The organism is Bradyrhizobium sp. SZCCHNGR1005 (assembly GCF_032489995.1).
In the GTDB taxonomy this organism is placed as follows: domain Bacteria; phylum Pseudomonadota; class Alphaproteobacteria; order Rhizobiales; family Xanthobacteraceae; genus Bradyrhizobium.
In genome coordinates this window covers 738717-829038 of the sequence record NZ_JAUEZC010000004.1, presented here as the reverse complement: position 1 = coordinate 829038, position 90322 = coordinate 738717, and the positions used below count along the sequence as shown (strand labels likewise).

Sequence of the window (90322 nt, the reverse complement as noted above, 5' to 3'; positions counted from 1 at the left end):
CCCGCGCGTGAAAGTCTGAATCTCTACAAATACTTGATTCTTAGCCTGACGTACCGGCGGTTTTTGACTCAGTAGTACTAATCCGCCCTACGCTCGCTGGTTATCAGGCGCGCTCCGACATCAATCGGATCATGGGCCTCTGGTTGCGATCATACTCAAAGTCAGAAACGACCGTTGGTGTGTCTCGAGCTCGCAACTCCAACTGAAAGCGCTGAACGTTGTTAAATACGTCGTCTGGCGCACTACTTCCTGCATTATAATCTAGACTAGTAGTCGGCATCAGCGAAGCTGATATCCGGGAAAAGCGCGTGAGCCCCGGATGTCGTTGACGCTCATCCGGGCTACGCAGCTCGCTTGAAACCGGACGCTGGTCACTGAGACGGTTATGGCGGGCTCAGTATAGGTGACCTGATCGTCGGCAAGAATGCCGACTTATGCAAGTGCGGATAGCCGCACGGACTTAGCGAGGCGAGTAAAATGCAGCGTCACCGTAATTTTATCTCGACCTGTTGACGCTCGGCCGGAGTGGCGTGCAGCAGGCGAGGAAACCGAGCCAGGGGCACGCTGAGCGTTCGACCATCGGTCAATTCGACCGACACGGTGTGTTCGTCAAAACGAACGCTGGTTGCCGAAACGGTCATGCCGAGCTCAGGAAGGAACCGCCCAATTGTGTTTGAGAATGGAACGTGCAGCAAGAGGGGCGCCGTCGCCCTTGACCGCGCGGGGGGAGACGAAGGCAGCAAGCAAAAAGCGGACGGCTCTACCGCCGTCACGATAAAGTGTGCTGGACTGCACCCCTTAAGGGGCGAAACGGCGGATGACGCTCCGCTAATCCGCCCCTGCGCGCTGTTTCGGCCACAACCGATCAAAGGGCCTCGCAACACGTGTTCTGGTGCCGTCGAGATCACGCGGAAGACAGTGACCGCGGCCCCAATGTCATGACCGGCTGCCCCACTCTCGACGCAATCCGTCGTTCATGGTCGTGGTGCTGAGGGCTTGGGGCGCTGTTCAGACTCGAGGAGAGTTCGAGTGAAGACATTCGTGATTTCAGCAGGCGCGATGCTCGCGCTGGTGACGATGGCCCATGCCGCCGATCTGCCGCGCCCGCAGCCGGTCTACGAGCAGCCCGCGTTCGGCAAGATGCCGATCGGCAAAGCTCCGATTGGCAAGTCTCCGGTTGGCAAGGCGCCGGTCGTCGTCCCCGCGCCGGGCTATCGCCGCGGCTACTGAGCCCGGTCAGCGCTTTCACCAGACGTCATCATCCCCGGGGGCGTGCTTGTCATGCGGCGTTTCGGCTGGGTCGCACTTTCGTTGTCAGCTTTGCTGCTGCCCTGCGTCGCGCAGGCCGCCTCCGCGCGGCCGGCAGTCGCCCGCATGGCTCATGAGGTCGCACGGACCGCGCCGGCCCGGCGCGTCTCCGAGGTTAAAGGGCCATACTATGTCGACTTCCGGGCGCGCACCGCCGCGAGCTGGGGCCACGCCTTCGTCTGGTATGGTAAGAGCAGCGAGAAGGCGGTCGACGTCGCCGGCCTGACCCCGGCCGGCGACGAGCTCGCCTACGTGCTCGGCTATTTCACCTTCGTGCCGTCCGAGACCGGTGCGAGCTATGGCGATCTCGATCCGGACTATGTGACCGCGAGCTACCGCGTCTACCTGAACGAAGCCGACGCCAAGCGCGTGTTCGCCTACATCAAGAAGCTGCAGGCGGACTCGCCGGTGTGGAACGCCGAAACGGCGAACTGCACCTCATTCATCGGCAGCATCGCCAGCTTCATGGGCCTGGACACCCCGGTCCGCTGGACCCGGCCCGAGGAATACGTCAACAAGCTGCGCGAGATGAACGGCGGCCGGCAGGTCGTGCGGCTGGCGGCGGAGCAGTAGGGCGGCGGGAAGAAAAGTGCGGTTTGTAGGGTGCGTTAGCGAAGCGTAACGCACCGATCGGGCGAAACGGCGGATTACGCTCCGCTAATCCGCCCTACGCGCTGAGGGTCGGCTATTCGGCGCAGGAGATTTTTACAGATTATCCGAGCCTTCCCGTGGAAGGAATCGACGCCGCGATCCGCTGGGCGGAGGTCACCTAAGGAGTCGGCTGGCGATCAGCGCAGACGACGAATGTTGATGATAGAGTGGGGCGCGTTAGCGAAGCGTAACGCGCCGCAAATGGCGCCATAGCGAAGTTGCGTGCTAGCTTCAGATCAAGAAAGCAACGGGGAGCGATTCGTGCCGATCTACGAGCTGGATAATAAGTCTATTGCGCCACTTACAGAAATTACATTCGCATCTAGAAACATACTTGAGCAGGATATTCAGGAAGCTCTGCGGTCGCATATACAGGCGATAGCGCCTGACACGTTAGTCCTGGCCGAGGAGTTTGGCGATTGGGCAGATTCGTTGCGCAGTATCGATCTCTTATGCTTGGACAAGGAAGCCAACCTAGTCGTGGTCGAGCTCAAACGTACTGAGGATGGCGGCCATATGGAGCTTCAGGCCATCCGGTATGCAGCCATGGTCAGCAACATGACGTTTGCAGACGCGGTAGCTGCGCATAGTAAGTTCCTTCAAAAACGTGGCTTGGATGGTACTCAGGCTGAAAATGCCATCCTGACCTTCTTGGGCTGGGATGAGCCTCGGGGGCAACAATTCGCCCAGGATGTACGTATTATCTTGGTTTCTGCGTCGTTTTCGAAAGAGATCACGACAACAGTATTGTGGCTTAACGAACGTGAATTGGACATTCGATGTGTGAGAGTTCGGCCATACGAGTTGAACGGGAAAATCTTGATTGACGTTCACCAGGTCTTACCGCTGCCCGAGGTTGCTGAATACCAGGTGCAACTCCGAAGGAAAGCCGCTGAGGAGCGCAAGAGTTCGACCGGAGGCCTAGACTGGACGCGGTATGACCTACGGATCGGCAGCCAGGAACACGCGAAGCTCTACAAAAGGGCGCTTTTCCTCGCTGCAGTTAAGGGGTTTGTTGAAAAGGGGATCTCTGTCCTCCAATTGCAGCAGGTGCTTCCATCAAGTAAGTTCTTGTCCGTTCCAGGGCAGGTCGGGGGGGGCAGAATTTAGGAAAATCGCCGCCGAGATGCGGACGCCGTCCGGAGCGGCTTACGACTTGAAAAGGTTCTACGCCGACGATGGAGACATCTTCTTTTCTGATGGAAAAACGTGGGCATTAAGTAATCAGTGGTCAATCGACTTCCTTCCGCAGTTGGACCAACTCATAGCGAAATACCCGGACGCAAAGATAAGTTACGTTGCAGCTGAACCGGCGGCATAGATTTTGTTCGAGGCTCGCATAATCGCAGATTACGTTTTGCTGGTCCGCCCACGGCTACGCCAGGAAATGGCTGATCTATGCAAATACTATTGTTGGTCGCGGCACGGCTTTGGCCGATAGCGGCGACGCAACTCAATGGTCTGTTTGCTAAAGAGAACAATCGAAGTGCGTACGGATCTTAAGCAATATATCTTTCAATGTCTCCCGGAACTGCGGCTTGATGATGCCCTTCTGGTCAAATAGCCCTTGCAGCTGTCTTTCCGGTTTGTCCCGAATATCGGCTGTGGGGAGTAAAGTGAGATTTGCGTCAGCAAACGTTGCTTTTGCGAGCTCAAATTCGTCCTCGCTCGTTCCATCGAAGATAGCTGCGTTTCGTATATCAAGATCACTCGCCATTGCTAGGAATGCGAGAATGTTTTTCGAGCCGCCAGCACCGTAGCCGAACAACTGAATTGGAGGCAAATGTTCGACCTCCATGAAGCGTGCAATCAGTCCAACGTCTTCTTGCCCTTCCAAGAATAGCACTTCGTCAGTAAAGAATATCTCTTTTGATACAGCGTCGAGTAATTGAGGCTTCTGCCAATCATCTTTCAGCTTACGTAGAAAGCTCAGCGTTCTATCAGTCAACCGATGGACATTTATGCCGTCTGCTCTCTGGTTGAGTCGATAGATTGTTGCCCCCGCGCGGAGATCATTCCAATTGATGAAGTGCGGACAGTGAGTGCAGATAACAATCTGGCGATCTTGCGCCTTACTTGAAAGATATCGTGCTAAACGTTTCTGAGCTTGGGGATGCAACGATAGCTCGGGCTCATCAATGACTACAAAGCTCTCTTCTGGATCATAGAGACCTAGCACAATGCGGAAGAGGCTCGCTACGCCATCTCCGAGTAAATTTGCAGCATGCGTAGTGCCATTGTAGGTTGAATACTCAAGATAAGTTGATCCATCGTAGTATTCAATTCGCCAGTTACTGAGCTGCGGGACTAATTCCTGAAGCTCTCGCTGGAATGCCACCTTTTCTTCTGGTGGGAGAGAGTTGAGGCGGGAAACAAGTCCTAGGTCTTCTTGCCGGGAGTAGGACGTCCGCTGCGTCCAATAGTCACCAGAGAGCATCAGGTGCCCTCCGGTGCGATGAGCCCACGGGCGCCGAGATGGAATGAAACGGAACGTATTAAAACTAGGATGTGCAGTGCCGGTTGCAACGAGGCGTGCGCCGAGCCCGGGGTTTGTAATCTCTCGATAGCCGTTGGCGGTGTCTCGAATCGAAATACGAAGCGGGTAATCGCGATGTCGTTCGCCTTTGTCGAGGAGGTCGCCGGGTGCGACAACTAGGCGAAGAGCTTCGACTATCGTGCTTTTGCCCGCATTATTTGGCCCGACGAGGATAGTTAGGCCACTTCCGGGAGTGCCTGTTGGCTTACCAAGGAAGATCGTCTGCTCTGCGAGTATCCCTCGGAAGAATTGAATTGATAGCTGCGAAAGATATTTCATTGAACCTGTCGTTCCCTGGTTCAAACTTCCGCGAGCTTCTAGGAAAAAGGCCGCTCTTCTTGAGCGACCTTTCAGTTTGGTGAGTGGTGCTAATGGTGGGAAACCCAAAGTTCCGAACTAGGTCATCCTGAAGTCACTGATCCATAAGGGTTTTCTAACTGTCCCAAATCGAGAGACCCAAAGTTGTGGTCTCCGGCGACCCAAAGATGTGAACTAGACGCCTCCGGAAAGCCCGAGGTGCGGAACCACGCGGTCGAAAAGCTCGCCGACGGACGCGGAAAAACACTGCGGTTCGGCGAACTCGCGTCGCCCCTTGCGGTCGGCGCAGGCGATGTCTGCTCGCGGGCACAACCGGAAGTAACCCACAGCGGGACTGTAAGGCGGCTTTTGACCCAAGCGGATGTCGCCCGTTTCGATAACACGCAACGCAGTCTTTACCATGAGGTCGTCGGCAAGCCGAAAAGATCAACATGGAGGTGCGGCGGGCTGCAAGGATGCATAAGTGATCAGCATGAGCAGAGGCATCCCAACAGGCAAAACCTATCTCGGGTTCGCCGCGCTATGGCACGCCATCTTTTTTGGCGTGTGGATCGTTTGTATTGCCTTTTTCGCGACTGGTAACATCGTCACCGCGACCGCTCTAATCCTGCTCTCCGCATATGGCTTCTTTCGGCATGCCAGGGCGATTGGCCGACGCGGAAAGCAGGGCATTCGTCGGCCCACGCCTGAGCTTCGTCGATGGTTGTCGATCACTTCAGCAAGCCGGGACGTAATCGACAGCAATTCTCGATAGTGCGGCGGACGACCGCTTGTGGCCCTAAGCCGACGTTCTCGATCGGCGAAGTTGAGGTGCATTTTTGACCGAAAGCCAACGTTCCACTGCTGAGCTGTTCATTGACGACTGTTCTAGCGCAGGTGGGGTTCTGCGGCTCCAAGCACCAGCGCCCATCCCACAGCCCACGCCACAACTTTCCACCACAATCGGATCATCTGACGATGAACCAACTGACCTGTCGAGTTGTATCGACTTGAATCGAAAAAACCACCGCCGTCAAAGAAGCGTTCGTTCTTGCTTGGATCGCGGTTGTTCATCAGGACAAGCTGGAAGTACCAAAATCGAGGCATCACGGCGACAATAGGCAGACCTTCGTCATCGTCGCGTGGACGAGGCGCGTGCCCGTGGACGACCCGGGGCGGTCCGGGCAGGGTGGTGAAGGCCAGCCGCTCCCTGGAAGAAGAGCCCAAGGTGTATCATCCACTAGACCGACCCGGGGCGAGGCGCTGATCTCCCGGCGCGTCGATATTGCACGGTCATCACGAAATATCCTCCACCGGCGCGGAGGTCCGATACCAGGCCACGCAGCGCCTCGGGAGGGGGCGGGTAGGCGAATCCTCTGCTAGGCGATAGACCGGGGCTGAGAGATTGAAATTGATCAGCAACCGCCTGCTTAATCGCAACCTCTCTTGTCGTCTGAGCAAACGAGTGACGCTCACAACCTCGGTATCGGAGAATCAATGACTAAAGCAATTGGCATGACGTTCGTAGAAGGAATACTGATCTACTACGCTGTCGTGAACGGCCGATCTTTCCCGGGACATGCAGGACCAGATGCTTTCAAATCCGCTCTTGCAGACGCCGGGGCGATTGAAAATGCAGAAATATTGAAGGATCTGCTATATCAAGAGTTTCTCGAGAACATCGAGAATCTAATAAAGGACGGCTCGTCTGTCGTGATCTCGACTAAGGCGAAAGTGAAGAAACGATATCTATACTTCGATAAACATGGCGTTCAAAAAGGTCAACCGTTTGCTTCGATAGATGAATTGGTCGAAGAATGTACGCCCAGCGATACGCCGCCGCTTAAGCGCTGATAGGAACGAGCATTTTGTATTTCTTGAGGGCCTATCCACGAACCTGGCCTCTGTGAAAGCCCAATGACGACCGGGTGATTCAGATTGAGCAATGCGCCGATGCCATGAGTTCGTTCAACTTCCGACATCTCGTCGAGCGTCGCCTTGATGGCTTGGAATTCTTCCAAGACTGCGTCACTCGGCGACGCGGAGAAAAAAGCGTCCCATCTGGCAACTCGCGCGCGCAATGATCTCACAGAACCGATTTCCATCGACGTGCGAAGGAATTTTAGGCGAACTTGCTCTGTGTTGGATTTCGTCATGAGCGTGAAGGCTCGTTCCATCAAAACATCATCAGAAGCGGGCGGACTCTGCATGAGGGTACTGGCAAATCGGCCCCTAGATGCCCTGGCTGCCTTCCACTCGGTCACAAGCACTTTTGCTTGGGCAGTCAGTGATCGCCCCGATGATTCGATTTCATCGGTTTGATCCGCAACCTGCTTGGCCGCTATCCTTGAAGTCATCCATACGCTCCCCGTCAACACCGATCGCCCCGACGGGAAGACCGACGCGCCCCATCATCAACAATGTAGAATCCGGAAGTCATTCGGCGCAATCCTCCCAACTGCGAAAGGCTATCGCCAGATGTCTACGTACCGGCGAGATCTTTGGCATCCTCATTCTTGGACGAACCGTAAGCGGTTTCAGATCGTCGATCTCATGTACGGCATTCGTTCGATACGCCGCGCGGCTGCATGGCGCGGATTCTGGTCCAGGATGAAGTCATGCGCGCCAGCAAGCTGCGCAGCGGCAATGACACTCTCCATTGGCATGCCGGAATCTGCCAGCGCAATGTTGTCGCGGATCGAGCGGTTGAACAGTACGTTCTCCTGCAGCACCACCCCGAGCTGCCGCCGCAGCCAGCTAACATCGACCATAGCGAGGTCGACGCCATCGATCATGATGCGGCCGGTCTCCGGCACATAGAGCCGCAGGCGCAGCGTGTCGAGAATCAACGCCGCGAAGTTCTCGCCTTCGAAAAGTCCGTCGAGAAACTTCTCGCTCTTTCCACGACGCCGAGCGACTGCCTTCGTCGGAAAATGATCCGGCTCCCAAATCTGGATAACCGTATCGAGCGCCGCAACTTGCTTGTCGACCTCTGCCAGACGCTCGAATAGCAACGGACGATCACTCCTTAAAGCATCCTGCTTGCGACGCAGTTCGCGAACCACATCCATCAAAACCCCCGATATCGATGGGGCTACTATGACAAGCAGTGAGATTTTCGTCTGGTGGCGTTTGCTACCTAATGCCGGACTATTGCGTGTCGAAAGCGACATTCGGGGAGTGTGTCGACCTCACCAAGAGCGTGCTCTGAGTTGGTCCCGGAAATCTGGACAGGACGAGAGGCTGTGGAAGAGCATCAAATACGAGGAGGTCTATCTGCGAGCCTACGAAACTGTCGGTGATGCCCGGAACTCGATCGGCCGGTATCTCGACTTTTACAATGGCCGCCGTCCGCATTCGAGCCTTGACGACCGCACCCCGGATCAAGCCTACTTCGATCTTCCTCCGCTCCGCGCGGCGGCCTAACCACGGCAGAGGCTCTACTTATCGACGCGGAAAACCTGTTCAGACAACCGGGACCACCTCATTTGACTCCCGAAGACCAAAGGTCAGGATTGCGTTGAAGTGCACCATTCACGTCAGCTCTCACATAGAAGAAGCTTAGGAAGTCATCCGGATCAAAGTGGGCCTCGATCCCAACCGTTCGAAGGGCCGATCGCACCTGCTTGTGATGAAGGCCAGCAGTATGCGATAGCTCACCCAACGAAACGTAGTTCTGGAGAAACGCATCCGCGCTCTCCCGGGACACGACCTGAACGTTTCTCCGCGCTTCTGGGCTGAACTCCTCCACGAGCTCAAGGTGACCCGAGGCAACGAATTTTCCCACGGAATCGCGCGCCATGCCGACAATGAACTTGGCCGCCTCAGGTTTGCTGAAGCCCGATTTCGAGCGACCGCGACGGATTGCGGCAATGATCTCGTCCGCATCGACTAGAAGAGCTCCGTATTCGCGTCGTCTGGCCAGCAGACCTTTCCAGATTTGGCCAGAGAACAGAAAGTCGATGATTTCGTTGAGTCCCGACACGGAAGCTTGCCGGGCCCTGAGAATGGACATCTGGCGCCCGGTTGGCTTCGCCACTGGCACGGTGCCGGAAAACAGGCGTTCGAGCGTATCGTCGACCGCGGCCTGGGTAAATCTGTGCTTTGCGTAGGCCTTCTCGTTGGAGGCCGTGACGGTCGGCAGGTGTCCGGCGTTGATCATGTAGAATAGATGATTGCGCGGAATGCCGGTCGTCTTCTGGACCTGTGTTGTGGTCAATGCAGTCTTGAGGGCCATCAGCATCTCTTCGACTTCGTCCGAATTGATGGTCACTCGATGATCCATGAGTTGGAGGGTCTGCTCGTCCCGGAGACGTTTCCTTTCGAACAGGCGTCGGATGGTAAGGCTGTGTGCGCCCGACACCTTGGACGCGGACCGGATTGTATGGACCACCTGCTTCTCCAGGGTCTCCCCGAGGACGTCGGTCCCGGCCTCGATCGGGACTTTTGCGATAGCGACACGTCGAAATACGGCTCTCGGCTTGGCGAAATCCGGATTGGTTTTCGTCTTGTTCAGAAGGCCGTAGGCGTGCCCGAAGGTATCCCGTAGTCCCCAGAAGCCGCGCGTCGTGGACTGGGCGTCGGCCAGGCGGACCAATAGTCGTTCGATCTCTTCCTCGCCTTGGTTGGCTATTCTGAATCCTTCGTCGGCTGCTGCCGCATGTTCCGATTCCGTCAGCGATCCCACGCGAACCTTGGGAGCGTGCAGAGCGGACAGCCCGAGCATCTCGCAGAAATCCACGGCCGCGTACAGCTGCATGTCATCCAGCCAGTTGCCCGAATTGCGCTTCCCTTCAAGACGGTCCGTCAGCCATCGCTGAAACGGGGATGGACGGGTTGGGATGGCGTCCGAAGCCAAGCCATCGAGCTCAGGAATGATGCGACCAATCCACTCCGTAAAGTCGAACGGCTCGTAGCGGCGTCGGACAGGGGTTTGGGGCATCAACAGGACGTTGTGCCGGTCGCAAGATCGGAAGTGCGTTACGATCCATTCGAGACGAAGCCAGGGGCGGGCCGCGATCGGACCTTCATATCTGAAGATGTCGTCTCGAACGCAATGCGGGCAGATGCAAAAGTAGGTCCGCCGAACCGAAAGGCGGTGGAGTGCTTCTGCCCCGATCGTGACGTAGTTTCCGTCCCCGACGGGAAACGGCGTAAACTGCGTGAGCTGTACCGGATCGAGATTGCCGAGCGCGGCAACGGCATCAAGGGCGCCTTGCCGGCTCTTATCGAGATCGTGGGCCGAGATGCACACTTCGCGCAAGAAGACGCGCATGGATCGGCCATTTAGTCCGGCCAATCGCGACGCGAAGCCGACCGCTGGCTCTCTCTGCTCAAGAGAATGGCGCCAACTGACCGCGCGCCGTATCATCGTCACTCCTCCTCGCTTTCAAATATAAAGGATCCCGGAGGGAGCGTTCGCCAGTCATCGGCGAGGAACGGGTTCATCTCGTCATGCCCTTGAGCGTTCGAATGAGCCAGATATGCGCTGGCGAAATGGTTCCGATGAAGAGATGATGCATTGTGTCGCACAGCGTCGTGGATCGTAGCGAGAACGACCTGCGTTGTTCGTCCATATCTGTAGTTGGCGGCATGGGCGACCCGGTCCGGAATGTCGGTTTTCAAGACGTCATCGCATTTGATATCAGCTGCGCTCGTCATGTCCTTGATGATCTTTAAGACGAGTTTCCGCTCGGACTCGTTCTCCATATCGATATCAGGCAACTCTTGAAAAAAGCCGCGACGTTCGAACTGCTCATCGAGACGGGCAAGATCGGTCGTTAGAGGTAGCCCGCTCATAATGAAACTAATCGGCCAGTCCTGATCGTTCATTGCGCCCTTCAACGCATTGGCCAGGTCTTTGCGATCCTTGTTCTGTCGTGTCTTCTTCAGCATGTTCTGCGTTTCGTCGATGTGGACGAGCATGATCTCGCGGTGGCCGAGCCGCTCCGGAAGGGACATCCATAATTGGCTAGGCCCAATTTTCTGAACTATCGGATACCCGGCCTTTTCCAGGATTTTTTCCCCGAGAGTGTTCAAGGTGCATGGGCCGGTCAACGAAACCGATACGATCGGACTGACCAGTCCGTATAGTCGTCGTTCCGGCTGCAGTACTGGGGTCTCTGCGATCAATTGCCTGACGATTGTCGACTTGCCCGCGCCGCTTTCTCCCGTGATGAAGAAAATGCGGCCATCGTCGCGGCGGGTTCCATTGTACGAGAGGATATGCTCCAGAAACAGGTCAAGCTTATTTCTCAATGCGGCGTCGCGACCACACGCAACGTATACCCCTTTTACCCGACGAAGAATCTCCACGGTACGGCGGCTGTTACTCGAGAGCTTAGCTAGCATCCTGGACTCGAAGTCGTCCGCCTTGGGTGGTTCAGGTAGCGCAGGGGGAGGGGCGCTCTTAGTGCGCCGCGGTGAACTGGACGTCATTCATCTTCTCCATACAGATTGATGCTGCTGCTAAACGGCTGGTCGGTTGCAGGCGTCGCGGACGAGTTGGCGGACGATTTCTTCGGTCTCGGTTTGGACGACGACCGCGTTGGTGGTCGTCTGGGCATGGTTACGACTACCTTGCCGGGTTTCTCATCGACCTGCTGGGGAGACTCGGGGTGTTGCGGTGTCGAGAACGCCGCCCGGGTCTTTTGGCGGAAGGCCGCCGATAGAAAACTGTATTGCTTTTGCGAGAGGCCGAAGAAATCCAGACCTGCATCTCGTCGCGCCTGTTCACCGGCCGACAACAGATCGCGATGGGCTCCGAGCCGAAACGGACGGCCAGCAGCTTGCTCGGCTTTGGCAAATTCGCGGACTTCCTTGCGTGCCCACAGATGCTGTTCCAAAGTCACGCCGGATGCGATGCCCCCGACCGACGCGACGAGAAGGCAGTCGCCGTCGAGCTGGGCTTTTATCTCGCGCACCTCGCGGAAGGCACGCGGAACGACGACAAGAATGGAGCCGAGGTCACGTGGGTCGACGAAGAAATCGACCTTCCCGCGTCCAAGCCTTGCGCGCAGCAGCGCCAGGGTGTCGCTGTTGTAACTCAAGCCGAAGATCTGAATCCCGTGCTTATCGATAACTCTTTCGTCCTTATACCCAAACGCCACGAAAAGCTGATGCGGTGTTGGAGGCTGATCGAGGCCGTACTTCCGGGTGAGGCGGGTCCATTCGCCATAGGGAGTGCGTCCCTCGAGGCCGCGATGGCCGCGGTGATGATAGCGGTCGACGATGTATCGCACGGCGGCCTGGAAAGTCTTTTCGAACGTCGCGCTTGCCATTTCCTTTGCAGGGTAGTCATCCTTCTCAACGACATTTGCGAATGTCTGCCCCGCAAAGTACCGACACACGCGCTTGAATAGCCGGAAGAATGCCTCGATGGTTCCTCGCATTTGAGGATCCATATCGGGCATCACGCGGTTGGTTGCGCTCAATCGAACGGAGTCGCTAAAGTCCCCTTTGAACGCAGGGCCTCCATCCGTAACGATGGCTCCAGGTCTGCCGAACATCGGCCAATCGCTTATGCAGTTTGCAAAACCAGCGATCGCGGACTTGTCGGTCATGACGGTGCGTAACGCGGATTTTGCGCCTTGCGTGCTTGGCGGCAAGGGAGTCAAGTGAAAGCCCACGATGCACCGGGTTGCGACATCGATGGCTACGGTAGCGGTACATCGCGCTCGAGGAATGTCAGCCTTCTGTTCCTCGGATAACTTACGCCAGGTGTCTGTCCGGATGACCAGGCTCATGAGGTCGAACTCCCAATCATCCATTTCCACCCGTTCCATGGGCATGTGGACTGATAGGCCGAGTCCAACTGGCGTGTATTTGCGGATTGCCCGGTCGAGACTGAACCGCCCCGCTTCGAGCAGGAACGGGTCAATTTTATGTATTCGACGACGAACGGCCGTCTCGCTTACGTAAACCTTTTGCCGTTCAGGAAGAGTGGCGTTCAAATCCTCCAATGCGAGCTCGACGTCCTCGTAGATGTCGCGCATCAAGGGTCTGGTGTTCGTCGCGTAACGCGGCACGCATTGGTCGATTATCGGAAGCGCGAGAGGATTGATCTGATTTCGATTTCCGGAACGCTCGTAGCCGGGGCGGAATGCCTCCATCCGCTCGTCGTGTTTTCGAAACAGAGTCAACCATTCGCGAAGGGCAGAGGGGCCGGGATAATCGAATTCCTTTCGAGGCTGTCCCGCGATCCGACGACCGGGCCGCCGGCGTTCGCCGTACAGGTCGAAGTACCATCGGTCCATCACGTGTTTTTCGGAATCAATGAATCGCTTTAAGTCGGTTGGGGACTGTCTCGGCCTCCATGCTGAGTTCGTATCGATCCGTCGACGATGGAAACGCACGCACCACTCCGTCTTCCAGGCGATGGTGCGCAGTGCATCTTCCGGAAGGTCCGAAAGATCAGAGCTGTCGTTGCGTTGACGGAGGTAGGCGAGCGTCTTGGAGTAAAAATCGCGTTCGTACTTCAGCCGTCCCGTTCGCCTGAGGGCGTTTATCTCCGCATCCGACTTTGTGATGAAGTAGTCCTGGAGCAGGCTGTCCGATACCAGCTGAAGAGTGAAGCGATCTCGTTCTTTCTGGAAGACGCGATAGGTCTGACCATCCAGAGTCAGGCGGTCGTGACGACCGAACCTGTTGCTGCGCTCACGTCGATCACTCATTTCGAAGCAACGTAGATAATGACGCGTAAATGCGAATTGGCACACCTTTGATCGTGGACATGACTGAAGCGAGGACGGAAAATCCAGAGTTATTTGCTAGATCACGATGGGCGACGGCCAATAAAGTTATTGAACCGTGTATCGGGTGTGATTGTGGAATATGGGCGCACAAGGCTCACATCCTCTGACTGGAGCATGGCGATCAAGGCGTCTGAACCGCGCGATCCTAGTTCGGTTTGACCGGCGATCGTTCGAGGCGTGACGACGGGCGGCGCCGATCGAAGATGATTACGGACCAGGTCGATGGCGTCGATGTCGAAGTTGCGTCCGCATCGAACGATGAGCTCGGCGTTTGCGATTGTCGTCGGGCTGATGTCGAACTCCGTCAAGACACGATATTCATCGAATTTGTGGTCGCCGGTTGCGGCGATCATCCGGACGAGGTCCTCAAGCGCCACCTTGTGTGCCTCTGCGGCATACTTGATAAAATGCGCAATGCGCTTTCCATCGGCGAAATCAACGACCGCATCCACGTAGTGGATGTGTGTCGTTCCGTCGCGGGTGTAGGAGACGAGAAACTGCTCGTGAATCGCGATCACGTCCGATCGGGCAATGAACGAAGTGACGTGCTTGGATTCGAGGCCGCTTTCGGCGTAGATTTCGCGCCTCCGGAACGGGTCGATAAGCACCACGATCTTCGATCCAAGCCTCTTCGGAACGGGGATGCGATCAGCGACGCTGGGTTCGATCACCACCGCGCGCCCATGGCCTTGAGGGCACGGTTCGCAAACAGGCGTGTTATGAGGCAGCCCCTATAGGTGTCAGTGCCACCAAACCTCGCAGACCGGCGCGATGCTCCCGCAATGACGTGGGGGTTGGCGGAAATGATTTCGCGGTAGAGGGTGTGGTGCGAGTACATGTGGGGTCTCCGGTAAACATGGCGTTCGGCAAGCGGATTCCGGCGCCTCGCACCGCCTTTGACGAGCGAGTTGGATCGCGATACCGAGCGTTCGGCGGCGACGTTGCGGACGTGTCTGCTAGGTCAGCGCGTTTTCAGGCCGTCAGTCAGTGTGGCGAGCGGGATCATGGACGTGATCTCCCCACGGCGACGCCAGAATGCGTCGGAACGTTGTCGTTCGGGACATGCGATGCCCGCATCGGCGTGCGACAGTGCAAGCGGCAAGCCGCCAACGATCACGCCGATATGTTGACGAGCACCGAGGATTTGCGTGCGGAGATGCAGCCGGAGGCTTGCGTGAATGCGTTCAACATTTGAGCCTCCTCTGGTTGGGATCATCTGCGAAGACGATCAGGCTGCGGGCTTTCGCTAATGCGAAAGGACGTGCTGCATACAGTTGCAACGCGTCGTCCACAAGATCCGACTTCATCTCGATGGCTCCACTTTTGGCGTTGCCTTAATGGCGTATTGAACGTTGAGCGTCAAAAATCGAGAAAAGTGTAACTGGATCGTGAAGCAGCCGCGGCGGCTCGAATCGATCGTCGCCGGATAGGAGCGACTTCATCCAGGTGGGATCGATCTTGCGGCCATTTTTAAGATGATGCCGAGAAATGCTCCCGATCGATACCGGTCTGAGCGACGAATTCACGCGCCAAGAGATGAAGCACTCGACGGTTCTGCTCGGGCCAGCGCTCGGGCGCCCTTCATACGTCGCCGAGGAGACTCTCAATCGCTGACGAGCGCCGGATCATTCTTGAGGCGTTCAATCGGTTGGTCCGGATCAGTGGAGGTCATGCAGGTCAAAGTCTGCCCCAATCCGAGGGATGCCTCAACTGCAGCGGCGACAAGCGTTGCCTGATATAAATCGGAATCGATTGATCCGCTGCCGTCGTCCGCATATTCGCCCAACACGACCGGTTCGGCCGCCAGTTCGGCGAGTAGGGTCGTGACCTTCGCGATGTATCTAGCCTTTATCTTGTCAAACCCTGGAGTGCGATGGAAGCTGGTTTCCCCGGCGCGCCCTGCCATTGTCTCCCGTGAGACCTTTTATTGCTCGGGTAGGAGTGAGGTTACGAGATCCCTATTGCGGTCCTCACAATTTGAAGAAACATCATTTGAATCCTCTCCTCGTACGAGGCGGGTGATATCGGAGGACGTAAGTTGGCTGTGCTGGGCGAGGGCGTCAGCGATCAAGACCAGCTTGCCGCGATGTTGGCCTATCAGCACACGAGCGCGTTGCGCGCAGGCTTTGAGCTTCGCATGGACCTGTCGACGCAGGCGGGAATCGCTGCGAACTAATGCTAGAATTTCGACGGGATCGTTGGGAACGAGGTACACGAGGCTGTTGCCGAGGCCGAACGATGATTCCAGGCCCGCTGCGAGGACGGTCGCGAGATGAAGATCTGAGTTTTCCGCGCCGCCGCTGCCACCAGCATGGCCACCCAGGACAACATCTTCGGCCGCAAGTCCAGCCAGCAAGGTCGTCATTTCGGCGAGATGGCCGGTGATCGAGCGGTCGAAGCCTGGAATTCGATAAAATTCCGTCTGGCCGGCGTCGCTTTGTGAATGGACGGTTTCCCGCAGGACCCGGGCAGCGGTCGGAATGCTGCCGGATTCCGCGCTCAAAAGGTGGCCAACCAGAACGTGCCCGGCTTCGTGAACGCAAGCCCGCTGGAATGCGGCCTCGGACAGCCGGATACGCGGGAAACCCCGTTCCAAGTCCTCGAGCAGCATCGGCTGTCCGGAACGTCGGGCGCGTCGGCGTGCGTCACGGACAACCCTCTCGATCAAGGCGCCCGTCGCGCCCTCGAGGCGGCGGGCAATGTCGGTCAGATCGAACCCGGCAAGGTGGTCACCGAGGTGATATCGCAGGATCTTCGAGCGTGCGGCCAGATCAGGCGGGGCGATTGAGAAATGCCTGTCGAGACGTCCAGGTCGGAGGAGGGCGGGGTCGACCTTTTCGGGGTAGTTTGTCGCGGCGACGACGACAACGCCTTCTCGGCCTTCCAGGCCGTCAAGGCACTCCAGCAGCGCGTCTACCACCTCCCTGCAGTACTGCTCGTTTGCCCCCTGAAAATTTTCCCGATTTCCGACAGCGTCGATTTCATCGATGAACAGGATGCAAGGGGCGGACTTGATGGATTCGTCGAAAGCGCGGCGCATGGCTTTCAGGAGCTCGCCGAGATGTCCCTTCGCTTGCCACCTGGCGAGCGAGTGTACGTGCACCGGAACGCCGCAAGTGTTCCCCAAAGCTCTTGCGAACAGCGTCTTGCCGGTCCCTGATGGCCCGCTAACCAGAGCCCCGCGGTCAACGTCGGCCCACGACAGCCGCTGGTCGCGATACTCCTGAAGATCCCTTGCCAGCGACATCCCCCAATCTGCGACATCTCCCAATCCGGTCAATTCCTGGAGGCGAGGGTGTGGCGTCAGGTCGGCCTTCCGAGCCTCCGGGGAAACGGAACGATACCGCTCGATAAGGTCGATCGCCTGGCGCAGTGTGCGGCCGCTGCTGAGGTAGACGTTCAAGACTTCGATGGGAACATCGGCCGCCGCAGAAAGAGTTTGAGGAGGAGGGACGTCGCGAAAGATTGCCCTGAAGGCCGCTGCCAACACGCGTTCATCAGTTCGGTCGAGTGCTACGATTTGGTCTGCGATCCGTTGAAACGCAACTGGCACGTCCTCTTTGTCTGAGGCGAATCCGAGCACGATGCTGTGGTTCGACAACAAGCGGAGCGAATCGCGATCAGCCGGAGATTTCCCTGCATCCTCCCTGTGCCAGAACAAGGCGTGGTAGGTCGTTTCATGGTCGACCACCGCCCCCAGAAGTGCCAAAGCTTCCCGGGCGTACACTTCGAGAAGTTCCGGTTGCGCACCGGTAAAGGCGACGAAAGCAGGTTTTCCACGCAGGACATGGTGAAGGCCACTCCGGCGGAGCGCGCGAACGATCGAGATTCGGATGATGAGGTTTGCGGCATGGCGAGGAGGCGTGCCATGTTGTACATATTCGCGAATGTGCGTTCGGTTTCGCATGACGGATCCACTGCGGTGCTGAAGCGATGTGGAAGCAACTATTCAGTGATTAACGCTGCCTTCGAGGGCTGGGCGACCAAGCGCGTAGATGCGAGACAGCGTTCGCGCATAGCCGAGGGCCGGAGCCAGTAACCATAAGCCGCTTGTCATTCCGCGATGGCCATCCTGCACATGCGGGTGTCCGCCCATCGTGCCGACGATGCAGAGCTCGGGGCGGAAGGCTATTTGCCACTGGTCGAGCACCGGGGCATTGGCGATCGTCTGCCGATCGGGATGTTGTCCGACCCGTGCGCGGTTCAGATCGGTCAGGAGCCGCTGCAGCCGTTCGATCTCCAAGGAGATCTCCGGAATGGGGGTGTTATCATTGACAATGAACATGACATGGCTCGTGTTCTCGGCACTTGCTCAGATGCCGATGGATGGAAGAACTGGAGCGAAGAAGTCGCTGCTAGTCTTGTAAGTGCGAGGCAATGAGCGCCTCGCGCTTTTGTCGACGAGACGGCGAGACAGTTGTTTTCGGGACGGACGTGCCTATCCCTGATGTCATCCGCTTGCCAGATGTAGACGGTCGATCGCGGACGAGCCGACTACTTTTCGGATTGCTCAGTACCAATTCCGAGGTGTGGATGTCTCGGAGCGTCCAGGGGTGGACGCTGATATACAGTGCCGATCAGGTAAGCCGCGGGGCAGTGTCGTGTCCATTGAGCTCTCCCGAAGGCCGCGCAATAAGGCTGTTGCAGTGGATGTCGCTTGCATCACCGTCTTGCGTTAAGCCAGAGTTCAACGAGGCGATGGCATTTTGGATCAATCTTGGACCGGCGGCGCAATGCAGATGAGAGCATGACCGGCGAGGTGATATCACCCTCGATTGCGCAAGCCAGCACAGCGGAAAGAGCAACGTCGACTTCGATAGCGCTGATCACATGCTTGTTGAGTTGCCGGATGGAGACCGCAATGCTGGCGGCCGCGTAGCCTCGGATAGCAGCCGACCATTCCTTGTCGGAGATCGTTTGGATCCGGATCAACGTTCTTCTTAGGTGCCGGAGGTCGCCACATGAGTACGAACCGGGCTCGCGAGTTCGCCACCACTTCGTGGGTGAGCCGAAGGACTCGGTCGGCAGCGGAAGGATTACTAGCGTCTGCTGTTGTTGCGCTGTATGCTGGCGGATGTTTTCCGAAGAGGCGATTTTGTGAGCGATTGCCGACATGTGTTGTTTCCCCCGAGAGCATGTACGAGACGAACGACATCAAGCCAAAGCACGGCGGAGCAGGAGTCGATGTGCGAATCCTACTGTCAGATCTGTTGCGACGACGCGCGGAGAATGAACTAAATCCTTTGCAAGGATTGCAAGCTAAGCTTCGACACGACTCGCCTTGTAGGCGAGCGCCGTATCGGCTGAATTCGAGAACAACTTAACGGTTAATATACCACACATCAGCGAAATCCGGTAGATCGGGTTGGGGTTATGGTTAACGCGGACGTTCGGAAGATCTCACCGGCGCAACTGCGAGCGGCGCGGGCATGGCTCAGATGGAGCCAAGACGACTTATCTGCGCGAGCTGGGGTCTCGAAGAGTTCAATTGCGGATTATGAGACAGGGAAGTCCCTGCCATACTCAGGGACGCTGGCTAGTCTGCAGCGAACGATCGAGGCAGAAGGCATCGAATTTCTGTTCGACGGACTTGTCCCGAAGGGGATAACGATTCCTTGATCGCTTTCGCGCCAGGTCCTTGATCGCCCCGCGCAGTGCAGGCCACACGCCAGCCGAGGCAATGCTTGGCTGTTCCCGCCGAACTACCTGTACGACAGGCGGCCATTACCGGGAGCTTACGTCGCTCGCTGCGTAAGAAAGCTGTACTTGGGTGAACTAGCAACTGTCCGCCAGCAGCACTAGCCGCCGGCGGATTTTCATATCAGAATTAGCTGTGCATACCCTCAATCCGATCCGAGTGATCTCTTAGTCCAACCTCAATCGAGACCAGTCATGGAAAGCAAGGCACGATCAGCAGAAGACCAATCTTGCCAATCTTTGCGAGTGATCGCGCCGGATGCGATATTGTCGATGCTCAATTGTGCAGAGACACGCAGCATCTCGCTGCTGAAGCGATTTCTGAGCAAGTTCAAGTCAAACATCGAGAACGAAAACGACGATAAAACGCGCTCGCTATTTGCGCGACTTCAAAAGTTCGCTGCTTGGGGTGAGGATGTCGAGAATAGTTACGGGAAGGGCGCTCTTTTGGAGCTCTCCCATCCCGACATCCAGTACTCCCTTCAACTTGGAATTATCACGCAACGTGAAGTGAGTGCCCCTTGCAACGCGTCATAGCCATCGTTCGCGTGGCAACCGCAAGGTTCTTCCGCATGAGTATGAATATCGATTGCCCGGATTTTGGTGAGATCGATCATGCCTTAGACTCCTTGGATTTGGCTTCGCGGCGCGAATTCGAGAAGCTTGCGTACCAGTCGATCGCTTCAGGGTTTCGCATCGAGCCGAGGTTGACGGAGGCTTCGACCGACTGCCCCATCAGCAGCTTGCGAACGGGGATTTCCATTTTCTTTCCGGTAAGTGTGTAAGGGATGTCAGGCGCCTCGATCACCACGTCCGGTACATGACGAGGGCTTCGCTCCTCCCTCAGTCGGGCCTTGATCCGTGCGATCAGCTTTTCGTCGAGCCCCTGGCGCTCAACAAGGCGGACGAAAAGGGGCATGAAGTAGCCGCCATTTTCTTCTTCGATGCAGACCACGAGGCTATCGGCAACCCCTTCAATCTGTTCAAGCGTGCGATAGATCTCGGCCGATCCGATCCGAACGCCGAATCGATTGAGGGTCGCATCCGACCGGCCATGCACGATGCAGCTACCCCTCTCGGTGATCGTGATGCGGTCGCCATGACACCAGACGCCCGGATAGACGTCGAAATAGGAGGCGCGATATCGCTCAGAATCCACATCACCCCACAGGAAAAGGGGCATGGAGGGCATCGGTTTCCTGATAACGAGTTCGCCTGGGGTCCCTATCAAAGGCTCCCCATTCTCACCGTAAGCGTGCAGATCGACGCCGAGTGCGCGCGCCTGGATTTCACCTGCATAGACTGGCAGTGACGGCACGCCGGCAACGAGCCCTGAGCAGAACTCCGTGCCCCCGGACTGAGAGGTCACCCACAGATTCGGTTTGACGTGCTCATAGAGCCAGGCAAACGTTTCAGGCGTCGCGGGAGATCCGACAAGGAAGATGTTCTCCAAGGGGCTAAAGTCGCCCTTGTCTTTGGGAACGATGTGCTGGGCTGCCATGAGCTGCACGGACGTCGGGCTGGTTCCCAGCGACTGCGCGCCCGTTTCTGCTGCGAGCCCCAACAGCATCCCGGCGTCGGGGAAGGTCGGATGGCCGTCATAGAGCACGGCAGCACCGTTCATGAGAGGTGCCCACATCAACGTGTTCCACATCATCCAGCCAGTGGTGGTGTAGAAGCACATCACGCTTCCGGGTTTCAGGTTGAGATGAAAGGCCGCAGACTTATAGTGCTCTAGAAGAATGCCGAGATGTCCATGCACGATGGGTTTCGGAAGGCCGGTCGTGCCCGAAGAGAAAAGTATCCACAACGGATGATCGCCAGGGACGTATTGGTACTCGAACTCTCCCGAGGCAACGGGCTCGCCGGCGAAGAGGGATGGCCAGCGGACGAGGCGCCGTCCACAGTTCGGCAGCTCTTCCTTCCTGGTGAGGTAGTCAAGCCAAACGACGGTCTCAACACTTTCGAGCGAGGCGACGATCGCGCGAATTTGCTCTGTCCGGTCGAAATCCTTCCCGCCGTAACGATAGCCATCCGCGACGAAAAGGACCTTAGGGCGGGTCTGAGTGAATCGATCGATCACCGTGCTTGCGCCAAATTCCGGCGCGGCGGTCGACCAAATGCCTCCGACCGCGGCCGTAGCCAGCATGGCGAGCACGGTCTCGGCGATGTTCGGCATGTAGGCAGCCACCCGATCGCCCGGACGAACGCCCAAACGGCGCAGCTCGGTCGCGAGTTTCTGCACATCGCGCACAACTTCCGCCCAGCTCAAGGTCTGGAGGGGACGCAGCTCGGACTTGTGAAACAGAAAGGGACGGTCGGGGTCGCCGTCATTCGCGTGGCGTAGGACATGCTCCGTAAAATTTACGAGGGCGCCAGGGAACCATTCGGCTCCCGGCATCGTGCGCTTGACCAGCGAAGCCCCGGGGGGCGTGATCGAGTGGATTCTAAAATAGTCCCATATCGCCTGCCAGAAATCCTCGACTTCGGTGGCCGACCACTGCCAGAGCTCATTGTAAGCGCCGAAATGAAGGCCGCGCTCCGCTTTGAGCCAATCCACGAATTTTGAGATGTTTGAACTGGCGACATACTCGTCGGTGCCCTCCCAAAGCAATTCTCCCTGTTGAGTCATATCGCCTCGTCCTCCCACATTAAGTTACTGCTCGTAGCGATGGGGCATCGGCCGGTCGCTCCGGAACCCAGAATCATTTGATCTTCCAGCGGTCCTCACCTAGACAGCGTACAATAAGTCCTGTACGATGTCCAAGAATTTTATCAGGACGATATCATTGAGAGGCACGATGGGACAGAGCGCACTGCAACAACCGGCGAGCGACGCGCTTGCGCTGGCATTGGCCGAGGCTACGGACACATTCGCGCAACGCAATTCAGCGAGCGCCGAGCAATTCGAGCGAGCCAGTCTCTCCATGCCCGGCGGCAACACGCGTACGGTGCTTTTTTACAAGCCGTTCCCCGTCACCATGGTGCGCGGAGAAGGATGCACTCTGTGGGACATGGACGGCCATCGCTACGATGACTTTCTCGGCGAGTACACCGCCGGCCTCTATGGGCATTCGGATGAATGCATCCTGCAGGCGATCAAGAAAGCGATGGATGACGGGCTAAGCCTTTCGGGACACAACAGACTCGAATCCGAGCTCGCAGCGGAAATCTGCAATCGCATTCCGTCGATCGATCTCGTGCGATTCACGAATTCAGGAACAGAAGCCAATCTGATGGCCATCGCGCTGGCGAAAGTCGCGACCGGACGCTCCAAAATTCTTGTTTTCGACGGCGCGTATCACGGAAGCGCAATTAGCTTTTTTGGCGGCGTCTCGTCACCGATCAACGTGCCACACGACTTTATCATATGCCCTTATAACGATCCCGAAGCCGCGACGGCTCTGGTCAGGAAGCATGGACCAGATCTGGCCGCCGTGCTTGTCGAACCGATGCTTGGCGCCGGCGGTTGTATCCCGGGCGACGTGGAGTTTCTCGGCGCATTGCGCCACGCGACTGATGCAGTCGGCGCGCTTCTTATTTTTGATGAGGTGATGACTTCCCGGCTCGCATTCGGAGGTCGCCAGTCGCAATTGAAGATTCTTCCAGATATTACTGTGATCGGCAAATACTTTGGCGGTGGACTCTCGTTCGGCGCCTATGGTGGTCGTGCTGATCTCCTTGAACGGTTTGATCCGCGGCGACCGAGCAGCCTTTCGCATCCGGGGACCTTCAACAATAACACTCTGACCATGGCGGCGGGGCTGGCCGGCCTGCGAGAAAGACTCGATCGGGAGGCGGTGTCGCGATTCAATGATCGGGGAAGCGGCCTCCGGGACGACCTGAACGCGATCCTTCGAAAAGCGGAGTTTCCGATGAGCCTCACGGGGCTTGGATCCGTCATGAATGTTCATGGCACCAAGGCGGAAATCCGTAACGCTGGGGACCTCAGGGGGCAGAATGAGAGGCTTAAGGAGTTGTTCTTCTTCGACATGCTCGAGGAAGGCATCTACCTGGCTCGTCGTGGCCTGATTGCGCTGTCCTTGCCCATCGGTGACGCGGAGACCGAACGATTGAAGAGCGCAGTCACGCGCTTCGTCGAACGCCGCCGGCCGCTATTGGCTCAACTCAACAGCTGACGAGTATTTCTAAGATGATCGATAGTTTCCCGCCAGTTGGCGGACCAATCCAGCTCTTTTACACCCCGATCGGCGCGAAACGACTTCCAACCATCTCGCGCGCCGAAGGCATCTACATGTGGGATACTGCCGGGAAGCGTTACGTTGATGCCTCCTCCGGGCCGATTTGCTGCAATCTCGGGCACGGCAACCGCCGTGTGATAGAGGCGGGCGTCTCGCAGATGTCGAAGGTGTCCTTCGCGAGCAGGAATCTCTTCGAAAACGAACCGAACATCCAACTGGCTGAATTGCTGGCGACGCTGTCCGGACCGGGTTTCGAGCGAGCGTTTATCGTTTCCGGCGGTTCCGAAGCCACGGAGGCGGCGCTCAAGTTCGCTCGGCAATACGCTGTCGTCACGGGCCGGGACACGAAATGGAAAGCGCTCGCCAGAATGCCGAGCTACCACGGCGCTTCATTGGGAGCCGTGTCGGTAACGGGCGATCCTGAAAGCGAATACCTCTATGGCGAGGTCACTCGCATCATGCCGAAGGTGCCAGCGCCCTTCACCTATCGGCTTGCCGAAGGTCAAGACGCAAAGGGTGCGGCCGAGGCGGCAGCCAGAGCACTGGAAGAGGCCATTCTTGCGGAAGGACCCGAGACCGTGCTCGCCTTTATCATGGAGCCAGTCGGGGGGCTCGCGACAGGCGCGCTCGTAGCACACGACGTCTACTACAGCCTTGTTCGCGACATCTGCACGCGCCATGGCGTCCTGCTCATTTACGACGAGGTGATGAGCGGCGCCGGGCGCACGGGCAAGTTCCTCTCAGCGGAGCATTGGCCGCTCGCTAAGCCCGACATGTGCACCCTCGCCAAGGGCGTTTCTGCGGGCTACACGCCCCTCGGCGTTGTCATGGTCAGCGCTGAAATGACGGACATCCTGCGCAACGCGGGGGGGTTCGTCCACGGCCACACCTATTCCGCCAATCCGCTGTCCTGCGCCATCGCTCATGCCGCGCTCACCGAACTCGTCGAGCGGGACCTGATGAGCAATGCGGCCGAAATGGGCGAGCTTCTGAAAGCGGAGCTGATTGCGCTGATGGATCGCTGCGATTTCATTGGCGACGTGCGCGGCAAGGGTCTGCTTACCGCGATCGAGGTTGTGTCAAACAAAGAGCGGAAATCGGTTTTCGCATCTGGAGAACCATCGGTCGGCCGCCTGGTTCAGCTCGGGATCGAGCGAGGCCTTCTGCTTTACACGCGCCGTACCGCATATGGTCGCTACGGCGAGTGGCTGATGATCGCCCCGCCTCTGATCGTCACGAGAGAACAAGTGCACGAGATCGTCGGCCTACTCGAGGCGACATTTGCCGCGTTCAAGGCCGAAAAAGCTGGAAGACCATGATCGCGTCCGTTGTCCCCGTTCACAGGAAACCGCGGCAGTTGTCCCTCGGCATGATCGGCGTAGGCGCTTTTGGCGCCTTCGCCGTCAAGCATCTCGCGCCATATTTTCGTGTCGTCGGCTTCGATCCGGTTGCTGATCTCAGACCGCTCGCGGCAAAATACGGACTCCATTCGGCGACGTTGCGGGACGCGGCGAGTTGCGACATCGTCGTGTTGTCGATGCCCGTCCAGATGCTTGAGAAGGTCGTCCGCGATATCGCGCCGCACTTGCGAAAGGGAAGTATCGTCCTTGACGTCTGCTCAGTCAAAACAGAGCCGGCCGCAATTCTGGCGGAGCTGCCGAGCCATGTGCAGGTTATTGGCACCCATCCCCTTTTCGGCCCTCAGAGCGGGAAGGCAGGAATAGACGGTCTGCCGCTCGCCATCGTCCCGATACGTGGGACGGCCTGGCGAATGGTGGCTGCCTTTCTTCGCAGTCGGCTGAAGCTCAAGGTCGCGGTGACGACGGCGGAAGATCACGACCGCCAGATGGCCTATGTACAGGGCCTGACGCATTTGATTTCCCGCATTCTTCTGTCGATGCCTTCCCCCACCCTGTCATTGACCACCACCGCCTTTGACCATTTGAAGGCCATGGTCGACTTGCTTCGCCGCGATTCGGACGATCTTTTCCACGCAATCTGCGCGGAGAACCCATTCGTGCATGACGTCATTCGGGATTTTCTTGATGGCACCAGTACGGTTGGGGCGCAATTTTATGCCGACGACAAGCCACCAGCCTCTCCAATGGAAACCGGTCTCAGGATGATCTCTGTGGCTGCCTGTCCATAACTGCCTCCAGGCCTGCGATGAAGGCATCAACAAACAGCTCGAAGCTGTCGTCCATTGGGGCCTCAGCGCCATTTTGCCATCGCAAAATGAAGCTCTTGTTGGCCAGGCCTTCAATATTGCGCGCGAGGATTGGATGGTGGTCAGCTTCCACGGAAGCAACGACGCTACGCATCCCGATCGCCCACTCGGCGGCTTCCTCCTTCGGCACCATTGCGAATTCTTGGGTTGTGAAGCCCACCATGGCCGCGATCACGGCGTTGTAAGCCGCGCGCAACCGCTCGGGAGGGCACCCAGCCTGGGTCAGGACAGTCAGGATGCGCTCGATCATGTCGAGGTCCACACTGGCGTTGGATACGAGCTGGACACCAATGAGCGGCGCAACGTTCGGATGTTGGCGGATGGCCTCACGATAGTTCCAAAACAAGGACTTCAGCCACGTCTTCCAATCCAGCGGAAGAGCGGGTGCGATGCCGCGCAACACTTCCGAAATGACTTCGGCAATGACTGCGTTACGGCTTGGGATATGCCAGTAGATCGCCGTGGGATAGACGCCCAGTTCCTTCGCCAAATTGCGCATGCTGAAGCTTTCGAGCTCCGTGGCGTCGATGAGCTTGATAGCGGCCGCGACGATTGCCTCCCTGGTGAGACCCGGCTGATCGGGCTGAGGTTTCGACTTTCGCGGCGCTCGCCTCTGTCGACCTACAACGGCCTGGTTCATTTCAATTCTCCATACATTCCGCAATTGTTCGGCCGGCCAAGCCAACTGCTGACCAGAGGCTCCCTTCGGATTGTACACTGTCCATCGTACAATTGGAAATCATTGCGACCAGCCTTTCCACGAAATTTGTCTGAAATATCTGTCATGTGTGCCCGGGCCGCGGCTGGAGGAAGGGGGGCCTTGCAAATCCCACACCCTTGTTGTACTGTGTACAAGTACACTGTACAACAAGGGGAAGCCGGAATGAAAAGCATTCTATGTGTGCATTGCGATGTCGACTGTCCTGTTCGCTTTGGCAGGGCTCAACCAGCCCATTTGCGCCGACCACTCTCAACCTGACGGCCGACCCTCAGTTCGCCATCGAAGAGGGAGAAATCAACAATGGCTGACCAAGGACTCATGTCGCGCAAGCCAGTGGCGGACATCATTGCCGAAGGGGAAAAGCACGCCCTGTCCAAGACGCTCGGCGTCTGGAGCATCACGGCCTTGGGTATCGGTTGCATCATCGGCGCCGGTATCTTCATTCTCACGGGAACGGCTGCTGCAAATTATGCCGGTCCCAGCATCATGCTATCCTTCGTGGTCGGTGGCATCGCGTGCGCCTTCGTTGGCCTATGTTATGCCGAACTCTCTTCCCTCCTACCCGTTTCGGGTTTAACGTACACCTACACCTACACCTACACCTACACCTACGCCACACTTGGCGAATTGTTCGCCTGGATCATCGGCTGGGATCTCGTGCTCGAATATGCCATGGGCGCCGCTACCGTGGCGGTCGGGTGGTCGAGTTATGTCGTCAGCCTACTGCACAATTTTGGCATCGACATCCCACCCGCCCTTGCAGCCGCGCCCTACACCCAGACAAAGTTGCCCGATGGCACTACAGTGGCGGGTATCGTTAACCTCCCTGCTGCTTTCATTGTTCTGCTGCTCACCTTCGTGCTGATCGGAGGCACAAAGGAATCGGCGCGGCTTAACAACATCATGGTCGCGGTGAAGCTTACCGTGGTGCTAGCATTCATTGCCATAGGCTCCGGTTTCGTGAATCCGGCCAACTGGCATCCCTTCATTCCAGACAATACCGGGGAATTCGGCCATTTCGGCTGGTCCGGCATTATGCGCGGCGCCTCCGTCGTGTTCTTCGCCTTCATCGGATTCGACGCCGTCTCCACCGCGGCTCAGGAGGCGAGAGACCCGCAGCGCGACATGCCGGTCGGTATCCTCGGCTCGCTGCTGATCTGCACCATCCTCTATATCCTAGTCTCGGCCGTGCTCACTGGCTTGGTGCACTATACCGACCTCGTCGGCGTCTCCGATCCAATCGCCAAAGCCGTCGATATAATCGGCATGCCCTTGATCTCAATACTGATCAAAATTGGGGCCCTGGCCGGCATCACCACAGTGATCCTGGTTGTGCTCTACGGCCAGAGCCGCATCTTCTTCCAGATCGCGAAGGACGGCCTACTGCCGCCGCTCTTCGCCCGCGTACATCCGACTCTTGGCACTCCGCATCTCAGCATTGCGATAATTGGCGTCGTCGTGGCCGTGGTCGCCGCTCTCACCCCGATAGACATCCTCGGTGAGATGGTGAGCATCGGCACGCTATTCGCGTTCATCCTGGTCTGCGGTGCCGTTGTCTATTTGCGTCGCACGGATCCTCATGTGCCGCGCCCATTCCGGACGCCGGCAGTGCCGGTTGTCCCGGTCGGGGGAATGCTGTGCTGCCTTGGCCTGATGGTCTTCCTGCCCTGGGAAACCTGGCTGCGCCTCTTCGTCTGGCTGGCGATCGGACTCGCGGTCTATTTTGTCTATGGCCGGAGCCATTCGGTGCTGAGGAACGGCCCAGGTAAATAGACAGCTTGGAAGTTGCACTATGCGATCTCGCCGGGCCAGCCTCGTCCGGGCCGGCGATTTTGCTTTCGGTCTTCATGCCACCCTTGACGACGGCGAAGGACTACGACCGTCACGTGGCAAAATGTGCCGGGCCTGACGCACTAGATTTCCCGCTCTGGTCGAGTTGTTTCGCCGCGGGGCTGTCCGATGGCAACCAATCTCAGGACGATGTCTGACGCGGCCTGTCTATAACTGTCTCGAGGCCTGTGATGAAGGCATCGATAAACAGCTCGAAGCTATCGTCCATCGGTGTCTCAGCGCCATTTTGCCATCGCAGAATGAAGCTCTTGTTGGCGAGGCCGTCAATATTACGCGCGAGGATTGGATGGTGGTCAGCTTCCACCGAAGCAACGACACTATGCATTCCGATTGCCCACTCGGCGGCTTTCTCCTTCGGCACCATTGCGAATTCCTGGGTTGTGAAGCCCACCATGGCCGCGACAACGGCGTTGTAAGCCGCGCGCAACCGTTCGGGCGGACAACCCGCTTGGGTCAACACAGTCAGGATCCGACGCATCCCAATTGCCCACTCGGCGGCTTCCTCCTTCGGCGCCACTGTAAATTCCTGGGTTGTCAAACCCACGGCGGTCACGATGACGGCGTTGCACGCCGAGCGCAATTGCTCGGGCGGGCATCCTGCCTGGGTCAGGACAGCGAGGATCCGCTCGATCATATCCAGGTCAACACTCGCATTGGAGATAAGTTGGACACCAATAAGCGGTGCGACGTTTGGATGCTGACGGATGGCCTCACGAAAGTTCCGAAACAGGCACTTCAGCCACGTCTTCCAATCCAGCGGAAGCGCGGGCGCGATGTCTCGCAACACTTCTGAGATCACTTCGGCGATGACTGCACTGCGGCTTGGAATATGCCAGTAGATCGCGGTCGGATAAACTCCCAGTTCCTTCGCCAAATTGCGCATGCTGAAGCTTTCGAGCTCCGTGGCGTCGATGAGCCTGATGGCGGCCGCGACGATTGCCTCCCTGGTGAGGCCCGGCTGATCCGGCTGAGGTGTTGACTTTCGCGGAGCTCGCCTCTGTCGACCCACCACTGCGTGGCTCATTTTCAGATCTCCATTTCTGGTCGTCCGTGCCTCGCAGGGCAGAATCGGTTGGTGATTCGGGCCGACTCCCAAACTACGACCGAAACGAATGACCTTGTTTGAATGCCGTACGGGAAAACCACCCTCGGCGTATCTCAAGAAACACAGGTGGCACAAGGTTCATTGTACAGTGTTATTGCTTCCTCCGTGGTACCCCTGCCCAAGGTTTGAGCAGCCCTGCGCTCCAACGTTGAAGCCCCTCCGACGACCCACGCTGACCCAGTTCCGACGTTGGAAGACATCTACGGATGACACCCTCGAACGGCTGTTGTCGGCCAGAGCTGCAGCGCCGGATGGAGCTTGCCACATGGGCTGATTAATGTACAGTGTTCTTGTACGCTGCATAATAAACGCAGAAAGCCATGACGGCGACCCAGCGGAGGTTCAATGACGGCAATTCAGCCTGAAACTTTGGAGCCACCGGCTCCACGAAGTGATTTGCTCGACCTTGTCGATCAATTGGCGCTGGCTGTTGAGAGCAAGGTCATCGAGTGGCGGCGCGAAATACATGCGCGCCCTGAACTTGCCTGCAAGGAGTTCCGGACAAGTTCATTAGTGGCCGCGCATCTTCGAGCGCTTCGCTTTGATGAGGTGCGTACTGGGCTCGGCGGAGGCACGGGCGTGATCGGCGTGCTCCGAGGTTCAATGGACGGTCCCGTCATCGCTCTGCGCGCCGATATGGACGCGCTTCCTGTGCGCGAGGAGACCGGGCTGCCGTTTGCATCGAAAGTAACCGCTGACTGGGGAGGCGTCGAGGTCCCTGTCATGCACGCGTGCGGGCACGATGCGCATACGGCAGTTCTGATGGGTGCGGCCGAAGTCCTGGCGGCTCTACGAGACGATCTCCCAGGCACGGTCCTGTTTGTGTTTCAGCCCGCCGAAGAAGGGCCCCCACCCGGTTGGGTGGGTTTACATGGGGCCAAGCTCCTGTTGGCCGAAGGGGCTTTGAGTAGTCCAAAACCGGAGGCGATGTACGGCATCCATGTCGTCGGAGGAAAACCGCCAGGCACCGCCGGTCACATCCACTACCATGTAGGCTGCGGTGGCTACGCCATGCGGCAGTTCAAAATTGTTGTTGAGGGTAAGGGAGGGCATGCGTCGATGCCCTGGCGCACGATCGATCCGCTCGTGGTCGGGGCGCAAATCTTGCTGGGACTTCAGACGATCATCAGCCGGAACACAGACGTCTACCGCAACCAGGCAACCCTTTCGATCGGGAGCTTTCGCGGTGGCGAAAAGTTCAACGTCATCCCCGATGTCGCTGTCATGGAAGGAGCGCTGCGTGTGACGGACGCAGCCAGTATGCCTGAAATGGAACGCCGGCTGAGTTCGCTGGTGGAAGGCATGGCGAGCGCAGTAGGGGCGCTGGGGCGGGTAGAGTGGGGTCACTATGATCCACAACTGACAAATGACATCGAGCTCTGCGCTATTGCCGCCAGCAGCCTCGAGCGCGCCGCCGGACCTGATGGCGTGGTTGCCGTCGCGCCGCCATTCGCCCTCGACGATTTCGCACAATTCTCTCAACACATACCATCGCTGTTCTTCACAGTGGATGTGCCTCCCTGCAAAAATACGGGGAACCGGCCTATCAGTGGGCTACTCCTTCGGCGTGGCGATATTCGGGGGCTTTGCTCCTTTCATCATTGCCTGGCTCCTGAGTGCGACCGGGTCATTGTTGGCGCCTGGCTTCTACGTCGCCGCGGCAGCATTGATCAGCTTGATCGCGCTTCATTATTGCAAGCGATATCTGTCTTAACGGCCCGGAGGCAGCGTAGTCGCGAATGCGCTTGCGCTGCGTCCCGCGATTTCAATGTGCAGCGGATACAACACCATGGAAATTTCGAAAGCCTGTGACCTCGCAAGTGAAGGGAAACCGCGAGCTCGCGAACTGGGCGTTCCCTTCGACGGCACTCCGGGACCGAACAACACGATAACAGACGTTGCTGGGATCGAAGTTGGCATGACTACCCTTATCCAGGGTGACGGCCTCCTGGTGCGAGGGCGAGGTCCGGTACGTACCGGCGTCACGATCATCTTTCCGCTGGGCAAGCACGGCAAAGATGCGGTCGCGGCCGGCCGTGCCGTTATCAATGGCACCGGAGAATTTACCGGTTTGCATGTGGTGGACGAAGTCGGCCTGCTCTTTGGCCCGATCGCATTGACCGGAACCGGCAACCTGAGTGTCGTTCACCAGGGCCTTATTGATTGGTCGTCCCGGCCGGGATTTCTCGCCGACGATCACCTGATCACAAGGCTGCTTCCAGTTGTGGGAGAAACCCTCGATAGCAGGCTCAACGACGTCCACGGCCGGTCGCTGAAGCTCGAGCATGTCTTCGCAGCCATGGACAACGCGGGTGGCGGTCCAGTGCCGGAGGGAAATGTCGGCGGCGGCACGGGTATGACGGCCTATCAGTTTAAGGGGGGGACCGGGACCTCCTCGCGGGTGGTTGCCGTAAAGCGACAACGCTATACAGTTGGCGTTCTCGTGCAGGCAAACCATGGCCGCCGATCTGATCTGCGGATCGCTGGAATGCCGATAGGCCACGAAATTACAGACCTGATGCCCAATATGAATCCCCTCCTGCGAGAAGGGCCTGCAGCGGACGGCGAGGTCAAGAATTCGTTGCTCATTGTCATCGCAACGGACGCGCCTTTGCAGCCCCATCAATTGCAGCGGCTTGCGCGACGAGCCGCATTGGGCGTCGGCCGCGAAGGTAGCACGGCGGCGACGAATTCCGGAGAATTCAGTCTGGCCTTTTCGACGACCAACACGACACCGCTAAAAGGAAAGCCAAACGGCAAGGTCTTCGTCAGCGACAACGAGCATCAGGTTCTCGATGCTTTGTTTAAAGGAACGGTTGAGGCGGTAGAGGAGGCCCTCGTCAATCAACTCGTCGCATCAGAGACGATGTCCGGCGCCAATGGCTCAACGATCTACGCCTTGCCACATGACCGCCTGGTCAGTTTGCTGCACAAGTACAATCGATACGCGCCCTCTGGTTTCAACAACTGAGCCGCCTATGGGATCCATCAGCTTCTGAAGGCGCCAGAAATCTGCCTCGGCCGAAGGCCCAAATCTGTCCCGCCATTCGACGCCACATGTTTGCGGCGCATGTGTTCTGTCGCGCGTCATAGCGGCGGAGGTTTTGCCTCTCTCTGTCCAGCCAAACAACTCGCAATCGCCGTGAAACCCCTCCAGCCGGCACGGGCTATTGCAAATCTCCGGTTTCTCTTGTACGCCGTTCCTGTACGGCGTTAAATACACAAGGGGAACCCGCAATGAAACGCCCTCTTATATGCCTCGCAGTATCGGCGGCCCTTTCCTTCCCGGCATTTGCGAATGACGTCAAACTCGGTGTGCTGCTCGGATTCACAGGCCCGCTTGAATCGACCGCTCCCGACATGGCGGCTGGTGCCGAGCTCGCGATCAAGGAAGTCAGCGACAGTGGTCTCTTCCTGGGCGCGAGCAAAGTCGTGGCCGTTCGCGCGGACTCGACCTGTATTGACGCTGGCGCAGCAACCGCGGCGGCGGAACGCCTTGTCTCGTCAGACAAGGTGAATGCGATCGTCGGCGCTACCTGCTCGGGAGAATCGGCGGCGGTTCTGACAAATGTTGCCATGCCGAAGGGCGTTGTCATGGTGTCACCCTCGGCAAGCTCGCCGGCTCTCTCGACGCTGAAGAGCAACGGCTTTTTCTACCGGACAGCGTCCTCGGACGCGCGCCAAGGCGAAGTTCTCGCGGCGATCATGAAGGATCGTGGGATCAAGACCGCGGCGATCACGTACACCAACAACGACTACGGAAAAGGCCTCGCCGACAGCATCAAGACCAACTTCGAGAAACTCGGTGGAAAGGTCACGATCACGGCTTCGCATGAAGACGGAAAGGCCGACTACAGTGCAGAGGTCGCGTCATTGGCTTCGGCCGGAGGGGACGTTCTCGTTGTTGCCGGCTATCTCGACCAGGGCGGCAAGGGGATCGTTCGCGCCGCCCTCGATGCTGGTGCATTCGGAAAGTTCGTGTTGCCGGACGGCATGATCGGCGACAGCCTCATCAAGGCGATCGGGCCGGAGCTGAATGGCTCGTTCGGTGACGTCCCCGGCTCCGATTCCAACGGGACGGAACTCTACAAGGCGATGGCGGCGAAGGCGGGCTTCAAGGTTGGCCCATATGCAGCCGAGTCATACGACGCTGCCGCGATCATTTTGCTGGCAATGCAGGCCGCGAAATCGAGCGACGGTAAGCTTTTCAAAGACAAGGTCATGGAGATCGCCAACGGCCCTGGAGAGAAGATCCTGCCCGGCGAGTTGGCAAAGGGCCTGAAGATTCTCTCCCAAGGCGGAAAGATCGACTACGTCGGCGCATCTAACGTGAAGCTTGTCCCACCCGGTGAAAGCGCGGGCAATTTCCGGGAAATCCTAATCAAGGATGGGGCGATCACCACGGTCGGCTACCGCTAATTCCCGCGGACGGACGCTCGGCCCTGAGGCCGGCCGTCCCCTTCACAAGAGACGTCAGTATGATCACAGTGGAGAAGCTGTTTAAGCGCTTCGGCGGTCTTGTGGCCGTAAACGATGTGTCGCTTACCATTCAATCGGGAAAGATAACGGGACTGATCGGTCCGAATGGCGCCGGAAAGTCGACGTTGTTTAATCTTATTGCTGGGCGTTACCAGCCAACATCTGGCCGCGTCCTGTTGGATGGCTTGGATATCACCGGCATGCCCCCGCATCAACTATTTGCGAGAGGGCTACTTCGTACTTTTCAAGTCGCACACGAGTTTTCGACGTTGACCGTTCGCGAGAACCTCATGGTTGTCGCTCCCGGTCATCCCGGCGAGCGCCTCGTGAACGTCTGGCTGCGGCCCGGCTTGGTTCAACAGTTCGATCATCAGGCCCGACGAAAAGCAGATGAAGTGCTGGACTTTTTGAAGTTGAGCCACGTCGCCGATCTGCCGGCCGGCAACATTTCGGGCGGGCAGAAAAAGCTTCTCGAACTTGGTCGGACTATGATGGCCGATCCGAAGATCGTTTTCCTCGACGAGGTTGGCGCGGGCGTCAACAGGACACTCCTCTATGAAATCGGCGATGCAATAATCCGGCTCAACAAAGAGCGCGGCTATACGTTCTGCCTCGTCGAACACGACATGGATTTTATCGCTCAGCTCTGTAATCCCGTCATCGTCATGGCGGAGGGATCCGTCATGGCGCAGGGGACTGTGGCGGAGATCAAGGCCAATCAAGACGTGGTCGAAGCCTATCTGGGGCACGGACCGAAACACAAAAGGGAGGTTCATTCATGACTTTCCTCTCAGGAAACAGCATGACCGGCGGCTATGGCGCTGTCGATATTCTCCGCTCCTGCTCGATCACCGCGCAAAAGGGGCAGGTGACCGTAATCGTCGGCCCGAATGGCGCTGGAAAATCAACAGCGATGAAAGCCTTGTTCGGAATGCTGCCGATCCGCTCGGGATCAGTGCGTCTCGAAGATGAGGATATTACGTCACTGTCACCTCAGCGCCGCGTTGAACGAGGGATGAGCTTTGTCCCGCAAGTCAACAATGTGTTTCCGTCCATGACGGTACAGGAAAACCTCGAGATGGGGGGTTACCTGCGCAAAGACGATATTCGGGGAACGATCGAAGAAATATTCGAGCTTTTTCCGGCACTCAAGCCCAAGCGGCGCCAGCTCGCCGGGGAGCTTTCGGGTGGTCAGCGCCAGCAGGTCGCGGTTGGTCGCGCCCTCATGACCCAACCAAAGGTACTCATGCTTGATGAACCGACCGCCGGGGTTTCGCCCATCGTGATGGACGAACTCTTCGACCGCATCATCGAGGTTGCTCGTACCGGAATCGCGATTCTGATGGTCGAACAGAATGCCAAGCCCGCACTCGAGATAGCCGACGTCGGTTATGTCCTTGTGCAGGGAGAAAACAAATTCACCGATACAGGGGCAGCGCTACTCGCCAACGACGAAGTACGCATGACGTTTCTGGGGGGCTGAGCAATGCATGATCTCGCAAATGCTTTCGTCCTTTTGCTTAACTATTTGATCGTTCCCGCGACGACGTATGGCTGCCAGCTTGCACTGGGTGCTTTGGGGGTCAGCCTGCTCTTCAGCGTTCTGCGGTTTTCCAACTTCGCCCACGGGGAACTCATGTCGTTCGGCACGATGACGACCCTTCTGGTGACTTGGTGGCTCCAGGCGAGAGGGCTCACAATACAGCCATTGGCGACGGCATTGCTCGCGTTGCCGGTCGGTATCTTCGTCACAGTCTTGGTGTCGCTCGGGACAGATCGGTGTGTGTACCGATACTACCGGGCGAAGCGCTCCGATCCGATCGTTCTGCTGATCGTTTCGATCGGCGTCATGCTGGTTATGAGCGGCATCGTCCGGTTCATCATCGGAACCGATGATCGCACCCTTGATGACGGTGTGCGCTTCGTCGTTTCTGCAAAAGGCTTCAGGGATCTGACAGGGTTGCAGGAAGGACTTGCCATCCGGGCGACACAGATCATGACAATCGTGTTAGCAGCCGCAAGCGTCGCGCTGCTCTTCTGGTTTCTTCACTATACGAAGACTGGTAAGGCAATGCGTGCCTACGCTGACAATGAAGACCTTGCGGGCCTTTCGGGCATCAGTGCGCAGCGTGTTGTGACCATCACATGGATCCTGGCTGCGACGCTGGCGACTCTTGCGGGAGTTTTGTACGGCCTGGACAAGAGCTTTCGGCCCTTTGTGTATCAACAGCTCGTCTTGCCAATCTTTGCGGCGGCGATCGTCGGGGGCTTTGGCAACCCTGTCGGTGCGATTATCGGAGGGTTCATAGTCGCATTTTCCGAAGTGGCGCTTACCTACTCGTTCAAGAGGTTCTTAGGCTACGTAGTTCCGGCAGATTGGACGTCTGACAGCCTCTATCAGTTGATTTCGACCGACTATAAGTATGCCGTTTCTTTCGTTATTCTCGTCGTAGTTCTAATCGTCCGGCCTTCCGGTTTTCTCAACAGGAGGTCAGCGTGAGCTTCTCTATCAGAAACATCGCTCTCTTCGCTGCCGTCGCCGCTATTCTTTTGATAATCGCGGCAATCCAAAGCGCTTCTGTCGCGCTGACGATCCTAAATCTTTGTCTCGTTTCCGCAGTGATGTCTCTCGGGCTCAACATGCAGTGGGGTTATGCGGGGCTTCCCAACCTTGGCGTAATGGGCTTCGCTGCGCTCGGCGGCCTAGCTGTTGTCGTGGTATCAGCCGCCGGCGTCCCTGCGGCCGTCACGGCTGGCGGGGCTGGCCTCATCGCATCATTGGTCGTCGCCGTTCTAGTCGTCGTCGCCGTGCTTGGAGCGGTTCGGCTGTCGTCGCTTTCACGGCGGATTAAATCAGCAGTGATCGTTGTTTTGATCGTGCTGGGCTACGCCCTACTCGAGCACTTCTTCGTTCCAGCCAAGGAGGCGATTGAGGCGATAGATCCCTCGGCAAAGGGTTATCTTGGTGGTCTCGGATTGCCAGTGCTTCTGTCCTGGCCCGTTGGCGCGGTCTTCGCTGCGGCCGCGGCCTGGCTCGTCGGCAAGATCGCGCTCGGCCTTCGAGGCGACTACTTGGCGATCGCAAGCTTGGGAATCTCGGAGATTGTCGTTGCGATCCTCAAAAACGAAGACTGGCTGAGCCGCGGCGTCAAGAACGTTGTCGGCCTCCCCAGACCATTGCCGGACGAACTCGAGCTCGCGCAGACACCGTGGCTTCAGACGTTGAGCAACTATCTCGGCCTTCTTCCGCAGGACGGCGCGTCGCTGGCGGTCAAACTCGGATATGCCGGACTGTTTACGGTCGTGCTCGGCGTGCTTCTGTGGTTGTCAGAAAGAGCGCTTCATTCCCCTTGGGGCCGAATGATCTACGCAGTTCGTGACAATGAGGTTGCCGCGAGCGCGATGGGTAAGAACGTCGAAAATTTGCATCTGAGCGTTTTCATGCTGGGCGCGGCTGTCGTCGGGCTAGCCGGAGCCATGCTTGTTACTTTGGATGGTCAATTCACGCCTGGATCGTACCAGCCATTGCGTTTCACCTTCCTCATATGGGTGATGGTGATCGTCGGGGGCGCTGGAACCAACTGGGGCGCGGTGCTCGGCGCGCTGATCATCTGGACCTGTTGGATCGAAGCCGACCCCATCGGGACATGGCTTCTGCAAAACACGGTTGGGTGGCTCTCGGATGGAAATCCGGTTCGCGAACAGCTCATCAGAAACGCCTCGCAGATGCGTCTCATCGTTATGGGGGTAATCCTCCTCGCGACGTTGCGCTTCAAGCCAGGGGGGCTCATCCCAGAGCGACGCTAAAGAGGGCGCCGCGAACGGCGAGCCGAGTGGGTTCTTGACGCACAAATACCTATCGAAAGAACAGAAAAGGAGTGGGAACGTGAAGAAAATGCTTCTTGCCGCCAGCATGCTACTGCAATTTGGCCTCGCAACATCTACGCAAGCTGCCGAGAAGGTTGTCGCGGTCGCAACCTTCGTCGAGCATCCCTCGGTACAGCTACTCTTGAAAGGCTTGCGCGAAGGTTTGGATAAGGGCGGGATCACATCGGAGAACGGCTACCGGATCGAACTGCAGAGCGCCCAAGGAAGCACGGTTACCGCTGTCCAGATCGCGAAGAAGTTCGCCGGTGACCGTCCGGAGGTAATCGTGGCGACGGGCACTCCAGTCGCGCAGCCGATGGCCCAGACGATCAAGGACCTGCCAATCGTCTTCGCCGGGCTCGCTGATCCACTGGGAGCAAAGGTCGTCCATGATCTTCAACATCCCGGCGGCAACATCACCGGGACCAGTGACCGCGCGCCCTTTGGCCAACTGCTCGCAACCATCAAACAACTCGTTCCGGCTGCAAAGAACATAGGCATCGTCTACAACGCGGGGGAAGCCAACTCGCGCGCGTCGGTCGATCGCTTCAAGACTGAAGCCGCTAGCCTAGGTTTTGCGACTGTGGAGGCATCAATCGCCAAGGCGAGCGATGTGCTTCCGGCTGCGCAGAGTCTGGTGGGGAAAGCAGACGTCTTCTATGCCCCCAACGATGGAACGCTCACGTCGAACTTCGAGGCGCTTACGCGGGTAAGCCTGGAATCGAAAATTCCGATCTTCGCTTCCGACCTGGGCAGTGTCCCGAGGGGTGCGCTTGCCGCGACCGGAGTCGACTACGAGCAGATCGGTGTGCGGACTGCCGCAATCGTGGTGCGGGTTCTCAAAGGCGAAAAGCCGGGTGAAATCGCCGTCGACCTTCCTTCCTCTCTTGACCTCGGCTTCAACGCGAAGATCGCAAGCCAGCTCGGTGTATCCGCGCCGGCGTCGTTTCGTGAGACCGTCAAGACGACCGTGAAATGAGGAGGCGCACGCCATGTCATATTTCGCATGGATGGGAGCCATCGAGGCAGGTCTGATTTTCGGCTTGGTGGCGATCGCGGTCTACATCTCGTTTCGCGTTTTGGATTTTCCCGACCTGACCGTCGAAGGGAGCTTTCCCCTCGGCGCAGCGACGACGGCGGTCTCACTGGTCAACGGAATAGATCCATTGGTCGCTACGGCGCTTGGCGCACTCGTTGGCGCCGCGGCCGGGTGCATTACCGCTTTGCTGACCGTCAGCCTCGGCTTTTTGCACCTGTTGTCGGGTATTCTTGTTTCGATCGCGCTATACTCGATCAATCTCCGCATCATGGGGCAACCCAACATCGCCCTGCTTCAAGAACGGACAATTTTTTCATACCTTCAAGACTTTGGGCTGCCTGACTCGCAGGCTGTCGTTGCTACCCTCCTGATCTTCGCTTTCGCATCCATTGCCATCGTCTCACGGTTCCTTTCCTCGCAGATCGGTCTTGCCATTCGCGCGACGGGGATCAACAGCCGCATGGCAGCCGCCAACGGCGTCGATACCAAGCTTGCCGTTTTCGTCGGGCTCGCGATCAGCAATGGCCTAGTTGGCCTCGCAGGGTCGCTATTCGCCCAGAGCCAAGGGTCGGCCGATGTCGCGATGGGCATCGGAACGATTGTCGTTGGGCTCGCGGCCGTCATTCTTGGCGAGAGCTTTATCTCGAGCTCTAAGGTCCTGCCCTCCGTTCTCGGGGCAATTTTGGGTGCGCTCGTATTCCGTGTTGTCGTCGCCTTAGCGCTCAATCTCAACGCTATCGGTCTGCAATCGCAGGATTTGAACTTGATCACCGCACTCCTGGTCATATTCGCGTTGCTGATGCCAAGGGTACGTAAAAGAATCGCACGGAAGTCCCAGACAACCCGTGACGCCCGCGCCGTACGAGGTGAGCTATGATTGCGCTGGACAAAGCTACCGTCATCTTCGGCGTGGGAACGCCCTTGGAACGTGTCGCGTTGCGAGGCGTGTCGCTTACGCTGAAGCCCGGTGAGTTTGTCACTGTCATCGGGAGCAACGGCGCTGGAAAGTCCACCCTGCTCAATACGCTCAGCGGGGAAAACAAGCTGTCTCAGGGCCGCATCCTGTTCGACGAACAGGATGTAACGTTCTTGCCGCTCAATCGACGTGCTTCCTATGTCGGACGCGTGTTCCAGGATCCGCTTGTCGGTACATGCGGTTCGTTGACGATCGAAGAAAACATGGCGCTAGCGGCGGCACGAGGTACGCGGCGAGGCTTAGCGCTCGCAAGCAACCGGCAGCTCGTTTCCCGTTTCAAGGATGAGTTGTCCGTACTCGGCCTCGGGCTGGAGAACCGCCTCCATGAGAAAATGTCGCAGCTTTCGGGAGGGCAGCGGCAGACCGTCAGCCTTCTGATGGCGGCGCTTGTTGGAATGAAATTGCTTCTCTTGGACGAACACACGGCCGCACTCGATCCAAGAACGGCTGCATCGATCATGCGGCTCACGGACGACCTCGTTCGGAGGGGTAATTTGACCACGCTCATGGTCACGCATTCGATGCGGCAGGCGCTCGATCACGGCACTCGCACCATCATGATGCACGAAGGGCGCATTGTGCTGGATTTCAGCGGAGATGATCGCAAAGGCCTCACGGTCGAAGACCTTCTCCAGAAATTCTCTGATGTCCGGGCCGAGAGCATTGATGACGATGCCTTGCTTCTTACGTAGCACGGGGCCTTGAGGGCTCAAGAAGCGGATTACCCATGTCTAACCACACCAAACTCAGCGGTAAGATCCAAACGGTGACTGGGCTCATCGACCCAGAGGAGCTCGGCTCCACTTTGATGCATGAGCATCTCATTGTAGATCTCAATCCGCTGAGCCAGCGCGCAAAGCCGTTGCCCCCTGACGACATCATTACCTTGGAGAATTCCTTTAAGATCCGCTATGGGCAGTTGTCCTCTGCGAACAATTTTCGCCTGGACGAGCCCGACGTCGCGATTGCCGAACTGAAGGAACTGAAGGCCGCGGGAGGAAATAGCCTAGTCGAACTGACCATCGGCGGAATAGGCCCCGAACCGGAGACGCTTGCTCGGATCTCGCGCGAGTCTGGTATCAACATAGTTATGGGCTGCGGCCACTACGTTCACGGCTACCATTTTCCCGAAAACAAAGATCGAAGCGTTGATAGCTTCGCGTCCGAGATGATCGCCGCGATTCGCGAGGGCGCATGGGGTACAAACATCCGCGCAGGGATCATCGGCGAAATCGGATGCGAGGAGCCTTGGGATGCCGCTGAGAGGCGGGTGCTCGAAGGCGCCGTTCTCGCACAAATGGAAACCGGAGCTTCGCTGAACGTTCACCCTGGCCGACATCCCGATCAACCAAAGAAGGTCGCCGATTTCGTTCGGAGCACGGGCGGGATCGTAGAGAGGCTGATTGTCAGTCACATCGAACGCACCATTTTCGATGAAGAGCGGCTGCTGCGCCTAGCGGATACGGGAGCGATTCTAGAGTTCGATCTTTTTGGTTGGGAACAGTCCGCCTACGGTCCGGCCGACATCGACATGCCAAATGACAATCTCCGCGTAAAGTGGATCAAGGTCCTCCTCGACCGTGGATATGGCGACCAGTTGGTGATCAGCCACGACATTTTCTCAAAGACGAGATTGTTGCGATACGGCGGGCATGGCTATCAGCATATCTATGCCAATATTCTGCCCTTCATGCGTAGGCGCGGTATCTCGGATGAACAGATTCGTTCGATGATGGTAGATACACCGCGGAGACTTCTGACCTTCAAATAGGTGTCGCATTTTGGCACAACTGCAGGCTACGCGACATCGGTGACGTAGCTATGATTTGTGGCGACCACCTCGACGCCGGGCAGGACAGCTTCATCAGAGAGTGGTTTGAGTTCGTCCGCATTCCGACCGTATCCGGCCAGCCTGGATACGGTCGGACGTGGACGCTGCGGGTATCCCGCATCCAGTCAACGGAATTCGGCAGTGTGGAAGTCATACCCACAGCGGCCATGCTGTCGTTTTTGCCAAGCGGATCAGTGTTCGAAGACTTGCGCCATCGTCCACGAGCGCAGTGACGGATAGCTCTCCTTCGGCCTTCGCGAAATCGTCGCGACCGGTTTCGTAGCCTTCAGGTTCGGCCGTTTTGGACGTGCTCGGAGAGGCGTTCTGCGATGGACTGTCATTTTTATCGGAGTTGGCCGTCGGCGAGGGTGCCATTGATGCCGGGAGAGATCTCGATGAACCCTTCGCGCTCAAGCATACGCCAAGCCTTGCTTAGGTGATCGTCAACTTGCGCTTGTTTGCGGAACGGGCAGCTGCTGCGGCGCTCGGTAGCCATTCCTGTGCCGAACGGCTCGGTCGTGATCGCTTGGTAGGTAAAGCCAGCGCCTGCCGTACTTGCTTGGCGATCATCGGCATGATGCGATCGATGTCGGGGAGGGGCATAGCAAGTAGGCGGTTGGCGTCCTTGATGCAGGTCGAAATCATTAGGCTTCTCGGAATTGCTTAAAGAGCGTCGCCGCAGGAAACGGCCGAGTTTTGTCCGCGCCAGGTCCAAAAGATTCGAACTTTGTCGCCCGGCTGAAGCTTGATCGCTTCCACGATCGCGATTCCGTTCTGCCAATTGACAGGCACCGTGCGTGAATCGTCTTCTTTCGCGTGTTTGAGGCAAGCGGAGGGCGCAGGCGTTTCGGCGTATTCGGACCATCGGATCGATGTGAAATCGTAAACTAGGGTGAGTTTCTCTGTTGGGTACTTGATGTCCTTTCCTCCCAACGAGTTGCCGCCCTGAAAGCCGTTTCGGAAAACGTAGATCATGCGCGGGCTGGGGGACACGCCGGTCAACGCGTACTCCGTATTCTGGTCGAGGTCCGCCTCTGATTCGACCGTGTACTCAATCGTGTTCTTGTCTTCGGTCGGCGCACGCTTCGTCTTGAGCCGGACCTGTGGCTCAATCGCCTTGATTTCGGGCTCGATCCCGCTGCTGGTGAGGCGTATGGCGTACGCGGCGCTCGTCCGGTGCATATCGACGTTCTCAACGTACGTAGCTTTGTCGAAAACTGGTGTGCCGTTGAAGCTGTCGACGGGCTGATCTTTCCGCTGATCGGCGAAAAAATCGAAATGCACGTAAACGAAGTCGCTGGAAATCCTTATATCAGTATTCCTCCAGAAGTAGGGGAATTGGTCGAAGTCCGGGTTGAACCATTTGGCCCCGAAGATGGCTGAAGCTACGCCGAGAATTGCAATAAGAATCTCTTTCATCCCGATCATCCCGCCTGCACAATCTAAGCTTACCACGACTTTGTCGGAATTACTGCAAGGTGTCTAATCGAGCCCCGGCCAATTGAACCAAGGAAGGGCAGCGAGCACGGCGAAGCCTACTCGTCCACCCGACGCGAAAACTTCGACGCAGGCGAGGGCGGTCTCGAGATCCTTTAGATCGTCGCCCACGCTTCTCCCTGCGAACGGAAATCTACCAAGGACGACGACAAATAATGCCTGGGCGAAATGTCGAGTTGCCAACGGAAGTTGGAAACGCACGCCGCCGATCCGCTTTGAGGATTTCGTCGCCGACGATGCCGAAGGCGACCCGGTCTCGGGGGACTGTTTCGCCGAAGAACACTACATCGGGCTTCATCATGCCACTGCAGGACCGGCAATCCGGAACCACGAAAGCCGAGAAGTCCACGTGGTCTGGCCGAACTTAAGCGCCCGGTCTTGGACTGGCTTGTCATTGAGATTGCGCCGGCAGACGAGGGCGCGGATCGGACGGCGGGTTGCCTCACGAAAACCTTAGCACGCGGCGTCTGAACCGCTGATCCGCCAGCCACCCAGATTATGTAAGTTTCTGAAGAGATGCGGGGAAAGCGATCGCAATGTGTTCTACCCGCATAATGCCAGTGCGATGCGAGTATGATCGGTCGGCTTCGCTTTTCAAAGCAGCTGCATTTCTGACCGCCATTGCCCGGTTGGGACTCGCCAAACGCCTACTTCAACGTCAGCTTGAGGGTCCGGACCGCAGAAGCGGCCTGCCCGAGCGACCCATCTCCAGGCCCCGGAACTGAAAAACCCCGCCGTCACCGGCGGGGTTTTGTGTGTCTCAGGCTAGGGGACCTACTTTGCCCCGATTAGGGGACCAACTTATAGGGGACCAACTTTGCCCATGGCTGCAGCCCGTTGCCGCAAAAGGGGCCAAGTCATTGAAATCTCGACACCTAGTTCGGAACTTTGGCTCATAAGTACAGAACTTTGAGTTTCCCACCACTTACGCAATTCTATCCCGCTCGCAAGCCGCTGCAGAGATCTTCGAATTCCGCGCTCGATGTGTCCGGCTTGGTTACAGCGGAGGGCGGTCCTTCGGTTTCATTCGCGGTGCGGCGCGGGGAAATCCTTGGCCTTGCGGGACTCGAGGGGCAGGGCCAGCGCGATATCATCCGTGCGCTCGCGGGATTGCAGCCGGCGGTCCAGGGACAAGTGGCAAAGTCGAGCGCCGCTGGGGACGGCTCGCACCCCCTCGATCTCACCGTGGTCGCCACCGCGCTCGCGGGTATCGGTTTCGTGCCTGAAGACCGGAAGTCTGAAGGGCTCTATCTCTCACTGTCGATCTCGGAAAATATCGTGCTCGGCATGCTTCGCCGTTTCTCGGTCTGGCAGCGCGCAAAGGTCAGGACGGACCTCGTCGCCAGCCTCATGGAGCGTATGCGCGTTCGCGCGACGAGTCCCAAACAGCTCGTAGGAATGCTGTCAGGTGGCAATCAGCAGAAGGTCATGATCGGACGTTGGCTGGCGTCCGGCGTCGATGTGCTCCTTCTGGAGGAGCCGACCCGGGGCGTCGATATCGGCGCCAAAGCCGAGATCTATGCATTGTTGCGAGATTTCGCGGACGGCGGCGGCGCGGTCGTGCTGACCTCGAGCGAATTACAGGAAGTATTGGGGCTCTGTGACCGGGTTGTGGTCGTACGTGGTGGCGCGATCACCGCAGAACTCGACGGCGCTACGACCAGCGAGGAGGAGGTTATGCGCTTTGCCTTGACTGAACGATCGTCCGCCGACGGATCGCAGGCTGCGCGCGCCAATGCTTAGGCTTTTGCGCACACCGGGCCGCTCCGGCATCAACGCAATGACGCTCGTGCTGCCGTTGGCCCTATTCCTTATCCTCTGTCTTTCATCCTCAACTTTTCTCAGCTTTCAGAATCTTGCCAACGTCAACAGCCAGATCGCGGGACTTCTGATCGTTTCGCTGGGACAGATGATCGTGGCCATTTCCGGGGGCATCGACCTTTCCGTCGGCTCGGTCATGAGCCTGACGAGCGCGATGCTAGTCGCGCTGGATCCCCAGTTGGCAATGCCTGCTGTATTAGCGGTCGGCATTGCTGCCGGGCTTGTCAATGGAATCGGCGTGACCTTGTTCAGCGTCCATCCGCTCGTCATGTCGCTTGCGACCATGACCTTCTTGCAAGGCTTGGCCCTGCTGATCCATCCCGTACCGGGTGGGGTGGTTCCGGAATATCTGAGGACGCTTGCAGTCTCGGACGTCGACGGTATCCCGGCCGCGTTCTTCTGGTGCGTGGCGGCCCTGGGGCTGACTGCCGCGACGCTGCACCTCACCCGCTTCGGGCTCCGCATTTTTGCAATCGGTGCCAATCCTCCCAGCGCGGCTCGCAATGGGGTTCCCGTCACCTTGCACAGGATCGCTTGCTACGTGATCTGCTCTCTCGGTGCGGTGTTGGCGGGCACCTTTCTGACAGCACGGGTCGCCGGAGGTGACGCAACGATCGGTGCGCCCTATTCGCTCGATTCCGTCACCGCCATCGCCCTGGGAGGGGTTCAACTGGCCGGCGGTGCCGGCAGCGTTGCCGGTGTCGTCGCGGGCGTCCTTACGCTCGGCTTCATGACCAACGGAATGAATCTCATCGGTATCTCGCCGTTCCTCCGAACCGCGGCCACGGGCTGCCTGCTGCTGCTGGCGATCGGCCTGCAGAGGCGGAAGGTGATCGGCGCATGACCGAGGTGACGATGGGTAGACCGCTCATGTGGGGGCAAAGGCTGCGCTCGGCGGCAAGTGCCGTTCGGGAGCTTCCATTCGCCTATGCCGCCCTCGTGATTTTGCTGTGCACCTCCTACCTGGTCCGTCCAGCGTTGCTGTCCCCGCTGCTCTTGTTCCTGATCGCGCGTCAGGCGGCTCCGCTCGGAATCGCAGTCATAGGCCAGTCGCTCTGCATGCGCGTCCTGTCGCTCGACCTTTCTATCGGCGGCGTTATTGTCGGCGTGAGCTATATTCTTACGAGCGGCTTGCTGCCGTTTTCCGAACCGGTCTTGCTCCTGATCTGCCTGGCCTTCGGTACTTCGGTCGGATTGATCAATGCGTTCTTCATCACGCGCCTGCGTGCGTCCTCGGTGATCGTGACGCTGGCCATGACCATGATCGTCAGCGGCGTCGTCGTCTCGTTCAGCCAGTTGAGGTCGCCGGGGGACGCGCCCATGCTGTTGCGCCAGATCGGGCAGTTGCGAGTGGGCGTTTTCCCGGTCGCGCTGCTGGTCTGGCTCGGCCTATTGATGCCGGCTGCGATCTTTCTGCGTGTTTCGGTGTTGGGGCGCTATATCGATGCCATCGGCGCCAATCCGCAGGCCGCCTGGGTCTCGGGCATTCCCTACGTTCGGGTCGTGACGATCGTCCACGTTCTGTCGAGCCTGTTCGCCGTGTTTTCCGGGTTCCTGCTCATCGGCTTTGTCGGTGTCGGCAGTATGGATATCGGCCGCGACCTTGCGCTGAATTCGCTTGCGGCGGTCATTCTCGGCGGCGTGACCTTCGGCTCGGGCAAGGGGGGCGTGCTTGGCCCAACCGTCGCTGCCTTGATGTTGACGTTCAGCTTCAACCTGCTGACGAGCCTCGGGCTCGGCGAGCCTGCCAAGCTGATGCTGCAGGGGGCGATTATCGGCGTTGCGGCGGCTGCCTATTCAGCGCAGCGTCAATCCTGAGGCATTCGATCACCAAGCGAGAACGGCTGCGGCCGCAGGATGAGAACAGGAGAGAGATGACATGACTGAGGTGATGGCTGGAGCCGAACCGTTCTTCATGCAGGGCGAGGGACCCGCGGTCCTCGTACTTCACGGCTTCACTGGATCGACGCAAAGCATGCGGTATCTCGGCGAGGAGCTCCACCGACGCTTCGGCTTTACCGTGAGCGGTCCGCGCCTGAAGGGCCACGGCACCTCGCCGGACGATATGGAGACGACCGGCTACCTCGATTGGCTGGCGTCGGCAGAGCAGGCCCTTCACGAACTGGCAGGTCAGGGCCAAAGAGTATTCGTCACCGGCCTCTCCATGGGGGGGACGATGACCCTCAATCTTGCCGCGCGATTTCCGAACATCGTGGCCGGCGCCATCCCGATCAACGGCGCGGTCGGAATCTTTGACGGCGCAATGGCCGAACTCATATCGGACGGCGCAGCGCCGAAGCGTGTCCCGGGCATCGGCTCGGACATCAAGGCTGCAGGCGTCAAAGAGCTCGCTTATCAGGAAGTGCCAGTCGCCTGCCTCCGGCAGGTCCACGTCCTGATTGCGGCAACCGAAAGCTTGCTGCGCAAGATCACCTGTCCCACGCTCGCGATCCATTCCAAAGAGGATCACGTCGTGCCGTCGGCGAATGGCAAGCGAATCGCGCAGGAGGTGAGTTCCAGCGATGTGCGCCTGCTTTGGCTCGACAACTCCTATCACGTGGCGACACTGGACAACGACAAGGATCTGATCGTCGAGCGCTGCGGACGATTCATCGCGGAGATCGCCGGGGCCGCAGTCTAGCGCCGTGCTCAACCCGTCCTACGCCCGGTCCGCCGAAGCCGGGTAGATCAGTCTGTCGCCGGCGCGCACGGCGCCCGGCGACAAGGCCGCGGGCTGAACCTGATCCGTGTCCATCAGGTGATAAACGGTGCGGCCGGCATTGATCAGATAGTCGGCCACGATGCGCCGATGACAGCGCCACCACACGGCTTCCGCGCACATGATGGCGGTACGCTGCTCGGCTGACACTTGCAGAAGACGATCGAAGCCGCGCTGAAACTCGTCCGTGAGGGCGTAGTCCGCATAATGATGGAAGCTTTGGTTTGTCCAGAACGCGTTGCTCTCCGGAGCGATGCCGCTGGTCTTGCGCAGGCCGCCGAGCTCGGAGATGCGCATGTGGCCGATCTGATACAGCGCGAGCGCAGCGGGTAGCACGTCGGCATTGTACTGCGGATTGGTCCGCGAGCGCGGGATCCGCCTGATATCGACGACGAGCTGAACGCGGCCGGCCCGCAGCAAGGCGACGAACTCGGCAATCGTGCGGGTGGAATGGCCGATGGTGAAGACGGGAGGAGCGCTCGGAGCCGTCGCGTTCTCGGAACGGTGCGCTGCTTCATCCATCCCAACCGCGGTCTTATTTGCCGCTCAGCTTCGTCAAGGCGCTCTCCTTGTGTGCCGCGATGTGGTCGCTCTTGTCGCTCTTGATCTCGTATTGCGGGGACTCCTTGGAGGCGTGATGGCGGTGTCCCTTGTAGTCGAAGTCGCGCACATGAACCGCGATGATGTGGCCGGTGACATGACCAGCTTCCGAGTTCCAGGCGACGTGGTCACCCTTTGCGAACTTTGTCATCGATCACCTCGCGTCCGAGCGAAAAAGGCCGGTCACTTGGCGCCGGGATTGGCCGGCGGCGCGTTGGTCGATTTCGCCTGCTCGCCCGCATTCTCATCCAGATAGGCGAGGGCCGCTTTCAGCTGCGCGTCGTCGGGCTTGCCGATGAGGTCCGCCTTGATCGGGGCCGAAGACGTGTTCTTTTCATGCGACAGTGCGGCTTGCGTCGTGTTCGCGCCGGGCGTCGGCCCGAGCGGTCCCGGATTCTTGAACGCGCCCTGCAGCGCGGCTTCACGCAACAGGGGGCCGCCGCTGATCTGCTGGTCCTTGGGCGCTTCGACCACGACATTGGGGGCGATGCCGTCATCCTGAATGGAGCGGCCCGAGGGCGTGTAGTAGAGCGCGGTCGTCAGCCGCACCGCGCCATGTCCTTTCAGGGGGACAATGGTCTGCACCGAGCCTTTGCCGAAGCTTTGCGTTCCCATGATGGTGGCGCGGTGCCGGTCCTGCAGGGCGCCGGCGACGATCTCCGAGGCCGACGCCGAGGCGCCATTGATCAGGACCACGACGGGAACGCCGGGCAACATGTCACCATGCGCAGGGGCAGCGAAGCTCTGCTGATCGTCTGCCTGTCGGCCATGAATGCTCACCACCGGTCCGCCGTCGAGCAGATCGCCGGCGACGTCGACGGCCGCGGACAAAAGTCCGCCGGGGTCGTTGCGCAGATCGATCACGAGGCCCTTCACGCCGCCGTCAGGGCCCTGCTTGAAATCCGTGATCGCCTTCTTGAAGCCATCGGCCGTGTCGCCGCCGAACTGGGTGATCCTGATATAGCCGATGCCGCCGGGCTCGAGCTCAGACTTGACCGATGCGACCTTGATGATCTCCCGCGTCAGCGTGACGTCGAACGGCTCCTGCTTGCCGCGGAGGATGGTGACCGTCACCTTCGAGCCGGGATCGCCGCGCAATTCGTCGACCACCTTCTGCAGGCTGACCCCTTGCGTGCTGGTGTGGTCGACCATGACGATGGCATCGCCCGGTTCGAGCTTGGCGCGCGCGGCCGGGGTCCCATCGATCGGCGCGATGATCTTCACCACGCCCTCCTGCTGCGAAATCTGCATGCCAAGCCCGCCGAATTTCCCGGCCATGTCGGCCTTGGAATCCTTGAACTCCTGTTCGTCCATGTAATCGGAATGCGGGTCGAGGCGACGGAGCATCCCCTTGAGCGCGTCCTTGACCAGTTCGTCCGAGCCCACGGGATGAACGTAATCCTGGCGGACGAGTTGGATCACGCCGGCGAGCACGGCGAGATCCTGAGGCGCGAGCCCGGTGTCCTGGACAGCGACGGCGGTGACGAGGGGGACTGCGATCGCGCTTGCGCCTGCAATGAGACCGGCGATCAACAATCGGGATTTGATCATGATGGTACCCTCAAGGCTACGCTCGTCGCGCCGTTGGTTTGGCGGGAAGGTTTACAGGAACGGCCGAACGGGAACTTTGTTTCAGTCACGAAGCCAAAGCCACGCAAAATTGCGTTAGCTCGTCGCGAGCGCTCCGGCCGGGAGCGCATCAGGGCGCAGTGGCGGTATCCAGTCATGACTTCGGCCACGCTCAGCTTGCCCATGCCGAGGTTGCGATTCCCGCTTGGCTGATCTGCGATCGTCGCTTTTTGTGGAAATGCGGGTGGGGCAAGGTTAAGCCGTTCCCGCGCTCGAATGTGCAGGATATCGCATCCGGCCATCCGAAGCGCGCTGATCGTGCGACGAGTCTGGCACGCATGATCGATATTCCTGAAACCGCTTTTGTCGAGACCGTGTCCGAGTTCAACAGCCAAGCCGCGCGCGGCGGCAACATCTATCAGCGCTCGCCGGACGGTGCCGATCACCTCTCCAACCCCCGGGGTGCTGGCGCCGGACCAACGGTTGCGGGAGCAAACATCTGATGGCAGGAGAGCCCGACGTTCTCGTCATTGGCGGCGGCAATGCCGCGCTCTGCGCGGCGCTGATGGCGCGCGAGGCGGGCGCCTCGGTGCTGCTGCTGGAATCCGCGCCGCAAAGCTGGCGCGGCGGCAACTCGATGCATGTGCGCAACCTGCGCTGCATGCACGATGCGCCGCAAGACGTGCTGGTCGATGCCTACAGCGAAGAGGAATACTGGCAGGACCTGCTCAAGGTCACCGGCGGCCTGACGGACGAACGGCTGGCCCGGCTGGTGATCCGGCATTCCTCGCGCTGCCGGCCCTGGATGCGCCGCCACGGCGTGCACTTCCAGCCGCCGCTCTCCGGCGCACTGCATGTGGCGCGCACCAACGCCTTCTTCATGGGCGGCGGCAAGGCGCTGGTGAACGCGTATTACCGCAGCGCCGCCGGGCTCGGTGTGGGCGTGCGCTACGACACGCCGGTGAAGAGCCTCGAACTTAAGGACGGGCGCTTCGTCGCCGCGATCACCGAGCAGGGTGAGCGCATCGCCGCCAAGGCTTGCGTGCTCGCCTGCGGCGGCTTCGAATCCAATCTCGCCTGGCAGCGCGAGGCCTGGGGCCGCAACGAGCGCGGCGAATGGCCGGCGGAGAATTTCCTGATCCGTGGCACGCGCTTCAACCAGGGTGTGCTGCTGAAGTTCATGCTGGACGCCGGTGCCGACGCGATCGGCGATCCGACCCAGGCGCACTGCGTCGCGATCGACGCCCGCGCGCCGCTCTACGACGGCGGCATCTGCACCCGCATCGACTGCGTCTCGCTCGGTGTCGTGGTGAACCGGGAGGCGCAGCGCTTCTACGACGAGGGCGAGGATTTCTGGCCCAAGCGCTACGCCATCTGGGGACGGCTCGTGGCGCAACAGCCCGGGCAGACCGCATGGTCGATCATCGATCGCAAGGCCGTCGGCCGCTTCATGCCGCCGGTGTTTCCGGGCACGCGGGCCGAGACGCTGGAGGAGCTGGCGCAGAAGATCGGTCTCGATGTCGCGAGCTTCACCGCAACCCTGAACGCCTACAATGCCGCCTGCCGCCCCGGCAGCTTCGATCACACCGTGCTCGATGACTGCCGCACCGAGGGGCTGACCCCGCCGAAGACCCATTGGGCCCAGCCGATCGATGCGGCGCCGTTCTTCGCCTATCCGCTGAAGCCCGGCATCACCTTCACCTATCTCGGGATGAAGACCGACGAGAGCGCCGCCGTGCGTTTTGCCGGCGTGCCAAGCGCCAACCTGTTTGCGGCCGGCGAGATGATGGCCGGCAATGTGCTGGGCAAGGGCTACACCGCGGGGGTCGGCATGAGCATCGGCACCGCGTTCGGCCGCATCGCCGGCGTCAATGCCGCCGCGAGCGCCGGATTCCATCATCCCGAGTTCAAGGAGGAGCTGGCCTATGCCGCCGCTCACTGAGACGATCGCGGCCGCGGCCGGCTCCACCATGCCGGACCTGAGCGCGTTACTCGGCAAGGACGAGCAGGAGATCGCGCGGGTCATGCAGATCTGCAACGCCTGCCGCTATTGCGAGGGCTTCTGCGCCGTGTTTCCGGCGATGACGCGCCGGCTCGAGTTCACGGGGGCCGACACGCATTACCTCGCCAATCTCTGCCACAATTGCGGGGCGTGCCTCTACGCCTGCCAATATGCGCCGCCGCACGAATTCGTCGTCAACGTGCCCAAGGCAATGGCGAAGGTGAGGGGGCGGACATATCGGCACTATGCGTGGCCTTCCAGCTTCGGACAGCTCTATCAGCGTCAAGGCCTGACGCTTGCGCTCGCGCTGGCCGGCGGGCTTGCGTTGTTTCTCGTGCTCGCGACCGCCATCGCCGGCGGGCTGACCGACAAGCCGCTCGGCGGGAATTTCTATGCGATCTTCCCGCACAATCTTCTGGCGAGCCTGTTCGGCGCCGTGTTCGTGTTCGCCATGGTGGCTTTCGCGGTCGGCGTCGTCAGGTTCTGGCGCGACATCTCGCCGGGGCGCGAGCCGGTCCCGCCGGGGGCGGCCGAGCTGACCAAGGCGCGCGGTCCGGCCGCGATGGAAGCCGTGACCGATGTGGCCCGGCTGCGCTATCTCGGCGGCGGCCATGGCGAAGGCTGCAACGAGGACGACGATCGCTTTACGCTGTCGCGGCGCTGGTTTCACCAGCTGACGATGTACGGCTTTCTGCTCTGCTTCGCCGCCACCAGCGTGGCGACGCTTGACCATTATCTTCTGGCCTATGAGGCGCCATATCCCTGGCTCAGCCTTCCCGTGATGCTCGGCACGGTCGGCGGCATCGGCCTGTTGATTGGCCCTGCGGGCCTGCTCTGGCTCAACCTGCACCGCGGTCCCGAGCGGGGCGATGCCGCGCAGCGGCCGATGGACCGCGGCTTCATCGCGCTGCTCTTCGTCGTCAGCTTCACGGGGCTTGCCCTGCTCGTGCTCCGCGACACCCGGTTCATGACGCTGTGGCTTGCGATCCATCTCGGCACCGTGATGGCGCTGTTCCTGACCTTGCCCTATGGCAAGTTTGCGCATGCGGTATTCCGTACGGTCGCGCTGTTCAAATACGCGCTGGAGAAGCGGCTGCCGAACCGGATCGGCGTCGGCGGCGAGTAGGGGCGCGCAGTCTCGCTGCGCCTCGGCTTTGCTCGACATGGGCATCTCGTCGATTATCTTCATAACGGTTCGACTCGTTCCGCATTGTCAAACAGCACATCGTCAAACAGCGGATGTGATGAGGCGTTCTCGCGGCACGGGATGCCCGAGTGATGCGCGGGTGGCTTCACGCTCTCGACATCGAGGGCGCAGGGAAGGCCGGATGCAAGGCCTGCACCCATGGCCCGCCTGCAGACAAAAAGCAGGCGGCAGTCACCACAGGTGGGCCGCTACAACCGGCCTTCCCTGCGCGGATGGCTTTACGGCTTATACGTGCTCTTGTGTCTTCCGAATGTGCCAGAATGTGCGAACGGGCGGTTCTCACCAACCGCCCGTCGCTGGATCTGAGCCCGAACGTGCTCAAAGGCCGGAGAGCCTGACGGGGAGCTAGGGACAGATCCGGTGTGTCTTCCTCAACCCGAACAGTTGCATGGGCTTCGAGCCCGGACGAGCAAGGAAGGGAGTGGATGATGGCACAAAACGATCGCGTTGTCGTCGGTATCGATGTGGCCAAGGACAAGGTGGATGCGTGCATCCGCTCGTTGTCACAGCGGCTAACGTTTCCGAGCACCGCAGAGGGGCACCGCAAGCTGGTAGCCTGGCTGCGCAAGCACAAAGCAGCCAAGGCGGTGATGGAGGCGTCCGGCGGCTATGAGCGGAACTGGGCCAAGGTGCTGCGCCAGGCTGACATCGAGGTACGGATTGTCGATCCCAAGCGGGTGCGCAGCTTCGCCCGATCAGCCGGGCGGCTCGCCAAGAACGATGCGATCGACGCGGAGATGATCACCTGGTTCGCCGAGACGTTCGACGAAGCGTCGGGCCAGACCCACGATGCCGCACGCGAGGAACTGGCGGCACTGGTCAAAGCACGCAAAGCTCTCATTGATCTGAGCACCCGCTTGCAAAGCCAGAACGAACATGCCGTGCCGGGAGCGGTTCAGAAAGCCCACGCCCGCGTCTTGAAGGGCTTGGACACTGAGATCACCAAGATCGACCATGCCATCGCCGCCACGATCAAGGCCACACCGGCATTTGCCGAACGCGCCGAGATCATTGAAAGCGTGCCGGGTCTCGCCGAGGTGGCCTCTGCGGTCCTCATTGCGGGCCTTCCGGAGCTCGGGACGGTACGTGAGGAAATCGCTGCCGCATTGTTGGGAGCCGCCCCTTATGACGACGACAGCGGCAAACGGCGTGGTGAGCGCCATATCAAGGGTGGCCGCCGCTGGGTCCGTAACGCCCTCTACATGCCCTGTCTCGGCGCAGCCACCCAGAACAACCCGGTACTCAAGGCCTACTATGAACGGCTGATCGCCAAGGGAAAGCTGAAAAAGGTCGCAGTGATTGCCTGCATGCGCAAGCTGATCGTCATCCTCAACACGATGATTGCACGCGGCGAAAAATGGGACTCCAGCCGCCACGCGGTGCGGTGAGCTGATCGAGCGCCTTACCGCGCTCGGTCCATGACCGAGCGCATGCCAAGCCGACAGACCGGCGAGCGGACGGGGTCAAGGCCTTCAGCCGCCGAAGGCGGTGGCGCGTCTTCGCGCCAGCCTTGAGGCCGGCCGATCGGCGGTCTACTTCAGCACAGTTGCTCCTCGGGGACCGGCTGTCTTGCCCCCGTCGCCGCGCGGATCATCTTCCGAGCAGCTTGACACCAGCACCGGGATGCCAGGACCACACGATTTCGCCGTGCGCATCGGGTCGTTCGTCGGCATGAATGATCACGCTGCAACCCGATCCGCCCACCGCATCCCACCCCGCGTGTCGTGACGATCGCGATACGCCCCTCGCATCGAGGCGGGACGAGCGGATAAGACCATGAATTCTGAAAAATAGAAATAGGAATGTTTTTGCGCGAGGGACTGGACAGGCCAAATCAGCTTGGAAGCGCTGGCGAAAATGAGTGCTGGGCGCAAGCTTTGTCGGTCTCAGCCGGCGGCGCAAACTGCGTTAGCGAAATAGCCCGGATGCGCAAAGCGATATCCGGGACAACACACACCGGCCCCCGGATGTCGCTGACGCTTATCCGGGCTACGCAGCTCGCTGAATCTCGGCCGGCCATCTCTCGACACGCTCCAACGCCGGTGTCAGCTTTCTTGCCTTCATGACAGGAACGAGGCCAACAGCCCGGCAACCGAAACGTCCTCGTCGAGAGCCTCCCAGCGCAGGCCGACGCGGCTTATCTCAACCTGTTGACGCTCGGCCGGAGTGGCGTGCAGCAGGCGAGGAAACCGCACTAAGGGCATGCTGAGCGTTCGGCCATCGGTCCGTTCGACCGACACGGTGTGTTCGTCAATACGGACGCTGGTTGCCGAAACGGTCATACCGGGCAACTCCTTCGTCCCCGGCGATCGCTCGGTGTGTTTCCGGTAGGGCTGCGGCAGCTCGCAAGCCGTGCGCCGTGGTACGTGCTTGAAGATCGAACGATGAGGTACAGTGTATATGAATGTGCCCTCTCCCCTTGCGGGCTATTGAATGCACACATCTTTTTTGGGTTGCGCGGCTCGTTGAGGACTGATTCCTTAGTGGACATAGGTCTTTACGCGGGGCATTCGCATGTCGATGAAGATTGGGCTGGGGCGATTTGGCGATCGCCGCCTCGAAAAAGGGGGGCCTTGCTGCATGAGGCCCTTGTTCGACGGCCATGTTCGCGGATTCGACGCCTTGCCGGGAACCGTGCGCGGGAGGTGCGGTTCACGCGCTTTCTGCGCAACGAACGAGTAGGCGTCGAAGAGATGGCGAGCCACGCGGCAGCGCGCACGGCGTTACGTGTTGCTGGTCGCGAGATCATCGTGGTTCAGGACAACAGCGAACTGGTCCTTGGCGGACGACGCGCGAAAGCCAATGGATATGGACCTGTCGGCAAGGGCGGTGGCACACGTGGGCTGATGCTGCATGCTGCGCTCGCGCTTGATGCCGACAATGATGCGCTGCTGGGTCTTGTTGATGCGCAGGTTTGGAATCGCGACAAGGGCAAAGTGACGGCCCGGCGCTCGCGAGCGATGGCAGACAAAGAGTCTCAACATTGGCTCTCGACGGCGGCGAAAGCCGGCGAGGTCTTATCTGCAGCGCGCAGCATCACCGTCATCTCCGACCGGGAAAGCGATATTTACGCCCATTTCGTGCAACGTCCACCGAATGTGGAGCTTCTTGTCCGGGCCAATTGGAACCGGAAGATCAAATTGAAATCCGGGGCTTCTACGAGTGAGTTTGCATTCGTTGATGGCCTGCAGGAAGCCGCCCGGTACAGCGTGACGATACCTGCAGCTCCGGGCCGCAAGGAGCGGACGGCTGAGCTTGCCTTGCGCTTCTCGCCCGTAACGCTGTGCAGGCCGCATCCAAGCCCCGCGCCTGATCTGCCCGAGACCGTCCAACTGACCATCGTAGATGTTCGAGAGGTGTCATCAACCCACGACGGCGAGCCGATCCATTGGCGGCTCCTCACCACTCACGACGTGGGGAGCTCAAAGCAAGCACGTCGGATCGTCGATCTCTATCGTAAGCGATGGACCATCGAGGAGTTCTTTCGCACGCTCAAATCGGCGGGCTTTGATATCGAGCAGGCCGACATTGGAGAGCCCGAAGTCATGATCAAGTTTGTCGCCGCGGCCGCCGTGGCCGCGGTCACGATCATGCAATTGGTGCGCGCCCGTGACGGAACGACTGAAGATAAACTGATCGAGGCCTTCGACCCCGATGATCGGCCCGTACTCGAAGCCCTCTCTGCCGAACTTGAGGGGGCTACCGAGAAGCAAAAGAACCCACACCGAAAAGGCACGCTTGCCTTCGCAGCATGGGTCATCGCCAGGCTCGGAGGATGGACCGCCTACTACGGAAAGCCCGGTCCAATGGTCATGCGGTTGGGCCTCGAAGCGTTCCGCCGCATCAAATACGGCACCACTCTGAGGCTCAAAAATGTGTGAATCGAATAGCCCCTTGCGGGAGAGGGCATGCGCGGAAAGCGCGGCAGGCCCGAAAGGGTGAGGGGTATGCCTCCACGAGCTTCGTTCGCGGAGAGATACCCCTCACCCAATCGCGTACGTGGATGAGCCGGAGATGCCCTCTCCCGCAAGGGGAGAGGGCGCTGTATCGGACAGCACAAGCTGACCGACCTCGCTCAATTTGTGGGGCGGGCAGAGCGCCGCCGCGAGGCGGGCGCGTGCCCACCGTTGCCAGCGCTCGAAACTACAGCTCCTCGTCCGTCGGTCATCGCGGCGTGCGTCATGATCCACCTCGGCATAGCTGCGATGGACGCTTTCGACCGGATAGCCGCCGCGCGCGGCGTGCCCGTGCCGGATACGGAGAAGCAGCGGGAGTGGGTGATAGGGTTGAAACGGCAATGAATCGAACAGAAAAGTGCAGTGGACTGCACCCCTTAAGTGAGACACGATAATTACAGTGACAGGCATTTCGAGGATGACCTGTGGCAGTACGAGGAAAGAAGCGTCAGTTTCCGACGGCTTACAAACTGAAGGCGATCAAGCGGGTTGAGCGGGGCGAAGGCGTCCTCCCTGTGGCCCGCGAACTAGGAATCTCCCGCAAGATTCTCCACGACTGGATCAAAGCCTGGAACGCCGATGGGCCGGACGGATTAAACCGGAAGCCTGGACCCAAGCCCGGCCCCCGCAAGCTCAAACCGCTACCGACGTACGACGACAAACGCTCCGCCCTCACGCTCGCCAAAGCCCGCATTGCCGAGCTCGAACGGCTGGTGGGCCGCCAGCAGATGGATATCGATTTTTTTCGGAAAGCCTTGCGCGCATTGGAGCGGCCGGCAGCGCAAGGCAAACCCGCATCCGCATCATCAAAGTCATTCAAGCCATGACATCGGAGGCGACCGATTCCCACGCCGACGTGCAACGCCTCTGCCGCCTGGCAAGCCTGCCGCGCGCGACCTATTACCGGCATCTCAACAGGCGCAGCCGTGAGACGGCTGAGTGCGAACTGCGCGACCAGCTCCAGCGCATTTGCCTCAAGTATCCCTTCTACGGCTATCGACGGGTGGCAGCTACCCTCCGGCGCCAAGGCATGGTCGTAAATGCCAAGAAAGTCCTGAGGCTTATGCGTGAAGACAATCTTCTCGCGCAGCGCAAGGCGCCGTTCCTGAAGCCATCTGCCGAGCGACCAACGGGCGTTCTCGTCGTCCCCAATCTAGTGCGCGGCCTGGTGCCGTCCGCCCCCGATCAGATCTGGGTCGCGGACATCACCTACGTCCACCTCGCTAAGACCTTCGCCTATCTCGCCGTCATCCTCGACGCGTTCTCTCGCAAGGCCGTCGGTTGGGCCTTTGAGAACACGCTCGATGCCTCGCTCGCCATTGCTGCTCTGGAGAAGGCCATCGAGGGCCGAAAGCCGGTGCGCGGCAGCTTGATCCACCACTCCGATCGCGGCGTTCAAGGCGGATTCAAACGGTCGTCGCAACACTCCGAGGTTGGAGGTTGCGGTGAACATTCGAAAGCGGCGATCGGCACGATCAGGACGAGCGCCATTGCCATCGCCAGGGCGGCCGTCTGCTGCAGGGCGCGATGAACAGAATAGATTCTGGCGGGCGATCGCCAGGGGAGTGAGCAGCGAAGAGGCTGCGCTCGAAGCCGGAGTGTCGCAACCTGTCGGAACCAGATGGTTCCGAAAGGCGGGCGGCATGCCACCAGCGATGTTCAGATCTTCGGCCAAGCCGCTCTCTGGGCGGTACCTCTCGTTGATCGAGCGCGAGGAGATCGCACTCCTCAAGGTGCAGGGCCATTCCATACAGGAGATTGGACGCCGCCTCGGGCGGGCTGCCTCGACAATCTCCCGTGAACTGCGGCGCAATGCGGCCACCCGTAGCGGCGGGTTGGAGTACCGGGCGACGACTGCCCAGTGGCATGCAGATCGATCGGCCCGTCGTCCGAAGCTGACCAAGCTTGCGCTCAACACCACCTTGCGCACTTATGTGGAAGAGCGACTTGCCGGTGTCGTCGTGGCTCCGAGCGGCACTCCCGTTCCTGGCCCCGCCGTTCCGTGGAAGGGTCGCCGGCATGGGCCGCGCAAGGATCGGCGATGGGCCAAAGCCTGGAGCCCTGAGCAGATTGCCCGACGCTTGCCGATCGACTTCCCGGACGACAAGACGATGCGCATCAGCCACGAAGCTATCTATCAAGCCCTCTTCGTTCAGGGCCGTGGGGCGCTACGCCGCGAGCTGACGGCCTGCTTGCGAACAGGGCGTGCGTTACGGATGCCCAGAGCGCGCGTACGCAGGCGAGGCAAGGGCTTTGTCTCGCCGGAGATCATGATCAGTGAGCGCCCTGCTGAAGCGGCCGATCGAGCGGTGCCGGGACATTGGGAGGGAGACCTCATCCTCGGTCTTGGTAGCTCGGCAATCGGCACGCTGGTCGAGCGCACGACGCGCTTCACGATGCTCTTGCACCTTCCACGGTTGGCGGGGCATGGCGAAGCTCCGCGCGCGAAGAACGGGCCTGCGCTTGCGGGACACGGGGCCGAAGCCGTGCGCGACGCGATCACGCGCACCATCGTCACCTTGCCCGAAGAACTCCGTCGTTCGCTGACCTGGGATCAGGGAGCCGAAATGGCTCAGCACGATCGTCTCAAGATCGATGCGGGTATCCAGGTTTACTTCTGCGACCCGCAGAGCCCTTGGCAGCGCGGTACTAACGAGAACACCAACGGATTGCTGCGGCAGTACTTCCCGAAAGGTACAGACCTGAGCATCCACAGCGCCGACGAGATATCCGCCGTGGCAGCGACCCTCAATGCCCGGCCGAGAAAGACACTGGGCTGGAAAACGCCGGCGGAGGCGCTTGACGAGTTGCTGTCATGAGTGAAAACATTTGGTGTTGCGACGACCGTTTGAATCCGCCCAATACGCCTCAATCGCCTACCGCCAAATACTGGCCGACCGCGACATCACCATCAGCATGAGCAGGCCAGGAAACCCCTTCGACAACGCAAAGGCCGAAAGCTTCATGAAAACGTTGAAGGCCGAAGAGGTCAACGGCAAGGCGTACTCCGACATCAGTGACGCACGCCGCCGGATCGATAGCTTCATCGCCAATGTCTACAACAAGGAGCGCCTGCACTCGGCGCTCGGATACCAATCGCCTCTTGAGTTCGAAACCGCGTTCGCGCAAAACAAAGCACGATAACGCATCGTGGCAACCGCACTGTCACTGTAATTATCGTGTCTCACTTAAGGGGTGCAGTCCAGCAGCGTCACCGTAATTCCCGAGGTGGAAAATCAGGGCTCTCCGATGGATCGCTGCGTCGACCGGGGATTTAGGCGCAATCCCGCCGGACCGCAATGCGCAGCAAGCCGTGTCGATGGGAAACGCTCGTTCGCCGGGGCGATCACGAATTGCTGATGGCCGCGCCGGTCAGGCGATCCGGACATGGGATGGCCGTCCTGTTCCGGCCAAAAGCGAGCAAAGGGCCTGCAACACGGGTTCTGGTGCCGTCGAGATCACGCGGAAGACAGTGACTGCGGCCCCAATGTTATGACCGGCTGCCCCACTCTCGACGCAATCCGTCGTTCATGGTCGTGGTGCTGAGGGCTTGGGGCGCTGTTCAGACTCGGGGAGAGTTCGAATGAAGACATTCGTGATTTCAGCAGGCGCGATGCTCGCGCTGGTGACGATGGCCCATGCCGCCGATCTGCCGCGTCCGCAGCCGGTCTACGAGCAGCCCGCGGTCGGCAAGATGCCGATCGGCAAAGCTCCGATTGGCAAGTCTCCGGTCGGCAAGGCGCCGGTCGTTGCCCCCGCACCGGGGTATTATCGCCGCGGCTACTGAGCCCGGTCGGCTCTTTGATGTGACGTCATCATTCTCGGGGGCGTGCCTGCCATGCGGTGTTTCGGCCTGGTCGGATTAGCGTTGTCAGCTTTGCTGCTGCCGTGCGTCGCGCAGGCGGCTTCCGTGCGGCCGGCCGTCGCCCGGACGGCGCATGAGGCCCCGCGGAGCGCGCCGGTCCGGCGTGCCTCCGAGGCAAAAGGGCCATACTATGTCGACTTCAGGGCGCGCACCGCCGCGAGCTGGGGCCATGCCTTCGTCTGGTATGGCAAGAGCAGCGAGAAGGCGGTCGATGTCGCCGGCCTGACCCCGGCTGGCGACGAGCTCGCCTACATGCTCGGCTATGTCACCTTCGTGCCATCCGAAACCGGTGCGAGCTATGGCGATCTCGATCCGGACTATGTGACCGCGAGCTACCGCGTCTACCTGAACGAAGCCGACGCCAAGCGCGTGTTCGCCTACATCAAGAAGCTGCAGGCGGACTCGCCGGTGTGGAACGCCGAAACGGCGAACTGCACCTCATTCATCGGCAGCATCGCCAGCTTCATGGGCCTGGACACCCCGGTCCGCTGGACCCGGCCCGAGGAATACGTCAACAAGCTCCGCGAGATGAATGGCGGCCGGCAAGTCGTGCGGCTGGCGGCGGAGCGGTAGGGGGGCGGGAAGAAAAGTGCAGTGTTATCGTTAGGCCCGATTGGACTGTCGTTTCGAAGCAACCTGATCGTCTGCGCCCTCGATGAACTCCTTGGCGGTGCCAATCCGTGGCGGCCCATGCTTGCTGGCCCGAAAGTGTCAGCCCAATTTAATGGTTGCTGCTTGCGAACAACCGGGCCGATCATCGGCTTGCGGATTAGCGAGCCGTACGGCAACGTCCATTAGACGCGATCAATCTTCTTCGTTACTCATCCGGTTCGGCGCCAGCTCCAACGGTGTCGACCAGCTTGCGGTCGATGATGCGCTCGACGCGAGCATCAGATACCACGAAACGATACGCAGGCTGGCCGCCAAGTTCACTGCTGGGGGCTTGTGTCCCACTCTGTCGAACTAGTCCGATGTCTTCCCAGTTCTTAATCTTTGCGCGCGCGCTTTGATCGCCGATTTTGAATGCCAATTGAACATCTTTGTTTACGAAAGCGGTACGCCCGAGTCTGTAAACTTGTTCCAATAGCTTCTGTGGGAAAAATCCTTCGATTGTTTCTCGAACATACTTGTCCTGTCCGTGACCTGCCACCGAAGTTTCATCCAGCCGCAGTTAGAGTCCTGTTGGGTTGTACGCCGACCGACGCGGGTGGAGCAACGGGCGATCGGCGGAGCTGGTCGGGGTTGCGCAGCCGATCGGCCGTTGCGGTAAGGATAACAGCGTAGGCTACCTGGTTTCGTATTTTAGCGAGGAGTGCGGCCGCTCGCCGTTGTAGTCGGTGACCCAGGCAGCGAGCTTCCGCCTGGCGTCGTCAAGGCTGAAGAACAACGTCTCGTTCAAGAACTCGTCGCGCATCCGGCCGTCTTCCCCATCAACGGTCGGCTGCGGGATGAATTGCTGAACGAGAGACGCTGTTCACGACACTGGCTCAGGTCCGCGTGGCGCTCAGATGCTGGCGGGTCGATTACAACGACATACGACCGCACAGCAAAGGCCAAGTGATCAATCGCCAACGGCTCCGGCGAGGCGAGATCGCGTCGTTTTTCTCCTCGATCGAGCCGTGTCTGGTCGGCATCGAAGCCTGCGCCACCGCTCACCACTGGGCACGCGAGATTCGGCGGTTTGGACACGAGGTGAGATTGATTCCGCCTGCCTATGTAAAACCTTACGTGCGGCGAGGAGCTAACGACGCCGCCGACGCGGCTGCGATCTGCGAAGCGGTCACCCGCCCCAATATGAGGTTCGTCCCAATCAAGAGCGTCGAGAGCCAGGGCTTTTTGATGCTTCATCGCGCAAGAGGCCTGCTGGTCCGCCAGAGAACCATGACGGCTTGTGCCGTTCGAGCTCACTTCGCTGAGTTCGGAATCATTGTCGGCCAAGGCCGGCAACGGGTGGATAGTCTGGCGGACTTGTTGGATGACGAGGCCCTAGCGCGCTGCAGGTTGTCGGTCTCCTGCTGGCGCTCGTCAAGCGAACACTATTACCTGGACCTCGGCTTCCTGCCCGAGATCGTACGCTATGTCTCCATCGGCGGTCGCGAGCAGTTGCTTGGCGCGCTCGGTCCGGAGAACAGCCCGCTTCCCCTAATCCGCTGCCAGCCGCGGCACTGAGGGCGTCTGCAAGGGCCGCAACCGACTGCGGTGCCCGCCAATGAACCGACAAGAGCCGCATCGAAGCAGTGAAGCCTCGATGCGGCAAAGTCCGGTGGGGATTGGGGATCTGGGTAGGAGGAAGCGGTTATACATCCGCCTTTGTGCCGAGATGATGCTGGGAATGAGCCGCGGTGTCTACGGATGGGAGCGCGCGAGTGTTGTCGCCTACAGCATCACTTGCGCATCGTCCTGCGCTGCCGTCGGCCGTCGATGCGGTGGCGTTCCGCGCAACGTTCCACAATGTTACGGGGCGGCGACATCGTTCAACGGACGTCCCCGTCTGAGATCGGCGAGAAGTTTCCTCTTGAGCTCGTCGCCTAAGCCATAACGGTCCAGTGCTGCGGGAATATCGCTGGCCACCCCGGGATAGCAGTGCGCGAGCCGCTCGGCCGCCCGCACGGCACACTCCTCGTCCTGCTTGGTTGCGCATAGCGCAATCCGAAGCAGCAAGGTGAGCGGCACCGGCGAGGCCTCCGATCGGAAGACGATACGCCGGGCATTGACGGCATCGTTGCGCATGTAGGCCGCCAGCGCCGCGTAGGGCGGCATGAAAACAGTCGGCTGGATGGCGCCGGCCTGTAGTTGCGCTCCGAACGCCACGTCCTCGTCGTGGTGGCCGCGTGCGATATTGGTTGCCGCCAGCAAGGACTGGCTGAGGCCGGATACGGGTGGACCATCGAGGATCTGCGGCGTCAGCTCGAAGGCGCTTTCGGGATCGCCTCCAAAAAAACGCGCTGCGAACAGCGCGAGAAGACCGATCCCGAGCTTGGGCGAGCGGCTTGCGGCTCGCTCTGCGAGCTCCCGAGCCCGCGCGATGTCTGACTCGGGGTTTCGGCCCGGCGTCCCGTCGAGATACTCGGAAACCAGTACCGCCGAGAGCAGCGACAGCAGCCGTGGATCGTCAGGCTGCCGGCTGACCTCTGCTTCGAGGCAGGCGAGCGACTCCGGCAGGTCATAGGCGTAGTGAAGGATGGTATCGAGCGCCCGCAGAACGCAGGCCCTGCCCTGAAGGTTCCGGGCAGCAGTCGAACTGGAGCGGCGGAGTGCATCCGTCATGATCGCGCCGATCCAGAGTTCGCCGACGTCCGCGGCGACCGTGCTCACCATGCGGTCGTCGGCCGTGCTCTGGGCGCTCACGTCAATGCCCTGGAATGCGCGAGACCAGATGATCTCGTTGGAGCGCGCGCTGAGCAGCCGGAATACGAAGTCCCGCCGCGACCTCTCCGACGCTCCGGCCCGGACCAGAAGGACATAATCCACGGCGCTCTGATGGTCTGCGTCCGCACGATTGTGCATGACGGTCAGGTCGTAGTGGGTCAACGCGCTCTCGAGTGACGTGGCGATCAGCCCCGTCTGTTCGTCGGATGTCGGAGGATCGGTTTGCACGAGGACGCTCGGAAGGCCGAGCACCGGTGTGCTCACCTGTGCGCCGAACAGGCGCGCGACGTCGCGCGAGAGCAGGGCCGTTCCAAGCACCAGCGTCACCAGCAAGATCACGACATGACCCGGATAGAGCAGACGCGGCAACTTCGGCGCGACGTTGCTTTCTTCGGACCTAGGTGGTGGCACCTCCTCCTCGACCGGCACAGCTCGCAGGAACTGCGGCTGATACGAGCCGACGGGCAGCACGATATGCATCGGATTCTTCGCCCCGGTTCCCCTGTAGTAGTTCTCCAAGAGCTCGCGCAGGCGCTTGGCCTGGACGCGCACGACGGAATTGACCTGCGGATCGAAATCGCTGCCGCGTCCGAGGACGGAGGTGGCGATGGTGAAGGCCTTCAGCCGCTCACCGCGGCCTTCGAGAGTCTCCTGCACCACAAAGCGCAGGAACTGCATCGCAGCAGGATTACGGCGAAAGCTTGGATCCCGTAGAATTCGATCGAGCTCAGCCCCGACGTCGACGGGCTCGCTCGGGACCGGCGAGGAGCCGCTTTGGATGTCTGCATTCATATCGGTCGATCGACGCAGGATCCGTGGGAACTCGACGCCCTCGCGCAAGGTTCCCGCGCGTCGCGATATGGTTGGCTCAGCCTTCTCCGACCATCAGGTACGCTTGTCAGCGCGCGCTTGGCGAGGGATATCCGTGCTCCCAGACCGGTTCGATTACTGCCGCGCCTCATTGCGTCACTTCAAATTCCACTGCGTCACCAAGGTTGATCCGAACGCTTCTCGGATGCAATACCGGGCTCGGCGATTGTGCTGTCTGCGACAAAAAGAAGCCGAGGGCGACAAGCGCACAGCCGCCACACCGGACTGCCGGCCCTCATTTGCCGAACCACGTCTGGGCTGTGATCACGATGCAGATTGACGTGGAGGCGGGGAGCAGGAAAGACCGCGCACCGGGCTCGCGGTAATTGTACATCTTGACGTTGTCGGCGAAATCGCCCTTCGCCGCACCTTTCGTTTCCAGGGCCGCGCCGACCGTGTCGCAGCTCACCGGGTAAGGCTGCACGACCAGTGAGCTCGCATCGCAACTCGTACTCGCCAGGGGCGTCACGCCGGCGAAGCTGAGCAGCAGCGGCGAGGCCGGATCGCCGCTGGCAACCGCATTCGTCACCGAGAAGATGTGCTTGTCGGCTGCCTCCTTGTTCCAGAGCGCAGTCGCCACATGACGGCCGGTGGCGATCTGCGAGGATACCAGGCCGAGCAGCGGCGCACAGGCACGCACGCCGGCCTTGTCCGCGATCTGCAGCGCGGCAACCTTGCTCTTGTCCGGCTGACTCCCGTCCGGCTGGATCGGTTCTGCGGCGCTGGTCCCGGCAAGGAGGGACATGACATGCTCACCCAACGAGGTGAAGGTGAGGACCGCTGCCGCGGCGAAGGCGAACAAGACAGCAAGGACGGCGATCAGCCAGGACGAGCGTGCGGGGACATACGACAATGATGACATCTTGCCTCTCCGAGGAATGCCCGGCCATCGGCCGGCTGTCTCGACGACGGCGAGACAGCGATTCGAATACCGGAATGCGTCGAACCTAGTCTGCTCCGCGAGGCAAATATTGTCGTCGGGTACCCACGGCTTGTCCGATTGCGCGCCGGTCGGCACTGAATGCGGTTTCGGACAAGTTCACTTCCGTTCGGTCCTAGATTGCGCGTGCTTTCCTACTTAGGGTTTCGCGCCTCTCCAACGAGAGACGCAGGTCGTGCCGGCGCTCGATGGCGGCGGAGACCGACTTGCTCAAAGCTGAGCTTGGCGAAGCCGAAGGACCACGCTCCGCCGCGCCCTTTCGTGTCGAGCCCAAGGAACCAATGACCAGAGAAACGTGTCGTTCGCCGTCGCAGCAGTCCAAGGCCTTTGCAAGCGATCAGGAGAGGCCGCACCGTGGCGGCGAGGCTGCCGATCCCGGCTCCCCTGACCGGATGCGCCGCCGCTGGACGCCGCTGAAGAAGCTACGGGTTCTGCTGGCCGTGCAGTCCGGCGCGCTCGCGGAGCGCGATCTCTGGGAAAAGCTTCGGATCAGCGAAACGGAGTTCAACTCCTGGCGGCGCGCGTTCGCGGAGTTCGGCTATGCCGGACTGAAGACGACACAGCTTCAAAAGCTACGCAGGCGCGGCGCTCGCCGCAAGTGAAAGCGGCCGCGCTCTCGAGATGACGCTTCGGCTTGCAGGTGGCTGCAATCCCGACCGTGCTTTGCTGTGGCAACCCGCGGACATTGATCGGCATGCGCTGCGCTCGCGATCTGGCGCGATCGTTCGGTTTGCTGGTCGGTCGTACCGTGCCAGTCAATGTTGATGCCGCTACGAGCAATACGACGACTCCGGCGCCTGTCTAGGCTCCCTGCATGGTGAATCGAAGGATGTATTTCAATCATAGGTCGTGTCGCAGAACGCGAACGCGCATTGTGGGGCGAGCGGCCGAGAGATCGGACATTGGCGTTCGTAGTGAGTTCGGATTGATCGTGAGGGAGTGTCGTCTGCACGCGAAGGCAGGCGACGGATGCGCAGCGTTGCCAGGACGGCGGCGGATGCTTTTGCGCCGTGGGCGCAGTGTCGGAGCCGTCTCGCGCGAGGGGCAAGATGGCTGTCTTGGAGCGTTGCTCCGGTCCCTTGGACTGGTCGCATGCAGTTGAACTGGGAGAAGATCGCCATGATCATGAATTCGCAATCGAGCGCCGCAGCCTTTGTCGCCAACTGGGTTGATCATGCGGCAGGCGACTGCCGATCGCTGCGGCGCAGGCTGATCGCCGTGTTGCGGCGGGCTCATCGCGTGCTCGGTATCCGGCGCAAGGGACTTGGTATGGGACTGCTGGGGCTGCACGCCCCGCGCATCGCGGGGCTGTCGCTGGTCGCAGGTCTGAGCTTCGCCGGGCCGGCGAGCGCGAAGGTTTTCGTAAATAACACGGGCAATAGCAATGACAGGTCCTGCGCCTGGATTGAAGACGCAGGTACGATGGCCAGCTCGTTCACTACCACGGATGCTGGCGGGGGGTATCAGTCCGGTTGCAGTGCTGCAGATGCCTCGACGCAAACGAATCGCAGTCTTTTCTACGCCGGCCCAACTTTCCAAGAAGAAGTAAATCTGACGCTTGGCGGGCTGCTGTTTGTCAATGCGGGCAAAATTGGTGTCACCGACGTCGCCACCGGCACCTACTCTATGAGGATGGGCAGTGTCGCCACGATGAACGCGGCCGCGGGCGCCAATTCCATCGCCATCGGCTCGGCCCAGACCAGCACCTCGGACGGCGCTAGCTCTGGAGCGACGGTCGCGTCCGGCAACAGCGCCACCGCCATCGGGGTTAAGGCCAATGCCGCGGGACTCAACTCGATCGCGCTGGGCAGCGCCGCGTCCGCATCTGCTGAGGGTTCAGCTGCGCTCGGTAATTCGGCCAGTGCATCGGGCGTCGGCTCGACTGCGCTCGGCCGGCGTGCTGTGGCCGCCGCGGCTTCCGCAGTCGCTGTCGGCGACGGCGCCAGCGCGCAGACGGCCAGTGCGGTGGCGATCGGAGCGGGCGCCACCGCACTGGGCGGCAAAGCGGTCTCGATCGGCGCCGGAAACACCGCCAATGGGAATGGTGCGGTCGCGATCGGCGATCCCAACACCGCGGCCGGAACCGGCGCCGTCGCCATGGGCGCCAATAACAGCTCGAACGGCCAGGGCGCCGTCGCATTGGGCAATGCGAACACCGCGACGGGCCAAGGGGCGGTGGCGTTGGGCAACAGCTCGACCGCGGGCGGCGGCGGTGCGATTGCTCTCGGTGATACGGCTGCGGCCAACACAACCAAGGCTCTGGCGCTCGGTTCAGGAGCAACCGCGACCAACCAGAACGATGTCGCACTGGGCGCGGGCTCCGTAACCGCGACTCCGAACGCGACAAGTGGAGCCACGATCGCAGGGACATTCTACTCGTTTGCCGGCACCTCGCCGACCAGCGTCGTCAGCGTCGGCGCCTCGGGCTCCGAGCGCCAGATCACCAACGTCGCGGCCGGGCGGATCAGCGCGACGTCCACCGATGCCATCAACGGCTCGCAGCTTTATGCGACCAATCAGGCCGTCACGGCCGTGCAGCAGGTGGCGAACGCCGGCTGGAACGTCACGACGTCATCGACCGGAACAGGTACGGTCAGCGGCACGACGGTGCAGAAAATCGCGCCGGGGGCGACCGCGACCTTCACCGCGGGCAACAACATCGCGGTGACGCAGAACGGCGCGGAGGTGCAGATCGCCACCAGCATGACGCCGAGCTTCACCTCGGTGACGACCGGCAACACCACGATGAACTCCAGCGGCCTGACCATCAATGGCGGGCCGAGCGTCACTTCGAGCGGCATCGATGCGGGCGGTACCAAGATCACCAACGTGGCGGCGGGGACCAATCCGACAGATGCGGTGAACCTGACGCAGATGCAGACGGCGGTGACGAACGTCCAGACGCACTATTACAGCGTCAATGATGGCGGCACCCAGCAGGCGAACTACGCCAACAATGGCGCGACCGGCACCAATTCGCTGGCCGCGGGCGTTGCCGCCTCCGCCGCCGGTGCCGGCTCGACCGCGCTCGGCTTCGGCGCGAAAGCGAACAATGCCAACGACGTCGCGCTTGGCTCCGGCAGCACTACCGCCGCGCCCAATCCGACCGCGAGCGCCACGATCAACGGCACCACCTACAACTTCGCCGGCACTTCGCCGACCAGCGTGGTCAGCGTCGGCGCCTCGGGCTCCGAGCGGCAGATCACCAACGTCGCCGCCGGGCAGATCAGCGCGAGCTCGACCGATGCGATCAACGGCTCGCAGCTTTACGCGACCAATCAGGCCATCGACACGCTCAGTCAGGGGACCGTCAAGTACGATACCTCCGGCGGCACGGTGAACTACAACAAGATCACACTCGCCGGACCCGGCGGCACCACGATCACCAACGTCGCCCCGGGAGCGGTGAGTTCAACCTCCACCGATGCGGTGAACGGCTCGCAGCTCTATGCGGTGCAGCAGCTCGCAGGCGCCGGCTGGAACGTCACCACCAAGGCCACCGGCACCGGCACGGTCAGCGGCACCACCGTGCAGAACATCGCGCCCGGTTCGACCGCGACCTTCACCGCCGGCAACAACATCGCGATCACTCAGGTCGGGTCGGAGATCCAGATCGCCACCAGCATGACTCCGAGCTTCACCTCGGTCACCACCGGCAACACCAAGATCGACACCAATGGCTTGACCATTGCCGGCGGACCGAGCGTGACGTCAGCCGGAATCGACGCTGGAGGAACCAAGATCACCAACGTCGCCGCCGGTACCAATGCGACGGATGCGGTCAATGTCTCGCAAATGAACACCGTGGTCGCCGGCGCGAAGACCCATTATTATAGCGTCAATGACAACGGCGCCCAGCAGGCGAACTACGCCAACGATGGCGCCACCGGCGCAAATTCGATGGCCGCGGGTGTTGCCGCCTCCGCCTCAGGTGCCGGATCGACCGCCATCGGCTACGGCGCGACCGCGTCCAACGCCGGCGCTGTCGCTCTCGGTCAGGGCTCGACAACATCGGCGGCCGTCGCCACGACCGGGACCGAGATCGGCGGCAAAGCCTACACCTTCGCGGGAACATCCCCCACGAGCACGGTGAGCGTCGGGGCGGTTGGCGCCGAGCGGACCATCACCAACGTCGCCGCGGGCCGGCTCAGTGCAACCTCGACCGATGCGATCAACGGCAGCCAGCTTTACGCCACCAATCAGGCGGTGGACGTGCTCTACAAGGGTGGGGCCGGCCCGGTGCAGTACTCGAACTCCTCGACGCCGACGACGCCGAACGGCGGCACGCCGACCAACGACCTCACCCTGGTCGGCGGCTCCAGCGGGCCCGTCGTGCTGCACAACGTCGGGGACGGAGCCGTCTCGTCGACCTCGACCGACGCGGTCAACGGCAAGCAGCTCTATGCGACCCAGGCGAACGTGCCGGGTTCGTGGCAGGCTCCGACCTCGAATACGTATGTGCTGAGCAATCCGGCGGGCGGCGGCGGCCCGGTGACCCTGAGCAATGTCGCTCCGGGAACGCTCTCGCCGACGTCGACCGAGGCAGTGAACGGCTCGCAGCTTTATGCCACCAACCAGGCGATCAACAACATCGCCACGGGCTTCGGCAATCTGCAAAGCCAGATCGACACCAACGCCCGCCGCGCCGACGCGGGCATCGCCACGGCGGCCGCTTTGGGCATGGTCCGCTACGACGATCGTCCGGGCAAGCTGTCGACCGGCGCTGCCGTCACCTACCATCACAATCAGGCGGGCTTCGCGATGGGTGCGGGTTACACGACCGAGGATCGCCTGTGGCGGGTCTCGGCGGGACTCGCGTTCTCGCCGACCAGTAGGAGCATGGACGATCTCACGGTCGGCGCGAGCGCCACCTATACCTGGAACTAGATCGCGCGCCGACCCACCGGCGCGTCCGTGGCTACCAACATCGGGAATCGTCAGATGACATCCAAGATCACGATCTGCGCCGCAGGCTTGCTGCTGTCGCTTGCGTTCACGTCCCGGCCGTCACCGGCGGCTGATATGTCCGTTCCGGCGTCAGCCTGCCACGACGGTGGAAAGTACCAGCGTATCCCCATGAGCCGCATCGCGCAGCGGACCGAGCACGATCCGTCCGGCCTCTGGACAGACTTCGAGCTGTGGAACGTGAATAGCCCGCACAAAACCGACATTTGGGAGGGCGCGTACCGGGGCTGCCGGGGTGAACGCATCGTCGTCTCGCAGATCATCAATCGGCAATGCAGCAGCGCAACGGTCTGTCCGGTGCGGATCGTGCAATTCGACCGCGGCGGCAGCGGGCGGGTGCTGCTCGCCTACAAGCAGGCCTGCACGCTGCATGGCACCTTCGCGCTGAGCTCGGACGGACATGAGCTGATGGCCTGCGACGTCCCTTACGAGCTCGACTGAAGCGACCGGATCGAACAGCATCGGTCGACTCGATGACAATTAAGAGAAGGTTGTGAGCATGAATCCGCAGGTCCGAGCGATCCTGTTGCTCATCTGTTGTCTGGCGCCGACCGGGGCTCGGGCAGAGGTTGTGCCGGCAGCTGCTGGACAAACCCCGGCGCCGCCAGCTCCGGCGTCGCCTGCGCCGGCACCGCCCGCGCTTTCCACCAAGCCTTGGCAAGTCGACCGGGTACTCGCGCTGCTGCTCGTCCGCTCGACCGTCATTGCGCTCGATCAGGCCAACAAATCCGGAAACTACACGGTCCTGCACGCGCTGGCCTCTCCCAGCTTCCAGCAGGTGAATACACCGGCGCAGCTCACCGACCTGTTTGCGAACTTCCGTCGCGAGAAGTTTGACCTCTCGCCGGGTGCTATTCTCGAGCCGCAGTTCGCATTTGAGCCGAGGATCGAGGCCAACGGTCTGTTGCACATCGCGGGCGACTTCGCGGGACGGCCGAGCCCGTTCCATTTCGATCTGATGTATCAGTCGGTGGGTGGGCGCTGGCTGCTGGAGGCGATCTCCGCCGGCTCGCAAGGAGGCCAGGACAAGCCAAAGGAAGGCCCGGAATCCGGCGCAGCCGCGAGCGCTGCGCCGCCGGCGGCTCCGACGCCTCCGAGGCCGGTTGTGAGATCTGGTCAGCCGCAGCTGCTCCTTGCCCGGCCCGACCAGTCCAATCCGCCACAGACATCGCGCAAGCCGCAGCAGAAGAGCAATGAGCCCCGGTCGAACTGATCTCCGGCCGGAGGCGGCTCACTCGACCGAGGAATCTGGCGGACCCGGTCAGCAGGACGAGTTGGCTCCTTACGGAATGTCTCTCACGAGCATGCGGCCGGTCATCGAAACGATCGACGTGATCGCTTCCGCACTGATCATGGTGCGCTGGAGACACCAGAGCTCATCAACTTCCGTACGACTGGACGGGTGGATCCGCTCGGGAGGCTCGCGCCGCGCAGTCTTGCTCCCGCCGGAGTCCCTCCGGTTGTTGCGCGTCTCGCAATCCGGCGACGCGGTGTTCTGGGACTGCTGTGAAGGCGCGGTGCTGACCGCGCTCATGCTATGGCAACTCGCGGAAGAACAGCGGCCCTTCACCAACGAAGATGCGCGTGCCTGGCAGGCGGCCATGCGGCTGACCAACTCTGAGGTGGCGCAGCTGTTCGGCATCTCCAGCCGGACGTGGCGCTCCTACAGGGCGCAAGCCCGGATCCCGCGATCGGTCGGCATCGCGTGTCGTGCGATGACACGCGATCCGCTACCGCTGCATGCGCACGTTCAATTGTCCCGCCGCCTTCGCACTTCGAGTCGTTCGTCGGTCGAGGGCTGAACGGCCGCGGCGGCGCGTCTATGCAGGGGCGGAGCGCGCTTGGTACCGATCGCGCGTTGGGCGACAAGCGAGGTTCGCTGCGAGAAAATACCTGGCCGTACGAGGCCACTATGGTTTACGCGGGCAAATGGGATGGTCAGCTGTAGCGGCAGGGAAGTAAATGGTAGATCAGCCGAGCGCGATAAAGCAACGCCTGCGAAAGGTGCAGATCCATCCGAGCGTGCCGGAGCAGCTCCGCGACCAGCTCAAGAAGTGCGCCAAGGAGAGGGGGCGCTCGCTGAATCAGGAAATCGTGCTCCGGCTGACAAAGTCTTTGGCTGAGGACGGCTGCTGAGCCGAGACACGGAATTCGCATCGTCGGGACTGCCCGCTGCAACTGATGTCACGCATGATGTCTGGTTGTCAGACCGGTGGATCAAGCGCCCGAGCGACGCAGAAGAGGAACGTGAACAGCACAGCCGAAAAGGCGAGTCCATAGATGATGCCGCGCGCGACGCTCGTCCTATAATGGTCCCTGTTCGCGCTGACGTGCTTCATCCGTCTGTGCCGATGCTGAATGCCGATTCGCGTGAAGCCATTGTCACGAGAGCGTGCCGGTAAGCAAATGGATCCAAAGGTGCGCAAATTGGACCTGACCGCACAATCGTGCCGTAGACAAACAAGCTACCGGGCCACGGAAGATGACGATCTGTACGGGTACCGGCATGATCGGATTGGAGGAAGCGGTGCAGGTTCAACTCGCAATCGTTCTCATGCTCGCATCGGTGCTGGCACTGGTCGGTCTCGCCTTCTGGCTGCTTCGCGACTACGCTGCGGAACGCCGGCTGCAGGCTCGGATGGGCCAGCCATGGCGCGTTGCACCGATCCAGGTCGTGAGGCTCGCAAGCGGCCGTCGCCTCGTCCTCATTCGCCACCGAGACATGGAGCATCTGTTGCTGATCGGCGGGCCGGCCGATCTTGTCGTGGAAAGCAGGGCCATGCAGGCCGGCGAATATGACGTCGCGAACGGAGACGGCAATTAGCAGCGAGGGACGTCCGCGACGATGAAGTGACCGATCTCGACAATTCCAAGTCGAACAAATTTGAACGATTCATATCACTTTCTTGATGATCTGGCGGCCTTCGCCACGATGCTCCAAGGTGTCTTCGTTGTTCATTGGAGGCTGTGGATGCATTCGCTTTACGAGAAGCTATCTGTCCTGGTCGTGGATGATGATCCGACGTTTGCGACCACAGTTGCCTTCCTGCTCAGCCGCATTGGCGTTGGCCAGATTGGGGTCCTGCATGAAGTCGGGTCGGCCTGGTCCTTTTTGAACGCGACGCCCGTTGATGTCGTCATCTCCGACTGGAATATGGAGCCTGCCGATGGCTATCAACTCCTGAGGATGGTGCGCAGAAGTCGCCGCCTTGCGCTCCTCGGGTTTATCATGATGACCGCCAATACATCGGAACAATATCCGCGTCTCGCGATCGAGGCGGGCGCCACCTTCTTCCTCGTGAAGCCATTCCGGATGTCGAGCCTGAAGGCTGCGCTGGATGCCACGTTGAGCGAGATGCCTGGGCAGACGCCGTTCGCGCAGGTGCGGCTCGAGGGCAGTACGGGTCGTCGACCGGAATGGGGGTGATCGTCGATTCAGGTCTGCGAGGAATGACAATCTGGGTGCCGCACCTGACAAGAGATTCGCCTCAGTTGGCCTATCCTTCGGCGAATGATCGTGGTCGCCGCCGGGACAGCGGCGTGAACCGACGTTGTCGGCACGTGGAAGAGTGCCGCGTTGGGAAGGAGATCGCGTCGTGTGGTCCAGAAACTTGGCGTTCATCGGCGCGGCCTTAGCCTTGCTCTTCGTCCTGCCGCCTGTATCGACGTCCCTTGCCGGGACGGCCGACCGCGAGTCCCTGTACGTCGGACCGGCAATCAATCGCGATGTCTTCAAGGAAGGCGCGATACGGCGGATCGAGGCAAGCTTTCAGAATTGGCGTGTCGTGTGCGATGAAGTCACTGCCGAACGGCGCCGATTCTGCAGCTTGTTCGGGGCGGGTCAAACGGAAGGCAAGATGCTTGGTGACATCGTGGTGACGACCACCCGCGAGGGGCAGCCTGCCGCCATGCTCCATCTTCCTTACGGCGTGTCGCTGCGGTCGGGACTCACGGTCGCGGCAGCCTCCGGAGGCGCGATCGCTGGCTCACGGCGTGAAAAGACCAGTCGTGTCACCAAGCTGGCTTTCGTCACGTGCGACGCCCAGGGGTGCATGACGCTTTGGCCGCTCACGACTGCGCAGCTCAACGCCTTGATCACCGGTGGAATGCTCATTGTACGGTTCAAATCGATGACGGTGGCGAACATGGCCGGCCCGACGCCTATTCTGGTCGGCGCCGCCGATCGCGAGATGGTCATCTCTGGTCTCGGCTTCTCTGAAGCGGTCAGTGCCTCGATCAACAAGCCCTAACACACAGGCGTTGGCCACCGAGCGCAGGAGGGTTTGCGTGCGTTGCCCTCAACTTCGATAACGGGTTACGTTTGGAAGATATGCATACTACGTTACATCGGCATGTACGGGGGTGAAGAGCTCTCGGCAATGCCGACACGAAAGGTGACCGCACGCTAGCCGTCTGGCTATAAGGAATGAGCGAAATCGACCCTGGTGTGCATCGGCCTGCCCGAGTTGGTGCGACCCATTCGGTTCAATTCCAGCGATTTAGTACACTCGGGTGGATGACAGAGCGCCCATCCGTCCCAATTGGGGGCAGTTGTCCTGAGCCTGTCGGGTAGACCGAGCGAAGGCGAGGTTCCCCGATTCGGCGTTACGCGCGGCGTTCACCCTTCCTGAAGTAACCGTTACCACGCTGCAAAAATCGACAAAGGTGGCTCTCTTTCTACCTGGAAGCGATGGCGTTGCCGTTCGTTCCTGAAAACAGGGGGAAAGCATGAGCATTCTTGGCCAGGTCGGTATCAGTCATCGCGGCGAGCTCCAACAGACCGGGAATCGGTCGATCCGCGTGGCGCTTCACGTGACCGAGCCGGAAGGCGTCGCGGTGACGACTTGCGATGCCGCCGATGGTGGCAGCATCTTGTGGGCGTGGGGATTTGCCGGCTTCTTGAAAGAGCTGGACCGGAAGACCTCCGCTCCGATGGTATGGGCTGTTTTCGAGAACGGGATCAGCAGCTGTTACGTCTCGAATTCGCTTCATGGACTCCTGGGGGGCAAGGGCCGTCCGCGATATAATGGGGTAGAGGAGCAAAAACATCTCTGCGTTGCCATTCCGTGTCGCTCATTCTATCGGGGCGTCGATGATGTTCCACATAGAATCGACGCCAATAACAGGTCGTGGAGGGCGATCGAGCTGCTCGGGACAATGGCGAGTTACGTGGTTGGCGAGCTCAGCACGTCGAGCGAATCTACCAAGGAGCTCTCTCATCTCAATTTGGTTAACAAGGTCCTAACGCGCGCAGCCATCCCATTGCTGGTTGCCGCGTGCGACGAGCTGGGCGACTGTGCGGAGGCGCGCCGTGTAGCCGGCGCCAAGGGGCGGCATTTGAGGTTGCTCCTGCAGATCGTTCGAGAACGCTTCCGGGATCCGTCGTTCTCACTCCGTCGCTTGAGCGCTCTTTCGGGATTGAGCAACCGGTACGTCAACGCGATATTCCAAGAAAGCGGCGCCTCGTTCTCGGAACGGATATTGGATGCGCGGCTTCGATGGGCTTATCAGGAGCTGAGTTATAGCCCGCACACGGGCCGCAAGATCGGCAAGATTGCCTACGACGCGGGCTTCACCGACCAGCCTTACTTCAATCGGGCGTTCAAGCGGCGTTTCGGCATGAGCCCGCGGGAGATACTTCGCCGGTTTGATCTCACTGGCGATACCGAAGGTGACGAGATTCCGAGGTCTGTTCAGTCGGCTCGTCCGGAGGGAAGCAACCGCATTCTGCCGTTGCAGCGCCCGGTTCGCGTCGGGAGTCCCGATGCCTTCGAACTGTGAAGTTGTTGATTGCGCGCATAAGTTGCATTGTCTCGGCGGCGGCTTCGATCCCTGATCGGGCTTGGTCATATGACTTTTGTCAGGAAGTCTCGTGACTTTGTCCACGTGTCAGGATTCAAAAAATCTGCTCCGTTTTGTGGACGCGCTCGCATCGCAAGGGCTGGGGGCGGGCGACACGTCAACGAACAGGGATGGATGAATTATGACGAGGTTCTCGTACGTGTACCGAGCCTCTAGCCCGAGGTGCCCAATACCCGCGACCGTCAAAACGAGCGTCTTGGGTCATCGGGTGCGTCGGTTGTGGAGTTCGAAGCGATGATGCTCGAAGGTCAGTTGGAGATTGACGCGCGGCAAGAGTTGGCGGGAGGTCATAGGAAGGTCCCTGCCGCGACCACTTGGAATGGGCCGGACAGGCAAGAGATCGAGATGCAATTGTCGCGCTTGCTGGACAACGGCGAGTTTCGGAAGAGCAAAGCCGCGTCCCAGTTTCTCAAATATGTGGTTGTCGAAGCGCTGGATGGTCGGGCCGAGCGCCTGAAGAGCTATACGATTGCGACGATGGCGCTGGGACGAAGCACCGATTTTGATCCTCAGATAAACTCCGTCGTCCGGGTTCAGGCGAAGCGCCTCCGAGCGCTCCTGCACACATACTATCTCGGTCCCGGGCGACACGATCCTGTGCGCGTCGAGTTGCCCGTCGGCCGATATCAACCCGTGTTCAGCTATACCTTTATGCCGCCCGTACACGATGAGACGCGGCTGGAGCGCGCGAGCCCAACGACGGACGCACCTCTCCGATCGTGGCAGATGGCCGTCATGGTCGCTGTGATCCTCTTCGCGATCTTGTCCGGACTGACACTTGGTCTAGGAAGCCCCTGGTGTTCGCCTGGGTTGGACCGCGTACGCCGGCCGGTGGGATACCGGGTACCTAGTGGTTTTGTCCGCGTGCCGATCGACGCTTTCACATCTTCAGACCAGCGGCAGGCCCGCTCGCGGTCGGGTGGAGGGACGGTGATCTGCTCCACTGGATTTTGCCAAAGTTAGGATTGACAGCACAGGCGAATATTACGAGTTATACAACTAAGCGACAGAGATCCGTTCGTCCGGTGACGGGCGAGCGAACTGGAACTGGCGCGACCTGCGGCTCAATCGAAGGGCGCGCCGGCCTATTCGATCTTGGCTTGCATGAGAAAGGCGCAATGATCGACTTCAACTCCGAATTGCGCGGCGCAGCCGAAACCGACGTAATCAGCATCGCAGTCATCGAGGCGGATAGGGCTGTCAGTCGCAAGTTTGGACCGCTTCTAGAGTGGTTGCCCGCGCTTGGTGCAGATTGCTGCAACAGTATGCCGCTCGCGGGAATGGAGGCGGAGCTTGCATCACTGGCGCAGGGACGCAGGCGTAACATTGCTCTGCCGGGCCTCCGCGGGCTTTCGCTCGGCCTCAGCGAGCCAGTTACGGTTGTGATCATCTGGATCGAGGACAAGCTTCACTATCTCTTGATCGCGATGCCGGATTTTTCCGCGCGGCAGGTGGAGTTGCTGCTCGGCAGCGAGCGGCGCGCTCGGCGACTGGCCGAGCAGCAACTCGAGGCAGCGAGCATCGAGGTGCGGATTGCTTCGTTGGCGCGCGAACGCATGCGGCTGGCCCGGGACCTGCATGATACGTTGGTGCATTCGATCGTCGGGCTTCTGATGCAGATCCGGTTGAGTCGTCACTTTCTTGAGACAGACCCAAGCGCGCTGGCCGACAGCCTGGCGGCTGCCGAGGAAGCGGCAGCTTCGGGCCTCGCGCGGGCGCGCCGGGCAATCGACGGTCTGCGGCTGACGAAGGATGCGGACGAGGTGCTCGGTCTGGAGTTGATCGTTGCAGAATTTGCGAGGCGGATCGAGGTCGAAATAGAGGTTGACGTCGATCGGGCTCTGCGCGACGACGTCGCCCGTCACGGGAGCACCATAGACAGAATCGTCACCGAGGCTCTGAGAAATATCGAACGTCACTCCGCTGCGGGGCGGGTCTGGATAAGAGCGACCCGCGACCGAAGTTCGGGCATGCTCGAAATCGAGATACGAGACGATGGTCGCGGTTTCGACGCTACATCGCTACCAGCTTTTCACTACGGGTTGATTGGCATGAAAGAGATCGCGATATTGGCGGGTGGCGTCTGCTCGATCGATAGCGGGCCGGGCGAGGGCACATCAGTGCGGTTGTCCCTGCCGATAAAGCGGTCTCCAGGTCCGACACCGACGATTCCCTTGCGGTAGCATTGGTGCGCTATGACCGAGGACAGTCCGTGTTCGAGATAGATCCAGCGGAAGCGACCAACGTGAGAATCCTCATTGCCGACGATCAACCGATTTTCCGGGATGGTCTCGGCATCCTCCTGGCGCAGCACGACTCCCGGTTCGAGATCGTCGATCGGGCGGCGGACGGACAGCGTGCGGTTCAGCTCGCCCGCGACTATCGCCCGGACGTTGTCCTTATGGATCTGGAAATGCCGCGCTCCCCGGGGATCGATGCCATTCGCAAAATCGTTCAGGAGCTTCCGGGCACGAAGGTCATCGTCCTGACCACGTTTGCCTTGGACGATCTGATCTTCGAGTCCATCAGCGCCGGGGCAAGCGCCTATCTGCTCAAGGAAAGCCCGATACACGAAATCGCGAGGACTATTAGAGCTGTTCTTGCCGGTCAAGCGCAGCTCTCGCCGGTTATCGCGACGCGGATTTTAGAGGAGTTCAAGCGCCTGCGGTCCAGCGTTCGACGCGGTCTCTCAACGCGAGAAGAACTCACAGATCGTGAAAATGAGATTCTCAATCTAATTGTCGAGGGTAAGAGTAACGCCGAGATAGGCCTGAGTCTCAACCTTGCCGAGGGAACGGTCAAGAACTACGTCAGCGTCATCCTCAGCAAGTGCCAAGTCAAGAATCGTGCAGGTCTCATTGCCAGATTGATGGCTCCCTAGGCGACATATCCGCCGACCGGAAGGACGGACGAACCACTCGACCAGAGGTTCGGCCTGCTCTGAAGGCCAGGGTCAATTTTGGCTCACTCGAAGTGAGGTGTCTCTCGCCAGAACATATAACGCCAGCCTGTTGCGGAATGCGTCTCCGTTTTGATCGAAACCGCGCCGCGACACGCCAGATATTTCAACATGCGGCGAACGGACGGCTGAGTCCAGCAGTCGTGCTTCAACCAGATCTCGCGCGAGGATTGGGCATTGTCTTCGCCGACCGGGACATCCGTGAGCAGAGCTCGCAAAGAGGTCTCCTGATATCCGTCTTGCTTCGCACTCATGGCCCGTTACCCTTCGCCCATGCGCGGGCTGACGCGTCGACATCTGCATTAGCCACTCCGGAATGGGTCAATCAATCGACGCAGACGCACGCGAGTTGTCGTCGACCGCCCAATGAGATGAGCGCCCAATGAGATGAGCGCCTTCGGGTCATGCATTTGGCGGTTCAACTCGCTCGCCAGGTCCAGCGCAATAGAGCGCGACAACGTTACCGGGGGATGGGCATCTCGGAGAGGCAATCGCCGGGCAGCCTCGATAGGTCTATGGCGTTGACGAGAGTGATTTGCGGTAAAGCTCGCCCGCGAGATCCGCGGCGGTCTCGGCGAGACCCCAGCCGGTCTTTGCACTGACAAAGCTGACATTCTGCAGATCGGCAAGGCCATACATCTGTCGACTGGGTTGAAGCAGGTCAGCCTTGTTGATCACCGCCTTGAACGGTTTGCCCGGAAATTTCGTGTCGAAGGCTGTCGCAAGCTCGATCATGCGGGTGATCGTCTGCGGCCGTGTTGCATCCGAGACGATGATAGCTGACATGGCGCCAACCAAGTACACGCTGTCGAAGATCTGCGTGCTGAAATCCCCGTCGGTATCCCAAAGCGCGAATCGCATGATCTTGCGACAATTATCTATGTCCAACGCCACATCATGGGTCAATATCTCGACCCCGAACATCGTTCGGTAATCTCCTGAAAACCGATCATAGACAAGGCGGTACATGATTGACGTCTTCCCGACACCCATGTCTCCGAGAAGCATCACCTTTGCCTTCAACATTGCCGTCGCATTCACCCCGAAAAGTGACGTGACGATTGCCTTGGATCATGAGCCAGGCAAATCCGTGAACGGCACCGAGACGGTTCGCGATCAGATCGCGATCCCCAAGGTCGCTAACGCCGATCGGTGGCGGAAGTTCCGCGATATCTTCGGTCTGCGACATTATCTCTAGTGGCGAAGCCGCCGGTTACTTCCCATCATCAGCCTTGTGCGCGGAGTTGCTTCAAGTGTCGTAGTCCCGCACCGGACCCGGCCGATCGATCCTGGTCCATGCTAGGACGACGAAGGACGCGAGATCTGCTGACCCCACGATTAATGAACCAAGTCGCACCGAGGCGTTGTGGAAGCTGAAGGCGGGTAGGAGTCATCAAGATGTCACCTTGATGCGCCTGTTGAGCTGTGGTTAGGGAGCAAGACTGCAGCGTGCTTCGCTGCTCCCGCGCCCACACAGCTCCTCTTGCTGCGGGCCATCTCTTGATGACGTGCGCGATCTCATATAGAGCGGATTTCATCGGCGTCAGGCGTGAAGCTCGGTCATCGAGATGGAGGAAACAGTAAATGATCTCCGAACTGCGGGACCGGCTCATTCACATCGAATCCAAGATTGACGCAATCGGCCAACGAGAGCCCTGCAACCGAGAGGAGTTTCGGGGGCATCCCGATCAGAGGTACGGCCACCTGACCTACTCGCAACATGGCGAGGATCTCGTGCTCGTTGCGCTTTTCGAGCAGTTGGGCATTGGCAGGCCGACCTATTTGGACATCGGTGCGCATCATCCCATCGACTGCAGCAATACTGCTTTGCTCCATAAACGCGGTTCTCGCGGCGTCAACGTGGACGCAAATCCCGACTTGATGCCTGCATTCTTCAGAGAGCGTCCTGAGGATGTTAACGTGAATGCGGGCGTCGGTGGAAGCGCCTCGACAATGACGTTTTACCGGATTGACGCTCAGTCGGGTCGAAATACATTCTCCAGACAGGCTGCCGAAGAATTCGTCGCGAGCGATTCGAGATTCCGCATCACGGACCAAATTCTGGTCAAAGTCATGACGCTCGACCAGATTGTAGATGCCCATTGCAATGGCCGTTGTCCCGACCTGCTCAGCCTGGATGCCGAAGGTCTTGACCACGATATCTTGCATGCAGCGAGCTTCGTAACGCGCCCGCGCATCATCTGCGTCGAGACATATAGCTCGGCAGGGCGAGACGAAGACCGGATTTCAGGTCTATTGGACGCTCGTGGGTTCAGGAAGATTATTCAAATGGGCGAAAACGGCATCTTTGTCGATCAGCAGCTCGGTTCCAGCGTCGGTCCGTGAACCTGGCCGTGGGTCACGGCATTTTTGCTGTCTAAATCAGACTTCAGTGGCCTGACCATCTTAGCGCCAGGGGGGCTTTATGGTTGCGAGTACGAAAGGCTTGCGTGCGTAGCTTCGAAGTCAGAGGTTCGTGAGCTCCGAAGCCCCGGATGCGCAGCATCGGGCGGGGCAAGGAGAGCAGCTGTATAACCTGGTGTCTCCTGTCCAATAGAGGTGCATGCGCCTGCGTTGCGTGTTGGACCGACTCACCTCTTTCACGATCTCAGGTCCGGCGAGCACTTCCGGCTGGCTGAACTCATTCCTGACGTTCGGAACGTGCGCCTTCGTCCAATTGTTGTTCCGGCACTGTCAATGCGCGGCGCGCAACCTGTGATTTTCTACCGAATAATCAGGGAGCGCGGAGATCAGTCAGTCCGACGATCTCCATGGCGGTGAGGCCCTTTGTCCTCGCCGGCATCTTTGGTGTCATCCGCCTTTTCGGAGGTGGTTGAGACCGGGCGCGCGTTGGAGGTATCTCGCGTGGTGGACGTCGAACTCAAGACTGAAGCTGGACTGACGAAGACCATCTGTTTCGTCGCAAGCGATTCGGAGTTCCTGTTCAGGCATTTTTCGCCTGCCATCAGGGCGGCGAAGGCCGCGAACGCGCAAGTTTATGCGATCATCCCCAGCCAATTGAGAGGCCGAGCCTCTCAAGCGGACGGTATCAAAATCATAGCAAGCCCGACAAGTCGTGGCGACAATTCGCTGTTGTCCATGATCAGGGAAGCTCTGTGGTTCGCTGCAGTATTGAGAAAAATTGGGCCCTCGGTCGTCGTCGCATATTCGTTGCGAGTGTGCCTCGTCATTGCTCTCACCGAGACGCTGTTGCGATCGTACAGGTTCATCTTCGTGATCACGGGCATTGGATTCATCGGCATTTCGGGGGGGCTGCGCGCAAGACTGATGCGACAGGTCGTCTTCCGTGCCTTGGGCTATACGTCGCGTCAGCGTACGCACTTCGTATTCGAGAACCGGTCGGATCCCATATCCACCGGAATTGCACGTCGTGGCCATCAGGTATCCATTCTGATGGGCGCCGGTGTCGATCCGAGCGAATTTCGAGCGTGCGAGCTGCCTGGGGCGCCTCCGTTTCGGTTCGCAACCGTCTCCCGGCTGATCTGGTCCAAGGGAGTCGATCTCGCCGTCGGAGCGGTATCGGCATTGGCCCGGGAGGGATATCCAGTCGAGCTGCACATCTATGGCGTGCCGGATTACGCCAACCCGCGTCCGCTCGCTCCAGAGACTTTGAGCGGAGTTGCCGGTATTCATTACCATGGGTTCAGCGACAAGATCGCCTCGATCTGGGAGAATTCGCACGCAGCCATCTTCTCAAGCCGGGGAGGCGAAGGTCTGCCGCGAGCGCTCCTGGAGGCGGCCGCATGCGGCCGCGCGTGCATCGTGACGGCAGTTCCCGGCTGCGAGGACTTCGTACGGAACGGCGTGGAAGGTTACACTGTGCCCGTTGGTTCTGAGACGGCTCTCAAAGAGGCAATCCTAAGCCTGATCACCGCCCCGCATCGCTTTGGAACGCTCGGGAGCCGTGCTCGCGAGCGTGTCCTTCAAACCAGTACGACAGCGATAACGCAGCTGAAATATGAAGGGCTATTCGCGTCACAGCTCGAAATGCTGTACGCGCGAGTGCCGCTCGGGAGGAGCGATGATCGTGACAGCACTCGTATCCCAGAGAAAATGACGATCGGTTCGCTGCCGCCGCATTAGCCGATGTCTCCGAGCGGTCCTCTTTGGCATCTTTGGCATCAACTCGATAGAGAGAAATTCAATCGTTATCGCGTTGAGCTGCCCGAATTTCCACATTGGTCCTGCGTTGGTGTGCCGGCGTATCGCCATGCTGGGCTCTTGAATTGATGGCTGGAGTCTACTGAATGTCAATCGGACAAACGGCGGTCGTACCGAGGGTGATGGTCATCGGGGATGTTGCCATCGATCGGTATGTCTATGGCGAAGTGACCCGGATATCGCCCGAGGCGCCAATCCCGATCGTACGGGAGCTAAAACTCCGATCCTCGCCTGGATGCGCTGGAAACGTGGCCGCAAACATTGCGGCGCTGGAAGGCGAGGCGATCTTGATCGGCGTTGTGGGCCGTGATCTCGAAGCCAGTGAGCTCGATATTGCCATACGGAAGGCTGGAGGGGGAATCTCACCGAATTTCATCGTCGATGATACACGGCCAACGACAACCAAGACCCGGGTGCTCGGTGCCGACCAACAAGTCGTGCGTATTGATCGAGAGAGCAGCGCGCCGATCGACGCCGACGTCGAGAACAAGCTCATCGAGGCGTATGAAGCGACTATCGCGCGATGCGACGTGGTCGTCATTTCCGATTATGCAAAGGGCATGTTGACCGATCGGCTCTTGCGGCATGTCATCGATCGGACGAAAGCTAGCGGAAAAACTGTCTTGGTCGACCCGAAACGGGCCCGCCTGGAGGCCTATGCTGGTGCGACCATCATCAAGCCGAACCGTCATGAACTAAGAGCTGCAACTGGGCTGGCCTGTGAATCTGATCAGGAAATTGAGCATGCCGCCGATGGGGCGGCTGCATCGACAGGCGCGATGATACTCGTTACACGATCCGAAGAAGGCATGTCACTCTATCGCGCCGGTCAACGGCCGGTTCACCAGCGGTCTGCCGCGCAAGAGGTGTTCGATGTCTCTGGCGCCGGTGATACTGTCTCGGCCGTCCTCGCGGTTTCGCTGGCCGTGGGCCTCGATGTGGTTGACGCGATGAAGCGAGCCAACGTGGCAGCCGGCGTCGCGGTGGGCAAGAGGGGTACTGCTGCGGTTGCACTGAGTGAACTTGATCGCGCGTTGGATGTCTCGCTCGGGCGAAGCGACAGTCGCATTGTCGATATCGAGGCGGCGCTTGAGCAGCGGGAGAGATGGCGGGACGAGGGGCTTACGTGTGGATTCACCAATGGCTGTTTCGATCTTATCCATCCAGGGCATGTTTCGCTGGTTCAGCAGGCGAGGGCGAACTGCGACCGGCTGGTCGTCGCATTGAATAGTGACGAGTCGGTCCGCCGGCTGAAGGGTCCGTCCCGTCCGTTGCAGAGTGAGGCCGCCCGTGCAGCCGTAATGGCTTCTATGAGGCAGGTCGATCTTGTCGTTGTGTTCCGAGAAGACACCCCGGCCAAGCTGATAAATATGCTGAAGCCCGACGTGCTCGTCAAAGGTGCGGATTATCCTGAGCACGAGATCGTGGGGGGCGATATGGTCAAGTCGTGGGGTGGCACGGTGGTGCGTGCCTGGCTCGTCCCTCTGCAATCAACAACCCGTCTGGTTCAGCGCAGCGCAATTGGCGCGAACGTCGCGGTCGTCCGATGAAGTCCTTGTACCTGGTAACCGGCGGTTGCGGCTTCATCGGCTCGAACATTGCAATGGCACTGGCTGGGCAAGGGGCCGACGTCGTGATCTGCGATCGGCTCCGCAGCGGCGAGAAGTGGAGGAATCTCGTGAAGGGACGGCTATACGACCTGATTCTTCCGGAAGCGCTCGATTACTGGATGAGAGATCACGCACGAGACGTTGCCGCGATCGTGCACATGGGTGCCGTAAGCTCGACCACCGAGTCCGACGTTGACAAGATCGTGCGAAACAATATCCGGCTGTCGTTGAGGCTCTGGCATTTTGCTGGCCAGTACGGCGTACCGCTAATTTACGCGTCTTCTGCGGCGACTTATGGCGATGGAGCTGCAGGCTTCTCTGACGACGAATCTCCGGAGGCTCTGAGCCGGCTCGTTCCGCTGAATGCATATGGCTGGAGCAAGCATGTGATTGATCGGCGGTTCGTTGCCGACGCGCAGGCGGGCAGGCTCCGGCCGCCGCAGTGGGCCGGGCTGAAGTTCTTCAACGTGTACGGTCCGAACGAGGCACACAAGGGAGACATGCGGTCAGTCGTACATAAGATCTATCCGAAGATCGCGGCTGGCGAGGAGATCGAGTTGTTCAAGTCGCACGACCCGCGATATCAGGACGGCGGCCAATTGCGAGATTTCATCTATGTCAAGGATTGCGTCAGGATCGTCGTGTGGCTGCTGCAGCACCCCGAGATCTCTGGATTGTTCAACGTCGGAACGGGGCGGGCGCGGTCATTTCGTGACCTGGCGCTGGCGGTCGGTCTAGCGGTAGGACGCGAACCGCGAATTCGCTACGTCGATATGCCCCCCGCCATTCGCGAGCGATATCAATATTTCACGGAAGCGGACATGACCAAGTTGGCCGCAAGCGGACTCACGCTGTCGCTTACGTCGCTCGAGAGGGGGGTCTCGGAGTATATCGGCTCACTGATCTGAGCCTCGCGTGCGCCATATCAGAGATTGACATGTGGAATAACAATGTTGAGCGTGGAAGCACCAGCAAAACAGTTGAACGCGGATATCGAGCTACTCCGCGCATATAGCGTCCTTGCTGTTTTGTATGAGCATATCACGTCGATTGTGGGTCTGCCGAACATCGAGCAGATCAGGAGCCATTGGAGCGGCTGGACCGGTGTCGACCTGTTCTTTGTGATATCTGGCTTCGTCATCTATCGGTCGCTCGATTCGACCGTCGGCTATGGCATGCCCGCGCGCGATGCCGTGCGGGAGACGGTCATGTTCTGGATCCGCCGTTTTTGGCGGCTGGCACCCGCCGGATGGTTTTGGCTCGCTGCGGGCATCGTTCTCATCGTCATTGACGATCCACGGGAGATCGGCTCAAGGCATGAGAATATCAGTGACCTGATCGCCTCGTTGCTCAATTTTGAGAATTTCCATCGGTTCGCTTGCAATGCGTGGCAGGGGCAATGCGGAGCTTTGTATCCGCACTATTGGAGCCTCTCGCTCGAGACGCAGTTCTACCTCATTCTCCCCGCCCTGATCGTGGTCCTGCCGCGAAAGTATCTGGTCGGCGTCCTGGTGGGTCTGATCGCAATGCAGTTGCCCATGCGTCGCCCGGCAAACGGGGATGTCATCGGCTGGTTCATCCGAACGGACGGACTCGCATGGGGCATCCTCATTGCGAGACTGAGCGCCACCGAGTTCTATCGGTTCGTGGAGCCGACCTTCCTTTCGGGCGGTATTGCGCGATGCGCCTGCACATTCGGCGGCCTGTTTGCGATCGGAACGGCGCAATACTTCTGGCGCGAGAGCTTCTTTCTCGGCTTGGTGGCGATAATCGCTGCGCTGCTGGTCTTGGCAGCCTCTTTCGGCAAGGGCTATATCGCGAGCCCTCCGGGATTGCGCAGGGCCCTCGTGTGGACCGGACAAAGATCATACAGCCTGTACGTCTCACACCTGATCGTGTTCAAGGGAGTCCGGGAGTTGTGTCGAGCATTGCATATCTATGACGATTCGTGGCCCGGCAAGCTAGCCTATCTGGCGCTTGCCTATTCACTCACGGTCGCCGCCGGCGCGATGACGCATAATTGGCTGGAAATGCCCCTTCGTCAAAGGGGGCGCGAGTATGCGAGCGCTTACCGGGCCAGGATGACACGTAGCACGCGCATTGCTGCGGAAAGTCGTTCCACTGCAGAAGGCGGCGCGCATGCGTGAGCAGCGTAATAGCGTAATCAAGGGAACTGACATGCTTATCCAGCATCTCGAAGCATCACGTGCGGCGATGGATCGCCTCATCAGCTCGGACGTGGTGTCGGAGGTCGGCCGAGCTGTCGGATTGATAACTGCCGCGCTTCGCGGCGGTCATGCGCTGCTGGTATGCGGCAACGGCGGATCGGCGGCGGACGCAATGCACATCGCCGGCGAACTCGTCGGTCGCTTTCTCAGGGAGAGACGGGCGATCAACTGCATCTGCTTGGCATCCAATCCCGCGGTGCTTACGGCCTGGGCCAACGACTATTCGTATGACACGGTGTTCGCGCGGCAGGTCGAGGCCTACGGAAGTGCCGGAAGCGTGCTTCTTGGCGTCAGCACGTCAGGCAATTCTGTAAACGTCGTGCGTGCTTTCGAGATGGCGCGCGAAATGGGCATTGGGACCATAGCCATGACGGGCGCCGGCGGCGGCAGACTTGCGGGCCTGGCCGACGTCCTGCTTGCAATGCCGTCACAGGAGACCCCCATCGTCCAGCAGCTCCACGTCTGCATCTACCATCATATGTGCGAGCGAATAGAGGATTCGCTTGCGACCGACATGTCGAACGGAAGCTGGGGAACGCAGCCGGAGACCGGCGAGCGGGCCGAGCGGAAGCCTGATCTTGAGGCGCCCTCGCGCGCTCCTCTGGCGTCACGGTGACCTTGCATGCCGACTTTCTCGCCCGTCCCTACACGTGCTGCTGAACGATCCGCAATAGCGCGGTCTTCCACAGAGTGGCGCTGGTGCTTGATTGGAGCCGCGGATTTGTGCGCCGGGCTGACCAATTGGCGCGTAAGTTATCTGATGGGCCTTGGCGAGATCCGCAGGCGTTACTCGCGCTCGCGTCTCGGGCAATTCTGGATGACGGTTTCGACCGGCGTCTTGGTGGCCGCGGTGGGAGTTGTGTGGTCGATGCTCTGGAAAGTACGAATCAGCGAACTGATGCCATTTATCGCGATCTCGCAGATTCTATGGACGTTGATCTCAGGTGCGATCGGAGAGGCCCCGACTGCGTTTGTGTCGGCGGGCTCGATCTTCCTCAACCAGGGAATGAGCTTCTCGACGGCGATCTACGCGCTCGTGTTCCGGCACTTCCTGGTGTTTCTCCACAATCTGCCGATCGCAATCCTGACGGTGGTGGCCTTTCCGGTGCCATTCGGCATGGTCAGTCTGCTCGCCATCCCGGGCGTTGTTCTGCTGCTGTTGAGCCTCGTCTGGACGACCTACGCGATCGCGATCATATGCGTGCGGTTTCGCGATCTGACACAGGTCGTTCAAAGCGCGCTGTTGATCGCGTTCTTCGTGACGCCCATCTTCTGGAAGCCGAGCCAGCTTCCGCCGGACACGCAATACCTTCTGGCTCTCAATCCGTTCGCCGATCTCCTCTCGGTCGTGAGAGATCCGATCATGGGAGATATTCCGGGTCCCGCGGAGTGGGTCGGCGCGCTCGTCTTCGCGATCGGCGGCTTTGTGCTGGCGTTGCCGCTGATAGGGCTCTCTCAGCGTCGCATTATCTTTTGGATCTGAAACGATGGCGAACGTTCGGCTCGACAACGTGAGCGTTGACTTTCCTGTCTTCACGTCGCGTACCAGATCGGTCAGAACCGCTGTATTCTCGCGGCTTGGCGGCAGACTAGCGACACACGACGATACGGTCGTCGTCAAGGCATTGCAGCAGGTCACCCTGGAGCTCTCGGATGGCGACCGCCTGGGCGTGATTGGCCACAACGGAGCTGGGAAGACGACGTTCTTGCGAGTGGTCTCGGGAGTCTATCCGCCCGTGTCAGGTGAAGTCCGGATCAACGGCAAGGTGTCGTCGTTCACGGATATCACGTTGGGAATGGAGCCGGAGGCGACCGGCTGGCAGAACATAATATTTCGCTGTGTGTTTCTCGGTCTTTCGTTCGCCGAGGCAAGAGAGTTGTCCCCGGCCATCGGCGAGTTTTCAGAGCTCGGAGAATATTTGCACCTACCGGTGCGTACCTATTCCGCAGGCATGTTCGTTCGCCTGGCGTTCGCCATCTCAACCGCGGTCCAACCCGAAGTCGTTGTCATGGACGAGATGATCGGCACGGGAGACCGATCATTTGTCGAGAAGGCCAAGAGGCGCATGGCCGAGCTGCTCGGAAAGGCGGACATTCTCATTCTCGCCTCGCACAACGAAGCCATTATTCGCAGTGTTTGTAACAAGGTCGTCTGGCTGCAGAACGGAGCTGTTAGAATGATCGGTGCGACAGAAGCCGTCATGGAGGCATATTCGGGCAATTCACAGCTAGCGAAGGTTGGCTGCTAGCAATGGGATCGGCAAGAGATGGGCAAATGTTCGTTGGTGATGTGCGCCGTCGTTTGGTGCGGCGCGTCAGCGGTATTTACGGACTGTCGGGTAGTCCCGTGCGTGCGGCGAGGTTCCTGCTGCGATACGGATTGCGTAAAACGCCCTTGCTCGCAAGGTGGGCCTTCGCGAAGGCGAGGCGCCGCGGGAGCCGGCGAGCGCTGACGAATAGGCTTACAGTGGAGCTGCCGAAGCTGCTAATTCAGACGGCTGGAGGTGGCGTCGGGGACGACATCGTCGTGGCGCGGTTCGTTCGAGACCTTCGGGCGGCAT

The 90322-nt window shown here is 59.9% G+C and carries 83 protein-coding genes and 7 pseudogenes; 62 read left to right on the top strand and 28 right to left on the bottom strand.

Features of this window, described 5'->3' with window-relative positions; translation table 11 throughout:
- Window positions 1-497: 497 nt before the first annotated feature.
- Window positions 498-641, bottom strand: a pseudogene (locus QXZ85_RS21630) (DUF2442 domain-containing protein); the annotation flags it as partial.
- 388 nt (window positions 642-1029) lie between these two features.
- Between QXZ85_RS21630 and QXZ85_RS21625 the strand changes: the two are divergent.
- The 3 genes from QXZ85_RS21625 to QXZ85_RS21615 all read left to right on the top strand — a co-directional run bounded on the left by QXZ85_RS21625 (window position 1030) and on the right by QXZ85_RS21615 (window position 3069).
- Window positions 1030-1230 carry a hypothetical protein gene (locus QXZ85_RS21625; protein WP_315707218.1) on the top strand — a complete coding sequence of 67 codons (201 nt, stop codon included), beginning with the start codon at window positions 1030-1032 and terminating at the stop codon, window positions 1228-1230.
- Between the two features lie 51 nt (window positions 1231-1281).
- Window positions 1282-1881: a hypothetical protein gene (locus QXZ85_RS21620; RefSeq protein WP_316174817.1), complete on the top strand. Its 600-nt coding sequence runs from the start codon at window positions 1282-1284 to the stop codon at window positions 1879-1881.
- Window positions 1882-2220: 339 nt separating this feature from the next.
- Window positions 2221-3069, top strand: coding sequence for a hypothetical protein (locus QXZ85_RS21615; protein WP_316174815.1), 849 nt, complete (start codon window positions 2221-2223; stop codon window positions 3067-3069).
- Window positions 3070-3427: 358 nt separating this feature from the next.
- Here the strand turns inward: QXZ85_RS21615 and QXZ85_RS21610 are convergent, their stop codons facing one another.
- A complete protein-coding gene (locus tag QXZ85_RS21610) occupies window positions 3428-4774 on the bottom strand; it encodes an ATP-dependent nuclease (RefSeq protein WP_315769741.1) in 1347 nt (448 codons plus the stop codon).
- Window positions 4775-5276: 502 nt separating this feature from the next.
- Here QXZ85_RS21610 and QXZ85_RS21605 point away from each other — a divergent pair.
- Window positions 5277-5567: a hypothetical protein gene (locus QXZ85_RS21605; RefSeq protein ID WP_315729495.1), complete on the top strand. Its 291-nt coding sequence runs from the start codon at window positions 5277-5279 to the stop codon at window positions 5565-5567.
- Window positions 5568-5680: 113 nt separating this feature from the next.
- Here QXZ85_RS21605 and QXZ85_RS21600 read toward each other — a convergent pair whose 3' ends face one another.
- Entirely contained in the window at window positions 5681-6019 is a 339-nt protein-coding gene (locus QXZ85_RS21600; protein WP_315707222.1) for a hypothetical protein, read from the bottom strand.
- Window positions 6020-6289: 270 nt separating this feature from the next.
- On the opposite strand from QXZ85_RS21600, the gene QXZ85_RS21595 reads away from it, so the two are divergent.
- Window positions 6290-6646, top strand: a complete 357-nt coding sequence (locus QXZ85_RS21595; RefSeq protein ID WP_315707223.1) for a hypothetical protein — start codon at window positions 6290-6292, stop codon at window positions 6644-6646.
- A 752-nt stretch (window positions 6647-7398) separates the two neighbouring features.
- Here the strand turns inward: QXZ85_RS21595 and QXZ85_RS21590 are convergent.
- Window positions 7399-7626, bottom strand: a pseudogene (locus tag QXZ85_RS21590) (type I secretion system permease/ATPase); the annotation flags it as partial.
- Window positions 7627-8029: 403 nt separating this feature from the next.
- Between QXZ85_RS21590 and QXZ85_RS21585 the strand changes: the two are divergent.
- Window positions 8030-8218, top strand: a pseudogene (locus tag QXZ85_RS21585) (integrase core domain-containing protein); the annotation flags it as partial.
- A 58-nt stretch (window positions 8219-8276) separates the two neighbouring features.
- On the opposite strand, the gene QXZ85_RS21580 reads toward QXZ85_RS21585, so the two are convergent.
- The 8 genes from QXZ85_RS21580 to QXZ85_RS21545 all read right to left on the bottom strand — a co-directional run bounded on the left by QXZ85_RS21580 (window position 8277) and on the right by QXZ85_RS21545 (window position 18660).
- On the bottom strand, window positions 8277-10163 hold the full coding sequence (locus tag QXZ85_RS21580; protein ID WP_315707224.1) for a TniQ family protein: 1887 nt from the start codon (window positions 10161-10163) through the stop codon (window positions 8277-8279).
- 2 nt (window positions 10164-10165) lie between these two features.
- The gene (locus QXZ85_RS21575) at window positions 10166-11143 is read right to left on the bottom strand and encodes an ATP-binding protein (protein ID WP_315707225.1); all 978 of its coding nucleotides are present in this window, start codon (window positions 11141-11143) and stop codon (window positions 10166-10168) included.
- 83 nt (window positions 11144-11226) lie between these two features.
- Window positions 11227-13464: a Mu transposase C-terminal domain-containing protein gene (locus QXZ85_RS21570; protein WP_315707226.1), complete on the bottom strand. Its 2238-nt coding sequence runs from the start codon at window positions 13462-13464 to the stop codon at window positions 11227-11229.
- Between the two features lie 101 nt (window positions 13465-13565).
- On the bottom strand, window positions 13566-14216 hold the full coding sequence (locus QXZ85_RS21565) for a hypothetical protein (protein ID WP_315707227.1): 651 nt from the start codon (window positions 14214-14216) through the stop codon (window positions 13566-13568).
- A gap of 932 nt (window positions 14217-15148) precedes the next feature.
- A complete protein-coding gene (locus tag QXZ85_RS21560; protein WP_315707228.1) occupies window positions 15149-15451 on the bottom strand; it encodes a hypothetical protein in 303 nt (100 codons plus the stop codon).
- Window positions 15452-15469: 18 nt separating this feature from the next.
- On the bottom strand, window positions 15470-17452 hold the full coding sequence (locus QXZ85_RS21555; RefSeq protein WP_315707229.1) for an AAA family ATPase: 1983 nt from the start codon (window positions 17450-17452) through the stop codon (window positions 15470-15472).
- Between the two features lie 42 nt (window positions 17453-17494).
- Window positions 17495-17830: a DUF6634 family protein gene (locus QXZ85_RS21550; RefSeq protein ID WP_315707230.1), complete on the bottom strand. Its 336-nt coding sequence runs from the start codon at window positions 17828-17830 to the stop codon at window positions 17495-17497.
- 377 nt (window positions 17831-18207) lie between these two features.
- The gene (locus QXZ85_RS21545) at window positions 18208-18660 is read right to left on the bottom strand and encodes a hypothetical protein (RefSeq protein ID WP_315707231.1); all 453 of its coding nucleotides are present in this window, start codon (window positions 18658-18660) and stop codon (window positions 18208-18210) included.
- 258 nt (window positions 18661-18918) lie between these two features.
- On the opposite strand from QXZ85_RS21545, the gene QXZ85_RS21540 reads away from it, so the two are divergent.
- Window positions 18919-19164 carry a helix-turn-helix transcriptional regulator gene (locus QXZ85_RS21540; protein ID WP_315707232.1) on the top strand — a complete coding sequence of 82 codons (246 nt, stop codon included), beginning with the start codon at window positions 18919-18921 and terminating at the stop codon, window positions 19162-19164.
- A gap of 273 nt (window positions 19165-19437) precedes the next feature.
- Window positions 19438-19779: a hypothetical protein gene (locus tag QXZ85_RS21535; protein WP_315707233.1), complete on the top strand. Its 342-nt coding sequence runs from the start codon at window positions 19438-19440 to the stop codon at window positions 19777-19779.
- On the opposite strand, the pseudogene QXZ85_RS33830 reads toward QXZ85_RS21535, so the two are convergent.
- Together QXZ85_RS33830 and QXZ85_RS21530 are read right to left on the bottom strand one after the other, a co-directional pair.
- Window positions 19755-19859, bottom strand: a pseudogene (locus QXZ85_RS33830) (4-hydroxyphenyl-beta-ketoacyl-CoA hydrolase); the annotation flags it as partial. The gene QXZ85_RS21535 and the pseudogene QXZ85_RS33830 overlap by 25 nt on opposite strands.
- Window positions 19856-21874: an acetoacetate--CoA ligase gene (locus QXZ85_RS21530; RefSeq protein ID WP_315707234.1), complete on the bottom strand. Its 2019-nt coding sequence runs from the start codon at window positions 21872-21874 to the stop codon at window positions 19856-19858. The pseudogene QXZ85_RS33830 and the gene QXZ85_RS21530, both read right to left, overlap by 4 nt.
- 169 nt (window positions 21875-22043) lie before the next feature.
- Between QXZ85_RS21530 and QXZ85_RS21525 the strand changes: the two genes are divergently transcribed.
- The 3 genes from QXZ85_RS21525 to QXZ85_RS21515 are packed head-to-tail and all read left to right on the top strand — an operon-like array spanning window position 22044 to window position 25593.
- The gene (locus tag QXZ85_RS21525) at window positions 22044-23381 is read left to right on the top strand and encodes an aspartate aminotransferase family protein (RefSeq protein WP_315707235.1); all 1338 of its coding nucleotides are present in this window, start codon (window positions 22044-22046) and stop codon (window positions 23379-23381) included.
- A 14-nt stretch (window positions 23382-23395) separates the two neighbouring features.
- Entirely contained in the window at window positions 23396-24763 is a 1368-nt protein-coding gene (locus tag QXZ85_RS21520) for an aspartate aminotransferase family protein (protein ID WP_315707236.1), read from the top strand.
- Complete coding sequence (locus QXZ85_RS21515; RefSeq protein WP_315730002.1) at window positions 24760-25593, top strand: prephenate dehydrogenase; 834 nt, start codon at window positions 24760-24762, stop codon at window positions 25591-25593. Before QXZ85_RS21520 ends, QXZ85_RS21515 begins: the two co-directional genes overlap by 4 nt.
- On the opposite strand, the gene QXZ85_RS21510 is transcribed toward QXZ85_RS21515, so the two are convergent.
- The gene (locus tag QXZ85_RS21510; protein ID WP_315707238.1) at window positions 25562-26311 is read right to left on the bottom strand and encodes a TetR/AcrR family transcriptional regulator; all 750 of its coding nucleotides are present in this window, start codon (window positions 26309-26311) and stop codon (window positions 25562-25564) included. The two genes, QXZ85_RS21515 and QXZ85_RS21510, sit on opposite strands and share 32 nt — an antisense overlap.
- Window positions 26312-26692: 381 nt before the next feature.
- Here QXZ85_RS21510 and QXZ85_RS21505 point away from each other — a divergent pair, with 381 nt between their 5' ends.
- Window positions 26693-28165 (top strand): amino acid permease, encoded by a 1473-nt coding sequence (locus QXZ85_RS21505; protein ID WP_315752459.1) that lies wholly within the window; start codon window positions 26693-26695, stop codon window positions 28163-28165.
- 199 nt (window positions 28166-28364) lie between these two features.
- On the opposite strand, the gene QXZ85_RS21500 is transcribed toward QXZ85_RS21505, so the two are convergent.
- On the bottom strand, window positions 28365-29267 hold the full coding sequence (locus tag QXZ85_RS21500; protein WP_315707240.1) for a TetR/AcrR family transcriptional regulator: 903 nt from the start codon (window positions 29265-29267) through the stop codon (window positions 28365-28367).
- Between the two features lie 426 nt (window positions 29268-29693).
- Here QXZ85_RS21500 and QXZ85_RS21495 point away from each other — a divergent pair, with 426 nt between their 5' ends.
- The 11 genes from QXZ85_RS21495 (at window position 29694) to QXZ85_RS21445 (ending at window position 41480) form a co-directional block, all read left to right on the top strand.
- Window positions 29694-31160 carry an amidohydrolase gene (locus QXZ85_RS21495; RefSeq protein ID WP_315707241.1) on the top strand — a complete coding sequence of 489 codons (1467 nt, stop codon included), beginning with the start codon at window positions 29694-29696 and terminating at the stop codon, window positions 31158-31160.
- Entirely contained in the window at window positions 31138-32319 is a 1182-nt protein-coding gene (locus tag QXZ85_RS21490) for a P1 family peptidase (RefSeq protein ID WP_315707242.1), read from the top strand. The genes QXZ85_RS21495 and QXZ85_RS21490 overlap by 23 nt, the downstream gene beginning before the upstream one ends.
- A 266-nt stretch (window positions 32320-32585) precedes the next feature.
- On the top strand, window positions 32586-33767 hold the full coding sequence (locus QXZ85_RS21485) for an ABC transporter substrate-binding protein (protein WP_315707243.1): 1182 nt from the start codon (window positions 32586-32588) through the stop codon (window positions 33765-33767).
- Window positions 33768-33826: 59 nt separating this feature from the next.
- A complete protein-coding gene (locus QXZ85_RS21480) occupies window positions 33827-34609 on the top strand; it encodes an ABC transporter ATP-binding protein (RefSeq protein ID WP_315707244.1) in 783 nt (260 codons plus the stop codon).
- Window positions 34606-35310, top strand: coding sequence for an ABC transporter ATP-binding protein (locus QXZ85_RS21475; RefSeq protein ID WP_315707245.1), 705 nt, complete (start codon window positions 34606-34608; stop codon window positions 35308-35310). The genes QXZ85_RS21480 and QXZ85_RS21475 overlap by 4 nt, the downstream gene beginning before the upstream one ends.
- A gap of 3 nt (window positions 35311-35313) precedes the next feature.
- Window positions 35314-36327: a branched-chain amino acid ABC transporter permease gene (locus tag QXZ85_RS21470; RefSeq protein WP_315707246.1), complete on the top strand. Its 1014-nt coding sequence runs from the start codon at window positions 35314-35316 to the stop codon at window positions 36325-36327.
- Window positions 36324-37634: a branched-chain amino acid ABC transporter permease gene (locus tag QXZ85_RS21465; protein WP_315707247.1), complete on the top strand. Its 1311-nt coding sequence runs from the start codon at window positions 36324-36326 to the stop codon at window positions 37632-37634. The genes QXZ85_RS21470 and QXZ85_RS21465 overlap by 4 nt, the downstream gene beginning before the upstream one ends.
- Before the next feature lie 88 nt (window positions 37635-37722).
- Complete coding sequence (locus QXZ85_RS21460; RefSeq protein WP_315707255.1) at window positions 37723-38673, top strand: ABC transporter substrate-binding protein; 951 nt, start codon at window positions 37723-37725, stop codon at window positions 38671-38673.
- 13 nt (window positions 38674-38686) lie between these two features.
- Window positions 38687-39610, top strand: coding sequence for an ABC transporter permease subunit (locus QXZ85_RS21455; protein WP_315707248.1), 924 nt, complete (start codon window positions 38687-38689; stop codon window positions 39608-39610).
- Entirely contained in the window at window positions 39607-40401 is a 795-nt protein-coding gene (locus QXZ85_RS21450) for an ABC transporter ATP-binding protein (protein WP_315707249.1), read from the top strand. The genes QXZ85_RS21455 and QXZ85_RS21450 overlap by 4 nt, the downstream gene beginning before the upstream one ends.
- A gap of 35 nt (window positions 40402-40436) precedes the next feature.
- Entirely contained in the window at window positions 40437-41480 is a 1044-nt protein-coding gene (locus QXZ85_RS21445) for a hypothetical protein (RefSeq protein ID WP_315707250.1), read from the top strand.
- Between the two features lie 492 nt (window positions 41481-41972).
- Here the strand turns inward: QXZ85_RS21445 and QXZ85_RS21440 are convergent, their stop codons facing one another.
- The 3 genes from QXZ85_RS21440 to QXZ85_RS33825 all read right to left on the bottom strand — a co-directional run bounded on the left by QXZ85_RS21440 (window position 41973) and on the right by QXZ85_RS33825 (window position 43368).
- Entirely contained in the window at window positions 41973-42185 is a 213-nt protein-coding gene (locus QXZ85_RS21440) for a hypothetical protein (protein ID WP_315707251.1), read from the bottom strand.
- A gap of 18 nt (window positions 42186-42203) precedes the next feature.
- Complete coding sequence (locus QXZ85_RS21435; protein ID WP_315707252.1) at window positions 42204-42959, bottom strand: hypothetical protein; 756 nt, start codon at window positions 42957-42959, stop codon at window positions 42204-42206.
- 211 nt (window positions 42960-43170) lie between these two features.
- Window positions 43171-43368 (bottom strand): Sir2 family NAD-dependent protein deacetylase, encoded by a 198-nt coding sequence (locus tag QXZ85_RS33825; RefSeq protein ID WP_409977511.1) that lies wholly within the window; start codon window positions 43366-43368, stop codon window positions 43171-43173.
- 653 nt (window positions 43369-44021) lie between these two features.
- Between QXZ85_RS33825 and QXZ85_RS21425 the strand changes: the two genes are divergently transcribed.
- The 4 genes from QXZ85_RS21425 to QXZ85_RS21410 all read left to right on the top strand — a co-directional run bounded on the left by QXZ85_RS21425 (window position 44022) and on the right by QXZ85_RS21410 (window position 47499).
- Entirely contained in the window at window positions 44022-44780 is a 759-nt protein-coding gene (locus tag QXZ85_RS21425) for an ATP-binding cassette domain-containing protein (RefSeq protein WP_315744820.1), read from the top strand.
- 37 nt (window positions 44781-44817) lie between these two features.
- Complete coding sequence (locus tag QXZ85_RS21420; protein ID WP_316174813.1) at window positions 44818-45702, top strand: ABC transporter permease; 885 nt, start codon at window positions 44818-44820, stop codon at window positions 45700-45702.
- Window positions 45703-45713: 11 nt separating this feature from the next.
- Window positions 45714-46676, top strand: coding sequence for an ABC transporter permease (locus QXZ85_RS21415; RefSeq protein ID WP_315769066.1), 963 nt, complete (start codon window positions 45714-45716; stop codon window positions 46674-46676).
- Window positions 46677-46737: 61 nt separating this feature from the next.
- A complete protein-coding gene (locus tag QXZ85_RS21410) occupies window positions 46738-47499 on the top strand; it encodes an alpha/beta hydrolase (protein ID WP_315744818.1) in 762 nt (253 codons plus the stop codon).
- Window positions 47500-47517: 18 nt separating this feature from the next.
- Here the strand turns inward: QXZ85_RS21410 and QXZ85_RS21405 are convergent, their stop codons facing one another.
- Genes QXZ85_RS21405 through QXZ85_RS21395 form a run of 3 tightly spaced genes read right to left on the bottom strand, consistent with a single transcriptional unit; the run spans window position 47518 to window position 49728 of the window.
- The gene (locus QXZ85_RS21405; protein WP_315744816.1) at window positions 47518-48099 is read right to left on the bottom strand and encodes a DUF488 domain-containing protein; all 582 of its coding nucleotides are present in this window, start codon (window positions 48097-48099) and stop codon (window positions 47518-47520) included.
- A gap of 13 nt (window positions 48100-48112) precedes the next feature.
- Entirely contained in the window at window positions 48113-48328 is a 216-nt protein-coding gene (locus tag QXZ85_RS21400) for a DUF2945 domain-containing protein (RefSeq protein ID WP_315744814.1), read from the bottom strand.
- Window positions 48329-48360: 32 nt separating this feature from the next.
- Window positions 48361-49728, bottom strand: coding sequence for a S41 family peptidase (locus tag QXZ85_RS21395; RefSeq protein WP_315744813.1), 1368 nt, complete (start codon window positions 49726-49728; stop codon window positions 48361-48363).
- 356 nt (window positions 49729-50084) lie between these two features.
- Between QXZ85_RS21395 and QXZ85_RS21390 the strand changes: the two genes are divergently transcribed.
- From QXZ85_RS21390 to QXZ85_RS21375, 4 genes are all read left to right on the top strand, one after another.
- Entirely contained in the window at window positions 50085-50249 is a 165-nt protein-coding gene (locus QXZ85_RS21390; RefSeq protein WP_316224520.1) for a hypothetical protein, read from the top strand.
- Window positions 50249-51688 (top strand): FAD-dependent tricarballylate dehydrogenase TcuA, encoded by a 1440-nt coding sequence (gene tcuA / locus QXZ85_RS21385; protein WP_316174809.1) that lies wholly within the window; start codon window positions 50249-50251, stop codon window positions 51686-51688. Before QXZ85_RS21390 ends, tcuA begins: the two co-directional genes overlap by 1 nt.
- Window positions 51672-52874 carry a tricarballylate utilization 4Fe-4S protein TcuB gene (tcuB, locus tag QXZ85_RS21380; protein WP_316174807.1) on the top strand — a complete coding sequence of 401 codons (1203 nt, stop codon included), beginning with the start codon at window positions 51672-51674 and terminating at the stop codon, window positions 52872-52874. The genes tcuA and tcuB overlap by 17 nt, the downstream gene beginning before the upstream one ends.
- 545 nt (window positions 52875-53419) lie before the next feature.
- Window positions 53420-54343, top strand: coding sequence for an IS110 family transposase (locus QXZ85_RS21375; RefSeq protein WP_316174805.1), 924 nt, complete (start codon window positions 53420-53422; stop codon window positions 54341-54343).
- A gap of 672 nt (window positions 54344-55015) precedes the next feature.
- On the opposite strand, the gene QXZ85_RS21370 is transcribed toward QXZ85_RS21375, so the two are convergent.
- Window positions 55016-55237, bottom strand: coding sequence for a DUF2442 domain-containing protein (locus QXZ85_RS21370; protein WP_315744804.1), 222 nt, complete (start codon window positions 55235-55237; stop codon window positions 55016-55018).
- 363 nt (window positions 55238-55600) lie between these two features.
- On the opposite strand from QXZ85_RS21370, the gene QXZ85_RS21365 reads away from it, so the two are divergent.
- The 7 genes from QXZ85_RS21365 (at window position 55601) to QXZ85_RS21335 (ending at window position 61349) form a co-directional block, all read left to right on the top strand.
- Window positions 55601-56836: an IS4 family transposase gene (locus QXZ85_RS21365; protein ID WP_315744803.1), complete on the top strand. Its 1236-nt coding sequence runs from the start codon at window positions 55601-55603 to the stop codon at window positions 56834-56836.
- Between the two features lie 500 nt (window positions 56837-57336).
- On the top strand, window positions 57337-57738 hold the full coding sequence (locus QXZ85_RS21360) for a helix-turn-helix domain-containing protein (protein ID WP_315744802.1): 402 nt from the start codon (window positions 57337-57339) through the stop codon (window positions 57736-57738).
- Window positions 57735-58442, top strand: coding sequence for an IS3 family transposase (locus tag QXZ85_RS21355; protein WP_315769062.1), 708 nt, complete (start codon window positions 57735-57737; stop codon window positions 58440-58442). The genes QXZ85_RS21360 and QXZ85_RS21355 overlap by 4 nt, the downstream gene beginning before the upstream one ends.
- A 112-nt stretch (window positions 58443-58554) precedes the next feature.
- The gene (locus tag QXZ85_RS21350; protein ID WP_315767476.1) at window positions 58555-59730 is read left to right on the top strand and encodes an IS30 family transposase; all 1176 of its coding nucleotides are present in this window, start codon (window positions 58555-58557) and stop codon (window positions 59728-59730) included.
- Window positions 59731-59743: 13 nt separating this feature from the next.
- Window positions 59744-60055 carry a transposase gene (locus QXZ85_RS21345; protein ID WP_409998177.1) on the top strand — a complete coding sequence of 104 codons (312 nt, stop codon included), beginning with the start codon at window positions 59744-59746 and terminating at the stop codon, window positions 60053-60055.
- 439 nt (window positions 60056-60494) lie between these two features.
- Window positions 60495-60698, top strand: a complete 204-nt coding sequence (locus QXZ85_RS21340) for a hypothetical protein (protein ID WP_315744800.1) — start codon at window positions 60495-60497, stop codon at window positions 60696-60698.
- A gap of 51 nt (window positions 60699-60749) precedes the next feature.
- Window positions 60750-61349, top strand: coding sequence for a hypothetical protein (locus QXZ85_RS21335; RefSeq protein ID WP_315744798.1), 600 nt, complete (start codon window positions 60750-60752; stop codon window positions 61347-61349).
- Window positions 61350-61593: 244 nt separating this feature from the next.
- Here QXZ85_RS21335 and QXZ85_RS21330 read toward each other — a convergent pair whose 3' ends face one another.
- Together QXZ85_RS21330 and QXZ85_RS21325 are read right to left on the bottom strand one after the other, a co-directional pair.
- Window positions 61594-61926 carry a hypothetical protein gene (locus QXZ85_RS21330; protein WP_315744796.1) on the bottom strand — a complete coding sequence of 111 codons (333 nt, stop codon included), beginning with the start codon at window positions 61924-61926 and terminating at the stop codon, window positions 61594-61596.
- 7 nt (window positions 61927-61933) lie between these two features.
- Window positions 61934-62199, bottom strand: a pseudogene (locus tag QXZ85_RS21325) (integrase core domain-containing protein); the annotation flags it as partial.
- A gap of 6 nt (window positions 62200-62205) precedes the next feature.
- On the opposite strand from QXZ85_RS21325, the pseudogene QXZ85_RS33820 reads away from it, so the two are divergent.
- Window positions 62206-62327: pseudogene (locus tag QXZ85_RS33820) on the top strand (integrase core domain-containing protein); the annotation flags it as partial.
- Window positions 62310-62741, top strand: a pseudogene (locus tag QXZ85_RS21320) (transposase); the annotation flags it as partial. The pseudogenes QXZ85_RS33820 and QXZ85_RS21320, both read left to right, overlap by 18 nt.
- Before the next feature lie 489 nt (window positions 62742-63230).
- Here the strand turns inward: QXZ85_RS21320 and QXZ85_RS21315 are convergent.
- The gene (locus QXZ85_RS21315) at window positions 63231-64937 is read right to left on the bottom strand and encodes a hypothetical protein (protein ID WP_315744795.1); all 1707 of its coding nucleotides are present in this window, start codon (window positions 64935-64937) and stop codon (window positions 63231-63233) included.
- Between the two features lie 313 nt (window positions 64938-65250).
- Complete coding sequence (locus QXZ85_RS21310; protein WP_315703678.1) at window positions 65251-65877, bottom strand: hypothetical protein; 627 nt, start codon at window positions 65875-65877, stop codon at window positions 65251-65253.
- Between the two features lie 359 nt (window positions 65878-66236).
- On the opposite strand from QXZ85_RS21310, the gene QXZ85_RS21305 reads away from it, so the two are divergent.
- From QXZ85_RS21305 to QXZ85_RS21245, 13 genes are all read left to right on the top strand, one after another.
- Window positions 66237-66557: a DUF1153 domain-containing protein gene (locus tag QXZ85_RS21305; protein ID WP_315703679.1), complete on the top strand. Its 321-nt coding sequence runs from the start codon at window positions 66237-66239 to the stop codon at window positions 66555-66557.
- A gap of 490 nt (window positions 66558-67047) precedes the next feature.
- Window positions 67048-70842 (top strand): hypothetical protein, encoded by a 3795-nt coding sequence (locus tag QXZ85_RS21300; RefSeq protein WP_315703680.1) that lies wholly within the window; start codon window positions 67048-67050, stop codon window positions 70840-70842.
- Window positions 70843-70896: 54 nt separating this feature from the next.
- Window positions 70897-71361 (top strand): hypothetical protein, encoded by a 465-nt coding sequence (locus tag QXZ85_RS21295; protein ID WP_315703681.1) that lies wholly within the window; start codon window positions 70897-70899, stop codon window positions 71359-71361.
- Between the two features lie 58 nt (window positions 71362-71419).
- Window positions 71420-72133 (top strand): hypothetical protein, encoded by a 714-nt coding sequence (locus QXZ85_RS21290; RefSeq protein WP_315703682.1) that lies wholly within the window; start codon window positions 71420-71422, stop codon window positions 72131-72133.
- Between the two features lie 76 nt (window positions 72134-72209).
- A complete protein-coding gene (locus tag QXZ85_RS21285) occupies window positions 72210-72722 on the top strand; it encodes a hypothetical protein (protein ID WP_315703683.1) in 513 nt (170 codons plus the stop codon).
- Window positions 72723-72882: 160 nt separating this feature from the next.
- Window positions 72883-73056 (top strand): Arc family DNA-binding protein, encoded by a 174-nt coding sequence (locus QXZ85_RS21280; protein ID WP_315703684.1) that lies wholly within the window; start codon window positions 72883-72885, stop codon window positions 73054-73056.
- Between the two features lie 346 nt (window positions 73057-73402).
- Window positions 73403-73744, top strand: coding sequence for a hypothetical protein (locus tag QXZ85_RS21275; RefSeq protein ID WP_315703685.1), 342 nt, complete (start codon window positions 73403-73405; stop codon window positions 73742-73744).
- 147 nt (window positions 73745-73891) lie between these two features.
- Window positions 73892-74347, top strand: a complete 456-nt coding sequence (locus QXZ85_RS21270) for a response regulator (protein ID WP_315703686.1) — start codon at window positions 73892-73894, stop codon at window positions 74345-74347.
- Window positions 74348-74516: 169 nt separating this feature from the next.
- Window positions 74517-75170 (top strand): invasion associated locus B family protein, encoded by a 654-nt coding sequence (locus QXZ85_RS21265; protein WP_315703687.1) that lies wholly within the window; start codon window positions 74517-74519, stop codon window positions 75168-75170.
- Window positions 75171-75648: 478 nt separating this feature from the next.
- Window positions 75649-76701, top strand: coding sequence for an AraC family transcriptional regulator (locus tag QXZ85_RS21260; protein ID WP_315703688.1), 1053 nt, complete (start codon window positions 75649-75651; stop codon window positions 76699-76701).
- Window positions 76702-77016: 315 nt separating this feature from the next.
- Window positions 77017-77745 (top strand): hypothetical protein, encoded by a 729-nt coding sequence (locus QXZ85_RS21255; RefSeq protein WP_315703689.1) that lies wholly within the window; start codon window positions 77017-77019, stop codon window positions 77743-77745.
- Window positions 77746-77900: 155 nt separating this feature from the next.
- Window positions 77901-78965: a sensor histidine kinase gene (locus QXZ85_RS21250; RefSeq protein ID WP_315703690.1), complete on the top strand. Its 1065-nt coding sequence runs from the start codon at window positions 77901-77903 to the stop codon at window positions 78963-78965.
- Between the two features lie 29 nt (window positions 78966-78994).
- On the top strand, window positions 78995-79663 hold the full coding sequence (locus QXZ85_RS21245; protein ID WP_315703691.1) for a response regulator transcription factor: 669 nt from the start codon (window positions 78995-78997) through the stop codon (window positions 79661-79663).
- Between the two features lie 591 nt (window positions 79664-80254).
- Here QXZ85_RS21245 and QXZ85_RS21240 read toward each other — a convergent pair.
- Entirely contained in the window at window positions 80255-80710 is a 456-nt protein-coding gene (locus QXZ85_RS21240) for a hypothetical protein (protein WP_315703692.1), read from the bottom strand.
- Here QXZ85_RS21240 and QXZ85_RS21235 point away from each other — a divergent pair.
- The 9 genes from QXZ85_RS21235 (at window position 80709) to QXZ85_RS21195 (ending at window position 90010) form a co-directional block, all read left to right on the top strand.
- On the top strand, window positions 80709-80939 hold the full coding sequence (locus tag QXZ85_RS21235) for a hypothetical protein (RefSeq protein WP_315703693.1): 231 nt from the start codon (window positions 80709-80711) through the stop codon (window positions 80937-80939). The two genes, QXZ85_RS21240 and QXZ85_RS21235, sit on opposite strands and share 2 nt — an antisense overlap.
- A 386-nt stretch (window positions 80940-81325) precedes the next feature.
- Complete coding sequence (locus QXZ85_RS21230) at window positions 81326-82087, top strand: FkbM family methyltransferase (protein ID WP_315766098.1); 762 nt, start codon at window positions 81326-81328, stop codon at window positions 82085-82087.
- Window positions 82088-82606: 519 nt separating this feature from the next.
- The gene (locus QXZ85_RS21225) at window positions 82607-83845 is read left to right on the top strand and encodes a glycosyltransferase (RefSeq protein WP_315766096.1); all 1239 of its coding nucleotides are present in this window, start codon (window positions 82607-82609) and stop codon (window positions 83843-83845) included.
- A gap of 164 nt (window positions 83846-84009) precedes the next feature.
- Window positions 84010-85473 carry a D-glycero-beta-D-manno-heptose-7-phosphate kinase gene (rfaE1, locus tag QXZ85_RS21220; protein ID WP_315703696.1) on the top strand — a complete coding sequence of 488 codons (1464 nt, stop codon included), beginning with the start codon at window positions 84010-84012 and terminating at the stop codon, window positions 85471-85473.
- A gap of 5 nt (window positions 85474-85478) precedes the next feature.
- The gene (gene rfaD / locus QXZ85_RS21215) at window positions 85479-86441 is read left to right on the top strand and encodes an ADP-glyceromanno-heptose 6-epimerase (RefSeq protein ID WP_409977707.1); all 963 of its coding nucleotides are present in this window, start codon (window positions 85479-85481) and stop codon (window positions 86439-86441) included.
- A 42-nt stretch (window positions 86442-86483) separates the two neighbouring features.
- Window positions 86484-87680, top strand: coding sequence for an acyltransferase (locus QXZ85_RS21210; protein ID WP_315703698.1), 1197 nt, complete (start codon window positions 86484-86486; stop codon window positions 87678-87680).
- Between the two features lie 31 nt (window positions 87681-87711).
- The gene (locus QXZ85_RS21205) at window positions 87712-88377 is read left to right on the top strand and encodes an SIS domain-containing protein (RefSeq protein ID WP_315744793.1); all 666 of its coding nucleotides are present in this window, start codon (window positions 87712-87714) and stop codon (window positions 88375-88377) included.
- 105 nt (window positions 88378-88482) lie between these two features.
- Window positions 88483-89244: an ABC transporter permease gene (locus QXZ85_RS21200; RefSeq protein WP_315806545.1), complete on the top strand. Its 762-nt coding sequence runs from the start codon at window positions 88483-88485 to the stop codon at window positions 89242-89244.
- A 4-nt stretch (window positions 89245-89248) separates the two neighbouring features.
- Window positions 89249-90010: an ABC transporter ATP-binding protein gene (locus tag QXZ85_RS21195; protein WP_315744791.1), complete on the top strand. Its 762-nt coding sequence runs from the start codon at window positions 89249-89251 to the stop codon at window positions 90008-90010.
- The last annotated feature ends 312 nt before the right edge of the window (window positions 90011-90322 follow it).

Coding starts and splice junctions, on each gene's coding strand:
- QXZ85_RS21340 (WP_315744800.1), top strand. CDS start 60,495: ATGAAGACATTCGTGATTTCAGCAGGCGCGATGCTCGCGCTGGTGACG.
- QXZ85_RS21275 (WP_315703685.1), top strand. CDS start 73,403: ATGACGATCTGTACGGGTACCGGCATGATCGGATTGGAGGAAGCGGTG.
- QXZ85_RS21460 (WP_315707255.1), top strand. CDS start 37,723: ATGCTTCTTGCCGCCAGCATGCTACTGCAATTTGGCCTCGCAACATCT.
- QXZ85_RS21470 (WP_315707246.1), top strand. CDS start 35,314: ATGCATGATCTCGCAAATGCTTTCGTCCTTTTGCTTAACTATTTGATC.
- QXZ85_RS21570 (WP_315707226.1), bottom strand. CDS start 13,464: ATGAGTGATCGACGTGAGCGCAGCAACAGGTTCGGTCGTCACGACCGC.
- QXZ85_RS21535 (WP_315707233.1), top strand. CDS start 19,438: ATGGAAAGCAAGGCACGATCAGCAGAAGACCAATCTTGCCAATCTTTG.
- QXZ85_RS21540 (WP_315707232.1), top strand. CDS start 18,919: ATGGTTAACGCGGACGTTCGGAAGATCTCACCGGCGCAACTGCGAGCG.
- QXZ85_RS21485 (WP_315707243.1), top strand. CDS start 32,586: ATGAAACGCCCTCTTATATGCCTCGCAGTATCGGCGGCCCTTTCCTTC.
- QXZ85_RS21400 (WP_315744814.1), bottom strand. CDS start 48,328: ATGACAAAGTTCGCAAAGGGTGACCACGTCGCCTGGAACTCGGAAGCT.
- QXZ85_RS21335 (WP_315744798.1), top strand. CDS start 60,750: ATGCGGTGTTTCGGCCTGGTCGGATTAGCGTTGTCAGCTTTGCTGCTG.
- tcuB (WP_316174807.1), top strand. CDS start 51,672: ATGCCGCCGCTCACTGAGACGATCGCGGCCGCGGCCGGCTCCACCATG.
- QXZ85_RS21250 (WP_315703690.1), top strand. CDS start 77,901: ATGATCGACTTCAACTCCGAATTGCGCGGCGCAGCCGAAACCGACGTA.
- QXZ85_RS21490 (WP_315707242.1), top strand. CDS start 31,138: ATGGAAATTTCGAAAGCCTGTGACCTCGCAAGTGAAGGGAAACCGCGA.
- QXZ85_RS21405 (WP_315744816.1), bottom strand. CDS start 48,099: ATGGATGAAGCAGCGCACCGTTCCGAGAACGCGACGGCTCCGAGCGCT.
- QXZ85_RS21350 (WP_315767476.1), top strand. CDS start 58,555: ATGCCACCAGCGATGTTCAGATCTTCGGCCAAGCCGCTCTCTGGGCGG.
- QXZ85_RS21610 (WP_315769741.1), bottom strand. CDS start 4,774: ATGAAATATCTTTCGCAGCTATCAATTCAATTCTTCCGAGGGATACTC.
- QXZ85_RS21295 (WP_315703681.1), top strand. CDS start 70,897: ATGACATCCAAGATCACGATCTGCGCCGCAGGCTTGCTGCTGTCGCTT.
- QXZ85_RS21560 (WP_315707228.1), bottom strand. CDS start 15,451: ATGGCAGGGCGCGCCGGGGAAACCAGCTTCCATCGCACTCCAGGGTTT.
- QXZ85_RS21300 (WP_315703680.1), top strand. CDS start 67,048: ATGCAGTTGAACTGGGAGAAGATCGCCATGATCATGAATTCGCAATCG.
- QXZ85_RS21280 (WP_315703684.1), top strand. CDS start 72,883: ATGGTAGATCAGCCGAGCGCGATAAAGCAACGCCTGCGAAAGGTGCAG.
- QXZ85_RS21520 (WP_315707236.1), top strand. CDS start 23,396: ATGATCGATAGTTTCCCGCCAGTTGGCGGACCAATCCAGCTCTTTTAC.
- QXZ85_RS21515 (WP_315730002.1), top strand. CDS start 24,760: ATGATCGCGTCCGTTGTCCCCGTTCACAGGAAACCGCGGCAGTTGTCC.
- QXZ85_RS21420 (WP_316174813.1), top strand. CDS start 44,818: ATGACGCTCGTGCTGCCGTTGGCCCTATTCCTTATCCTCTGTCTTTCA.
- QXZ85_RS21355 (WP_315769062.1), top strand. CDS start 57,735: ATGACATCGGAGGCGACCGATTCCCACGCCGACGTGCAACGCCTCTGC.
- QXZ85_RS21285 (WP_315703683.1), top strand. CDS start 72,210: ATGTCTCTCACGAGCATGCGGCCGGTCATCGAAACGATCGACGTGATC.
- QXZ85_RS21450 (WP_315707249.1), top strand. CDS start 39,607: ATGATTGCGCTGGACAAAGCTACCGTCATCTTCGGCGTGGGAACGCCC.
- QXZ85_RS21495 (WP_315707241.1), top strand. CDS start 29,694: ATGACGGCAATTCAGCCTGAAACTTTGGAGCCACCGGCTCCACGAAGT.
- QXZ85_RS21255 (WP_315703689.1), top strand. CDS start 77,017: ATGATGCTCGAAGGTCAGTTGGAGATTGACGCGCGGCAAGAGTTGGCG.
- QXZ85_RS21595 (WP_315707223.1), top strand. CDS start 6,290: ATGACTAAAGCAATTGGCATGACGTTCGTAGAAGGAATACTGATCTAC.
- QXZ85_RS21310 (WP_315703678.1), bottom strand. CDS start 65,877: ATGTCATCATTGTCGTATGTCCCCGCACGCTCGTCCTGGCTGATCGCC.
- QXZ85_RS21240 (WP_315703692.1), bottom strand. CDS start 80,710: ATGTACCGCCTTGTCTATGATCGGTTTTCAGGAGATTACCGAACGATG.
- QXZ85_RS21550 (WP_315707230.1), bottom strand. CDS start 17,830: ATGTTCATTGTCAATGATAACACCCCCATTCCGGAGATCTCCTTGGAG.
- QXZ85_RS21525 (WP_315707235.1), top strand. CDS start 22,044: ATGGGACAGAGCGCACTGCAACAACCGGCGAGCGACGCGCTTGCGCTG.
- QXZ85_RS21270 (WP_315703686.1), top strand. CDS start 73,892: ATGCATTCGCTTTACGAGAAGCTATCTGTCCTGGTCGTGGATGATGAT.
- QXZ85_RS21370 (WP_315744804.1), bottom strand. CDS start 55,237: ATGACCGTTTCGGCAACCAGCGTCCGTATTGACGAACACACCGTGTCG.
- QXZ85_RS21210 (WP_315703698.1), top strand. CDS start 86,484: ATGTTGAGCGTGGAAGCACCAGCAAAACAGTTGAACGCGGATATCGAG.
- QXZ85_RS21510 (WP_315707238.1), bottom strand. CDS start 26,311: ATGAACCAGGCCGTTGTAGGTCGACAGAGGCGAGCGCCGCGAAAGTCG.
- QXZ85_RS21195 (WP_315744791.1), top strand. CDS start 89,249: ATGGCGAACGTTCGGCTCGACAACGTGAGCGTTGACTTTCCTGTCTTC.
- QXZ85_RS21475 (WP_315707245.1), top strand. CDS start 34,606: ATGACTTTCCTCTCAGGAAACAGCATGACCGGCGGCTATGGCGCTGTC.
- QXZ85_RS21440 (WP_315707251.1), bottom strand. CDS start 42,185: ATGATTTCGACCTGCATCAAGGACGCCAACCGCCTACTTGCTATGCCC.
- QXZ85_RS21555 (WP_315707229.1), bottom strand. CDS start 17,452: ATGCGAAACCGAACGCACATTCGCGAATATGTACAACATGGCACGCCT.
- QXZ85_RS21545 (WP_315707231.1), bottom strand. CDS start 18,660: ATGTCGGCAATCGCTCACAAAATCGCCTCTTCGGAAAACATCCGCCAG.
- QXZ85_RS21305 (WP_315703679.1), top strand. CDS start 66,237: ATGACCAGAGAAACGTGTCGTTCGCCGTCGCAGCAGTCCAAGGCCTTT.
- rfaE1 (WP_315703696.1), top strand. CDS start 84,010: ATGTCAATCGGACAAACGGCGGTCGTACCGAGGGTGATGGTCATCGGG.
- QXZ85_RS21390 (WP_316224520.1), top strand. CDS start 50,085: ATGATCGATATTCCTGAAACCGCTTTTGTCGAGACCGTGTCCGAGTTC.
- QXZ85_RS21620 (WP_316174817.1), top strand. CDS start 1,282: ATGCGGCGTTTCGGCTGGGTCGCACTTTCGTTGTCAGCTTTGCTGCTG.
- QXZ85_RS21480 (WP_315707244.1), top strand. CDS start 33,827: ATGATCACAGTGGAGAAGCTGTTTAAGCGCTTCGGCGGTCTTGTGGCC.
- QXZ85_RS21445 (WP_315707250.1), top strand. CDS start 40,437: ATGTCTAACCACACCAAACTCAGCGGTAAGATCCAAACGGTGACTGGG.
- tcuA (WP_316174809.1), top strand. CDS start 50,249: ATGGCAGGAGAGCCCGACGTTCTCGTCATTGGCGGCGGCAATGCCGCG.
- QXZ85_RS21315 (WP_315744795.1), bottom strand. CDS start 64,937: ATGAATGCAGACATCCAAAGCGGCTCCTCGCCGGTCCCGAGCGAGCCC.
- QXZ85_RS21395 (WP_315744813.1), bottom strand. CDS start 49,728: ATGATCAAATCCCGATTGTTGATCGCCGGTCTCATTGCAGGCGCAAGC.
- QXZ85_RS21410 (WP_315744818.1), top strand. CDS start 46,738: ATGACTGAGGTGATGGCTGGAGCCGAACCGTTCTTCATGCAGGGCGAG.
- QXZ85_RS21415 (WP_315769066.1), top strand. CDS start 45,714: ATGGGTAGACCGCTCATGTGGGGGCAAAGGCTGCGCTCGGCGGCAAGT.
- QXZ85_RS21290 (WP_315703682.1), top strand. CDS start 71,420: ATGAATCCGCAGGTCCGAGCGATCCTGTTGCTCATCTGTTGTCTGGCG.
- QXZ85_RS21580 (WP_315707224.1), bottom strand. CDS start 10,163: ATGATACGGCGCGCGGTCAGTTGGCGCCATTCTCTTGAGCAGAGAGAG.
- QXZ85_RS21235 (WP_315703693.1), top strand. CDS start 80,709: ATGATTGACGTCTTCCCGACACCCATGTCTCCGAGAAGCATCACCTTT.
- QXZ85_RS21205 (WP_315744793.1), top strand. CDS start 87,712: ATGCTTATCCAGCATCTCGAAGCATCACGTGCGGCGATGGATCGCCTC.
- QXZ85_RS21435 (WP_315707252.1), bottom strand. CDS start 42,959: ATGAAAGAGATTCTTATTGCAATTCTCGGCGTAGCTTCAGCCATCTTC.
- QXZ85_RS21260 (WP_315703688.1), top strand. CDS start 75,649: ATGAGCATTCTTGGCCAGGTCGGTATCAGTCATCGCGGCGAGCTCCAA.
- QXZ85_RS21505 (WP_315752459.1), top strand. CDS start 26,693: ATGGCTGACCAAGGACTCATGTCGCGCAAGCCAGTGGCGGACATCATT.
- QXZ85_RS21230 (WP_315766098.1), top strand. CDS start 81,326: ATGATCTCCGAACTGCGGGACCGGCTCATTCACATCGAATCCAAGATT.
- QXZ85_RS21530 (WP_315707234.1), bottom strand. CDS start 21,874: ATGACTCAACAGGGAGAATTGCTTTGGGAGGGCACCGACGAGTATGTC.
- QXZ85_RS21500 (WP_315707240.1), bottom strand. CDS start 29,267: ATGAGCCACGCAGTGGTGGGTCGACAGAGGCGAGCTCCGCGAAAGTCA.
- QXZ85_RS21455 (WP_315707248.1), top strand. CDS start 38,687: ATGTCATATTTCGCATGGATGGGAGCCATCGAGGCAGGTCTGATTTTC.
- QXZ85_RS21575 (WP_315707225.1), bottom strand. CDS start 11,143: ATGCTAGCTAAGCTCTCGAGTAACAGCCGCCGTACCGTGGAGATTCTT.